This window comes from Pseudomonas sp. DW-iso3 (genome assembly GCF_058725305.1).
In genome coordinates this window covers 255,489-370,831 of the sequence record NZ_JBZXDZ010000005.1, presented here as the reverse complement: position 1 = coordinate 370,831, position 115,343 = coordinate 255,489, and the positions used below count along the sequence as shown (strand labels likewise).

The following is a 115,343-nucleotide window of genomic DNA, read 5'->3' as shown; positions in this document are numbered from 1 at the left end:
CAGGTACTCGACGCTGTTGAGCATCTGCACCTGTTTGTTCTTCAAACCGGTGCGGTGGATCCAACCGGTGGTCTTGCCCAGGCCGTCACCGACCTTGGAGGTCTTGCGTTGCAGCAGGAACACCTCACGCGCCGGAGCATGCACCTGGGCTTTGATCCCCGCCACGCCGCCACGGGCTTGCAGTTGGGTGTCGATGCCCCACTCCTTCCAGAACGCTTCGCGGTCCAGGCTTGTGGACACGCCCTGGTGCACAAGGAATTCCGACACGTCGAAACCGATACCGCCCGCGCCGATCACCGCGACGCGCTTGCCCACGGGCTTGCGTTCGAGGATCACATCCAGGTAGCTCAGCACCTTGGCGTTGTCGACGCCTGGAATCGCCGGGGTACGCGGTGCGATACCGGTGGCCAGGATGATCTCGTCGTAACCGCCTGCTGTCAGTTGCGCCACATCAACGCGGGTGTTGAGGCACAGCTCGACGTGAGTGGTCTGCAATTTGCGCTTGAAGTAGCGCAGGGTTTCGAAGAACTCTTCTTTGCCCGGTACACGTTTGGCAATGTTGAACTGGCCCCCGATTTCACTGGCGGAATCGAACAGGGTCACTTGATGTCCGCGCTCTGCCGCCACAGTGGCCGCCGCCAAGCCCGCAGGGCCGGCACCCACCACGGCAATCTTCTTGATCTGTTTGACGGGCAGGTAATTGAGTTCAGTCTCGTAGCACGCTCGAGGGTTGACCAGGCAGGTCGTCAACTTGCCGCCGAAGGTGTGGTCCAGACAGGCCTGGTTGCAGCCGATGCAGGTGTTGATCTCATCGGCGCGCCCGGCGGCGGCCTTGTTGACGAAGTCCGGATCGGCCAGGAATGGGCGAGCCATGGACACCATATCGGCATCGCCCTCAGCGAGGATCTGCTCGGCGATCTCCGGGGTGTTGATACGGTTGGTGGTGATCAGCGGAATCTGCACCGCACCGCGCAACTTGGCGGTGACTTTGCTGAACGCACCACGGGGCACCTTGGTGGCGATAGTCGGGATGCGTGCTTCGTGCCAGCCAATCCCGGTGTTGATAAGGGTCGCACCGGCGCCCTCGATGGCCTTGGCCAGTTGCACGATTTCTTCCCAGGTGCTGCCGCCTTCCACCAGGTCGAGCATCGACAGACGGAAGATAATGATGAAGTTCGGGCCCACGGCTTCACGCACACGGCGCACGATTTCTACGGCCAGGCGCATACGGTTTTCGTAGCTGCCGCCCCAGCGGTCGGTGCGATGATTGGTGTGAGCTGCCAGGAATTGGTTAATGAAGTAGCCTTCGGACCCCATGATTTCCACGCCGTCGTACTCGGCGACCTGGGCCAGCAACGAGCAGGTGACGAAATCCTGGATCTGCTTTTCGATGCCCTCTTCGTCCAGCTCCTTGGGTTTGAACGGGTTGATCGGCGCCTGGATCGCACTGGGCGCAACCTGCTTGGGGCTGTAGGCATACCGGCCGGCGTGGAGGATCTGCATGCAAATCTTGCCGCCCGCTTCGTGCACGGCCTTGGTCACGATCTTGTGCTTTTGTGCTTCTTCGTCGGTGGTCAGCTTGGCCGCACCGGCATACACACCGCCCTCGTCATTCGGGCCGATGCCGCCGGTGACCATCAGGCCGACGCCGCCCAGGGCGCGCTCGGCAAAGTAGGCCGCCATGCGCTCGAAACCGCCGGGCTTTTCTTCCAGGCCGGTGTGCATCGACCCCATCAGGGTACGGTTGCGCAAGGTGGTAAAACCCAGGTCCAACGGGGCCAGCAGGTGCGGGTAGGCAACAGCGGTCATGGTCAAGCTCCACAACGGATCATCACGGGACGTGGAAGGCTCGAATGGCCTGCCATCGGTTTATGTCCCACAGACTAAGAGGCGGTGGACAACGGCTCAATGACTGAAACTGACAAGTTATTGATCCAAATGCACAGCCCCCCTTGGCAAGCCGGCCCATGGGCCCTACCCTAGTCGGCGAACCCTGCACACGGTCTGTTGTCTGTTCCCCCATGCGTAAACTTCTAGCTTTTACCGTCACCATGGCCCTGGTTGCCGCCGTCGCCGCGTATCTGGTCTGGACCCAGGAGCGCCCCGTGGCGCATTACCTGTCGGACCTGCGTATTACCCTCGCCGTCAACGAAGGCCTGCCTGCCGACCGTGGCAACTTGCTGGGCATCCAGCCAGAGCTGTTCCCCGCCGACTACCAGAGCCTGGAACGCCTGCACCTGAAGCTTGCGGCCTACCTGCAAAACGCCCGCGACCAGGGGCTGATCAACGACAAGACCATCGTGGTGCTACCTGAGCACATCGGTACCTGGCTGATGCTGACCGGCGAAAAGAACGAGGTGTACCAGGCTCTCCACGCTAAAGACGCGATGAACTGGCTGTCGGTGAGCAACCCGCTGCTGTTCGCCCGCGCCTGGATCAGCGCCACTGGCGACAACCGCACCGACGATGCCTACCTGCGCATGAAAGCCGACGGCATGGCACGGGATTACCAGGTGCTGTTCGGTGGCCTCGCCAAGGAGTTCGGCGTCACGCTGGTGGCGGGCTCCATCACCCTGCCCAACCCAAGTGTCAGCCAAGGCCAGCTGCACGTCGGCCATGGTGCCTTGTATAACGCCAGCGTGGTGTTTGCCGCCGATGGCTTGCCGATCGGCGATCCGCAGCGCCAGCTCTACCCGATCTACGATGAACGCGGTTTTATCGAGCCCGGTGATGAAAACGTCGTCAGCGTGGTCGACACGCCGGCTGGTCGACTGGGTGTACTGGTAGGCAGCGACAGCTGGTACCCGGACAACTACCGCAAACTCAACGAACAAGGCGCGCAATTGATCGCGGTACCGGCCTTCGTGCTTGGCCGTGATACCTGGGACCGTCCTTGGCGCGGATTCAAAAGCGTGTCCACCCCGACAGAAATCAGCCTCAAGCCTGAAGAACTCAGCGAGGGCGAGGCTTGGCGCCGTCTTACATTGATCAGCCAGCCCCCCATCAGCCAGGCCAGCGCCGGCATGAGCGTGTTCCTGCGCGGCCAGTTCTGGGACCTGGGCACTGCCGGGCACAGCTTTCTCAGCAGCAACGGGCAAGTCAGCGCCGATGGCGAAGCCCGTGGCGCGCGCTTGTTGAATATCTGGCTGTGAAGCCCGTACGGCTGGGGGATTTGTCGGTGGGCTTCGTGCACGCCCTGGCCGACGCCATCCACAGCCACGGCCTGGACCCGCAGCCACTGCTGCTGCAATACGGCCTCGACCCGGCGCGCCTGGCCGAGGCCGGTGCACGATTGTCGATCCCGCGCTACATGCGTCTTGGCCATGCCGCTATCCAACTCACCGGCGACCCGGGCCTGGGTCTGCGCATGGGCCAGCTCAGCCGCTTGAGCCAAGGCGGGTTGGCGGGCGTGACCGCCGCGCAAGCCCCCAACGTGCGCGAAGCTGCGCGCGCGCTCACCCGCTTCGAAGCGCTGTACGGCTCCAATTATCGCGGGCAGTCGAGCTTTGTCGAAGATGCCGAAGGCGCCTGGCTGCGCTTCTATTCCATCAGCCCCTACAACGCCTACAACCGCTTTGTGGTGGACTCGATCATCGCCGGCTGGCTGCACCAGTTGTCGAGCCTGGCCCAGCAACCGGTGCAGGCGCAGCGCATCGACATCGAATTTGAAGCACCGGAGTACAGCGATCAATACAGCGTGCTGGGCGACGTCCACTTCGGTGCCGAGGCCAACCAGTTGCGTCTTAACCAGCAGACCCTGGCCCTGCGCAACCCACAGCACTGCCCGAGTACCTGGAATCTGTTGTTACAACTTTGTGAGCGAGAGTTGGTGCAATTGACGCGCACCCGCAGCCTGCGCGAGCGCATTACCCGGTTGCTCGGGCCCATGCTCAATGGCGGCCGGGAACCCGACCTGGAAGAAGTGGCGGCACGCTTGAAGCTGCCCACCTGGACGTTGCGCCGCAAACTGGCCGACGAAGGCACTCAGTTCCGCGCGATTCTCAACGACACCCGCCGCGACCTGGCCATGACCTACATTCGCGATACGGAACTGGCATTCGGCGAGATCGCCTACTTGCTCGGTTTTGCCTCGGCCCAGGCGTTTCAACGGGCCTTCAGGCGGTGGAACAACCAGACCCCAGGGGAATTTCGCCGCAGTCAGCGGCATTCCGCCTGAAGTCGGTCTTACAGCTCAGTGGCATCGTCAGCCGGTTCCAGCGGGTCCAACTCAATCGCGTGGTACTCGAGCAGTTCTTCCTGGTAATCGTCCATGGTGGACTCCTTTTTGAGTTAAGAGTGGCTGCAGATAAATGACCTGCATCACCAGCCTAAAGTGCCGTGATGACGAAAAAATGTCGACGTCATGACGTTCCTGCACTCAAGGATTAAACGTAGCAGCGCCATATGGATTTAGCACGTGGCCTTAGAGGAACTATTGCAATCATTGCAATTGCAATCATATGTCAGTCTCCGTTAAGGTAATGACATTCGTCGCCAGGTGATCCTCTCCATGACCGCCGCTACCGCACACGCCGCGCAGCTCTGCATCAACGCCTTGAGCACAACCGCCCCCACCCGCCACTCACCGCTGTACACCGTCATCAACATGGCCAATACCCTTGAACTCAGCCGCCAGGCCTGGGTGATCCGCGGCCAGTCAAGCTCCCGGCGTATGGGTAACTGGCCTGGCTGGTTCGCCCGTAATACCACCGAAAAACCTTTGCTGTACCTGCACAGTGCGCAATCGTCCGCGCAACTGAGTGCGCTGTCGGACGTCACCCAACAGCGCGGCATTCTGTGCAACGACATTGAAAACCAGCCCTCCCGCTGGCCCAAGGGTGCGCAACCTTCCTTACCGTTGTGGCTGGCCACCCACCCGTGTTGTACGCCGTATGACCCGGCCTCGGGCGAAGAGGCCCGTGCGATTGTGCTGGCGGCGTTGCGTAGCCTGTACGTCGACGGCAAGCCCGGGTTCTATTACCTGGCCCTGCATGATCATGAAGGCGCAACGCCCCTGAGCGAGCAGGACCGTGAAGCCGTGCTCGAGGGCATGTACCCGCTGCAGCAGGACACGCGGGGGGATGTGCGATTGCTCGGCGCAGGCCGGGCGCTTGCAGAGGTGGTGCAGGCCAAGCGCTTATTGGCACAGGACTGGAACATCACCGCGCAACTGTGGAGCTGCCCCAGCTACACACGACTGGCCCGCGAGGCTGCTGCGGTTGAACGCTGGAATCGCCTGCACCCCGGAGTGCCCAAGCGCAGCTGTCATTTGCGCAATTGTCTGGCCGGAAGTGCAGCACCGGTGATTGCGGTGACCGGCTATCCGCAAGCGATTGTCGACCAGTTAGGGGCACACGTGGATGCGCGGTTCGTAGCGTTGGGCGCGGGCTCGGTGCAGGCGTCGGCGCCGAGTCGGTATTGGATTGTGGTGGCTGCGCTCAGGGCGTTGGCGGATGAAGGGTGCATCGATGCACTGCAAGTGGAGGCAGCGATGAATCGCTATGCATTGGTATGCGATGGACTGTAGGCGCTGGCTTGCCGGCGCCTACAAGGTTTTGTCGAGGGCCTTCAGACTTTGCGGCGGCTGCGGGTCTGGGCGCCCGCCTCCATCGCCAGCCCGGCGGTGCGCTCCAGCGCGTCGGCGAAAGCCTGGCGCTGCTCAGGCTCGATCTGTGACAGGAACAGCTCATCCACCGTGCTTTCGTAGATCTTCCACATCTTTTTACGCAGCTCCCGGCCCGACCCGGTGATCGAGGCAAATGCCGCACGGCCGTCGCCGTCGGAGCGGGAGCGCACCACTAGGCCGTCCTTTTCCAGGCGGTCGACCAAGCGCGTGAGGTTGTAGCGCTCGATGGCCAGCACATCAGCCAATTCGTGCATGCGGCGAGTACCGTCGGGGCCGCTTTCCAGGCCCCATAACGCGTCATACCAGGCATAGGGCGGCAGGTCCGCCTCTGCCAGGCGCCGCTCGATCTCGCGGATGACCGTCCTGTGAGCCCTGACAAACCGAAACCAGACATCAGGCTCTTTCGACGACATGCAACACCATCCGGGCAATTTCAAGAAGGTTGCAATAGTAGCTCATCCCGCGCTAGATTCGGCCATGTAGTTGCAATTGCAATTACATTTACCGGCACTCCCACAAGGAGCACGCCGCTTGAAATCCGCCTACCCTGGAGCCTCACATGACCCCGAACAACGCAGTCAGACGCGACGACGATCCACAGGAAACCCGCGAGTGGCTGGAGTCCATCGAATCGGTGCTGTCCACCGAAGGCCGCCCGCGCGCCCACTACCTGATCGATCAGTTGCTGGATTTCGACGTGGCGCGGCATGGCGATTTCTACGGGCGGGTGACCACGCCCTACGTCAATACAATCCCGGTGGACCGTCAGTTGCCCTACCCCGGCAACGTCGTTATCGAGCGGCGTACCAACGCGTTTATCCGCTGGAACGCCATGGCGATGGTGTTGCGTGCAGGCAAACACTCGGGGGTCGGTGGGCACATCGCGACCTATGCGTCAGCCGCAGTACTTTACGACGTAGGCTTCGATCACTTCTTTCGTGGCCGCACCGACAGCTTTGATGGCGACCTGGTGTATATCCAAGGCCACTCTTCCCCCGGCATTTATGGTCGCGCCTACCTGGAAGGCCGCATCAGCGAAGCGCAACTCGACAACTTCCGCCGCGAGGCCGGTGGCGACGGTATTTCCTCCTACCCACACCCAAGGCTGATGCCGGACTTCTGGCAATTCCCTACCGTGTCCATGGGCCTCGGCCCCATCACCGCCGCTTATCAGGCGCGCTTTATGCGCTACCTAGAATTGCGCGGCCTCAAACAGCACCAAGGGCGCAAGGTCTGGGCCTTCCTCGGTGATGGCGAAATGGACCAGCCGGAATCCCTGGCCGCCATTTCCCTGGCCGGGCGCGAGAAACTCGACAACCTGATCTTCGTGGTCAACTGCAACCTGCAACGCCTGGACGGCCCGGTGCGTGGTAATGCCAAGGTGATCCAGGAGTTCGAAAGCCTGTACCGCGCTGCCGGCTGGAACGTGATCAAAGTGATCTGGGGCAGTGGCTGGGACGCCCTGCTGGACAAAGACCAGAGCGGCCTGCTGCGCCAACGCATGATGGAATGCGTGGACGGCGACTATCAGAACTACAAGTCGCAGAACGGCGCCTATGTGCGCGAACACTTTTTCGGCAAATACCCGGAATTACTCGCACTGGTTGCGGACATGTCCGACGACGAAATCTGGAAACTCTCGCGGGGCGGGCATGACCCGGACAAGGTTTACAACGCCTATGCGGCGGCCGTGCGCCATAACGGCCAGCCCACCGTGATCCTGGCGAAAACCGTCAAGGGTTTTGGCATGGGTGAAGCAGGCGAAGGCCAGAACATCAATCACCAACTGAAGAAAATGGGCGCCGATGCGGTAAGAGCTTTCCGAGATCGCTTTGACCTGGACGTCGCGGACGATCAGCTCGCCGACATCCCCTACCTCAAGCCCGCCGCCGACAGCGAAGAAGCCCGCTACTTCGCCGCACGCCGCCAGGCCCTGGGCGGCTACGTACCTGCGCGCCACAGTGCGGTCGAGCCTTTGCAGATTCCCGAACTGGCCGCCTTCGCCACACAGCTCAAGGACACCGGCGAACGGGCGATTTCCACCACCATGGCCTTCGTGCGCATCCTCGGCACCCTGCTCAAGGACCCGCACCTGGGCAAACTGATCGTGCCCATCGTACCGGATGAGTCGCGCACCTTCGGTATGGAAAGCCTGTTCCGTCAGATCGGCATCCACTCCGCCGTAGGCCAGCTCTACACTCCACAGGACGCGGGGCAATTGAGCTACTACAAGGAAAGCAAGGACGGACAGATCATGCAGGAAGGCCTGAATGAATCCGGCGCCATTTCCTCGTGGATCGCGGCGAGTACGTCCTACAGCAACCACAGCCTGATGACCGTGCCGTTCTATATCTTCTATTCGATGTTCGGCTTCCAGCGGGTCGGCGACCTCGCCTGGGCAGCAGGCGATGCACGCGCGCGCGGCTTCCTGCTGGGGGCCACGGCCGGCCGCACCACGTTGATGGGCGAAGGCTTGCAGCATGACGATGGGCACAGCCATATCCTGTCGTCGGTGATCCCGTGCTGCGTGTCGTACGACCCGACGTTCGCCTACGAGTTGGCGGTGATCATTCGCGAGGGCATGCGGCGGATGTATGAGCAACAAGAGGACATTTACTACTACATCACTCTGCTCAACGAAAACTACCCGCACCCGGCGATGCCCGAAGGCGTGGAAGACGGGATTCTCAAGGGCATGTACCGGCTCAGTACCAGCCAGCAGGCCCAGGTGCAATTGATGGGCAGTGGCTCCATCCTGCGCGAAGTGATCGCGGCGGCTGAGCTGCTGCAGGAGGACTTCGGCGTGCACAGTAATGTGTGGAGCACAACCAGCCTCACCGAATTGCGCCGTGACGGTCATACAGTGGAGCGCTGGAACCTGCTGCACCCGCAGAGCGAGCCAAGGGTGAGCTACGTGGAGCAATGCCTGGCCGGTGAAACGGGGCCGGTGGTGGTGGCGACGGACTACATGAAGCTGTTCGCCGATCAGATCCGACCTTTCGTACCCGGCCGGCGCTTTGTGGCGCTGGGCACGGACGGCTTCGGGCAATCGGATACCCGTGAAACCCTGCGGGCGTTCTTCGAAGTGGACCGGCATTTCATCGTGCTGGCGGCCTTGAAGGCCTTGGCGGATGACGGCGTGATCGGACGCGAGAAAGTCAGTGAAGCCATCAGCCGCTACGGGATCAACGTCGACAAGGCCAACCCCGTAGCGGTCTAAGTTACTGCGACGGCGCCGGTAGGGGCGGAATCGCTTCTGTCGGCGGTGGCAGGTCCGGGTTGCTGGTGGCTGGAGCGGGCTCTGCCTGCGGCGCAATTGGCGCGGACTCGGCAGGTGGAGCGACAGGCTGGGAGACCGCAGGCTCTGCCTTCGGCGGCTCAACCTTCTCGGCAGCCGGAGCTGCCTTGGGTTCCGGAACCCCCAACTCGGCTTTCGGCTGCTCGGGAATATGCTCGGCCTTCTTCACTTCCTGCGGTAGGAACACATCCACCAGCGCAAAGTAACGCTCGTAGAACTTCGGCGCGGACACGGTCTCGCTCGCTACTTTCACCATGGAGTCATCGGTGGAGCCGATCGGCATCGACACCGAACCCAGCACGCCCACACCCAGGCTCGCGGAGTTGTTGACCTTCTTCAGCGCGTAGCGATCCTGCAAGGCGTTGGCGAACATCGTCGAATGGTTGGTGCCTTTGCCATCATCGGCACACACCACGTTGAAGCTGATCTGCAGATGGGTCTCGCCGGTCTGCTGGAAGCTCTTGTTACCCACCACCAGTTTCGGATCGCTGCTGGTGATGATGTAGCCCTGGCTCAGCAAGGCGCGTCGCGCGGCTTCGCACGCGGCGACGTCAGTGACGGGGTAATCCCGGGAAAACGTACCGGAGTCGTCGAAATTCTCATGTTCATAAATGGCGGTCTTGGGTGACGAGCAGCCCGCGGCGCCCGCCAGCACCAGCGCCAGCCCGAGGCTACGCAAGTGAAATGATGTCGACATTGAAAATCCTGAGGAAAACAGTCCGGGCGGTATTGTGCAACAGAACGCTGCCTTGGCGCGCGCATTCCTGTCGGTAAAACGTCACAGCCTTACACGACGCCACCTGTAGGAAACAGCCCTGCGCACATATGATCAATAAACACGCGCAGTTTGGCCGAGGCGTGGCGACTTGATGGCCAGAGCATCCAGAAACTGCCGCGATGCTCCAGGTAATCATCCAGCACCCTCTGCAGACGCCCTTCGGCGACAGCCTGGTTGACCATATAGTCCGGCAGGCAAGCAATGCCCAAGCCTTCGTGCACGACATGGTTGAGGGACTCGATGGTGGTGCTGACGAACGGCCCACGCAAGATGGACTCGGGGGCGCCCGGTGCTCGCCGCAAAGGCCAGGGCTCCAGCTTGCCGGTCGCGCAGAACTTGTGGCGCAGGCAGGCATGGTCGCTCAGGTGCTGCGGCTGTTGCGGGGTGCCATATTCGCGAAAATAACCCGGCGTACCCACCAGCACCAACTGGTAATGCCCCAGATGACGGGCCATCAGCCGCGAATCTTCCGGCTTGCCGGTACGAATCACCGCGTCGAACCCTTCTTCGATCACATCCACCATGCGGTCGGAAAAATCCACATCCAACTCGATGTCCGGGTAGGCGCGCATGAAGTCGCTGAGGACCGGCATCAGCAAGCCGCGCACTTGCGGCACGCTGATACGCAACTTGCCCCGAGGGGTTGCGCTGGCGTCGCTCAGTTCTTGCTCGGCAGCTTCGACCTCGGCCAGGATGCGCCGCGAACGCTCAAGGAACAGCGCGCCTTCGCTGGTCAAAGTGATGCTGCGGGTGCTGCGATGAAACAACCGCACACCCAGGCGCTCTTCCATCCGTGCGATGCTTTTGCCCACGGCCGACGACGAGACGCCCAGCACCCGCCCGGTGGCGGTGAAGCTACGGGTCTCCGCCACCTGCACGAATACGGAAAGACTGCCCAGACTGTCCATGGAAGGGTCCTTGATGATTACGGACGTTTAAGTCCGATAAGTCCGGAACCTTAGCCTGTTTTTCCGCTGACCACAGCCCCCTACCCTGCCTGCTTACCCTTTTGCATGGATAGAGCGCGATGACCTCCCTTACCGACCCCGCAGTGACAGACCGGCGGGACACCTTGCCGTTGAGCGGCTTACTGGCCTTGGCCAGCGCCGGTTTTATCACCATCCTCACCGAAGCCATGCCCGCCGGGCTCCTGCCGCAAATAGGCGAAGGGCTGGGCGTATCACCCGCTTTAGTCGGTCAAATGGTCACGGTGTATGCCCTGGGGTCACTGCTGGCAGCCATTCCACTGACGCTGCTGACCCGTGGCTGGCGACGACGCCCCTTGTTGCTGTTAGCCATTGGCGGCTTCGCCTTGGTCAACAGCGTGACCGCCCTTTCCAGTCATTACGGGTTGATCCTGGTGGCGCGCTTTTTAGCCGGTGTATGGGCCGGACTGCTGTGGGCGCTGCTGGCCGGTTATGCCAGCCGGATGGTTGCGCCACACCTGCAAGGCCGGGCAATTGCGGTGGCAATGCTTGGCGCACCGCTGGCGCTGTCGTTGGGTGTACCAGCAGGCACCTTCCTCGGGGCCGCTGTTGGCTGGCGCCTGAGCTTTGCGATCATGACTGGACTGACACTGGTGCTACTGGCATGGGCGCGCTGGCAACTCCCGGACTTTGCGGGCGAGCCGGCAGGAAAACGCCTGGGATTGCATCAAGTGCTGACCTTGCCGGGGATTCGTCCGGTGCTGTGGGTGACCTTCACCTATGTACTGGCCCACAACATTCTCTACACCTACATCGCACCGCTGCTGGTGCCGGCAGGGATTGCTGCCGACATTGATCAGGTGCTGCTGGTGTTCGGCCTTACAGCGTTGTTGAGCATTTGGATGGCCGGTGTGCTGATTGATCGATGGCTGCGCGTACTGCTGCTGATCAGTTGCACGATGTTTGGCCTGATCGCCTTGGCGCTGGCGTTCTGGATCAACCTGCCAGCGGTCATCTACGTCGCCGTGGCGTTATGGGGCCTGGCGTTCGGCGGGTTACCTGCCTTGCTGCAAACGGCACTGGCCCAATCGGCGGGCGAGTCGGCCGATGCCGCGCAATCGATGCTGGTGACCGTCTGGAACCTGGGCATCGCAGGCGGCGGCCTGGTAGGTGGCGTGTTACTTCAGGGCTGGGGGGCCTGCGCATTTGCCTGGGCCGTTGTATTGCTGATGCTACTGGCTGTGGCCGGTGGGTTACAGACAGCGCCCCAACAACTGGCCCGGCCACCCTTCAAGATCGAACGTTGAAATACGCTGATACCCGCAAGCCTCATAAAAACGCACCAGGTCACCCGTGCCGCCGGCGTAGCAATCCACGCGCAGGCGCCCCACCCCGGCAGCGTGGGCCCGCTCATCGGCGAAGGCCAACAGATGCCGGCCCAACCCACGCGCACGCGCATCACGCGCGGCAATCAGCAATCGCACATAGACCTCCGGCCCGGACGCTGGCGGCACGTAAGGCATGGGTTCGCCCAGCACAAGTGCCGCCAGGACCCGCCCCTCGGGAGCCTCGACCACCCACGCATCCGGCATCGCACACGCTTCTGTGACTTGCGCCACTCGCCGGGGCAATGCCGACCAGGGCTCGGTGCCCCATTGGACGGTATTCCCTATCCCTACAAACCAGGCAATCACCTCGTCAAACACTTGCAGCACTGCCGGGGCGTCCGCTGCGCTGGCGCGACGGATTATCCAGTCCTCTCTTCCATGAATAGACACGCTTGAAACTCCCTGATCGGCGATAACGTACGCGCAGTCTAGCGCACATAAAAAAACCCCCGGTCTTTTCAGGCCGGGGGCTTCTCTTTCAAACCGCCATCAGAACTTCTTGATGTCAGCCTTGGTTTCCAACTGCTTGCGGTAAGCCGCGAAGTCCTGCTGACCGACACGGGAGGCGAGGAAACGGCGATATTGCGCCTTTTCTTCGTCCGTTGGGGCAGCGGCTTCATTGACGCCGTTCAAGCGCACGATCACCAGGCTACCATCCGCCAGAGTCACCGTGGTGAAGGTCGGCTTGTCCTTGGCCGCAGGCTTGGGCATGCGGAACAGGGCTTGCAGCACGGCAGGATCGATCGCTTCCTGGCTACGGGTAGCCGCTTCAGTGACCTTCCATGCCTGGCCGTCGACCGGCTGGTTCAGTGGAGTCTTGCCATCACGCAGGCTGGCGATGAGTTCGTCAGCATGAGCCTTGGCAGCCGCGCTGGCGCGCTCCTTGGCCATCTGCGTACGAATCGCCGCACTGACGCTTTCCAGCGGCAGTTGCGAAGGTTTCAGGTGCTCTTTGGCACGCAGTACGATGATGGTTTCCGGATCCAGTTCGATGGCGGTGCTGTTGGCACCTTCATCCAACACTTCCGGGCTGAACGCAGCGGTGACCACGGCACGGTTGGCCGCAACACCTTCGCCACCTTCACGGCCAAACGGCGCGGAGGTGTGCACGGTCAGTTTCAGGTCGGACGCCGGCTGGGCCAGGTCGGAAGCTTCGAACGCCGCATCTTCCAATTGCTTGGTCGCTTCAACAAAACGCTGCTCAACCTGTTGGGTCTTCAGCTCCTTGGTCAGCTTGTCTTTCAGGCTAGCGAACGTCGGCACTTGCGGTGCCTCAACGCCCAACAGCTTGATCAAGTGCCAACCGAAAGTGCTGCGTACCGGTGCCGAGACCTGGTCCTTGTTCAACGCATACAAGGCTGTTTCGAAGTCTGGATCGTAGACGCCAGGGCCAGCAAAACCGAGGTCGCCGCCAGTGTTGGCCGAACCAGGATCCTGGGAAAACTCCTTGGCCAGGGCTTCGAATTTTTCACCCTTGGCCAGGCGCGCCTGGATTTCTTCGATCTTGGCCTTGGCTTGCGCGTCGGTGACCTTGTCGTTGACTTCAATCAGGATGTGCGCCGCACGACGCTGTTCAGCGAGGTTGGCGGTTTCTTTCTGATAGGCCGCCTGCAGCTCTTCGTCCTTCACGCTGACCTGGTCGAAGAAGGAAGACTTCTTCAGTTCCAGGTAGTCGATGACCACCTGGTCCGGGGTCATGAATTCTTTGGCGTGCTGGTCGTAGTAAGCCTTGACCTCGTCGTCGGTGAGTTTCACCGCGGCAGGGTTGGCCTTGATGTTGACGGTGGCGAAGTCGCGAGTCTGTTTTTCCAGACGCGCGAATGCCAGCACTTCGGAATCGGTGACGAAACCGCTGCCGGCAATACCTGCGCGAACCTGGCCGATCAGCATTTCCTGGGTCAGCATCTGACGGAATTGCATACGGCTGTAGCCCAGTTGACGGATCACCTGGTCAAAGCGCTCGGCGCTGAACTTGCCGTCCACCTGGAATTCCGGCGTCTGCAGGATCACTTGGTCCAGTGCAGCTTCAGAGAAGCCAAACTTGGAGTCGGCAGCACCTTGCAGCAATAGCTTGCGATCGATCAGCCCCTTGAGGGCCGCTTCGCGCAGCAGTTTTTCGTCCAGCAGGGAGGCATCGAAATCCTTGCCCAGCTGTTGCATCAGCTGACGGCGTTGCATGTCGACGGCCTGGCTCAGCTCGGTCTGGGTGATTTCTTCACCGTTGACCTTGGCCACGTCCTGCTTACTGTTACCCGAAGCCTGGAAAATGGCCTCGATACCGGTGAACGCCATCAATGCGACGATGATCCCGATAATGGTCTTGGCAATCCAGCCTTGTGAATTGTCCCTGATATTTTGCAGCATGCGTCCCCCAGAAACGGTTGAACTTCAATAATAGGCAACCGTGGAGCGTGGGTAGAGTACGGATATAAGAAAGGCGCATCCAAGGATGCGCCTTCTCGCAACTGGCGGAGCGGACGGGGGCTTTGGTTCTCCCCCCGGCTTGGCGACCCGATGCATACATGGGTCTGCTGCCGCTCCGCTCCCAGGTTGAACCTACGTTCAACCCGGGTAGGTAAGGCTGGATCGAAGCTTAGTTAACAGCTTCTTTCAGGGCTTTACCGGCTTTGAAACCTGGTTTCTTGGCAGCAGCGATTTGCAGTGCTTTGCCAGTCTGTGGGTTACGGCCAGTGCGAGCTGGACGGTCAGTCACAGAGAAAGTACCGAAGCCTACCAGTACCACGGAGTCGCCGGCCTTCAGAGCGCCAGTGACGGATTCGATTACTGCATCCAGCGCACGGCCAGCAGCAGCTTTCGGGATATCAGCGGATGCAGCGATAGCATCAATCAGTTCCGACTTGTTCACTCTAAGTCCCCTTATATATCTATTGAGTATGATTCTAAGTTTTTTGATGAAAGCAAAAACCAGTGCTGAATGGCCTACAGACACTTAAGAGCCGCTTTATAACAAGGGCTCTAAAATGCTGTCAAGGAAGCTCCCAGGCTTTAACACATTAATGCGTGCTAATTCTTTCCTTGGAATCAGACTCGCGTTTTTCGTCCTTAGCAACTATCTCCGGAGCCACATCCGGCAAGGGCTCCGGCGCGTATTGCAGCGCAATTTGCAGGACCTCGTCAATCCATTTAACGGGTTTAATCTGCAGATCCTGCTTGATATTGTCAGGAATTTCCTTCAAGTCGCGAACATTCTCTTCAGGAATGATCACCGTCTTGATACCACCCCGGTGTGCGGCAAGCAATTTCTCTTTCAGACCACCGATGGCCAATACCTGGCCGCGCAAGGTGATTTCCCCGGTCATGGCGACATCGGCACGCACCGGAATGCCAGTCAATGCCGACACCAGGGCCGTGCACATGCCTACGCCAGCGCTAGGGCCGTCTTTCGGGGTCGCCCCTTCCGGCATGTGGATGTGGGTGTCGTGCTTCTCGTGGAAGTCCAGGGGGATCCCCAGGCTCTTCGCGCGGCTGCGCACCACGGTCTGCGCGGCGGTGATGGATTCGACCATCACGTCACCCAGGGAACCGGTCTTGATCAGCTGGCCTTTGCCTGGGATCACCGCGGCTTCGATGGTCAGCAATTCGCCGCCCACCTGGGTCCACGCCAGGCCAGTCACCTGCCCTACCTGATCCTGCTGCTCAGCCAGGCCGTAGCGGAATTTCTTCACGCCCAGGAAGTGTTCCAGGGAGTCGGCCGTCACCTTCACCGAGAAGCGTTTTTCCAGTGCATGCTCCTTGACCGCCTTGCGGCAGATCTTCGCAATCTGGCGCTCCAGGCCCCGTACACCGGCCTCGCGGGTGTAGTAGCGCACGATGTCACGGATCGTCTCAACTTCGAACTCGATCTCGCCTTTCTTCAGGCCGTTAGCCGAAATCTGCTTGGGCGCAAGGTATTTGACGGCGATGTTGATCTTCTCGTCTTCGGTGTAACCCGGCAGACGAATCACTTCCATCCGGTCCAGCAACGCTGGCGGGATGTTCATGGAGTTGGAGGTGCACAGGAACATTACGTCGGACAGGTCGTAGTCGACCTCCAGGTAATGGTCGTTGAAGTTGTGATTCTGCTCGGGGTCGAGCACTTCGAGCAACGCCGACGCCGGATCGCCACGCATGTCGCTGCCCATTTTGTCGATTTCATCGAGCAGGAACAGCGGGTTGCGCACGCCGACTTTCGTCATCTTTTGAATCAATCTTCCTGGCATCGAACCGATGTAAGTCCGGCGATGACCACGGATTTCCGCTTCATCACGCACACCGCCGAGGGCCATGCGCACGAATTTACGGTTGGTGGCGTTGGCAATGGACTCAGCCAAGGAGGTTTTACCCACGCCAGGCGGCCCGACCAGGCACAGCACCGGACCACGAATCTTCTTCACGCGCTTTTGCACGGCGAGGTATTCGAGGATGCGTTCTTTGACTTCTTCGAGGCCATAATGGTCGGCGTCGAGAATGTCTTCAGCCCGGGCCAGGTCCAGACGCACCTTGGTCTGGGCCTTCCACGGCACCTGCACCAGCCAGTCGATATAGGAGCGCACCACGGTGGCTTCGGCCGACATCGGCGACATCTGCTTGAGCTTGTTCAGCTCGGCAGTGGCTTTGGCCAGGGCATCTTTCGGCAGGCCAGCGGCATCAATGCGCTTTTTCAGCTCTTCGATTTCGTTGTGGCCTTCCTCGCTGTCGCCGAGCTCTTTCTGAATGGCCTTCATCTGCTCATTCAGGTAGTACTCGCGCTGGCTGCGCTCCATTTGTTTCTTCACGCGACCACGGATGCGCTTCTCGACCTGCAACAGGTCGATTTCGGCATCCAGCAGCGCCAGCACGTGCTCAACACGCGCCGACAGATCAATGATTTCGAGAATGTCTTGCTTCTGCTCGATTTTCAGCGCCATGTGCGCCGCCATGGTGTCGACCAGGCGGCTTGGCTCATCGATGCTGTTGAGGGACGACAGGACTTCAGCCGGGACTTTCTTGCCCAACTGCACATACTGCTCGAATTGCGAGAGCAGGCTGCGTACAAACACTTCTGACTCGCGCTCAGGGGCCTCGACTTCGTCGATCAGCGCCACTTCAGCGCGCAGGTGGCCATCCACCTCCATGAAGCGCTCAACCGCACCACGCTGCTCACCTTCCACCAGCACCTTGACGGTGCCATCAGGCAGCTTGAGCAATTGCAGCACGGTAGCAATGGTACCAACGCGATACAGGGCGTCTTCGCCTGGATCATCATCAGCAGGATTCTTCTGGGCCAACAGCAGGATCTGCTTGTCGCCCGTCATCGCGGCCTCGAGGGCTTCGATAGACTTCTCGCGCCCCACGAACAGCGGGATAACCATGTGCGGATAGACGACGACATCACGCAACGGCAGGAGAGGCAATTCGATGGTGGTCTTCATGATTTCGCCTCTATGACAGATGAAAAATAAGCTTGAAGCCAAGATGGGGGCTGCATGCAAAAAAAACAAGCTTATTGCCAGCAGTTAAACGCAGTAAACGCTTCGGGGCAAAAAACGTTGTAAAAACAAAGGGGCCCCTGAAGGCCCCTTGTTTATACCGAAACTGCGAGACGCTTACGCGTCGGGCGCAGCCTTGGCAGCCGGCTCACTGTTTTCGTAGATATACAGTGGCTTGGACTTACCTTCTATGACGCTTTCGTCGATCACCACTTTACTCACCTCGGACTGCGAGGGGATTTCGTACATGGTGTCGAGCAACACGCCTTCCAGAATCGAACGCAGGCCACGTGCACCGGTCTTGCGCTCCAGTGCCCGCTTGGCCACCGATTTAAGAGCGTCAGTACGGAACTCAAGGTCTACACCCTCCATCTCGAACAGCTTGGCGTATTGCTTGGTCAAGGCGTTTTTCGGCTCGGTGAGGATCTGAATCAGAGCAGCCTCATCCAGCTCGTCCAACGTGGCCAGGACCGGCAGACGACCCACGAACTCCGGGATCAAACCGAACTTGACCAGATCGTCGGGCTCGACCTCACGCAGGGATTCGCCAACCTTCTTGCCTTCTTCCTTGCTGCGGACTTCGGCACTGAAACCGATGCCGCCGCGAGTCGAACGCTGCTGGATGACTTTTTCCAGACCGGAGAACGCACCACCACAGATAAACAGGATGTTGCGCGTATCGACCTGAAGGAATTCCTGCTGCGGGTGCTTGCGACCACCTTGTGGTGGTACGGAAGCGACCGTGCCTTCGATCAGTTTCAACAGGGCCTGCTGCACGCCTTCACCGGAAACGTCCCGGGTGATCGACGGGTTGTCCGACTTGCGCGAAATCTTGTCGATTTCGTCGATGTAGACAATACCCATCTGGGCTTTCTCTACGTCGTAGTCGCACTTCTGCAGCAACTTCTGAATGATGTTCTCGACATCTTCGCCCACGTAGCCAGCCTCGGTGAGGGTGGTGGCGTCGGCGATCGTGAACGGAACGTTCAGCAGGCGAGCGAGGGTTTCTGCAAGCAGGGTCTTACCCGAGCCTGTAGGACCGATCAGCAGGATGTTGCTCTTGCCGAGTTCAACTTCGTCGCCTTTCTTGTCACGCTGGTTCAAGCGCTTGTAGTGGTTGTACACCGCTACGGCCAGAACCTTCTTTGCACGCTCTTGACCAATCACGTACTGATCAAGGATGCCGCTGATTTCTTTAGGCGAAGGCAATTTATGCGCGCTGCTTTCGGCCTGGGCTTCCTGCACCTCCTCACGGATGATGTCATTGCACAGGTCGACGCACTCGTCGCAGATAAAGACCGAGGGGCCGGCAATCAATTTGCGTACTTCATGCTGGCTCTTGCCACAGAAGGAGCAATAGAGCAGCTTGCCGTTGTCCTCGCCGTTGCGGGTGTCAGTCATTCGTTCGATCCAAATCCGATAGGCTTGCAACACAAGATGAAGGCTTATGCGGGCTTTTTCAAGCCCGCCGGTGGTCGGACATGCCGACCAGCCCTATTTTGAGCGGCTTATATTAAGCGGGGCGCTGATTGATCACTGCGTCGATCAGGCCATAGGCTTGCGCGGCTTCGGCACTCATGAAGTTGTCGCGGTTGGTATCGCGCTCGATTTCTTCCAGGGTGCGCCCGCTGTGCTTGGCCATCAGCGTGTTGAGACGCTCACGAATAAACAGGATTTCCTTGGCATGGATTTCGATGTCCGACGCCTGGCCCTGGAAACCGCCCAGTGGCTGGTGAATCATCACGCGCGAGTTAGGCAGGCAGAAACGCTTGCCTTGGGCACCGGCGGTCAGCAGGAATGCGCCCATGCTGCAGGCTTGGCCAATGCAGGTGGTCGACACGTTCGGCTTGATGAACTGCATGGTGTCGTAGATCGACATGCCTGCGGTGACCGAACCGCCTGGGGAGTTGATGTAGAGATGGATGTCCTTGTCCGGGTTTTCCGCTTCAAGGAACAGCAGCTGCGCACAGATCAGGTTGGCCATGTAGTCCTCTACGGGGCCTACCAGAAAGATCACTCGCTCCTTAAGCAGGCGCGAGTAGATGTCGTAGGCGCGTTCGCCACGAGCGGACTGCTCGACAACCATCGGGACCAGGCCGCCAGCGGCCTGGATATCAGAGTTCTGCTGAATATAGGAATTACGGAACATGCTCTGCAGTTACTCCCAAATAGTCATGTCTTGAAAACGCATAAGCCAGCGCGAGGCTGGCTTATGGTTGAATTTCCAACGAGTTGGACAATCAGTCGGCTTGTGCTGCTTCCGCCGGTTTGACTGCTTCTTCGTAAGAGACCGCTTTATCGGTCACCTTAGCCTTCTGCAGAACAGTATCCACAACTTGTTCTTCCAGCACAACCGAACGCACTTCGTTCAGCTGCTGATCGTTCTTGTAGTACCAAGCCACGACCTGCTCAGGCTCCTGGTAGGCCGAAGCCATTTCCTGGATCATTTCGCGAACGCGGTCTTCGTCAGGCTTGAGGTCGAACTGCTTGACCACTTCAGCCACGATCAGGCCCAGCACGACGCGGCGCTTGGCTTGCTCTTCGAACAGTTCAGCGGGCAGCTGATCAGGCTTGATGTTGCCACCAAACTGCTGAACAGCCTGTACGCGCAGGCGATCCACTTCGTTGGACAGCAGGGCCTTAGGCACTTCGATCGCATTGGCGGCCAGCAGACCGTCCATGACCTGGTTCTTGACCTTGGACTTGATGGCCTGACGCAGCTCGCGCTCCATGTTCTTGCGAACTTCGGTGCGGAAGCCTTCGATGCCGGTTTCCTTGATGCCGAATTGAGCGAAGAACTCTTCGTTCAGCTCTGGCAGCTTAGGCTCGGAAACGCTGTTGACGGTCACGGTGAACTCGGCGGCTTTGCCAGCCAGGTCCAGGTTCTGGTAGTCAGCAGGGAACGTCAGGTTCAGAACGCGCTCTTCGCCGGCCTTGGCGCCAACCAGGCCGTCTTCGAAACCGGGGATCATGCGGTTGGAACCCAGCACCAGCTGAGTACCCTTGGCCGAGCCGCCAGCGAATACTTCGCCGTCAACCTTGCCAACGAAATCGATGTTCAGCTGGTCTTCGTTCTGGGCAGCACGGTCGGCCACTTCAAAACGGGTATTCTGCTTGCGCAGGATTTCCAGCATGTTGTCCAGGTCCGAATCAGCCACTTCGGCGCTCAGACGCTCGATTTCGATACCGTCGAAACCGGCCACTTCAAATTCAGGGAACACTTCGAACGTTGCAACGTATTCCAGGTCCTTGCCAGCTTCCAGGGACTTAGGTTCGATCGAAGGCGAACCCGCTGGGTTCAGCTTGTGCTCAACAACGGCTTCATAGAAAGAAGCCTGGATCACGTCACCTACAGCTTCCTGGCGCGCATCGGCACCAAAGCGGCGCTTGATTTCGCTCATTGGCACTTTGCCTGGACGGAAACCAGCGATCTTGGCCTTCTGGGCAGTCTGCTGCAGACGCTTGTTGACCGCAGTCTCGATACGCTCGGCCGGCACGGTGATGCTCAGGCGACGCTCGATAGCAGTAGTATTTTCAACAGAAACTTGCATGGATATTCCTCGTTGCACAGACGTTAGCCGGCCATTTCCGACCCCAATCAAGGGCATGCATTCTAGTGGGTCAAACTCAAGAAGTCACCCTACTGGAAATACGCCCGAAAACAGCCGGCAATTTATCGGTACGAAGGCACTGCTGCACCTCGCCCCGGTGACAAATACAACCCATCACGCCAGGGCTCTGCGCCGCCCCTTCTATATATAGAAGAAGTCGTCATGCATCTCCCTGACGGCCAACCCCGCAAACAGGGCTGGCAGGCAGCGCAGCATCATCGAGATACATAAATACGACGAAACGCCCTGCCGTCGCGCCTCATTACCTGCAGCCGCTGGATATTTCGAACCGCTGAAACCAAAAAAGGCGCCAGACTGTTAAATCTGGCGCCTTTCGAATATGGGGTGGACGAAGGGGATCGAACCCTCGACAACGGGAGTCACAATCCCGTGCTCTACCAACTGAGCTACGCCCACCATATTGCGTTAACAAAGAAACCAAACCACTTCTTTGTTGAGCCCTACCCTGCGTTTCGACAGGGCCAGGCTTTATTTGGTGCGGATGAAGAGACTCGAACTCTTACGCCTCGCGGCGCTGGAACCTAAATCCAGTGTGTCTACCAATTCCACCACATCCGCGCTTGAAGCTCTTAAAGCAAAGGCGCCAGACGATTAATCTGGCGCCTTTTAAAATATGGGGTGGACGAAGGGGATCGAACCCTCGACAACGGGAGTCACAATCCCGTGCTCTACCAACTGAGCTACGCCCACCATATAGCGCTACTTGTGCCAAAGCTGCCTAATGGCGCACCCGGCAGGACTCGAACCTGCGACCATCCGCTTAGAAGGCGGATGCTCTATCCAGCTGAGCTACGGGCGCCTTATTAATCTGTACTCTTGGAGGATTACAAACTAAGTGCTTCCAGCCTTACAGAACAACACGTTATTCTGCTCGACCTTCTTAACCAGTGCTAGGCTGTGCCCGACAAGTGCGACGAATAGTATAGACGCCCTCGAAACCCGTCAAATCTTTTTTGAAAAAAATTCATTTTATTTAAGGGGTTAGGGCAATTTGCAGACCAAGCGCCTTTGCCCTAACGTCCTGGCATGCGAGAATGCGCGCACTTTTCTTCCCCCTCTCGATGGTTAATCACGCGTAATGACTGCACAACTTATCGACGGCAAATCAATCGCCGCCAGCCTGCGCCAGCAGATCGCCAAACGAGTCACCGAGCGCAGCCAGCAAGGTCTGCGCACGCCGGGCCTCGCGGTGATCCTGGTCGGCAGCGATCCTGCCTCTCAGGTTTATGTCTCGCACAAGCGTAAAGACTGTGAAGAGGTCGGCTTTATTTCCAAGGCCTACGACTTGCCTTCCGAGACCACCCAGCAGGCCCTTACCGACCTGATCGACGGCCTCAACGACGACCCGAAGATCGATGGCATCCTGCTGCAACTGCCATTGCCCGAGCATTTGGACGCCTCCAAATTACTGGAGCGCATTCGGCCCGACAAAGACGTCGACGGTTTCCACCCTTATAACGTCGGCCGCCTGGCCCAGCGCATTCCGCTGCTGCGCCCGTGCACACCAAAAGGCATCATGACCCTGCTGGAAAGCACCGGTGTCGACCTGTATGGCCTCGATGCAGTAGTGGTCGGCGCCTCCAACATCGTCGGCCGCCCGATGGCAATGGAGCTGTTGCTGGCCGGCTGCACCGTGACCGTCACCCACCGCTTTACCAAAGACCTGGCAGGCCACGTCGGCCGCGCCGACCTGGTCGTGGTTGCCGCCGGCAAGCCCGGACTGGTCAAAGGTGAATGGATCAAGGAAGGTGCGATCGTCATCGACGTGGGCATCAACCGCCAGGATGACGGCAAGCTGGTGGGCGACGTGGTGTACGACACCGCCCTGCCCCGCGCTGGCTGGATCACCCCGGTACCCGGTGGTGTCGGCCCGATGACGCGCGCTTGCCTGCTGGAAAACACTCTGTACGCCGCAGAGACGCTGCACGCTTAATAACCAGCCGTACTGAAAAAGCCCTGCTTTATCGCAGGGCTTTTTATTGCCCGCAATAAATCCTGTTTTTTCTTAGTTTTTAAGAACTTTCATCGGGTTCTAGAAGAACATTCGACAGTTTCTGATCCATACTCCTAAAATGTAACGGCATTTATCAAAAAACCGTTCCCGAACGGTATTTCCTTACTTTTTAGCGAGTTCATCCGCGTGAAAATTCGTCTTTCTCTCGTCAGCCTATTATTTGCTTTCACAGGCACCTTTGCGCACGCCGCCGAAACCACCCAGGCCCCGCGTGACACGTCCAAACTGCAAATCGCTTCCGGCAGCGCCATGCTGGTGGACCTGCAAACCAACAAGGTCATCTATTCCAGCAACCCGGACGTGGTCGTCCCCATCGCCTCGGTGAGCAAGTTGATGACTGGTCTGGTGGTATTGGAAGCCAAGCAGAACATGGATGAATACATCGACATCAACATCAAGGACACGCCGGAAATGAAAGGTGTGTTTTCCCGCGTGAAGATCGGCAGCGAGATGCCGCGCAAAGAGATGCTGCTGATCGCGCTGATGTCCTCGGAAAACCGTGCCGCCGCCAGCCTGGCGCACCACTATCCGGGTGGTTACCCGGCATTTATCGCGGCGATGAATGCCAAAGCCAAGGCGTTGGGCATGACCAGCACCCATTACGTCGAGCCCACTGGCCTGTCGATCCACAACGTGTCCACTGCCCGTGACCTGAGCAAACTGCTCGCCGCCGCGCGTCACTACCCGTTGCTGAGCCAGTTGAGCACCACCAAGGAAAAGACCGTGTCGTTCCGCAAGCCCAACTACACCCTGGGCTTCTCCAACACAGACCACCTGATCAACCGCGCCAACTGGGACATCAAGTTGACCAAGACCGGCTTCACCAACCAAGCCGGCCACTGCCTGGTGCTGGTGACCAACATGGGCAACCGCCCGGTGTCGCTGGTAATCCTGGATGCCTTCGGCAAATTCACCCACTTTGCCGATGCCAGCCGTATCCGCAATTGGGTCGAGACCGGCAAGAGCGGTTCGGTGCCGGATGTGGCGCTGCGCTACAAGGCTGACAAGAACCTGAAGAATCGTCCCAACGCCGCCGAAGTACGCCGCTAACCGCAGCCACCTTAATGCAGGAGCTGGCTTGTGTGGGAGCTGGCTTGCCTGCGATAGCATCACCGCGGTGTAACTGAACCACCCCAGTGCCTGCATCGCGGGCAAGCCCGGCTCCCACAGGTTCCGGTGCACACATTGGCACCTCGGGGCTGGCTGTTACTTTTTCTCCGCCAACACCTTCAGCGCCTGCGCCGCCGCCCGCTCCTGACCGGCTTGAGCCGTCGCATTCGCCGAGTCCCGCCACCGTTGTGCATCCACATTGGCTGGCAACTGGCTCGGGCGCTGGGTGAGGATTGCCCAACTGCCGGCGCTTTTCCATTTGGACTCAAAGTCGCTGAAGCTCATCAACAGACGCCGATCCATTCCCGATCGCAGCAACACTGTGCTTTTTTGCTGGTTGAACCCCACCACGACCACATAGTGCGCATCCGACCACAACCCACCGCCAACCCGCGCCATCACCGGATATCCCGCCGCCACCTGGGCCAGCACTGCCGTCAGCTTGGCATCCAGCGGATACACCATCAGGCCGTACTCACGCGCCAACACCTGCATGTTGCGCTCCAGGTCCGCTTCGCCGCCCGGCAAATGCAGCGGTTTATCCAATAGCCCCGGTGTCATGACAATGCCTTGTTGCGACAGCATGCTGGCTAAAGACGTTGGACCGCCCTGATATGCCTCGCTGCGAAAAGTCGGCACGCCGGTGAGCTCGACACGCTCCGGCAGGCCCGCCAGTCTCGACGGGGTGGAGGAACACGCCGCAAGGCCCAGGGCACACGCGAGGAACAAGGATGTTTTAAGGTTCGACCGTAACCGCAATTTTCGACTCTCTTGATCAACTGCCGGTAAGGGGCCTGATCATAGCCCAATCACGTTTAAGTAGGCGCGGGCTTGCTCGCGAAAAACCTGAGGGTGCCGGGTCAATCCAGATAGCCCGCCTTACCGTTGACGTGTTTCACGCGCAAGCTCGCGCCTACAAAGGTCGTGGATATAGCAAAGAAGTTGGACAGACACGACCATTGGTCAATAGCAGGCAACCGTCAGGTAGCTAGACTGTCCATTGAGAAGACTGTGTGTGCCCCGAGGGGGCGAAAGGAGGCCCGAATGAGCCTTGCAACAACGATTGTCCTGTTGATCTGCGGTTGGCTGGCGGTGGCCGGCGCCATGTTGTGGGGGGTGCTGCGCATCACCCGTCGGCACCATCACCCCCAGGTCAGACCCGCTGCACCCGCCAAACCCCATAAGGTGGCAGCGCATCACGCCTAGCCAGGCATGCAATTGAAGTCCTGAGTCGCCGCCACTTCCTTGCCGTGACCATCCATCAAGGATGCGCGCACGGTGGTGCCCAGGCTCGACTCCACCAGGGTGTAGTGCTCACCCGCCTTGAAGTGCTTGTACTCGACCCGCCCTTGGCAGTCCTGCTGGTTGTCGTCGCCTGGCTCTTCCTCGAACAGCGTTACATCCAGGCGATGGTCTCCCGGCGTCACTTCGAAGAAACGTCCGTCATCCACGCGATGACCGTCCACGCGCTCAGCCATCAGGTCGTTGGGGGCTTCTTCTTTCAAACCGATCCACGCTTCGCTCGGGTCCGCCTTGGGGATCGGGCCGGCGCACGCCGACAACAACAGCACAGCACCGAGGGCGGGGATCAACAAAAGAGGTTTGAGTGACATGGCAGGGCTCCAAAGAAGGACTATGTGTCCGGTGGGCTACAAGCTTGAGGAGCCACCCTGTGTAGAACAAATGAATACATATGAAACGATCTTCAGCCCCTTCCTAAATGTTCCTTCACCTGACTGAAAGGTGCGTGTTAGGTGGGTCGCGTGAGACTGCCGGGGTTTGCAATCCTGCTCCTTTCGGAGGTTTCACGCATGCTCGGGCTGGTAAAGACCGCACTGCAAAAGCCGTACACGTTTATCGTGTTGGCCATATTCATCTGCATCATCGGGCCGATGGCGGCCCTGCGTACCCCCACTGACGTTTTCCCGGACATCGGCATCCCCGTGGTTGCCGTGGTCTGGCAGTACAACGGCCTGTCGCCGGACGCCATGGCCGGTCGGGTGATCTATACCTACGAACGCTCCCTGAGCACCACCGTCAACGACATCGAACACATCGAGTCGCAATCCCTGCCCGGCATGGGCATCGTCAAGATCTTCTTCCAACCCGGCGTGGATATCCGCACCGCCAACGCCCAGGTGACGGCGGTGTCACAAACCGTGCTCAAGCAGATGCCGCCAGGCATCACGCCGCCGCTGATCCTCAACTACAGCGCCTCCACGGTGCCAATCCTGCAAATGGCGTTCTCCAGCCCCAGCCTCTCGGAAGCAAAGATCCGCGACTTGGTGCAGAACAACATTCGCCTGCCCCTGAGCGCCCTGCCCGGTCTGGCCATGCCCACACCGATGGGTGGCAAGCAACGCCAGATCACCTTGGACCTCGACCCACAGGCGTTGGCTGCCAAAGGCTTGTCAGCCCAGGACGTGGGCAACGCCCTGGCGTTGCAGAACCAGATCATCCCGGTGGGCACCGCCAAACTCGGCCCCAACGAATACACGATCCTGCTCAACAACAGCCCCAAGGCCATTGATGAACTCAATGACCTGCCGATCAAGACCGTCGACGGCGCGCTGATCACCATCGGCCAAGTCGCCCACGTGCGGGATGGTTCGCCGCCACAGACCAATATCGTGCGCGTCGACGGTCACCGTGCGGTACTGATGCCGGCACTGAAAAACGGCAGCATCTCCACCCTGTCGATTATCGACGGCATCCGCCAGATGCTGCCGCGTATCAACGAAACCCTGCCGCCGTCGCTGAAGACCTCGTTGCTGGGTGACGCCTCGGTGTTCGTCAAGCAATCCGTGGGCAGCGTGGCCCAGGAGGGTATCATCGCGGCGTTGCTGACCAGTGCGATGATCCTGCTGTTCCTCGGCAGCTGGCGCTCCACGATCATTATCGCCGCATCGATTCCCCTGGCAGTGCTGTCGGCCATCGCGCTGCTGGCGGTCAGCGGGCAAACCCTCAACGTGATGACCCTCGGCGGACTGGCGTTGGCAGTGGGGATCCTGGTGGACGATGCCACGGTGACCATCGAGAACATCAACTGGCACTTGGAGCAAGGCAAGGCGGTGAAGACCGCGATCCTCGACGGCGCCGCGCAGATAGTCGGACCGGCGTTCGTCTCGCTGCTGTGTATCTGCATCGTGTTCGTGCCGATGTTCCTGTTGCAAGGCATCGCCGGCTACCTGTTCCGGCCGATGGCCCTGGCGGTGATCTTTGCCATGGCCAGCTCGTTCATTCTCTCGCGCACACTGGTGCCGACCCTGGCGATGTTCCTGCTCAAGCCCCATGTACCGGAGCAAGGCGCGGGCCATCACCCGGAAGATGAATTTATCAACCACCACGAGGGCGAGCAGCACACCCAACAACGCAATGCCGTGCTGCAAGGGGTGCTGAACTTCCAGCAGGGCTTCGAGCGGCACTTCTCGAATATCCGCGACACGTACCATGGCCTATTGACGTTGGCGCTGGGCAATCGCAAGCGCTTTATCGTCGGTTTCCTCGCCTGCGTGCTCGCGTCGTTCCTGCTGCTACCCAGTCTGGGCCAAGACTTTTTCCCGGCCACCGACGCCGGCGCCCTGGCCCTTCACGTGAGGTTGCCGCTGGGCACGCGCATTGAAGAAAGCGCAGCCGCGTTCGACCGTATCGAAGCGCGGATTCGAGAGGTGATTCCTGCCGAGGAACTCGACACTATCGTCGACAATATCGGCATCCCGCTCAGCGGCATCGACATGGCCTACAGCAGCAGCGGCACCATCGGCCCGCAGGACGGCGATATCCAGGTCACGCTGAAAAAAGACCACGCGCCCACCGCCGACTACGTGAAGAAACTGCGTGAAGCCCTGCCGCAAAGTTTCCCCGGCAGCCACTTCGCGTTTCTACCGGCAGACATCAGCAGCCAGATCCTCAACTTCGGCGCCCCGGCCCCGCTGGACGTGAAAATATCCGGGCGCAGCGATGAAGAAAACCGGGCCTATGCGGTGGAACTGGAGCGACGACTGCAACATGTACCGGGCATTGCCGACCTGCGAATCCAGCAGTCCACCGGCTATCCGTCCCTGCAGGTAAACGTCGACCGCCTGCGCGCCAATGGCCTGGGCATCACCGAGCGTGACGTGACCAACAGCATGGTCGCCTCCCTGGCCGGCAGCTCCCAAGTGGCCCCGACCTTTTGGCTCAATCCGGCCAACGGCGTGTCGTATTCAATCGTCGCCGCGACGCCGCAATACCGTCTCGACAGCTTGCCGTCACTGGAAGCCTTGCCGGTGACCGGCGCGGGTGGTCAGTCGCAGATCCTCGGCGGTGTGGCAAGTATTTCCAGGGTGGAAAGCCCCGCGGTAGTGACCCACTACAACATCGAACCGACCCTGGACCTGTACGCCAACGTGCAAGGCCGCGACCTCGGCGGCGTGGCCCGCGATGTGCAAAAGGTACTGGATGACACCGCGGCCATGCGCCCCAAAGGCGCAGTGATCAGCCTGCATGGGCAGATCGATGCGCTGCATGAAGCCTTCAGTGGCTTGAGCTTCGGCCTGCTCGGTGCTGTGGTGCTGATCTACCTGCTGATCGTGGTCAACTTCCAGTCCTGGGCCGATCCGTTCGTGATCATCACGGCGTTACCGGCCGCACTGGCGGGAATCGTGTGGATGCTGTTCCTCAGCGGCACCTCGCTGTCGGTGCCGGCACTGACCGGCGCCATCCTGTGCATGGGGGTGGCCACCGCCAACTCGATCCTGGTGGTGAGTTTCTGCCGTGAACGCCTGGCCGAACACGGCGATGCACTCAAAGCCGCGATGGAGGCCGGTTATACGCGCTTCCGCCCGGTGTGCATGACCGCCCTGGCAATGATCATCGGCATGCTGCCCCTGGCCATTTCCGAGGAACAAAACGCCCCCCTTGGCCGGGCTGTGATCGGTGGGTTGATCTTCGCCACCATCGCCACCCTGCTGTTTGTACCCGTGGTCTTCAGTCTGATCCACGGGCGTCACCCTACTCGCGCTGTTGCAGGAGAAACCCCACATGTCGTCTGATCACAAACCCTCGCGCAAGCGTCTGATGCTCATGGGTGTCGGCGGCCTGACCCTGGCCGCCCTGTTGGTCGCCAATGGCCTGCATGCCCGCACGCTGCACGAACAATCGGTCACCGCCTGGACAGAGACTGCAGCGATCCCGCAAGTGCGCGTGTTCCAACCGCAACAGAACGCCGCCGGCGACACCCTGCGCTTGCCGGCGCACCTGGAAGCCTGGAGCAAGGCGCCCATCCATGCCCGCGTCAGCGGCTACCTGAAGGACTGGAAAGCCGACATAGGTACGCAGGTGAAAGCCGGGCAAATCCTGGCCGAAATCGACAGCCCGGACCTGGACCAGCAAATGGCGCAAACCCACGCCCGGCTGATTCAGGAACAGGCCAACGCACGCCTGGCGCAAACCACCGCCACGCGCTGGCAAAACCTGCTCGCCAGCCACTCGGTATCACGCCAGGAAGCCGATGAGAAAACCTCCAACGCTGCAGCCGCGAAGGCCAATGCCGAAGCCGCCGCTGCCGACTATGCGCGGCTGTCCGCACTGGAAAGCTACAAAACCATCCGCGCACCATTCGCCGGCACCATCACCGCACGCAACACCGATATCGGCCAGTTGATCAAGGCCGATACCGACAGTGACCCGGAATTGTTCAACATTGCCGACACCCATCAATTGCGCCTGTACGTACCGGTGCCGCAGAACTACGCGGCGGTCATCCACCCCGGCCTTGAAGCTGAACTGACGGTGCCCGAGCATCCCGGCGAGCACTTCAAGGCGCGCCTGATCGGCGACTCCACCGCCATCGACCGCCGCTCCGGCACCCTGCTTGCGCAGTTCGTTGCGGACAACCCCAACGGTGAATTGCTGCCCGGTGACTACGCCGAAGCGACGCTGCCGATTCCGGCGGACACCCATGGCGTGAGCATTCCGGCCAGCGCCCTCATTTTTCGCGCCCAAGGTACTCAGGTCGCTGTGCTTGACGCGCACAATCATGTGCATCTGCAAACCATCCACATCGGCCTGGATCTCGGTGAACGCCTGGTGATCGACCAGGGCCTGAAACCGGTCGATCGTGTAGTCGACAACCCGCCCGACGCCCTGCGTGAAGGTGACCCGGTGCAACTGGCCGATGCCTCGGGAGGTGCGCATGCGCCCAAGGCTTAAACCTCTCGCGGCCTTGATGCTGCTGGCATTGCAAGGTTGCTCCATGGCCCCAACCTACCAGGTGCCTGCGGTTGACCTGCCCGCCGGCTACCGCGAACAGACCAGCGACGGCCCGTGGCACAGCGCGCAACCGTCCGACCAACTGGCTCCCGAGTGGTGGACGCTCTACAACGATTCGCGCCTGAACGACCTGCAACAGCAACTGCTCAAGGCCAACCCGGATTTGGCCGCGGCACTGGCGCATTTCGATGCGTCCCAGGCGTATGCCAGCCAACTGCATGCCGGGCTGTTCCCGCAGATCACTGCCAGCGCGCAACCGTTGCGCCAGCGGCAATCGGATTCGCGACCGCTGAGGGGCGATACGCAACCCTCGGTGTACAACAGCAATACCGCGGGCTTTTCACTGAGCTACGACCTGGACCTGTGGGGCAAAATCCGCAACCAGGTCGCGGCGGGCGATGCCCAGGCGCAGGCATCCGGCGATGACTTGGCGGTGGCACGCCTGAGCCTTCAGCATCAGTTGGCGACGTTGTATGTGCAGCTCAATGGGCTGGATGCGCAGGCGCGTATTCTCGACCGTTCGCTGGATGATTTCCGCCAGGCGCTACAGCTGACCCGTAGCCGCTATGAAGGCCAGATTGCCTCGGAGCTGGACCTTACACGCGCGCAGAATCAACTGGCCGAAGCCAAGGCGCAATGGGATGAAATACGCGGGCAGCGCAACCTGACCGAGCATGCGATTGGTGAGCTGGTGGGTGTGGCCGCCAGTGATTTTTCATTGTCGCCGAGCCCGCAATTGATCTCCTTGCCGGGGATACCCTCGCAATTGCCAAGCCACCTGCTGCAACGCCGCCCGGACATTGCAGCGGCAGAGCGACGGGTGTTTGCGGCCAACGCCAACATCGGCGTGGCCAAGGCGGCGTGGTACCCGGATTTCAGTCTGACGGGGTTGATTGGCGGGCAGACGCAAGGGGTCGGCAACCTGCTGTCCGCCGGCAATCGCTATTGGGCATTGGGGCCATTGGTCAACTTGCCGATCTTCGATGGCGGTCGCCTAAGTGCCAACGAACGCCAAGCCAAGGCCGAGTTTGAAGAGGCATCGGCGCACTACCGCAGCCAGGTGCTGAAAGCCGTGCGCGAAGTGGAGGACAACCTGGCTCAGCTGCGCGACTTGCAGCAAGAGGCACAGGATGAGCAGGCAGCGGCGGATGCGGCACAGCACACTCAATCGCTGGCGATGAACAGCTACCAGGCCGGGGCCGTGAGCTACCTGGACGTGGTGACCGCGCAGACGGCAGCGCTGCAGGCGCAACGGACCTTGCAGGCGGTGCAGACACGGCAACTGCAAGCCAGTGTAGGGTTGGTGACTGCGCTCGGCGGGGGTTGGCACGCATCGAATTAAATGTGGGAGCTGGCTCGCCTGCGATGCCGGTGAGCCAGTCGCCGAATCAACGGGTTGATGCCCCCTTTCGCAGGCAAGCCAGCTCGCACTTTCCTGATTGTGGGGAATCAAGGAGTCAACGTTGACTCGCTCACTTGCGGCCGGCTATCAAGATAAACACTGACCGCGGTGTAATCGCTGCCATTGGCATGTCGATACAGCGTACGGCTGTGGTAGTCCGAAACATCCCCCGCCACCGAGACAGTGATCGTTTGGCCTTGCACCTCAATCTTTGCCGATGCGTCACGCGTAATCAAAAATGGACTAGCACCTTCCAAAGCAGACAATACTTCTGTGTCAGTCCCAAAGGTGCGATAGACGTAGTATCGGTAGGTGAACGGAACAGTTGCCCCTCCACGATCATCCTTCACACCCTAGACGGACGCGTCATTGCTCAGAGGCGTGCGGAGTACAACCTCTGTCAATTGCGGGCGACTTGGCGAAAGAAGCCAGCCGCCGCCGATATACACCAAGCATAGCGCCAGCAGGATCGTGGTAACGATTGAGTAAAGCGACTTTTTAGTAGTTCCTGAATCTGGCATACGAAGGTTTGGGACATGTCTTTCGGGCCCGCCCTCGACAACGAAACCCTGCTGGTCAATGCCTCTCAGGATCTTGAATCCATCAATGCCATTGCCGCGAACCCGGTTTTTGAAGTCGATGGTCCGCAACGCAGTGTGGTGCGGGGGATTTGTCGGAGGGTGGAGGGCGTGCAGCTGTTGGTGGATCGAGTCGCAGATGGCACCAACGAGGCAATCTCCCAGTAACAGCATCGTCTGTCAGGGCGGCAAGCCCGGCTCCCACATTTTTAAGCTGTGAAGCCTTTCAAATGTGCGAGCTGGCTTGCCTGCGATTGCAGTGGACCAATCAGTAAACACCTAACTGAACCGCCGGGTTTCAGGCAGCGAGTTTGCCGTTGGCGATGGCTGCCGAGGCGGCGACCATGGCGCGCAGCAGCACCGCACACCCTGCCGCCAGGTCATCAGGTGCGGCATTCTCGATTTCGTTATGGCTGATGCCACCCTCACACGGCACAAAGATCATCCCTGCCGGACCGAGTTCGGCAACGAAGATCGCGTCGTGCCCTGCCCCGCTGACAATGTCCATGTTCGACAGGCCCAGGCCATTCGCCGCATTGCGCACAGCGTCCACGCAGCCTTTGTCGAAATACAGCGGCGGGAAGTCTGCGGTGGGTTCCATCTCGAAACTGAGTCCATGTTTGGCGCAGGTGTCTTCAATGACCTTGAGCACCTGCGCAATCATCGAATCCAGACGTGCCGGTTCCAGGTGACGGAAATCCAAGGTCATGCGCACTTCGCCTGGAATGACGTTGCGTGATCCCGGATAAGCCTGCAGGCAACCCACCGTCCCGCACGCATGAGGCTGGTGCCCCAGTGCCGCTGCGTTCACCGCCGCTACCACTGCCGCCGCGCCCACCAAGGCATCCTTGCGCAGGTGCATCGGCGTTGGTCCCGCATGCGCTTCAACTCCACGCAGTTTCAGGTCAAACCACTTCTGCCCGAGTGCGCCGAGCACCACGCCGATGGTTTTCTGCTCGTCCTCAAGAATCGGGCCCTGTTCGATGTGCGCCTCGAAATACGCACCCACTTTATGACCGCTTACCGCGCGCGAGCCCGCATAGCCAATCGCATTCAGCGCGTCGCCGACACTGACGCCATCCACATCCACCTTGGCCAAGGTGTCCGCCAAGGTGAATTTCTCGGCAAACACCCCCGAGCCCATCATGCACGGCGGAAAGCGCGAGCCTTCCTCATTGGTCCACACCACCACTTCCAGCGGCGCCTCGGTTTCTACCTTCAAATCATTGAGGGTGCGCAGCACTTCCACGCCGGCGAGTACGCCAAAGCAACCGTCAAACTTGCCACCGGTGGGCTGGGTGTCGATGTGGCTGCCGGTCATCACCGGTGGAAGGTTGGGATTGCGGCCGGGGCGCCGCGCGAAGATATTGCCGATGCCGTCGATGGTGACCGTGCAACCGGCTTCTTCGCACCACTTTACAAACAGGTCGCGGGCTTTGCGGTCGAGGTCGGTAAGCGCCAGGCGGCACACGCCGCCCTTGGGGGTGGCGCCAAGTTTGGCCAGGTCCATCAGCGACTGCCACAAGCGGTCGCGGTTGATGTGCTGATGGGTCGATTGCAGAACGTCGAGGGCAGCGTTCATGGGGATCTCCTCAGGCTACATTTCTTATGAATTGACTCACTCAACTGTGAGAGCTGGCGTGTGTGGGAGCTGGCTTTCCTGCGATACAGGCGGCTCGGTATTTCTGCCGAACTGAGGTGATGCAATCGCAGGCAAGCCAGCTCCCACATTGGCCGTGTTTACAGAGGTGACTTGGCGGCAACGGGGCTGATGCCACGCCTGGCATTCAGGCCGTAATACAACAACCCGCCCAAGGCCGAACCGGTAAACCAGCCATAGCTGTAGAACCAGCTGAACGCATCACTGCCCAGCGACAGCAAGGTCAGCACCACCGGCACGCCAAAGGCGATAAAGCCGCTCCAGTTCCACGCCGGGTACACGTCGTCGCGGTACAGACCGGCCAGGTCCAGTTGCTGTTTGCGGGTGATGAAGTAGTCCACCACCATGATCCCGGCGATCGGGCCCAGCAGGCTTGAGTAGCCCAGCAACCAGTTGGAATACACGGTTTCCAGGCTCACATCCGAGACGATCAAGCCGAGTTTTTTCAGCAGTTCATGGCCCATCAGCACCAACCCCACCAAACCGGTGAGGATCACCGCCGTGGTGCGGTTGATCAGCTTCGGCGCAATGTTCTGAAAGTCATTGGTGGGCGAGACGATGTTCGCCGCGGTGTTGGTGGACAAGGTCGCGACGATGATCAGCGCCATGGCCACGGCCACCCACACCGGGCTCTGGATATGCCCGATCAGGGTCACCGGATCGGACACGCTCACCCCGACCAGCTTGACCGAGGCAGCAGTCATGATCACGCCGAGGGCGGCGAACAGGAACATGGTCAGCGGCAAACCGAAGATCTGCCCGAGGATCTGGTCCTTCTGGCTTTTGGCGTAGCGGCTGAAGTCAGGAATATTCAAGGACAAGGTAGCCCAGAACCCCACCATCGCCGTCAGGCCAGCCATGAAGTAGCCCGTGAGGCTCGCACCTTCTGGACGCTTGGCCGGGATGGCCATCAGCTCGCTGAGGGACACATTGGGCATCGCCCATACCAGCAGGCCGATGCCCACCGCCACCAGCAGCGGCGCGGACAGGGTTTCCAAGCGCTTGATCGACTCGGCGCCACGTAACACCACCCACAGATTCAGGCACCAGAACATCATGAAACCGATCACTTCACCGGTGCCGCCTAGGGACTTCCACCCCTCGAAAATCGAGCCCAGGAACAGGTGAATCGCCAGCCCGCCAAACATCGTCTGGATACCAAACCAGCCACAGGCCACAAGCGCCCGGATCAGGCACGGCACGTTGGAACCCAGGATGCCGAACGACGAGCGCAACAAGACCGGGAACGGTATGCCGTACTGGGTGCCGGGGAAGGCGTTGAGGGTCAACGGAATCAGCACCACGATGTTGGCCAGCAGGATCGCCATCAGCGCTTCCCCCACCGACAGACCGAAGTACGCGGTGAGTACCCCGCCCAAGGTATAAGTGGGCACGCAGATCGACATGCCGACCCACAGCGCGGTGATGTGCCACTTGTTCCAGGTGCGTTCATGCACCTTGGTCGGTGCCATGTCGTGGTTATAGCGGGGGCTGTCGAGGACGTCGGGGCCGGCGTCGAGTTCGTACAGGCCGTTGCGTTCAATGACTTGCGATCTGTTCTGTTGCATGGCCGCTCCACGGTTTTTTCGAATTATTGTTGCTCGCCTGCAAGGTGTGTGCAGGTGGCCGGAGTACCTCGTAAACAACATGACATCACGGGCCCGGCCAGCCGCCACTGCACTCAATATCCGTGCCGACAACCGTTACCGCACCCACACCGCTTATATAACTTGCTGATGTTTATCAGCTTTCCGAGTGAGCCTTCGGAACTTGCCGCTTTACTCAGGCTAACTAAAGCGAAAGTTGGCCGAACCATCAGGACTCAATCTGGTGCAACACAATTATTTTTATTTTCCCGCCCCGTCAAGAGGCAAGTCTCAAGCGTCTGATTTGCAATAAGAAATGTTGCTCAATTTAAGAACCTGTCAAGTGCGTCAAAATGGTGAGTGCACGCTACATTTTGGTGAATTTCATTTTTTATCCTTAATAATCAACTAGTTATCATTGATATAAGCTTATGAAAAATCTTCTTGCTCAATCGAAAAACTCGGGCTAGTTTCTATTCCTGTCACCGATGACAGGAATTAATCGATCATCGGTAAGCAGCATTACAACATTTAGAACTGGCACAAGCCGGTCAAGCCTGTGAGGAACTCGACATGTCGCTGTTGATCCGTGGCGCCACCCTTGTTACCCATGATGAAAGTTATCGCGCCGATGTGTTATGCGCGGGCGGTCTAATTCGGGCTATTGGTACGAATCTGGATATTCCCGCCGGTACTGAAATACTCGATGGCAGCGGCCAATACCTGATGCCCGGCGGCATCGACCCTCATACCCATATGCAACTGCCCTTCATGGGCACTGTGGCCAGTGAAGACTTTTTCAGTGGCACGGCGGCAGGTCTGGCGGGCGGCACCACATCGATCATCGACTTTGTGATTCCCAACCCACAGCAATCCCTGTTGGAAGCGTTTCACCAGTGGCGCGGCTGGGCGGAAAAATCCGCTTCAGACTACGGCTTCCACGTAGCGATCACTTGGTGGAGCGAACAGGTACGTGAAGAAATGGCCGAGTTGGTGAGTCAGCACGGCATCAACAGCTTCAAGCACTTCATGGCCTACAAGAACGCAATCATGGCGGCGGACGACACCTTGGTCGCCAGCTTCGAACGCTGCCTGGAACTGGGCGCGGTGCCCACCGTGCATGCGGAAAACGGCGAGCTGGTGTACCACCTGCAACGCAAGCTGATGGCCCAGGGCATCACCGGGCCCGAGGCGCATCCGCTGTCGCGCCCTTCGCAAGTCGAGGGCGAAGCGGCCAGCCGCGCAATCCGCATCGCCGAGACCATCGGCACGCCGCTCTATCTGGTGCATGTGTCCACCAAAGAGGCGTTGGATGAAATCACCTACGCCCGCAGCAAAGGCCAACCGGTCTATGGCGAAGTCCTCGCCGGCCACCTGCTGCTGGACGACAGCGTCTACCAGCACCCGGACTGGCAGACCGCCGCCGGTTACGTGATGAGCCCGCCGTTCCGCCCACGCGGGCATCAGGAAGCGCTGTGGCACGGCCTGCAATCCGGCAACCTGCACACCACTGCCACCGACCACTGCTGCTTTTGCGCCGAGCAAAAAGCCGCCGGCCGTGACGACTTCAGCAAAATCCCCAACGGCACCGCCGGCATCGAAGACCGTATGGCCTTGTTGTGGGATGAAGGGGTCAACACCGGGCGCCTGTCGATGCAGGAGTTTGTCGCGCTGACCTCCACCAACACTGCGAAGATCTTCAATCTCTACCCGCGCAAAGGTGCGATCCGTGTGGGCGCGGATGCCGACCTGGTGCTGTGGGACCCCGAGGGGACGCGGACCATTTCCGCCAAGACCCACCATCAGAAAGTCGACTTCAACATCTTCGAAGGCAAGACCGTGCGCGGCGTGCCGAGCCATACCATCAGCCAGGGCAAGCTGGTCTGGGCCGATGGCGACCTGCGCGCCGAGCGCGGGGCCGGGCGGTATGTAGAGCGGCCGACGTACCCGCCGGTGTTCGAGCAGTTGAGCAAGCGCGCAGAGCGTTCCAGGCCCACTGCTGTGAAGCGCTGAAAACGGCCTTAGGCCTGTCGCGGGCAAGCCCGGCTCCCACATTTTAACCCTGTGAACCCGATGCATGTGGGAGCTGGCTTGCCTGCGAAGAGGCCAGCACAGGCAACAAAAAAACCAATGCCCATCAGAGGCAGCACCTCAATCACCGTGAGGCCAAAACCGTGATCCAGACCCTGACCCACCTCCCCCATCCCCACGAAGACGGGGCCACCCTCGCCAGCCATTTCACCGACCTGGCACCGCCTCTCAACGCCCGCCAGGCACAACTGGAAGCCTCGCGCTGCCTGTATTGCTACGACGCGCCGTGCGTGAATGCGTGCCCCAGCGAAATCGACATCCCGTCGTTTATCCGCAACATCCACACCGAAAACGTACAAGGCGCGGCGCAAAAAATCCTCTCGGCCAACATTCTTGGCGGCAGTTGCGCCAGGGTCTGTCCCACCGAGATCCTCTGCCAGCAAGCCTGCGTGCGTAACAACGCTGAAGAATGCGCGCCGGTGCTGATCGGTCTGTTGCAACGTTATGCCGTCGACAATGCACACTTCACCGAGCACCCCTTCCATCGCGCAGCCTCGACCGGCAAGCGTATCGCCGTGGTGGGTGCAGGCCCTGCGGGACTGGCCTGCGCCCACCGCAGCGCCTTGCACGGCCATGACGTGGTGATTTTCGAGGCCCGGGAAAAGGCCGGCGGCCTGAATGAATACGGGATCGCCAAGTACAAACTGGTGGATGACTTCGCGCAGAAGGAGCTGGATTTTCTGCTGCAAATCGGCGGCATCGAGATTCGTCACGGCCAGCGCCTCGGCGATAACCTGACCCTCAGCGAGCTGCATCAACAATTCGATTCGGTGTTCCTCGGCCTCGGCCTGGCCGCGAGCAAACAGCTCGGCCTGCCCCACGAAGACGCCCCCGGCCTGCTCGCCGCCACCGACTACATCCGCGAACTGCGCCAGGCCGACGACCTGACCCAACTGCCCCTGGCCAATCGCTGCATCGTGCTCGGCGCCGGCAACACCGCCATCGACATGGCCGTGCAGATGGCCCGTCTCGGTGCCCACGATGTGAACCTCGTCTACCGCCGTGGCCTGGCGGACATGGGCGCCACCCACCATGAACAGGACATCGCCAAGGCCAACCAGGTACGCCTGCTGACCTGGGCCCAGCCGAAGGAGGTGCTGCTGGACGATCAGGGCCATGTGCGCGGCATGCGCTTCCTGCGCACGCGCATGGAAAACGGCCGTCTGCTCCCGACCGGCGAAACCTTCGAACTGGCTGCCGATGCGATCTTCAAGGCCATCGGCCAGGGTTTCGACAACGAGGCACTGCACGATCCGCTGGCCCAGCAGCTGCACCGTGTCGGTGAAAGGATTTTCGTCGACGAACAGCTGCGCACCAGCATTCCCGGTGTGTACGCGGGTGGCGATTGCGTCAGCCTCGGCCAGGACCTCACCGTGCAGGCCGTGCAACACGGCAAGCTGGCCGCCGAGGCCATGCACGCCCAACTCATGTTGAATGTGGAGGCTGCGTAATGGCCGATCTCTCGATTGTATTTGCCGGTATCAAAGCCCCCAACCCGTTCTGGCTGGCCTCCGCGCCGCCCACCGACAAGGCTTACAACGTGGTGCGCGCCTTCGAGGCCGGTTGGGGTGGCGTGGTCTGGAAAACCCTTGGCGAAGACCCTGCAGCGGTCAACGTGTCGTCACGCTACTCGGCGCACTACGGTCCCAACCGTGAAGTGATGGGCATCAACAATATCGAGCTGATCACGGACCGCTCCCTGGAGATCAACCTGCGGGAAATCACCCAGGTGAAAAAGGATTGGCCCGACCGCGCGCTGATCGTGTCGCTGATGGTGCCGTGCGTCGAGGAGTCCTGGAAAACAATCCTGCCGCTGGTGGAAGCCACCGGCTGCGACGGTATCGAACTGAACTTCGGCTGCCCCCACGGCATGCCCGAACGCGGCATGGGCGCGGCGGTAGGCCAGGTGCCGGAGTATGTGGAACAGGTGACGCGCTGGTGCAAAACCTATTGCTCGCTGCCGGTGATCGTCAAGCTCACGCCGAACATCACCGACATTCGCGTGGCGGCGCGGGCCGCGTATCGCGGCGGCGCGGATGCGGTGTCGCTGATCAACACCATCAACTCCATCACCAGCGTCGACCTGGAACGCATGGTCGCGCTGCCGGTGGTGGGCACCCAAAGTACCCACGGCGGTTATTGCGGTTCGGCGGTCAAGCCGATCGCGCTGAACATGGTCGCCGAAATCGCCCGCGACCCGCAGACCCAGGGCCTGCCGATCTGCGGCATTGGTGGCATCGGCAACTGGCGTGACGCGGCGGAGTTTGTAGCCCTGGGCTGCGGCGCGGTGCAGGTGTGCACGGCGGCGATGCTGCATGGGTTTCGGATTGTGGAGGAGATGAAGGACGGACTATCGCGATGGATGGACAGCCAAGGCTACAACAGCCTGCAGGACTTTTCCGGGCGTGCGGTGGGCAACACGACGGACTGGAAGTACCTGGATATCAACTATCAAGTCATTGCGAAGATCGATCAGGAAGCCTGCATTGGCTGCGGACGTTGCCACATTGCCTGTGAGGACACGTCGCACCAGGCCATCGCCAGTTTGAAACAGGCGGATGGCACGCATAAATACGAGGTGATCGATGATGAGTGCGTGGGCTGCAACCTGTGTCAGATCACCTGCCCGGTGGCGGACTGTATCGAGATGGTGCCGATGGACACAGGCAAGCCGTTCTTGAATTGGACGCAGGATCCGAGGAATCCCTACCGCGAAGCTGTGTAGCCCTTCAGGCCGCCTTCGCGAGCAAGCCCGCCCCCACATTCGACCGCATTCCTCCAGATAGAATGCAGTCGAATGTGGGGGCGGGCTTGCTCGCGAAGAGGCCATCAGCCTCGACCCGTCAAGGCTCCAGCCCAATCCCCCGCAAGATCACACTCGTCACCGTCTGTATTGCCTTCTCAAACTGCATATCCGACAACGGCTGGTGCTCATTCAGGATCTTCACCTGATGATCAAAGTCGGCATAGTGCTGGGTCGAGGCCCAGATCATGTACAGCAGGCTCGACGGTTCCACCGGCAGGATGCGTTTGTCTTCCACCCACTGGCGAATTTTCGCTTCCTTCATCTTGGCCCAGTCGTACAGGCTTTCATCCAATGCCTCACCAAGCGTCGGCGCGCCGTGGATGATTTCATTGGCCCAGACTTTCGAGCCATAGGGCCGGGTGCGCGAGCGTTGCATCTTGGCGCGGATGTAACTGCTGAGCACCACCCGCGGGTCATCGAAGGTCTCAAAACTCAAGGCGTCCTGCTTCCACACCTCCAGCAGATCGAACAGCACCGCGCTGTACAGCTCGCTTTTGGTGGTGAAGTAGTAATGCAGGTTGGAGCGCGGCAGTTGCACTTCTTCGGCGATATCCGCCATGGCGGTACTGCCATAGCCTTTTTCGGCGAAGATTTTCTCCGCCGCCAGCAGGATTTTCTCGACGTTGACCCGACGAATTCCGATCTTGTGATTGCCCATAAGGGCTCCCTGACAACAACTTGGCTTAAAGACTACCATCGGCTCTAGATCGCGGCGACAGCCCATAATGAAACTTCTGACGCGAACCTTTCCCCTAGAAATCGGATTGGTTAGGATCGCGGTCCCCATGAAGGATCATCGCAATGACTATTCGACCTCGCGTGCCCACCGACGACCCCGTGCTGGGAGCACTGTGGGAGCGCTCGGTACGCGCCACCCATGATTTCCTCCCCGAGGATGACATCCAACGTCTGCTGCCCCTGGTGCGCGACACCTACCTGCCAATGCCCGCGCTGGATGTGTGGGTGTATGAAGACCCACACGGCATCGCCGGTTTCATCGGCACCGGTGGGCACAACGTGGAAATGCTGTTCATCGAGCCCGACCGCCGTGGCCAGGGCATCGGCCGCCAGTTGCTGGACCACGCCCGCGCCCGTCACGACACGCTCACGGTGGACGTGAACGAACAAAACCCCCAAGCCGTGGGCTTCTATCTGCATTATGGTTTTATCCAGGTCGCGCGCTCGCCGCTGGATGGCGAAGGCAAGCCCTTTCCGTTGCTGCACATGGCTTTACCGACTCCTGACCCCGAAGGTATTGAACAATGTTGATCAAGAAAAGCCTCACCACCGTCGCCCTGCTCGCCTCCCTGCTGGGTGCATCTGCCGCATTCGCCCACGCGCACCTCAAAAGCGCCGAACCGGCGGCCGACAGCAGCGTCGCCGCGCCTAAAGACCTGCGCCTGACCTTCAGCGAAGGCGTCGAGGCCACCTTTACCAAGGTGTCCCTGAGCAAGGACGGCACCGAAGTTGCGATCAAGGGCCTGGAAACCTTAGGAGCCGACAAGAAAGTCCTGGTAGTCACCCCGGCCGCACCACTGGCCGCCGGTAACTACACAGTGGTGTGGAACGCGGTTTCGGTCGACACCCACAAGAGCAACGGTGAGTACAGCTTCAAGGTCGGCCAATAACCCATGGCGACGCTGCTGGTGCTGTGCCGCTTCCTGCATTTCATCGTCGTGCTGCTGATGTTCGGGTCCTGCGCTTTCAGGCCCTGGCTGCTGGGCGCTGAAACGCAACCGGTACTGGACCGGCAACTTGACCGTATCACCCGTGGGCTGGCCTGGCTGGGGGTGTTTTCCGGCGTGGCCTGGTTGCTGTTGATTACCGCCAGCATGGCAGGTCGCTGGGACGCGGCGCTGCAACCGGCCACCGTGCAGTTGGTACTGGGCAAGACCTTCTTTGGCCAGGTGTGGGTATGGCACCTGCTATTGAACCTGTTGCTGCTGATCGTGCTGATCAAACCCTGGCGGGCACTGCGCTTGGCGGTCATCGCGTTGTTGCTGGGGACCTTGGCGCCGGTCGGCCATGGCGCCATGCTCGATGGGCTCAGCGGGCAATTACTGATCCTCAATCAGGTGGTGCACCTGGCGTGTGTGGGTGCCTGGCTAGGCGGATTGCTCCTGCTGGTGTTGATCCTCAGGCACTCGCCCCCCTTGGCGCTGGAGCCGATCCTGCGGCGGTTCAGCGGTGTGGGTTATGGCCTGGTCGCCGGTTTGCTGGTCACCGGTTTGATCAACGTGCGTGTGCTTACCGGGCAACTGTGGCCCACGCCTTTGTTCCAGGGGTTCGCGTTGATCCTGTTGATCAAGGTGCTGCTGGTGCTGGGGATGTTGGCGCTGGCCTTGCTGAACCGGCTCCGTATCGAACGTTGTGAAGCGCGATTGGGCACTTTGAAGGCCAGCGTGATGCTGGAATGGTTACTGGGTGTTTCAGCGGTAGCCGCCGTCTCGCTGTTGGGTACCCTCCCGCCAATGGTTATGGCCGGCTAAAAACAGAGGTTGAAATGCAATCCCTGTAGGAGCTGGCTTGCCTGCGATGGAGACAACACGGTCTGGCAGGAACACCGCGGCAATGCCATCGCAGGCAAGTCAGCTCCCACAGTGGCGGTGCCCGCTTTTGATCAACCCGCCCCGAGTCATCGTATAACTTCTGCTTGACAGCCCTCGAAAACCTCGCAAATATCCCGCTCAATGTTGTACGACGACGTATGACAAATAATAAAAACAACAAAAAAGGGAGTTCCACTGTGAGTCAATTCGCCCGCAATTCGTCCTCATGTATCGGCCTCCTCGGTCTCGGCAGCCTGGCATTTACCCTCCCCCTCAGCGTTCAGGCCGACGGTTTTATCGAAGACGCGAAGGCCACGCTCAACCTGCGCAACGCCTACTTCAACCGTAACTTCACCAACCCGACCAACCCCCAGGGCAAGGCCGAAGAATGGACGCAGAACTTCATTCTCGACGCCAAGTCCGGCTACACCACAGGGACGGTGGGCTTCGGCATTGATGTGCTGGGCCTGTATTCGCAAAAGCTCGATGGCGGTAAAGGCACCGGCGGTACGCAGTTGCTGCCGATCCACAGCGATGGCCGCCCGGCCGATAACTTCGGGCGCCTTGGCGTGGCGCTGAAAACCAAATTATCGAAGACTGAATTGAAGGTCGGCGAATGGATGCCAGTGCTGCCGATCCTGCGCTCCGACGACGGCCGCTCCCTGCCCCAGACCTTCCGCGGAGGCCAGGTCACCTCCAATGAAATCGCCGGCCTGACGCTTTACGGCGGGCAGTTTCGCGGTAACAGCCCGCGCAACGATGCGAGCATGGAAGACATGTTCATGAACGGCAAAGCCGCGTTCACCTCCGACCGCTTCAACTTCGGTGGCGGCGAATACAGCTTCAACGACAAACGCACCCAGGTCGGTGTGTGGTACGCCGAACTCAGCGACATCTACCAGCAGCAGTATTTCAACTTGACCCACAGCCAACCTGTCGGCGACTGGACCCTGGGCGCCAACCTCGGTTTTTTCACCGGTAAGGAAGACGGCAGCGCCCTGGCCGGCGACCTCGACAACAAAACCGCTTTCGCCCTGCTCTCAGCCAAATACAACGGCAACACTTTCTATGTGGGCCTGCAGAAACTCACCGGTGACAGCGTGTGGATGCGGGTCAACGGCACCAGCGGCGGGACCCTGGCCAACGACAGCTACAACGCCAGCTACGATAACGCCAAGGAAAAATCCTGGCAGGTGCGCCATGACTTCAACTTCGTGGTACTGGGCATTCCGGGGTTGACCCTGATGAACCGCTATATCAGCGGCAGTAACGTACACACCGGGGCAATCACCGATGGCAAGGAATGGGGTCGGGAGTCGGAACTGGCCTACACAGTGCAAAGCGGCGCACTGAAGGATCTGAATGTGCGCTGGCGCAATTCGACCATGCGTCGGGATTTCAGCAATAACGAGTTCGATGAAAATCGCCTCTTTATCAGCTACCCGATCTCACTGCTGTAGGGTTTCGGATCGAGCGGAAACTTCCCGTCAACGCATACCCCTGTGGCAGCGGGCTTGTTCGAGAATGCGCTACATCCGCCGCGGATGAGTCGACTGACACACTGTATTTGCGAGCAAGCCCGCTCCCACATTTCCGGCCATCACCTGACCGCAAGGACGTTGACAACCAAGGGAATCCCTAACGATACTTCGGCATAGTCATACGACAACCTACAACAACAATGGAACCCTCATGACCACTACCCCAACCACGCCCGTTCCATTCAACCGCCTGCTGCTCACCGGTGCCGCTGGCGGCCTGGGTAAGGTCCTGCGCGAGCGCCTGCGCCCTTATGCCCAGGTACTGCGTCTGTCGGACATCGCCAATATGGCCCCGGCTGCCGACGCGTCCGAAGAAGTGCAACCTTGCGACCTCGCCGACAAACAAGCCGTGCACCACCTGGTGGAAGGCGTCGACGCGATCCTGCACTTCGGCGGCGTCTCGGTGGAGCGTTCTTTCGAAGAAGTGCTCGGCGCGAACATCAGCGGCATTTTTCATATCTATGAAGCCGCGCGCCGCCACGGTGTGAAGCGCGTGATTTTCGCCAGTTCCAACCACGTGATCGGCTTCTACAAGCAAGGTGAAAAACTCGACGCCCACTCCCCTCGCCGCCCGGACAGCTACTACGGCTTGTCCAAGTCCTACGGCGAAGACATGGCCAGCTTCTACTTTGATCGCTATGGCATCGAGACCGTCAGCATCCGCATTGGCTCGTCGTTCCCGGAACCGCAGAATCGTCGGATGATGCACACGTGGCTGAGCTTCGACGACCTGACTCAGTTGCTCGAGCGCGCGCTGTACACCCCCAACGTCGGGCACACCGTGGTCTACGGCATGTCGGATAACCTCGACACCTGGTGGGACAACCGCTACGCCGCCCACCTGGGCTTTGCGCCAAAGGACAGCTCCGAAGTGTTCCGTGCCCAGGTCGAAACCCAGCCACCGGTGTCCGACAATGACCCGGCCAAGGTCTACCAGGGCGGCGCGTTCTGCGCGGCCGGCCCGTTCGGTGATTGACCCATGAACGCTGAATTGATTGTCGACGCGCGCAATGCCGTGGGTGAATGCCCGGTGTGGGTGCCTGGGGAAAACGCCCTGTACTGGGTGGACATCCCCAAGGGTGGCCTGCAACGCTGGAGCGCCGCCACCGGCCACGTGGCCGCCTGGACAGCCCCGCAGATGCTTGCCTGCATCGCCCGCACCGATGCGGGCAACTGGGTCGCCGGCATGGAAACCGGCTTCTTCCAGCTCACCCCGCACAACGACGGCAGCCTCGACACCACGCTACTGGCGGCTGTCGAGCACCCACGCCAGGACATGCGCCTGAACGACGGCCGCTGCGACCGCCAGGGCCGATTCTGGGCCGGCAGCATGGTGCTGAACATGGGGTTGAATGCAGCCGAGGGCACCCTGTATCGCTACACATCAGGTGCGGCGCCCCATGCGCAACTGGACGGTTTTATCACCTTGAATGGCCTGGCTTTCAGCCCCGATGGCCGCACAATGTATGCCTCGGACTCACACCCGCTGGTGCAGCAGATCTGGGCGTTCGATTACGACATCGACACCGGCACGCCCTCCAATCGCCGCGTGTTCGTGGATATGCACAAGCACCTCGGCCGCCCCGACGGCGCCGCCGTGGATGCCGACGGCTGCTACTGGATCTGCGCCAACGACGCCGGGCTGATCCACCGTTTCAGCCCCGACGGTCGCCTCGATCGTTCCCTCACCGTACCGGTGAAAAAACCCACCATGTGCGCGTTTGGCGGCAGTCGCCTGGACACCTTGTTCGTCACCTCGATCCGCGATGACCAGAGTGAACAGTCACTGTCCGGCGGCGTGTTCGCCCTCAACCCCGGCGTTGTCGGATTGCCGGAGCCCACGTTCACCCTCTAGCTGCATCGCTGTGCCTTGAATACAACAATAACAAGACAGGAGAGACCTCCCATGGACTTCAAACGCACCTTGCTCGCCGCCGCATGCTTCGCCCTCAGCAGCGCCGCCCATGCGCTGGAAATCAAATTTGCCGACATCCACCCCGCCGGCTACCCCACCGTCGTTGCTGAAGAGAACATGGGCAAGGCCCTGACCCAGGCAAGCAACGGCGAACTGACCTTCAAGTATTTCCCAGGCGGTGTCCTCGGGTCCGAGAAAGAAGTGGTCGAACAGGCGCAAGTCGGTGCTATCCAGATGACCCGCGTCAGCCTGGGCATCGTCGGCCCGGTGGTGCCGGACGTGAACGTGTTCAACCTGCCGTTCGTGTTCCGTGACCAGGCGCACATGCGCAAGGTCATCGACGGCGAGATCGGCGACGAAATCCTTGCCAAGATCACCGACTCCGAATTCGGCCTGGTCGCCCTGGCCTGGATGGACGGCGGCACGCGCAACCTCTACACCAAGAAACCCGTGCGCAAGATCGAAGACCTCAAGGGCATGAAAATCCGCGTACAAGGCAACCCCTTGTTCATCGAAGCGTTCAATGAAATGGGGGCCAATGGCATCGCCATGGACACCGGCGAGATCTTCAGCGCCCTGCAGACCGGCGTGATCGACGGCGCGGAAAACAACCCGCCGACCCTGCTTGAGCACAACCATTTCCAGAACGCCAAGTACTACACCCTCACCGAGCACCTGATCTTGCCCGAGCCCATCGTGATGTCAAAAATCACCTGGAACAAACTCACCCCCGCGCAACAGGATATGGTGAAAAAAGCCGCCAAGGCCGCCCAGGCTGACGAGCGTGTGTTGTGGGACGCCAAGTCCGCCAGCAGTGAAACCAAGCTCAAGGCCGCCGGTGTGGAGTTCATCACCGTCGACAAAAAACCCTTCTATGACGCCACCGCACCGGTTCGCGCCAAGTACGGGGCGGCGTACGCCGACATCATCCAGCGTATCGACGCCGTTCAGTAACGCCCTCCTTCTCTAGCAAGGCCCGGCGCGGTCGGCATCGACGCGCCCGGTTACGGTGAACGCCATGAAGAATTTACTGCTGCGCATCAACGACCGCATCTACATGACCTGTATCTGGGTCGCCGGCCTCTCGGTATTGGGAGTCGCGCTGATCATCCCCTGGGGCATCTTCGCCCGCTACGTCCTCGGCACCGGCTCCAGCTGGCCGGAGCCCACCGCCATCCTGCTGATGCTGGTGTTCACCTTTATCGGCGCCGCCGCCAGTTACCGCGCCGGCGCGCATATGTCGGTGGCCATGGTCACCGACCGCCTGCCGCCCCGCCAACGCCAGATCATCGGCGTCGTTTCGCAATTGCTGATGGGCACCATCTGCCTGTTCATGACTATCTGGGGCACCAAACTGTGCCTGTCCACCTGGAACCAGTTCATGAGTGCGATTCCTACCCTGCGCGTGGGCATCACCTACATGCCGATCCCGATTGGCGGGCTGCTGACCTTGATTTTCGTGGTGGAGAAACTCTTGCTCGGTGATCAGAGCAACCGTCGGGTCGTGCGCTTCGACCTGGTTGAAGAAAGCGAAGGGGCTGCCTGATATGGACGCATTGATTCTGTTGGGCAGCTTTATCGCCTTGATCCTGATCGGCATGCCCGTGGCCTACGCCCTGGGGTTGTCAGCGCTGATCGGTGCGTGGTGGATCGATATCCCGTTCCAGGCCCTGATGATCCAGGTAGCTGGCGGCGTGAACAAGTTTTCGCTGATGGCGATTCCGTTCTTTGTGCTGGCTGGCGCGATCATGGCCGAAGGAGGCATGTCACGGCGGCTGGTCGCGTTTGCCGGCGTGCTGGTGGGCTTTGTGCGCGGTGGCCTGTCGCTGGTGAACATCATGGCCTCGACGTTTTTCGGCGCGATTTCCGGCTCGTCGGTGGCGGACACCGCCTCGGTCGGCTCAGTGCTCATCCCGGAAATGGAGCGCCGTGGCTACCCGCGTGAATTCGCCACCGCGGTGACCGTCAGCGGTTCGGTGCAGGCGCTGTTGACCCCGCCCAGCCATAACTCGGTGCTCTACTCCCTGGCGGCGGGCGGCACGGTGTCCATCGCCTCGCTGTTCATGGCTGGCGTGGTGCCTGGGTTGTTGATGAGCGCGTGCCTGATGGTGCTGTGCCTGATCTTCGCGAAAAAGCGCAACTACCCCAAGGGTGAAGTCATCCCGCTCAAGCAGGCGCTGAAAATCTGCGCCGATGCGCTCTGGGGCCTGATGGCCATGGTGATCATCCTCGGCGGTATCCTTTCGGGTATTTTCACCGCCACCGAGTCCGCCGCGATTGCGGTGCTGTGGGCGTTTTTCGTGACCATGTTCATCTACCGCGACTACAAATGGAGCGAGCTGCCCAAGCTGATGCACCGCACGGTGCGCACCATTTCCATTGTGATGATCCTGATCGCCTTCGCCGCCAGCTTCGGCTACATCATGACCCTGATGCAGATCCCGGCGAAGATCACCACGCTGTTCCTGACCCTGTCGGACAACCGCTACGTGATCCTGATGTGCATCAACGCCATGCTGCTGTTGCTCGGCACGGTGATGGACATGGCGCCGTTGATCCTGATCCTCACGCCGATCCTGCTGCCGGTGGTGCTGGGTATCGGCGTCGATCCGGTGCACTTTGGCATGATCATGCTGGTCAACCTCGGTATCGGCTTGATCACCCCGCCGGTGGGCGCGGTGCTGTTCGTGGGCGCGGCGGTGGGCAAGGTCAGTATCGAGAAGACCGTGAAAGCGCTGCTGCCGTTTTATGGCGTGCTGTTCCTGGTGCTGATGGCAGTGACCTACATTCCGGCGCTGTCGTTGTGGCTGCCAAGCGTGGTGCTCTGATGCTGATTGAACTGCAGGACAACCTGACCCACCTCACCCTCGCGCCAGCCACGGGAGGCAGCCTTGTCAATTGGACGGTGCGCGCCTCCGGGCAGCCGTTGCTGCGCCATAACGATCAGCAGGCGATCGATACCGGTTTGCCGGGCAAGCTGGGGTGCTATCCATTGGTGCCCTGGTCCAACCGCATTGCCCACGGCGGTTTCGACAACCCCGGCGGTTGGCTCGCGCTCACGCCCAACAGCCTGACCGACCCGCTGCCGATTCATGGTTCGGCCTGGCAGCAGGCGTGGCAGGTGGTCAGCCACACAGCGGATGAAGTGGTGCTGGAAGTGCGCTGTGACACGCCGTTTGCCTATCGCGCCGAGCAGCGGATTCGCTTGAACGACGGGGCGTTGAGTATCGAGCTGCGGGTGACACACCTGGCCGAAACAGCGGCGTGGCATGGCGTGGGCTTGCATCCATACTTTCCGCGCCGGCCAGGTACCCGGTTGCAGGCCAGGGCCGCGCAGGTGTGGATGAGTGACGCGTCCAAGCTGCCGACCGGGTTGACGCTGGTGCCGGGCGAATGGGATTTCCAGGTATTGAATACCCTGCCCGAAGGCCTGGTGGACAACGGCTTTTGCCAGTGGGATGGGTACTGCCGGATCGAACAGCCGGACCTGGGCTATGCGCTGGAATGCCAGGCCAGCGGGGCCGACTACTTCCTGCTGTACTGCCCGCCGGGGCTGGGGTTCTTTTGCGTCGAGCCGGTGAGTCATCCAGTGAACGCTCATCACCTGGCGGGACGACCGGGCCTGAAACTGCTGGAACACAATCAGTCGGTCCAACTCAATTTCAACCTGAAATACACCCCCCTGTAGGAGCGAGCTTGCTCGCGAAAAACCTCAGGGCAACGCGGGCATCAGGCGCCCCGCGTTATCGTTGACGATCTTCGCGAGCAAGCTCGCTCCTGCAGGGATCAGCGCCATGCTCAAGGTGGTGAGTTTTTGAGGCGGCCGGCGGTATCGATACTCACGACAACCGACAACCCTGGCCGCAACCGCTCGCTCTCGGCCTGGTCCGGGTCCACCGTAATCCTTACCGGCACGCGCTGGGCAATCTTCACAAAGTTGCCCGTCGCGTTGTCCGCCTGCAACAGGCTGAATTCCGACCCCGTGGCCGGGGAAATATGCTGCACCGTGCCATGGAATTTGCGATGGTTCAGTGCATCCACCGTGAAGGTCACCGGCTGGCCGACCTGCACGTTGTCCATCTGGGTTTCCTTCATATTGGCGATCACCCACAACTGCGGCGGCACCAGCGCCATCAACTGTGCGCCGGAGTTGACGTAGGCCCCCAGACGCACACCAATCTGCCCGAGCTGACCATCGCGCGGCGCGGTGATGCGGGTGTTGGACAGGTCGATACGCGCCAACTCCACCGCCGCCTCGGCACTCGCCACCGCCGCTTCCAGGGAGCCGCGATTGACGATCACCGTTTGCAGGTCCTGCCGGGCGATTTCCAGGCTGGCCTGGGCTTGCGCCACGGCGGCGATGGTCTGCGCGTTGGCCGCGCGGGTTACGTCCAGCTCACGCTTGGACACCGAACCGTCGCTGATCAGTTCTTCATTGCGGCGCAAATCGGCGGTGCTCTTGCGCGCCTGGGCCTGGCTGTCCGCCAAGGCTGCCTGGCGCAGCTTGATGGTGGCTTCGGCACTGTTGCGTTGCTGCACCACATTGGCCAGCGCGGCCTTCTGCACCGCCAGTTGCGCCAGCGCCTGGTCGAGGCGCTGCTTGTAGATGCGGTCATCCAGGCGCACCAGCAGGTCGCCGGCCTTGACGTACTGGAAGTCCTGCACCGGCACCTCGAACACATAGCCGCTGAGCTGTGGGCCGATGATGGTCACCTGGCCACGCACCAGGGCGTTCTCGGTGGTTTCCACCGCGCTGCTGAACGGCGGCAATTGCCAGGCATACAGCACGATCAGCACCCCGACGATGGCAATCGCGACAAAGCCCAGGGACGAGAGGATGCGCACGCGCAGTGAGCGCGGCTCGGTGACCGTGGCGCCGGGCGGCGTGGTGCCTTCCGGGGTGGCGGCGATGGCGTTGGTGGTCGTGGTGGTCGATTCGGTCATGAAGGTGCGCCGCTGGGTTGAACGGGAGTGGCTGCTTTAGTGGTGCTCATCAGCCACAGACTGCGGATAAAGATCCAGATCATGGTCAGGATCGCGATAATCGCGATCAGCATGAACACATCGTTGTAGGCCATGACATTGGCCTCACGGGTCGCCGCGGTGGCCAGGCTGCGGATGCCCATGAGATTACGCAGTTCCGGGTCGGCGACAATGCCGCCGTAGGCCGAGCCGCCGCTCTGCACCCGTGCGGCCACACGTGGGTCGAGCAGGGTCATGTGCTCGACGATCATGCTGGAGTGATACTTCTCGCGCACGATCTGGAAGGTGCCCAGCAACGCCGCGCCAATCAAGCCGCCGAGGTTCTGGCAGATACCGAACATCACCGAAAAACTCACCAGGTTGCGCGGGTTGGTCAGCACGTTCTTGGTGCCCAATACCATGGTCGGGCCAAGGAAGAACGTTCCGCCGAAGCCTAGCAGGAACTGACTGATGTACAGGTTCTGCGGGCGCGTGAGGTTGCTGGAGAAACTGTCCATCACCGAGCCGGTGGCCATCAGCGCCAGGGAAATTACCAGCGGCATCAACAGGTGCGCCGGGTTGATGGTCAAGGCACTGACCACCAACCCGGCAATCGCCCCGGCGAGCATCACCACGTAAAGGGTGTGCATCTGCTGGTAGCTCATGTTCAACATCTGCATGAACCCCACCGCGCCAGTGGACTGCTCGGACAGCACCATGCGAATCAGGATCACCGCCAGCGCCAGGCGGATCATCACACCGCTGCCCAGCCAACGGGTCATCAACATCGGATTGGCGCGGTTATGTTCGATGGCCAGGCCCGCCATGATCAGCACCAGGGAACAGGCTGAGGCAATGCCGATCCAAGGGGCTTCAAGCCACCAGTCTATGCGCCCCAGGGACAGCACCGCGCACAGCAGGGCCACGCCGCTGGCGAGGATGGCGAAGGTGAGGAAATCGAGTTTTTCAAACGTCTTGAAGCGGTCGCCGGGTGGAAGTTTAAGCAGGAACACGCAACCCAGGCAGATGAGTGCCATGCCCAGCTCGAACAGGTACAGACCACGCCACTCGGCGATTTGCAGCAAGTCTTCGGAGAACAGGCGCGCCAAGGGTAAAGCAAGTTGCGCGGTGCCCAACCCCAGTACCAGCGACTTCAACCGCCACTTGGCCGGGAACGCCTGGATCATGTAGTACAAGCCCAACGAGCTCAGCGCGGCGCCGACCATGCCGTGGGCCGCCCGTACGGCGATGGCCGAGTTGAGGTCGTTGACGAACAAGTGGCCGAAGGTCACCAGCGCGTAGAGCACCAGGAACACCTCGGTAAACGCACGCAGGCCGAATTGCTGGCGAAACTTCACCAGCAGCAGGTTCATGCACACGTTAGTCATCACATAGGCGGCGGGCAGCCAGGCCATTTCCGCAGTGGTCGCCCCGAGGGCGCCTTGCAGGTATTGCAGGTTGGCGATGACCAGCGCGTTGCCCAGGCCACCGGTGATCGCCACCAGCACGCCCACCAGCGCATACAGCCAGCGCTTGTGGGTGGGGTGCCACGGCGTCGACGGCGAACCGGGCAGGCTCGGGCGCTCGTGGGGTTCCCAGGTGTGGGGGGTGTATTTATCCATTCGATGACCTAGATGACCCGACGGGTGACGTCGGTAAAACCATTACTCAGAGTAGTAAACCTGAGCGGGGTTCATCTTGCCATCTTGGGCGCATCGGTTAACGCCCATCTTGCCACTCATGCGCTGTTTTCTTTACTCGATGGCAGCAATGCGATTATCTCAGCGCGGCACGTTTGCAGGATCTCATCCGCGAGTTCCGAGTCATCCGGACACGCCCGCGACAGCATGACCGCACCGACTGCGTGGGCCAGCAGGTTGATCATTTTCGTGCGGACCTCTTGGCGGGTGACATCCACACCCGCCGTGTACTTGTCCTCAAGGGCTGCCAGCGTATTTTCAACGCCACTGGCAAAGGTCGCCTTCAGATCATCCGACTGACGGGCGGCGTCACCACACAGGGCTGCCAGGGTGCACCCCTCTCCCCTGCCGTCTCTGTGATCCCTGGACACGTACAGGTTTACAAATCCCGGCACGTCGAGATCGCACGTACTCGACAGGGACTTTGCCAGGCTGTTTTCGGCCGCTTCGGCCATCAAGTCGGCTTTGGAGCCGAAGTGTTTATAGAAGCCCCCCTGGGTAAAACCTGCAGTCGCCATGAGTTCTGCCACACCCACACCATCATAGCCACGCTCACGAAACAGCTCTGACGCCGTCTCCACAATATGCGCTCGGTTGGCGAGTGATTGCGTTTTGGTGATCTTCATTTCGCACCCCTGGAACTCCTGAACAATGGTCTGACTATACTATGATGTCGGTCATAATCAAAACTGTTGACAGCTTTGATTATGACCAACATCATAAAACCACCAGCGCATGTCTCTGCGACGGTACGGCGCGGATCGCCGTCTCTGACCATCCTGAACACTCAAGAGCATCTACTTATGAGCACCCCAGAAACCGTACTGATTACCGGCGCCTCAACAGGCATTGGCGCGACCTACGCCGAGCGTTTTGCCCAGCGTGGGCATAACCTGGTGCTGGTTGCCCGCGACAAAGGCCGGCTAGACGCATTGGCCTCGCGGCTGCGTGAGAAACACGCGGTTTCCATTGACGTGATCCAGGCCGACCTGACTCAAACCAGCGATCTGACCAGCGTCGAAGCACGCCTGCGTGATGACGCCAGTATCGGCATCCTGGTGAACAATGCGGGCGCCGCCCTCTCCGGTAGCTTCATCGAGCAATCCATCGACAGCGTTACCAACCTGGTCGCGCTCAATACCACCGCCTTGGTGCGACTTGCCAGCGCCATCGCGCCACGCCTGGCACACGCCGGTAGCGGCGCGATTATCAACATCGGCTCGGTGGTGGGGCTGGCACCGGAATTCGGCATGAGCGTCTACGGTGCAACCAAAGCGTTTGTGCTGTTTCTATCCCAGGGGCTGAGCCTTGAGCTCTCACCCAAAGGCGTCTACGTGCAAGCTGTCCTGCCAGCCGCCACCCGCACGGAAATCTGGGATCGCGCGGGCATCGACATCAATACCCTGAGCGAAATCATGAGCGTGGACGAGCTGGTCGATGCTGCGCTGGTCGGTTTTGATCGTCGCGAGCCAGTGACCATTCCGCCATTGCAAGACGCCGCCCGCTGGGATGCTCTGCAGGCCGCCCGCCAAGGTTTGCTGTCAGAGATCCGCCAATCGGCCGTCGCCGAGCGCTATCAAGCCAAGGTGTGATAGTCACGCGAACCATAAGAACTGTTGGGGTGCGAAGCGCCCCCAATGCAGGACGAATGCGGTGTACCCGATATTGCGCAGTGGCTGGTTTTGGGGCTTCCAGTTTGCTGTGCGACAGCGCTAAGTCGGAGATTCAGCCGCCTGCCACATTGGATCTCCTGTGCACCCAGAAACGCATTCCCAATCAGATCCAACCGAGCCAACTCCAGTAAGTCGCCGCAAACACCAACATCAACCCATACCCGATCAACGTCACCAAAATCCCCACCTTGGCGAACTGCCGTGCCGTAAACGTCCCGGTCCCCAGGCACACCATGTTCTGCGGCGCATTGATCGGCAGGATAAACCCGTAGCTCATCACAAACCCCAACAGCATGGTCATGCCCAACCGGTTGAACTCCCCCGGCAAGGTCTGCAGCACGGCAATCAGGATCGGCAACAGCGCCGAAGTCAGCGCCGTGGCGCTGGCAAAGCCCAGGTGGATCACAATCAGAAACGCCCCCAGGATCGCAAACACCCCCAGCGGCCCGACCTGATCAAGGCCGGTGTGCGCCACCACCTGGGAGCCCAGCCATTGCCCGGCCTGAGTGGTCAGCAGCGCCGTACCAAGGCTGATCCCAACGCCGAACACAATCACGGTGCCCCATGGAATGCGCGATTGCACGTCCTTCCAGGTCATCACTCCAACCCCCGGCAGCAGCAGGAACACCAGCCCGGCGTAGGTGGTCGAGGTGGTGTCGAAAGGGTGCAGGCGCCCTTCCGTCGCCCACGCCAACAGCAATAGCACCGACAATGTCAGCAAACGTTTCTGCGGCCCGGTCATCGGACCGATGTCTACCAGGGATTGGGCCACGGCCTCCTTGCCGCCCGGGATGCTGTCGGTTTCCGGCGGTAACAGCTTGATTACCAGGAACAGCAACACCGCCGACATGATCACCGCCCACGGCGCGCCGGCGATCAGCCAGTCGATCCACGACACGCGCTGGCCGAGCATCTTGTCCATAAAGCCCACGGTCAGCAGGTTTTGCGCGGCGGCGGTCTGGATACCGACGTTCCAGATACTGGTGCCCTGGGCCACCACGATCATCAGGCCGGCGGCGATATTGGAGCGTTTGTCCACGCCGAACGCTGCGACCACGCCCATCATGATCGGCACCACACAAGCGCTGCGCGCGGTGGCGCTGGGGACGACGAGGCTGAGCAGGATCGTCACCGCAATCGCCCCCAGCAGAATGCCGCGGGTGCTGGTGCCGACGCGGGTCAGGGTCACCAGAGCGATGCGCCGGTCCAGGCCGGTGTGGGTCATTGCCGCCGCGATGAACAACGCGCCTGCCACCAGCGCCAGCGCCGGATTTGAAAAGCCGGTGAGTGCCATGCTGATGGCCGGGCTGGAGCCGATCAGGTGCGTGGGGTCTTGCAGCGACGGCGCCGTGCCGAGCAAAAACGCCATGAGCGAGGTGATCATGATCGCGCTGGCTTCATAAGACACCGCCTCGGTGATCCACACCACCACGGCAAACGCGAGGATCGCCAGCATGCGCTGCCCGGCTACCGGCAGGTCGGCGGGCAGCGGCAACAGCAGCACGCCGACCATCACCAGTACGCCGATCACCAGGCCCAGGGGCAACTTGAAGGATGCTGCGGTTGTTGCGGGGGCGTTCATGGCGGGCTCCGTCGGGCTCTGAATCAGGCCCGCAGCATGGGGCAAAGCGCCGCAACGGGTGTTGACGGGTATCAAGACCCTAGGTCAATAACTGGCTCAATACCGCCCGCAACTTGCCGGGCTTGAGCGGTTTGTTCAACAACGGCGCGTCCAGGCGGCGCAGCACGCGACGGCACTGGTCGGTGCGGTCGGCGGTGATGATCACGGCGGGGATGTTCTGCGCGAAATGCTCGCGCAGGTGCTTGACCACCGCACAGCCCACCACGCCGTGGTCGAGGTGGTAGTCGGCGAGGATCAACTCCGGCGCCCTGCCCTGCAGTGCCAGCAACGCCCCGGCCTGGTCGGTGGCGGTGATCACCTCACAGCCCCACTGCGCCAGCAGGGCGCGCATGCTGTCGAGGATGCTCACCTCGTTATCGATCACCAGCAGGCGCCGCCCCGGCAGCGGGTTGCCCGTGGTCGGTAGCACCGGCAGTTGGCTGATCGCCAGGGGCATCTCTTCGCTGATGGGCACCTCGATACTGAACATCGAGCCACGCCCCGGCCACGAACGGACCGCCACCGGGTAGCCGAGGATCTCGGCGATGCGCTCGACAATCGCCAGGCCCAGCCCCACGCCTTTGCGGTCCGAAGCACGGCCGACATCGAGCTGGTTGAATTCAAGGAAGATCGCGTCGAGCCGGTCGGCCGCGATGCCGCGCCCGGTGTCCCACACCTCCAGGCGCAGGCAATCGCCACGGCGGCGTGCGCCGAGCAGGATGCAGCCCTCGTCGGTGTAGCGGCAGGCGTTGCTGAGGAAGTTGCGCAGGATTCGCGTCACCAGGCGCAAGTCGGTGCGAATCGCATAATGGCCGGTGCGCGCGCGCAGGTTGAGGCCGGCCGCCAGCGCCACCGACTGGAACTCCGAGACCAGCGGCGCAAACAGCTCATCCAGGCGATACAGCGCCACGTCGGGCTTGACCGCCGCCTGATCGAGCCGCGAAATATCCAACAGGTCGGTGAGCAAATCCTCGGCGCCTTCCAGGGCCTGGTGCGTACGTTCCACCAGCACCTGCTCGACGCTGGGCAAGTTGCGTTCGCGCAGGGTCGAGATCAGCAACCGCGCCGCGTTAAGCGGTTGCAGCAGGTCGTGGCTGGCGGCGGCGAGGTATTTATCCTTGCTGCGGTTGGCAGCCTCGGCGGCGTCGCGCGCATCGCGCAACTCCTGCTCGACCTGCTCGCGCTGGGCAATCTGCTGTTGCAGGTTACGGTTGGCTTCCAGCAGTTCATCGGTGCGCACCGCCACGCGCTGCTCCAGCTCATCGTTGAGACGGATATAGCGGTTGCGCTCGGCCTCCAGTTCGTCGAGACGCGCGGTGAGTTCCGGGTAGTGGCTCTTGCGCGCCGAGTGATTGCCCAGGCCCAGCAGCCCGGCCAGGGCCTGTTGCTGATCTTCAGAGCGCTTCGCCATACACGACCTCGACGTCACGCTGGCTGGACTCGCGCGGGTTAGTGAGGATGCACGGGTCGTGCATCGCATGCCGGGACAGGAACGGAATATCCGCCACGCGCACCCCATGCAAACCGAGGGTTTCGTGAAAGCCGATGGCGTGTTTCAGTGCAATCAGATGCTCCACCAGCCGCGCGCAAACCTGCCGATGGCTGAGGCCCCGGCAATCGATGCCAAAGGTCTCGGCGATCACCTTGAAGCGCTCCGGCGCCGAGTTGTAGTTGAACGCCACCACATGCTCCACCAGCACTGCGTTGCATAGCCCGTGGGGCAGGTCGAGAAACCCGCCGAGGCTGTGAGACATGGCATGCACCGCGCCGAGGATTGCATTGGAGAACGCCAGGCCGGCCTGCATGCTGCCGAGCATGATCTTCTCGCGCAGGGCAATGTCACCGGGGTTGGCGATCATCTGCACCAGGTTGCCGTTGATCAGGCGCATGGCTTCCAGCGCATGGGGATCGGTCAGCGGGCCGTGGCCGGTAGACACGAACGCCTCGATGGCATGCACCAGCGCGTCGATGCCGGTACAGGCGGACAGGAACGGGTCCATGCTCGCCGTAGTTTCCGGGTCGATCAGCGACACATCCGGCACCACCGCCTTACTGACGATGGAGAACTTCATGCGTTCCTGCTGATTGGAAATGATCACGAACTGCGAGACATCCGCCGACGTGCCGGCGGTGGTGGGGATCAGGATCAACGGTGGGCTCGGCACACGAATGGTGTCCACGCCTTCGAACTCGAGGATGCAGCGCCCATGGGCGACCACAATGCCGATGGCCTTGCCGCAGTCCATGGGGCTGCCGCCGCCAATGGCCACGATCACGTCGCAGTGGTTTTCGCGGTACACCTCGGCGCCGAGCATCACTTCTTCAACGCGCGGGTTGGGCGACACGGCGCTGTACAGGCAATAGTCGATGCCGATGGCTTGCAGGCTGGCTTCCACATCGGCGACCCAACCGGCGGCGATCACCCCGGGGTCGCTGACCACCAACACCTTGCGCGCGCCAAAGGTCTTGGCATAGTTACCGACGTTATGCCGACAGCCGGCACCAAAGATGATTTCAGGCGAGACGAATTTACGTAGGAGGCTCAGATTGGGGCTCATTGGAAAGCCTGTTGTTATTATTTTGGTAGATGCGCTTCACACTAACCCATTCCGGGGCGAATGCAATCAGACCAAAGGGTCATTCCCAATACCGCACCGGCCAGCACAAGGCTGGCCGGAGATGGATCAGCGGCTGGCGAAGTACATGGTCACTTCGAAGCCGATACGCAGGTCGGTGAAGGCGGGTTTGGTCCACATAGGGAGAGTCCTCTTGTTGTGCCGGAAGATTCCGGTATGGGCATTAATGCATGGGGGGATTGGGGGGCGAATGCTACTTTCGAAGTAAATGCCACACTGCATTAGTCGCGAATGTACAGGGAGCAAAATGTGGGAGGGAGCAAGTCGAATCGTCGCACCGCCCCTCCCACAGGAGACCGCATTGCAGTCAGAGGGTTAGAAGAAACCCAGCGGATTGATGTCGTAGCTCACCAGCAAATTCTTGGTCTGCTGGTAGTGATCGAGCATCATCTTGTGGTTCTCACGCCCCACGCCCGACTTCTTGTAGCCGCCAAACGCCGCATGCGCCGGGTACAGGTGATAACAGTTGGTCCACACGCGCCCGGCCTTGATCGCCCGGCCCATGCGGTAGGCACGGTTGATGTCGCGGGTCCACAGCCCGGCGCCGAGGCCGAACTCGCTGTCATTGGCAATCGCCAGGGCTTCGGCTTCGTCCTTGAAGGTGGTGATGCCCACCACCGGGCCGAAGATTTCTTCCTGGAACACGCGCATCTTGTTGTGGCCCTTGAGCAAGGTCGGCTGGATGTAGTAACCGCTGGACAGGTCGCCCTCCAGGCGCTCGGCTGCGCCGCCGGTGAGCAGCTCGGCGCCCTCTTCCTGGGCGATCTTGAGGTAGGAGAGGATCTTGTCGTATTGCTGCTCGGACGCCTGGGCGCCAACCATGGTTTCGGTGTCCAGCGGGTTGCCGCGCTTGATCTTGACGATCTTCTTCATCACCACTTTCATGAAGTCGTCGTAGATCGACTCCTGCACCAGCGCCCGCGACGGGCAGGTGCACACTTCACCCTGGTTGAAGAACGCCAGCACCAGGCCTTCGGCGGCTTTTTCGATGAACTGCGGCTCGGCCTGCATGATGTCTTCGAAGAAGATGTTCGGCGACTTGCCGCCCAGTTCCACGGTAGAAGGAATGAGGTTCTCGGCGGCGGCATGCATGATGTGCGCACCGATGGGGGTCGAGCCGGTGAACGCGATCTTGGCGATGCGCTTGCTGGTGGCCAGTGCCTCCCCGGCTTCGCGGCCAAAGCCCTGGACGATGTTCAGCACGCCCGGTGGCAGCAGGTCATTGATCAACTCGGCAAACACCATGATCGACAGCGGCGTCTGCTCGGCCGGCTTGAGCACGATGCAGTTACCGGCGGCCAGGGCCGGGGCGAGTTTCCAGGCGGCCATCAGCAGCGGGAAGTTCCACGGAATGATCTGCCCGACCACGCCCAATGGCTCATGGAAGTGATAGGCCGCGGTGTGTTCGTTGATCTCTGCGGCGCCGCCTTCCTGGGCGCGGATGCAGCCAGCGAAGTAGCGGAAGTGGTCAGCGGCCAGAGGCACGTCGGCGTTGAGGGTTTCGCGCACGGCCTTGCCGTTGTCCCAACTTTCGGTCACGGCCAGCACTTCGAGGTGCTGCTCGATACGGTCGGCGATTTTCAGCAGCACCAGGGAGCGATCCTGAGGCGAGGTTTTGCCCCAGGCGTCGGCGGCGGCATGGGCAGCGTCGAGGGCCTTGTCGATATCGGCGGCGTTGGAGCGCGGGAATTCGGCGATCACTTCACCGGTCACCGGCGAAGTGTTGGTGAAGTATTCACCGCTGAGCGGGGCGACGAACTCACCGCCGATGTAATTACCGTAGCGCTGCTTGAAGCTGACGATGGCGCCAGGGGTGCCAGGTTGTGCGTAGATCATGTTAAAGCCTCTGTCTGGGTCCGGGCCTGTCGGTCAACAGGCGATGACCCGATAGTAAAGAGCCCCCGTTCCCGGGCGAATGCGCCGTTGGCAGGGGGGCGCTTGTCATTTGGTCGTAGATTCAGTGTTTGGCGACCAGCTCTTTGGGCAGCTTGAAGGTCCAGAGCATGCCGCCCTGGTTGAAGTCCTTGATGCGCTTGGCCACTTCACCGCCCCACAACGGCACTGCACCGCCCCAGCCCGAGAGCACCGAGACGTACTGTTCGCCGTCCATTTCCCAGGTCACAGGCGAGCCGAGCACGCCGGAGCCGGTCTGGAATTCCCAGACTTTCTCGCCGGTCTTGGCATTGAACGCCTGCAGGAAGCCTTCCGGCGTGCCGGTGAACACCAGGTTGCCCTTGGTGGTCAGCACCCCGCCCCACAGCGGCGCGAAGTTCTTGTGGCGCCAGACTTCCTTGCCGGTCTTCGGGTCAATGGCGCGCAGCACGCCGATATAGTCTTCGTTCAATGGTTTGATAGTGAAGCCCGCACCGAGGAACGCCGCGCCCTTCTTGTAGGCGATGCCTTCGTTCCACATGTCCATGCCCCACTCGTTGGATGGCACGTAGAACAACCCGGTGTCGCGGTTATAGGCCATCGGCATCCAGTTTTTCGCGCCCAGGAACGCCGGTGCGACGAACACCGAGGTGCCCTTGGCTTCGCTGCCCGGAGCGCCAGGGCGGCTGGCGTCGTTGTAGATCGGCCGACCGTCCTTGTCCAGGCCGGTGGCCCAGGTGATCTTGTCGACAAACGGGAAACCACGGATGAACTTGCCGTTGGTGCGATCAAGCACGTAGAAGAAGCCGTTACGGTCGGCTGTGGCGGCAGCTTTTATCTCTTTGCCACCTTCCGTGTAGTTGAAGGAGACCAGCTCGTTCACGCCGTCATAGTCCCAGCCGTCATGGGGCGTGGTCTGGAAGTGCCACTTGATGGTGCCGTCGTCCGGGTTCAGCGCCAGGCGCGAGGACGAGTAGAGGTTGTCGCCAGGGCGCAGGTGCGAGTTCCACGGCGCCGGGTTGCCGGTACCGAACAGCAGCAGGTTGGTTTCCGGGTCGTAGTAGCCGCCCAGCCACGGTGCGGCGCCGCCGGTTTTCCACAGATCTCCGGGCCAGGTCTTGCCCGCCTCGCCACCGGAGATACCGTTCTCCACCGCCTTGCCGTCTTTATAGACGTAGCCCATATGGCCTTCGACCGTCGGGCGACTCCAAAGCAGTTCACCGTTTTTCGGGTCATAGGCTTCGATCTTGCCCACCACGCCGAACTCGCCACCGGCCACACCGGTAATCAGCTTGCCGTTGATCACCAGGGGCGCGGCGCTGATGGAGTAGCCTTCTTTGTGGTCGGCGACTTTCTTGCTCCACACCACTTTACCGGTGTCTTTGTTCAGCGCCACCAGCTTGGCGTCGAGGGTGCCGAAGAACACCAGGTCGCCGTACAGCGCCACGCCACGGTTGATCACGTCACAGCACGGGCGAATGTCATCGGGCAGACGCGCATCGTACTGCCAGAGCTTCTTGCCGGTGCGCGCATCCACCGCGAACACCCGCGAGTAGGAACCGGTGAGGTACATCACCCCATCCTTGATCATCGGCTGCGCCTGTTGCCCACGCTGCTTCTCGCCGCCAAAGGAAAACGCCCAGACCGGTCGCAGTTCCTTCACGTTATCGACGTTCAGGGTGTCGAGGGGGCTGTAGCGCTGGCCCTGCACGCCCAGGCCGTTGGTGACGATCTGCCCGGGGTTTTTCGGGTCCTGGAGAATTTCCTCATCGGTCACCGAGGCCATGGCCTGGCCTGACAACAGGATGGCACCGAGCAACACACTCAAGGCGAAGGGTTGGCGGCGTGCGGGTTGGGTCATGACGGCTACCTCTGCGGTTTTTTGTTATACCCGGGAAATTTTCCCGGTCTGGAGCAGATTCTTGGGCGCAGGGGCAGTTGTCACAATTGACCGCAGTATCGAGTTTGCTAGTTCCTTAGTAGCGGGTCAGCGCGCCGAATCCACGCGTTGCATCCGTTCGCGCTCGTAACGCGGGTACAGGTGGCTGACGCTGCGGATCAGTTCATAGCGGCTCAGGCTGATCGTGGCGAAGCGTTCAGGGATGGGGCTGCGGATCATCTCGGCCATGTCGCTGCCGTGGGCCGCGCCGTCACGCAGCAGTTGATCGAGCCAGGTCAGGTAGTCGCGCATCTGCGTGAAGGGCTGCGCGTCGCTGGCCACCGGGCCATGGCCGGGCACGATCAGGCTCCAGGGCAAGGCTTGCAGGGTGCCGAGGTCGGTCAGCCACACCGCCAGCCCCGGGCTGTTGGGGGTGGTGAGCGCGCGCTGGTAAAATACCAGGTCGCCGGCGAACAGCACGCCGGTACTCTGGTCGAAGATCGCCAGGTCGGCGCCGGTGTGGCCGGTGAGCGCGAGCAAGCGCAAGTCGTGGCGGCCGACGCTCAGCACACCGGGTTCCAGCACCTGGGTCGGCAATACCACCTCGGTACCGCGCATCCAGTCGCCGACCATGCGGTAGAGATTTTCCGCCATGCCGTCGCCCTGCTCGTGCAGCAGCCGCGTGGTCTCGGCCAGGGCGCCGATGGGCACGTCCTTGAAGGCCTGGTTGCCCAGCGCATGGTCGGGGTGATGGTGGGTAATCAGCACCTGGGTCACCGGCTTGGGGGTGACGCGGGCGATGGCCTCGCGCATGGCTTCGCCATAGCGCCGCGACGGTCCGGTGTCGATCACCACCACGCCAGCCTCGGTGACAATGAAGGCGGTGTTGACGATATTGCCGCCATTGGCCTTGGCAAAATTGTCGGTGCTGCCTTCAAGCAGCCAGGTGTCATCGGCGATCAATCGGGGCTTGAGGGCGTAGTCGAGGTCCGCCAGGGCGGGCAGGCTCAGGCCCAGGCATAACAATAGAATCCAGCGCATGCCGCGCTCCTTCTGGTCAGGGGATGGCCGCGTCGAACTCATTGCCGCTGTTGTCGCGCAGCACCAGCCGAGTAGGCCCCGGCGCGTCGATGTCGAAGGCCAGGTTGGGGTTTTCGCTGACCGCCGGGAATAGCTCAAGATCAGCCAACACCTGGCCGTCCCGGCCAAGCAGTTGTGCATGGTTGATAAAAAACTCGGGGATGCCGCTGACCATGCCATTGTCCATCGGGTGCGCCACCTGCACACGTACGCGGCTGAACTCGCCCCGCGGGTAACGGCCGCCGAGCACTTCGCCGATGTGCTCTTCCCAGCCCGGCTGGGTGCGTACCACGCTGGGCGCGGTGCAGCCGCCACCGGCCGCGTCGATCAGGGTCGAGCCCACATGCCACAGCCCGTCATCGGTGAGCACCGCCGCCCGCAACGGCGTGGCCTGCTCGATACGAATCCGCAGCGACAGCCACGGCAGCACGCCGGTCTTGGGTTGGAAGTCGACGATTTTCGGCAATGGGTTGAGCTCGGCCCAGGCGAGGATTTTCACCACATGGCCGTTGAAGGCGCGGGCGTCGATTTCCAGCGGCACCTGGCGCGCATCTTCGGCGAACGGCGGCGCGAGCAGCTTGACTCGGTCGTCGAACACGAACGGCGCCTCGGCCAGGAACTGCTTGTGATAAAACGCCCACATCACCGACGGCACCGGGTCGACCTCCACGGCGTGAGCCGCCAGCGGCAGCCAGCACGCCAAGATGCAGCTCAGTCGCCAGTTCATCGCCTGCTCCTATTGATACATCTCGGGGACTTCATACTGCAGGCCGTAACGGGCATAGATGGCTTGCACCGCGCCGTCGCGGATCAAGCCTTCCAGCGCCTCTTCCACCGCGTAGGCCAACTGGCGATTGCTCTCGTGCACCGCCATGCCGATCTCCCAGCGCTGCTTGCCCATGTTCGGGTAGGCGTTTTCAGCGAGGGCCAGTTGCGGGTCGTGGGCTTCATGCACCTGCCAATCGACTTCGCCGCGCATCGCCATCACCGCATCGACCTCACCGGCTTTCATCGCCGCAAAGGCCTGGGGGACGTCGGGATAGTGATGGGTCTTGGCGGCGAGCATGCCATTGAACACCGAGGTGAGGTAGAACGACGGCACGCTGTCGACTTCGACGCCAATCGGGTGCTGCTCGAACACCGCCACGCTGGCAACCCTGTCCAGGCGCCGACGGTCGTAAGCCACCTGCCATTGTTCGTTCTGATACGGCCCGAACATCACCACATGGCCGTTTTCCAGTTCGCCCTGGTCGTTGCGCTTCTGTGCGTAATCGCGATCGTAGGGCGCGCGCATCATCAGGTCGGCCAGTTGCTGGTTGTGCAACTGGCTGCCACGCCAGATGTAGTCGCGCAGGTCGTCGTCGAGCTTCTCGCCGGCCGGCGCCCAGATCAACGTGAGCCGTACCCCCAGCGCCGTGGCCAGGGCCTGGGCCAGCTCCACGTCGACCCCGCGCGCGGTGGCGCCGTCTTCGAAACTGTAGGGGGCAAAGTCCTTGTACACCGCCACGTTGATGTCGCCGGCGGCGATCATCTGGTCATAGCTGCGCACCTGCGCCTGTGCCGGCTGGCAACACAGCAGGGCCAGGCCAAGCACATAAGCGAACAGGCGCATGGCTTACTCCTCGACGTGCACGGTATCCAGGTAGGTGCGCACGGCCCACAAGGCTTCCTGGCTCAGGTAGTCGGCCATTTTCGGCATGTACACGCGGCCGTCACGCACCGCGCCATGGCGCACGCGCTCGACGAACCACTCATCACCGGCTTCGCCCACATCGAGCATGCGCAGGTCGGGGGCGATGCCGCCGGACTTGGCTTCCAGGCCGTGGCAGGCGGCGCAGTTCTGGTTGTAGGCGGACGAACCAATCTCCACGGCGCGATCGTGTTCAGGCGAGGTGCGGTACGGATTGACCGCCGCCCAGCCGTCTTCGTTGACCGGCACGCCGGCGTCCTTGATCGAGGTCAGGCCCTGGGTTTCCACCGCTTGCGGGACCACGTCACCATGGGCCCAGGCGGAGCCCGCGGCGATCACACCGACCAACAGCCCGGCGACGAGCAAGGCATTGTGTTTTGTTGTCATTATTTTTGCCCTCAGGATTGCACGCAAAACCTCATTGCAGAGGCTATGGCAACCATCTTAGAAACCCCGGGACATGGGCCGTATGCTGCTTTGGTGGCCGCCCTCTCCTCCCTTGGTAGTAGGGCTTGTGGGGCACGCCTAAAACAGCGGCGCCCCGGGAAGTCTTCCCGGCCACAGCGGGACTTTTTCCGTATCCGCCCGGCGCCCCGGCGCTCCACCCTGTGCAGGCCAAAACCTCCACTGGGAACTGCAACCATGACAATAAGATCGCTACCCGCCCGCTCACCTTTAAGCCTTGCCGTGCAAGCCTTTGTGCTGGTGGGCAGCCTGTCCCTCAGTGCTGTAACGTTCGCGGCCGCCGAACCCGCCAAGCCGACGCGCACTGTCACCTGGGAAGACATCGCCAACGACCACCTGACCACCCAGGACGTGCTGCAATACGGCATGGGCACCAACGCCCAGCGCTGGAGCCCGCTGGCCCAGGTCAACGACAAGAACGTGTTCAAGCTCACCCCGGCCTGGTCCTACTCGTTCGGCGACGAGAAGCAACGCGGCCAGGAGTCCCAGGCCATCGTCAGCGACGGCGTGGTCTACGTCACCGGCTCCTACTCCCGCGTGTTCGCCCTCGACGCCAAGACTGGCAAGCGCCTGTGGACCTACAACCACCGCCTGCCCGACAACATTCGCCCGTGCTGTGACGTGGTCAACCGGGGTGCGGCGATCTTCGGCGACAAGATCTACTTCGGCACCCTCGACGCGCGCCTGATCGCCCTCGACAAGAACACCGGCAAAGTGGTGTGGAACAAGAAGTTCGGCGACCACGCCGCCGGCTACACCCTGACCGGCGCTCCGGTGCTGATCAAAGACAAGGTCAGCGGCAAGGTGCTGCTGATCCACGGCAGCTCCGGCGATGAATTCGGCGTGGTCGGCCAGCTGTTTGCCCGCGACCCGGACACTGGCGAAGAAGTATGGATGCGCCCGTTCGTGGAGGGCCATATGGGCCGTCTGAACGGCAAGGACAGCACGCCGACCGGCGACGTCAAGGCCCCTTCGTGGCCGGATGACCCGACCACCGAAACCGGCAAGGTCGAGGCCTGGAGCCACGGCGGCGGCGCCCCTTGGCAGAGCGCAAGCTTCGATGCCGAGACCAATACGATCATCGTCGGCGCCGGCAACCCCGGCCCGTGGAACACCTGGGCGCGCACCGCCAAGGACGGCAACCCCCACGACTTCGACAGCCTCTACACCTCGGGCCAGGTCGGCGTCGACCCCAGCACCGGCGAAGTGAAGTGGTTCTACCAGCACACCCCGAACGACGCCTGGGACTTCTCCGGCAACAACGAGCTGGTGCTGTTCGACTACAAGGACAAGGACGGCAAAGTGGTCAAGGCCACCGGCCACGCCGACCGCAATGGTTTTTTCTATGTGGTGGACCGCAATAACGGCAAGCTGCAGAACGCCTTCCCCTTCGTCGACAACATCACCTGGGCCAGCCATATCGACCTGAAGACCGGGCGTCCGGTGGAGAACGAAGGCCAGCGTCCGGCCAAGCCATTGCCGGGTGAAACCAAAGGCAAACCGGTGGAAGTCTCGCCGCCGTTCCTGGGTGGCAAGAACTGGAACCCCATGGCCTACAGCCAGGACACCGGGCTGTTCTACATCCCCGGCAACCAGTGGAAAGAGGAATACTGGACCGAAGAGGTCAACTACAAGAAGGGCTCGGCGTACCTGGGCATGGGCTTTCGCATCAAGCGCATGTATGACGACCACGTCGGCACCCTGCGTGCGATGAACCCAACTACCGGGAAGGTGGTGTGGGAGCACAAGGAAGCCTTGCCGCTGTGGGCCGGCGTGCTGGCCACCAAGGGCAACCTGGTGTTTACCGGCACCGGCGACGGCTTCTTCAAGGCTTTCGACGCCAAAACCGGCAAGGAGCTGTGGAAGTTCCAGACCGGCAGCGGCATCGTCTCGCCGCCGATCACCTGGGAGCAGGATGGCGAGCAATATGTCGGCGTAACCGTCGGCTATGGCGGCGCGGTGCCGTTGTGGGGCGGCGACATGGCCGAGCTGACCAAGCCGGTGGCACAGGGCGGGTCGTTCTGGGTGTTCAAGATCCCGAGCTGGGATAACAAGACCGCCCAGAAGTAACCCTTGCGAGATGACCGGACCGCCTTTTGTGATGAGCGGGCTTGCCCCGCTCACCACAGGATCCCTAGAGGTTGCACGATGAACTACCTGCCCTTGTTACTCCTGCTCTCCCTGCCCCTGGCGCACGCCGACGATGGCGACGACGCCCCGCTGATCATCAACGGCTGCACCCTCGCCGAACACAGCCAATGCCCCGGCGCCAACCTCAAGGGCGCCGATTTGCGCAACCAGGACTTGAGCAAGATGAACCTGGCCGGCGCCGACCTGCGCGAGGCGGATCTGCGGCATGCCAACCTCGACCTGGCTAACCTGGAAAAAGCCCAGCTGCAAGGCGCCAACCTGACCCGCGCCAGCCTGCAACAGGCCAACCTGCGCCTGGCCAACTTCAGCGGCGCCACGCTGATGGCGATCCAGGGCTGGGGCCTGTTTGCCCAGGGGGCGCAGTTCGAAAACGCCAACCTCAGTGCGGCCTACCTGCAGTTTGCGCGGCTGTCCGGGGCAAAAATGCACAAGGCCAACCTGCGTGCGGCCGACCTGGAGATGACCTGGCTGAGCAAGGCCGACCTGCAAGGTGCCGACCTCAGCGACGCCAACCTGCAGGAAGCCAAGTTCGGCGAGAGCAACCTGGAACAGGCCACCCTCACCGGCAGTCGCCAGCACTATGCGAACTTCCAGGATGCCAATATGGAGGGTTGCCAGGATTGCCCAACGACCTGGGATCGCTGAAACGACGCTAATGAAATGTGGGTTTTGTGCACGCCCAGTTATCCAAACACCCGCACCACCCCCATGTCGATCCCCAGGTGCACCAGCTCGGCATGGGAACTCACCTGCAATTTGCTCTTGAGCAAGGTCAGGTGATTGGACACGGTCTTGCTGCTGATATTCAGCTGGTCGGCAATCGCTCGGGTGGGCGTGCCCCTGGCCAGCATCAGGAAAATCTCCAGTTCACGCGGGGTCATGCCCTGCAAGCGTTGATCGCTGGGGGTATAGGCCAGTTCGGTGGCCAGGGCCTGCTCGATGTAGGCATGGCCGTCGAGGATGCGCCGCACCGCTTCGATCAACACCTCGGGTGCCGAGGTTTTGGTCAGGTAGCCTGAGGCCCCGGCGTCCAGGGCCTGGCGCACCAGGGGCAGCTCGTCGTGCATGCTGAAAAACAGCACACGCAGGTGCGGCAGGCGCTGGCGCAGGCGACGGGTGGTTTCCAGGCCGCTGATGCCCGGCAAGCCGAAGTCCATGATCACCAGGTGCGGCAGCGCTTCCTGGACCCGGCTCAACGCTTCTTCACCACTGGCCGCCTCGCGCACTTCAACGGCCGGCAGCAGCGCGCGCAGCAGGCTGGCATAACCCTGGCGCACCACAGCGTGGTCATCCACCAACAGAATATTCATGAAGCCTCCAACGGCACGTTCAACGCCAACGCCCAGCCGGCGCCGGGCTGGCTGATGATCTTCAATTCGCCGCCCAGGCAGCGGGCGCGTTCGGCCATCGAATACAGGCCCACGCCGGGCCGCTGGGGCGTGTCTGCACCGCGACCGTTATCACGCACCCACAGGCGCAGGCGCGAACCGCGATGTTGCAGACGCACGTGCACCTGGCTGGCGTCGGCATGCCGCAGGATGTTGGTCAGGGCTTCCTGGAGCAGACGGTACAGATGGGTCTTGCTGGCGCCGGGCAACAGCGGCAGGTCCGTACTGACTTGCAGGTGGCAGGGAATGCCGTGGCTGGCCTGCCACTGCGTGACCAGCATCGAAAACGCCTCGGCCATCGGCAGGTGTTGCAGGGCCACCGGATAGAGATCGTGGACCAGCGCCCTGAAGCCTTGCTGCAAGTGCTCGCAGTGATCCTCCAATTGCGCCACGGTGGACGCCAGCAGATGCGGCTGGTCGGTGACCACGCGCAACAGGCAGGCCTGGGCGCGAATGCCGGCCAGGTATTGACCGAGGTCATCGTGCAGGGTCTGGGCCAGGTGGGTGCGCTCCTGTTCCTGCACCGCCAGCAGGGTCTGGGTGAGCCGGGTGTTATCGGTACGCGCCTGCTCCAGGGCGTCGGTCATGCGGTTGAAGTGCAGCGCCAACTGCCGTGCTTCCGGCGCGCCTTTACTGCGCAGGCGCACGTTGAGCTGGCCGGCGCACACCTGTTGCAGCGCGCGCAGTAATTCATCCAACACGCCCATGCCACGGCGCACCGCCCAGCGGATGGTCAACAGGCTCAACACCAGGGCCAGGGCGCACAGGCCCAGCAGTTGTTGCAGGGAATCCCAGACCTCATCGATCTCATCCCGAGGGTCGACGGCGATGGACACGCGCCGACCGTCCGACAAGTCCAGCACCTGGGCACTGCGTCGTGCCTCGGCAAACAGCAGGCGCCCGAGCCAGGCGTCCAGCCCGTCCGGGGCCGGCGCTTGCGCGGTGTCGCCGCTCGCCAGCCAGCGCACACGTACATGGCGCAAACTCGCGGTGAGGTGGGGTTGCAGGCTGGCCGGGTCGCGCTCGGCGGTTTCGCTCAGGTAGTGCACCACCGCTTCGGCCGATTGCAGCTCGTGCTCCACATCGGCCAGGGCCTGGTGCAGCAACAGCGCGGTGCAGGCGCAGGTCACCAGGGCGAAGAAGCCGCACACCCACAGGTTGATGCGCCACAGGGCCGACAGGCCGGGCCGGGTGGTGAAAACGCGCATGCTCGTGTCACTCCTGTGAATAAGACCGTTAGGGATCCATGCTAAGACCGCACTCGCTGCGCGGGGCTACTACCTTGGTACTGCCCCAGCGCTACTTTCTGCATATTTGCAGCGACGTTCAGGGTTCCTATGCTGGCGCTACCTGTCATGGAGTGCCTTATGCGCCAGCTCGCCCCCTACGCCGTGATCTGCCTGCTGGCAATCGCCTGGGCCGCCAACGGCCAGGCCGCTGAAGCGCCCTTGCAGGTGCAGATCGGCTACCTGGGTTATCGGCCCGATCCGGGCCCGCTGCTGTCGAACGTCATTCCCGAGCCTGCCGATGCCGGGCAGCGCGGCGCTGAACTGGCGATCCTCGACAGCAACAGCACCGGCGCCTTTCTCAACCAGCGCTATAGCCTGACGACCGCCACGGTAGACACCCCAGACGCCCTGCTCGCCGCCGCCCAAGCCCAGCATGCCCGAGGCCTGCGCCTGTTCGTGGTCAACGCGCCTGCCGCCAGCCTGCGCCAACTCAGCGCGGCGCTGCCCGACAGCCTGCTGTTCAATGCCGGCAGCCCGGATGACAGCCTGCGCAGCACCGCCTGCCTGGGCAACGTGCTGCATACGCTGCCCAGCCGCGCGATGCTCGCCGATGCGCTGGCGCAGTTCCTGGTCGTGCGCAAATGGCAGAAAGCGTTGTTGATCGTCGGCCCCACCGAGGATGACCAGGCCTACGCCGCCGCCCTGCGTCGCGCCGCCAAACGCTTCGGCGTGCAGTGGGTGGCGGAAAAGGCCTGGCGCTTCGACAACGACCAACGCCGCAGCGCCCAGGCGGATATGCCGCTGTTCACCCAGACCGCCGAATACGACGTGGTGTTGGTGGCCGACGAGCGCGGCGACTTCGGCGAGTACGTGCCCTACCAGACCTGGTACCCGCGCCCCGTCGCCGGCACTCAGGGCCTGACGCCCACCGGCTGGCACAAAACCGTCGAGACCTACGGCGCCGCCCAATTGCAGAAACGCTTCGAGGCCCTGGCCGGGCGCTGGATGAACGACCGCGACTTCGCCGCCTGGATGGCCGTGCGCAGCATCGCCAGTGCAGTGAGCAAGTTGCGCCAGGTCGAGCCCATGGCGATCCGTCAACTGGAAATCAGCGAGCAACTGCCCCTGGATGGTTTCAAGGGCCGCAAGCTCAGCTACCGCCCCTGGAACGGCCAACTGCGCCAACCGATTCCCATCGTGCAACCCCGCGCGCTGGTCAGCACCTCGCCCCAGGACGGCTTCCTGCACCCCACCAACGAAATGGACAGCCTGGGCTATGACAAACCCGAGGTGACCTGCCGCTTCCCTTGATCACCTACCCACAATAATAAGGACTCCGCCATGCGCCGCACCCTGCTCTCATGCGCCCTGCTGCTTGCCGCCGGGCACGCCGTGGCCAGTACCGCCTGGGTCTCCAACGAGAAAGACAACAGCCTGAGCCTGATCGACATGCAGACCCTGCAAGTCACCGACACCCTCAAGGTCGGCCAGCGTCCGCGAGGCTTGCTGCTGTCCCATGACAACAAGCTGCTGTACATCTGCGCCAGCGACTCGGACCGCGTGCAGGTGATGGACGTGGCCACGCGCAAGATCATCAAGGAACTGCCCTCCGGCAAAGACCCCGAGCAGTTCGCCCTGCACCCCAATAACCGTTGGCTGTATGTGTCCAACGAAGACGACGCGCTGGTCACCGTGATCGACACCGAGACCGCCAAGGTGCTCGGCCAGATCAACGTCGGCGTCGAACCCGAAGGCATGGCCGTGAGCCCCGATGGCAAGTGGGCGGTGAACACCAGCGAAACCACCAACATGCTGCACTGGATCGACACCAGCACCCAGACCCTGGCCGACAGCACCCTGGTGGACCAGCGCCCGCGCTTCGTCGAGTTCAACCACGATGGCTCGCAGCTGTGGGCCTCGGCGGAAATCGGCGGCACCGTGACCATCCTCGACGTAGCCAGCCGCGCGATCCTCAAGACCCTGACCTTCAGCATCAAGGGCGTGCACCCGGACAAAGTCCAGCCGGTCGGCATCAAGCTCAGCGCCGACGGCAAGTACGGCTTTGTGGCCCTCGGCCCGGCCAACCATGTGGCCGTGATCGACGCCAAGACCTTCGAGGTCCTCGACTACCTGTTGGTGGGCCGCCGCGTGTGGCAGATGGCATTTACCCCGGACGAGAAACAGTTGCTGGTCACCAACGGCGTGAGCGGCGATGTGTCGGTGATCGATGTGGACAGCCTCAAGGTGATCAAGTCGGTGAAGGTCGGGCGTTACCCGTGGGGCGTGGTGGTCACACCATGAACGCCCTGGAGGTGCGCGACGTGAGTTTCGCCTACGGCGCACGGCAGGCCTTGTGCGAGGTGAGTTTCAGCCTTGCACCGGGGCGCTTTGCGGCGCTGCTGGGGCCCAATGGCGCCGGCAAATCCACCTTGATCGCCCTGCTCACGCGGCTGTATGACCTGCAAAGCGGCGACATCCGCGTGGGCGGTCACTCCCTGCGTGAGGCACCGCGTGCGGCCCTCACCCAGCTGGGTGTGGTGTTCCAGCAAAGCACCCTGGACCTGGATCTGAGCGTGGAACAGAACCTGCGCTACCACGCCGCGCTGCATGGTTTATCGCGGCGCCAGACCGACCTGCGCGTAGCCGCCGAACTGGCACGCCAGGCCCTCACGGAACGGCGCCGCGAAAAAGTCCGCGAGCTCAACGGCGGACACCGGCGCCGGGTGGAAATCGCCCGGGCGTTGCTGCATGAGCCGCGCTTGCTGCTGTTGGATGAAGCCAGCGTCGGCCTCGACCCGGCCAGCCGCCTGGCGCTGAACCAGCACGTGCGCAGCCTGTGCCTCGAACACGGCATCAGCGTACTGTGGACCACCCACCTGCTCGACGAAGTGCAGGCCGACGATGCGTTGATGATTCTGCATCAGGGTCGTCTGGTGGCCCGTGGGCAAGTCGATGCCTTGATCGCGCAACAAGGCGGCGACCTCGGCAGTGTGTTCGCGCGTTTGACTCGCCCCACCACGACGGGAGCAGCGGCATGAACGCTTACTGGCAATGCCTGCGCGGCATCGTGCTGCGCGAGTGGCTGCGATTTGTGTTGCAGCGCACGCGGTTTCTCAGTGCGCTGGTGCGCCCATTGCTGTGGCTGCTGGTGTTCGCCGCCGGGTTCCGCGCCGCGTTGGGCATCTCGGTGATCGAACCCTACGACACCTACATCCCCTACGAGGTGTACATCATCCCGGGGCTGGCCTGCATGATCCTGCTGTTCAACGGCATGCAAGGCTCGCTGTCGATGGTCTACGACCGCGAGATGGGCAGCATGCGCGTGCTGCTGACCAGCCCGTTGCCGCGCACGTTTTTGCTGTGCAGCAAGCTGTTGGCCACCGCGCTGATTTCACTGTTGCAGGTGTATGGGTTCCTGGCGATTGCCTGGGTGTACGGCGTGCAACCACCGGCCATGGGGCTGTTGATCGCCCTGCCGGCGTTGCTGCTGGTGGCCTTGATGTTGAGCGCCCTGGGCCTGTTGCTGTCGAACGCGATTCGCCAACTGGAGAACTTTGCCGGGGTGATGAACTTCGTGATCTTCCCGCTGTTTTTCCTGTCTTCGGCGCTGTACCCGCTGTGGAAGATGCGCGACTCCAGTGAATGGCTGTACTGGCTGTGTGCGATCAACCCGTTTACCCACGCTGTGGAGCTGGTGCGCTTCGCCCTGTACGAACGCTTCGCCGGCCTGGCCTTGGCGGTGTGCCTGGGCTTGACCGTGCTGTTCGCGGTGTTGGCGGTGCTGACCTTCAATCCCCAGCATGCGGCGTTGCGCAAAAAGGGCTGACGGCGGCAAAAACTACTACTTTAGTACTGGTTTTCCTGTCTATCGTCGCATTCCCAAGGGCTCGGGACTCACGTGTAATGCGCGCATAACGATAAGGATCGCCCTGCCATGCTGTACGCCCGACTGCCTCTGTTGGCACTGCTGTGCCTGTTCGTCGCCAACGTCCAGGCTGACGCCCCTCTGTTTTCCGCCGACGGCTACCGCATCAGCCTGTACCGCAGCCCCACGCCCGACCACCTGCCCGGTGCCACGATTGTCGACACTGCGGCGCTGCAAACCCTGCTCAGCCAAACACCCGCGCCCGTGCTGATCGACGTGTACCGCCGCCAGTGGCTGCAAGGTCGCTTCATCGAAGACCAGCCCCACGCCAACCTGCCCGGCAGCCACTGGCTGGCCAATACGGGCGACGGCGACCTGACGCCGGAGTGGCAAAGCTATTTCGTGCGCCACCTGTATGCCTACAGCGGCGGCGACCTCAAGCGACCGTTGGTCTTCTATTGCCGCTCCGATTGCTGGCTGAGTTGGAACGCGGTAAAACGTGCCGCCAACCTCGGCTATACCTCTGTGTACTGGTATCGCGACGGACTGGATGCCTGGGAAGCGGCGAAGCTGCCGGTGACGGTCGCCCAACCCGAGCCATTTCAAACATCACAATAAGCAAGGTGAACGGCCATGTACAAAATCCTGATTGCCGACGATCACCCACTGTTTCGCGAAGCGATCCATAACGTCATCAGCGACGGCTTTCCCGGCAGCGAAGTGATGGAAACCGCCGACCTCGACAGCGCCCTTGCCTTGACCCAGGAACACGACGACCTCGACCTGATCCTCCTCGACCTGAACATGCCCGGCATGCACGGCCTCAATGGCCTGATCAACCTGCGCAACGAGGCGCCGACCATTCCGGTGGTGATCGTCTCGGCCGAGCAGGACAAGCAGGTCGTGCTGCAAGCCATCACCTATGGCGCCGTGGGCTTTATCACCAAATCCTCGCCGCGCCTGCAAATGACCGAGGCGATCCAGCAGATTCTCAACGGCAACGTGTACCTGCCGCCGGACATCATCCGCACCCAGAAGCCTGGCACCCACCGGCGCCTCAACGAAAACCCCGGCTTCGCCCCCGAACTGCTGCAAGCCCTGACGCGCAAGCAATTGCTGGTGCTGGAACGCATGACCAAGGGCGAGTCGAACAAACAGATCGCGTACACGCTGGAGATTGCCGAGACCACGGTAAAGGCCCACGTGTCGGCGATCCTGCGCAAATTGAATGTGCATAACCGGGTGCAGGCGATCCTCAGCGCCGGGGATATCGATTTCGGCTCTTACCTGCGCCGCTGACCCGTCTGACACAACACAATTCAAAGGTGGGAGGGGTCTTGCCCCCGATGGCGGTGCATCAGTCAGTTATGATGTCGACTGACCCACCGCTATCGGGCGCAAGCCCCCTCCCACATTTTGATCTCCATTTGTGGGTATTTCGCCGTTCATTTGCCGAGCAGGTGGCTCATGGCGGTCTTGAGTTTCATCGGGCGTACCGGCTTGTGCATCAGGGTGTGTCCCAACTCGCGGATCTGCTGCTTCAACTCATTGCTGTAGTTGGCGGTGATCATCAACGCCGGTATCGCGCGGCCGCGTCGTCCATTGATGCGGGCGACGGCGTCGACGCCGTTCTGGTCGTCGTCGAGGTGGTAATCGGCGATCAGCAAGTCGGCTTCGGCATGGTAGTTATCCACCTGCCGTGCCAGGTCTTGCTCCGACAACGCCGTGATCACCTGGCAGCCCCAGCCTTCCAGCAAGGTGCGCATGCCCGCGCAGATCGCCGCGTCGTTATCCAGCACCCACACCCGCGCGCCTTGCAGGCGTTCGAGCATCGGTTCGCTCATGGCCAGTATTGGCAGCGACTTGGGCGCCGTGGCGCTCAACGGCACCTCCACCGAGAACATTGAGCCTTTACCCGGCCAGGATTTGACGCTGATACGATGACCCAGGATCCCGGCAATCTTTTCCACAATCGCCAGCCCCAGGCCCAACCCCCGGTCCTGGTCGGGCCGCTGCACATCACCGCGCTTGAACTCCTGGAAAATCTCCTCCAACCGCTCCTCGGCGATGCCCATGCCGCTGTCCCACACCTGGATCAACAAACGCTGATGCTGGCGGCGACACCCCAGCACCACACGCCCGTTGTAGGTGTAGCGAATCGCATTGCTCAAAAGGTTGCGCAGAATCCGCGCCAGCAGCTGAATATCGCTGCGCACCAACGCCGAGCAGCCGACAAAATGCAGCGCCAGACCCTCGCTGCGGGCCAATTCGGTGTACTCGGCGGCCAGGTTGTCGAGCAGTTCACTCAGGGCAAACGGCGCGATGTCGGCCTTGATCACCCCGGCATCCAGCTTGGAAATATCCACCAGGGTGCCCAGCAGGTTTTCCACGTCTTCCAGGGAATTGCTCACGTTGCGCACCAACGTTTCGCTGGGCCGCTCCAGCAGCGCACTGGTAAACAGGCGCGCCGCATTCAAAGGTTGCAGCAGGTCATGGCTGACGGCGGCGAGGAATTTGGTTTTTGACAGGTTGGCCTGCTCGGCCTCCAGCTTGGCTTCACGCAGGCGCGCCTCCACACGGCGGCGCTCGTCGATCTCCTGCAATAACTGGTCGTTGAGCGCGGTCAGTTCCGAGGTGCGCTGGGCCACGCGTTGCTCCAGGTGCTGATAGGCCTGGTGCAGGGCTTCGGCGGTGCGACGGCGTTCGGTGATGTCGCGGATCAGCACGAAGATCCCCACCACTTCGCCGCTGGCCAGCGTATTCGGCACATAGGAGCGCAGCATGTAGCGCTCCTGATTATTGATGTTGGTCTCGGCGAATTCAAAGGTCACGCTCTCCCCCGCCAGGGCGCGGGCGACGTAGGCGTCCAGGCGCTGGCAGTGTTGCTCACTGTGGACCTCGCGCAGGCTCTGGCCGAGCATCATGCCGCGCGGCCAGCAATACCATTCTTCATAGACTTTGTTGGTGAACTCGTAGACCAGGTCGGCGTTCAGGTAGCCGATCAGGGCCGGGACGTTATCGGTGATCAGGCGAATCCAGCGTTCGCTTTCCTGGGCCTTTTGTGCCGCGACCTGTTCGCCGCGCAGGGTTTCGGCGCGCAGCCGGGCGTTGATCAGCAAGTGGTTGCTGGCCTTGAGTTCGGCCATCGCTTGGTTCAGCGCGTCGGTGCGTTCACGCACTTGCTCGGCCAGCACCACGGAATGCTGAAAGGTGGTGTAAGGGTTATTGCCCTGGGCCATGCCGGACTCGATGCGTTCGATCAGCGCGGCGTTGATCCGTGCCAGCTTGTGGTTGTCCTGTTGCAGCTGGGCAACCTGGGCGAGCAGTTCAGCGCCGACCTCGGGCAATGGCGACTCCAGTGAAGGTCTGGTTGATATGCATGCCATTGAACTGTTCTCCGTAGGTGTTGAAGCCCATCACCCGCTGGTCACGCAGGAAACCGCCGATCTGTTCCAGATTGTCGCTGTCTTCCAACTCCAGGCGGCGCAGGAAGCAGTCGCAGCCGATGGTCAACAGCAGGTCGCCAAGGCGCGCTTGCAAGCCGTCGAACAGGGTTTGCAGGTTCGGCAGGATCAGCCCGGGCTTCATCACGGTGAGGACGATGCCGTTTTCCACCGCGCAGTAGAAACTCAGGCTGAGGTCGTCGTGCACTTGCTGGATCGCCCGCACGTAGTACTGGTCGTGGATGCGTACCGCCAACGGATGCGCCGCGAAGACCCGGTGATCGAGGTCGGCCACTGCCACGCCGATATGCCGCGCGTATTCTTCGGCGGCCGGTTCGGCATTGAGCTCGAAGACCCGGCGCGACGGGCTGTCGGCGCCGGTGACCACCAGTTTTTCGCTGCGCGGCAGGATGTGGTGGGTGGTGAACACCTCGAAATCCAGCCAGGTATTGACCAGCACCACCACCGCCGCACCGCTGTGGAAAGCGCCGTTGAAATACACGTGGGTGTGGGTGAGGAAATTGTCGTCGCCGGCCGAACCGCCGAAATGCGGAATGTCGCCAAGCGCCGCGCTGAGGGCAGCGAGCACCACCTCTTCACGGCTGGACAAGCCATCGAGCAGGGTCAGGGCGAAGGTGTTGCCCTTGATCGGTGCCAGGGTATTGCTGCGGCAACCGCCGACGAGACGTTCGACCATCTGCTGGGCATCGATCAGGCTGAAGTGTTCCACCTGGTCGATCAGCTCCGTGGCGATGGAAAAGTGCGCGTGGTTAAAGCCCATTGCCGTCACGCAATTGCGGCCGTAGCCCTGGGGCGTGATCTCGCCGGCGCTGGTGCAGCCCACCACGCGCACGTTGCCGAAACACGCTTGCAGGGCCTGGCCCAGGGCCTGCAGGTCGTAGGACGCCGAGCAGAAAAACAGCACGAAGCCCAGGTACGGATGCAGCAGTTGCCGCGCCAACTCCTCGGCGGCCTGCCCGGCATCGGTGGCCTGGGACATGGCACTGACTACACCTTCACCGTTATGCATCGTTGCCTCCCCCTCTGAGGCATGAGTTTACGAAGAGCGAGGGTTGGGACCTATGCTACTTGGGTACTGGGTAGGGGGATGCGATGGGATGAGGGCGCTTGATCGTTCCCGCCGCGTAGGAACGATTACGTTCAAAGCAAGGCGCTGACCAGCATGCCGATAGCCACCACCACACACAGGCTGGCAAACCCCACCTGCAACGTGCGTGCGGCAACCACCGAGCACAGGCGCCGGCCGATCAGCATGCCGACGATACTCGCCGCGATAAATACCCAGCCAAGGGATTCGATGCGTACCCCGGCATGCAACGCGCCGGCCACGCCGATCAGCGAAATCAGGCTGATCACCATCAGCGACGTGGCGACGATGCCGCGCATCTGCACGTCGGTGAGTTGCTTGAACGCGGGTACGATCAAAAAGCCGCCGCCCACCCCGAGCAAACCCGAGACCGCCCCCGTCACCGCGCCCAGTGCGGCCAGGGTGGCGCTGCATTTGGCGGTCCAGGCCAAGCGCCCGGTCTGCTGGTTGAGCATGCAGTTCTTCTGCCCCCAGGACGCGCTGCCATGATCACTGGGTCCCGGCTGGTTTTTTTCGCGCTGCAACATGCGCCAGGCGACCAGCACCATCAACGCGCTGAACAAGCCCATCAACAGCGGTTCCGGCAATTGGTGGGCGACAAACACCCCCACCGGGGAGAACAGCGCGCCGAGCAACGCGATCAGCAACGCAGCACGATAACGCACCAGACCATGGCGCAAACCGTCGATCGCCCCCACCGCTGCCGCCGCACCGACGGCGAGCAACGACACCGGCGCCGCCTGGGTCATGCTCAAGCCAAGGCCCAGCACCAGCGCCGGCACCCCAAGGATGCCGCCGCCTGCGCCCGTCAACCCCATGACCACGCCCATCAATAATCCCAACACACTGGCCAGCAGCATTCAGTCCACCTTGCTCAGACGGGTCAACCACTCGCGGCCCTTGAGCATGCCATTCCAGTAGAACCATGGCAGCAGCGTGGCCTTGAGAAACCACATCGAGCGACGTGCCTGGGTCGGGTCCAGGGGGAAGGTCGGCAGTAACTTGCCGCCGTAGCCGAACTCGGCCAACACCACCTTGCCCTTCTCCACCGTCAATGGGCAGGAGCCGTAACCATCGTACTTGAGCGGCAGCGGCGCCTGTTTGCGCAGGGCCAGCAGGTTCTCGGCAACCACCACGATCTGCTTGCGTACCGCAGCGGCGGTCTTGGCGTTGGTGGTGCCGCACACGTCACCCAGGCCGAAGATGTGCGGGTAACGCAGGTGTTGCAGGCTGTGGGGGTTCACTTCGCACCAGCCGGCGGCGTCGGCCAAAGGGCTTTGGCGGATGAAATCCGGGGAGACTTGCGGTGGGACGACGTGCAGCAAGTCGAAGGATTTTTCTTCAATGCGAGCATTGCCTTCGACGTCCTTCACTTCGAACCAGGCCTTGCGTGCCGGGCCGTCGACTTTCACCAGGTTGGCATTGAACGCCAGGCGCGCGTTGTACTTCTCTACGTATTTCATCAACGGCGGCACGAACGTCGCCACGCCGAACAGCGCGGCGCCGGCCAGGTTGAATTCGACGTCGATGTTTTTCAGCACGCCCCGCTTGAGCCAGTGATCGCAGGACAGGTACATGGCTTTTTGCGGCGCGCCTGCGCATTTGATCGGCATGGCCGGCTGGGTGAAGATCGCCTTGCCGCCCTTGAGTTGCCGGACCAGTTGCCAGGTATAGGCGGCGTGTTGGTAGCTGTAGTTGGAGGTGACGCCATGCTTGCCGAGGGTGTCTTGCAGGCCTTCGATCTTCTCCCACGCCAGCCTCAGGCCGGGGCATACGATCAGGTGTTGCCAGCTGACGCGCTGGCCGCTGTCGAGGATCAGGGTCTGCTCGTCGGGCAGTATTTCGCTGACGGCGGCCTGCACCCAGGTAACGCCATTGGGCAATACATCAGCCAGCGGGCGGCGGGTTTTTTTCAGGTCGTAGGCGCCGCCACCCACCAAGGTCCACGCGGGCTGGTAGCAATGGTGGTCGCTCGGTTCGATCAGGATGATGTTCAGATTCGGGTCGCGCTTGAGCAGACTGGCCAGCAGGCCAATGCCTGCCGAGCCGCCGCCGATGACTACGATGTCGCCACTGATGGTCGGTCCCCAGTGTTGGTCGGTCATGGTCTATCGCCTTTGTCATACATGCACACAAGGGTCGCTGCCAGATGGCGTCACGCCCAGCTTTTTATGACCGCGCCGCAGTACAGCCCGGACAGGGTCTTCATGACTTGAATCACTTCGTGGCTGGCCAGCCCGTAGAAGATGTATTTACCTTCCCGACGGGTGGCGACCAACCCTTCGTCACGCAGGATGCCCAACTGTTGAGACAGCGTCGGCTGACGCACGCCGGTCAGGGCTTCGAGTTCGCCGACATTGCGCTCGCCCTGGGTCAGTTGGCACAGGATCAACAAGCGGTCCTCATTGGCCAGGGCCTTGAGCAAGGAACAGGCCTTGGACGCCGATGCGCGCAGCTGGGCGACTTCGCCCTCACTCAGAGTAGATTCCATTTGCTTCGGGTCCTTTTTGTCACTTAAGCTCGAAACATTATGTGAAAACATAAACTGATTGTAACTACTTTTTTCTTCACCCGGGACAAACGCCATGCCAGCGCTGATTCAAGCCTTTCTGGACGAGGCATCATCGACCTACACCTACGTCGTTTATGAAGGCGATGGCGGCCCCTGTGCCATCGTCGATTCGGTGCTCAACTACGACCCGGCCTCGGGGCGCACCGAGACCGTCCAGGCAGACAAGATCATTGCCTTTGTGCGCGAGCACAGCCTGCAGGTGCAATGGTTGCTGGAAACCCACGCCCACGCCGATCACTTGTCTGCCGCGCCTTACCTGCGCCGGACGCTGGGCGGCAAGATCGCCATCGGACAGTCGATCAGCAAAGTGCAGGGCGTGTTCAAGAACCTGTTCAACCTGGAGCCGGAGTTTCGCGTGGATGGCTCGCAGTTCGATCATCTGTTTGCGCCGGATGAGGTGTTCCACATCGGCACCCTCAAGGCCCAGGCCCTGCATGTGCCTGGGCATACCCCGGCGGACATGGCCTACCTGATCGATGGCCGACTGATTCTGGTGGGCGACACGCTGTTCATGCCGGATGTCGGCACGGCGCGCTGTGACTTTCCCGGAGGGGATGCGCGGCAGTTGTATGCGTCGATGCGCAAGTTGCTGGCCTTTCCATTGGAAACCGAACTGTACGTCTGCCACGACTACCCGCCCGACGGCCGTAAGGCAAAGTGCCGGACCACGGTGGCGGAGCAGCGCGCAGGAAATATCCATGTGCATGATGGCGTGGATGAAGCCACGTTTGTCGAGATGCGCACCCAGCGCGATGCCGGGCTGGGGATGCCGACGCTGTTGCTGCCGGCGATCCAGGTGAATGTGCGGGCGGGGAATATGCCGCCGGCTGAGGACAATGGGGTGGTGTACCTGAAGATCCCGATCAACCACCTCTAACCGAGGTTGATACCATTGGCCGGCAACGGCAGCGCAGTCTTGTAGCGCACCTGCTTCAACGCAAAGCTCGACCGGATGTTCGCCACCCCCGGTACCTTGGTCAAAAAGTCCATCATGAAACGCTCCAGCGACTGGATCGTCGGCACCAGCACCCGGATCAGATAGTCCGGGTCACCGGCCATCAGGTAGCACTCCATCACTTCGGGCCGGTCGGAGATCGCGCCTTCGAACTGCTGCAACGCCAACTCATTCTGTTTTTCCAGGCTGACGTGGATGAACACGTTGACGTGCAGCCCCAGCAAATCGGCGTCGAGCAGCGTGACCTGGTCACGGATCAAGCCCAGCTCCTCCATCGCTTTCACCCGATTGAAACACGGCGTGGGCGACAGGTTCACCGAGCGGGCCAGGTCGGCGTTGGTGATGCGGGCGTTCTCCTGCAGGGCGTTGAGAATGCCGATATCGGTACGGTCCAGTTTACGCATGAGACAAAATCACCTGTTTATTATGTTTATGCAGTTTTTTTATCCGCAAATGAGCGTGAGCGCAATGAAACACAGATAAATATTCTTCTACGCCCCGCCTATGATTGTTGTAGGACAAGATTTCTCCTATCCGGAGGCTGACTGTCAGCTAGCGCGCCCACTACAAGAAATTCACAAGATAGAGCGTAGAAAGCCATGACCCAGCAGTATGAACCACTGCGCCTGCACGTCCCTGAACCCTCGGGCCGCCCAGGCTGCAAGACCGACTTCACTTACCTGCGCCTGACCGACGCCGGTACCGTGCGCAAACCCGCCATCGACGTAGAACCCGCCGACACCGCCGACCTGGCCAAGGGCCTGATCCGCGTGCTCGACGACCAGGGCCAGGCCCTGGGGCCGTGGGCCGAAGGTATTTCCGTCGAAATCATGCGCAGAGGCATGCGCGCCATGCTCAAGACGCGGATCTTCGACAACCGCATGGTGGTCGCCCAGCGTCAGAAAAAAATGTCGTTCTATATGCAGAGCCTCGGCGAAGAAGCCATCGGCAGCGCCCAGGCCCTTGCCTTGAACATCGACGACATGTGTTTCCCCACCTACCGCCAGCAAAGCATCCTGATGGCCCGTGAAGTGCCACTGGTGGACCTGATCTGCCAACTGCTGTCCAACGAGCGAGATCCGCTCAAGGGCCGCCAGTTGCCAATCATGTATTCGGTCAAGGACGCCGGCTTCTTCACCATTTCCGGCAACCTCGCCACCCAATTCGTACAAGGCGTGGGCTGGGGCATGGCCTCGGCGATCAAGGGCGATACCAAGATCGCCTCCGCCTGGATCGGCGACGGCGCCACCGCCGAATCCGACTTCCACACCGCCCTCACCTTCGCCCACGTATACCGCGCGCCGGTGATCCTCAACGTGGTCAACAACCAGTGGGCGATCTCCACCTTCCAGGCGATTGCCGGCGGTGAAGCCACCACCTTCGCCGGACGCGGCGTCGGTTGCGGCATCGCCTCCCTGCGCGTGGACGGCAACGACTTCATTGCGGTGTACGCCGCTTCCGCCTGGGCTGCCGAGCGTGCGCGCCGCAACCTGGGGCCAACGCTGATCGAGTGGGTCACCTACCGCGCCGGGCCGCACTCCACGTCTGATGACCCTTCGAAATACCGCCCAGCCGACGACTGGAGCCACTTCCCCCTGGGCGACCCCATTGCCCGTCTCAAGCAGCACCTGATCAAGATGGGCCAGTGGTCCGAAGAGGAACACGCGGCGGTCAGTGCCGAACTTGAAGCCGAAGTGGTCAAGGCACAGAAAGAAGCCGAACAGTACGGCACCCTCGCCGGCGGCCAGATTCCAAGCGCCGCAACGATGTTCGAAGACGTCTACAAAGAGATGCCGGAGCATTTGAAGCGCCAGCGTCAAGAGTTGGGGATCTGACATGAACGATCACAACAACAGCATTGAAGTGGAAACCGCCATGACCACCACCACCATGACCATGATCCAGGCCCTGCGCTCGGCCATGGATGTGATGCTCGAACGCGACGACAACGTGGTGGTATTTGGCCAGGACGTCGGCTATTTCGGCGGAGTATTCCGGTGCACCGAAGGCTTGCAGACCAAATACGGCAGCTCTCGCGTGTTTGACGCGCCGATCTCCGAAAGCGGCATTGTCGGCGTGGCGGTGGGCATGGGCGCCTACGGCCTGCGCCCGGTGGCCGAGATCCAATTCGCCGACTATGTCTACCCTGCCACCGACCAGATCATCTCCGAAGCAGCGCGCCTGCGTTATCGCTCGGCCGGCCAGTTCACCGCGCCATTGACCATGCGCATGCCTTGCGGCGGCGGCATCTACGGCGGCCAGACCCACAGCCAGAGTATCGAAGCGGTGTTCACCCAGGTCTGCGGGCTGCGCACGGTCATGCCGTCGAACCCCTATGACGCCAAAGGCCTGTTGATTGCCTCCATCGAAAACGATGACCCGGTGATCTTCCTGGAGCCAAAACGCCTGTACAACGGCCCGTTCGATGGCCATCACGATCGTCCGGTGACCCCGTGGTCGAAACACCCGCAAGCCCAAGTGCCGGACGGCTACTACACCGTGCCACTGGACGTGGCCGCCATTGTGCGTCCGGGCTCGGCCGTGACGGTGCTGACCTACGGCACCACGGTGTATGTGTCGCAAGTCGCTGCCGAAGAGACCGGCATCGACGCCGAGGTCATCGACCTGCGCAGCTTGTGGCCGCTGGACCTGGAAACCATCGTCAAGTCGGTGAAAAAGACCGGCCGTTGCGTGGTGGTGCATGAAGCCACCCGCACCTGCGGCTTTGGTGCCGAGCTGGTGTCGCTGGTGCAAGAGCATTGCTTCCACCACCTGGAAGCGCCGATCGAACGCGTCACCGGTTGGGACACCCCCTATCCGCACGCGCAGGAGTGGGCGTATTTCCCAGGGCCGTCCCGAGTGGGCGCGGCGTTGAAACGGGTCATGGAGGTCTGAATGGGCACGCACGTTATCAAGATGCCGGACATTGGCGAAGGCATCGCAGAAGTTGAATTGTCGGTGTGGCATGTGAAGGTCGGCGACATGGTCGTCGAAGACCAGGTGCTGGCGGATGTGATGACCGACAAGGCAATGGTGGACATTCCCTCGCCGGTGCATGGCAAGGTCATTTCCCTCGGCGGCGAGCCAGGTGAAGTCATGGCCGTGGGCAGTATTTTGATCAGCATTGAAGTGGAAGGTGCGGGCAACGCCAAGGAAGCGCCGGCAGCGAAGGAGACGCCGAAAGCCGCACCAGTGGTTGAAGCCAAGCCTGCGCCGGTGGCGGTTGAAAGCAAACCAGCGCCGGTTGTCGCAACCCAGCCGCCTGTGGCGCGTGCCGCCGACGAACGCCCATTGGCCTCCCCCGCCGTGCGCAAGCACGCATTGGACGCCGGGATTCAACTGCGCCTGGTCCAGGGCTCCGGTCCGGCCGGGCGGATTCTGCATGAGGACCTCGACGCCTACCTGCAACAAGGCGCGTCAAAGCCTTCAACAGCCACCAATCCCTACGCCGAACGCAACACCGAAGAACAGATCCCCGTCATCGGCATGCGCCGCAAGATCGCACAGCGCATGCAGGACGCCACCCGTCGTGCCGCGCATTTCAGCTATGTAGAAGAGATCGACGTCACCGCCCTCGACGAGTTGCGCGTGCACCTCAACGAGAAGCACGGCGCCACGCGTGGCAAGTTGACCCTGCTGCCGTTTATCGTGCGCGCCATGGTGGTTGCACTGCGGGACTTCCCGCAGATCAATGCGCGTTACGACGATGAAGCCCAGGTGATCACCCGCCTTGGCGCGGTGCACGTAGGTGTCGCCACCCAAAGCGACGTAGGCCTGATGGTGCCGGTGGTGCGTCACGCCGAAGCTCGCAGCCTGTGGGGCAACGCCGAGGAAATCGCCCGCTTGGCCACTGCTGCGCGCAATGGCAAGGCCAGTCGCGATGAGCTGTCCGGTTCAACCATCACCCTGACCAGCCTGGGTGCCTTGGGCGGCATCGTCAGCACGCCGGTGCTGAACCTGCCGGAAGTGGCGATCGTGGGCGTCAACCGTATCGTCGAAAGGCCGATGGTGATCAAGGGTCAGATCGTGGTGCGCAAGATGATGAACCTCTCCAGTTCCTTCGATCACCGTGTAGTCGATGGCATGGACGCGGCGCAATTCATCCAGGCCATTCGCGGCCTGCTCGAACAACCCGCCAGCCTGTTCCTGGAGTAACGCATGACTCAGACGTTGAATACCACGCTGCTGATTATCGGCGGCGGCCCTGGCGGTTATGTGGCGGCGATCCGCGCCGGCCAACTCGGCATCCCGACCATCCTGGTGGAAGGCCAGGCGCTGGGCGGCACGTGCCTGAACATCGGCTGCATCCCGTCCAAGGCCCTGATCCATGTGGCCGAGCAGTTCCAGCAAACCATCCACCATAGCCAGGGTTCGCACCTGGGCATCGAAGTGGATGTGCCGACCCTGGACATCCGCAAAAGCGTGGAATGGAAAGACGGCATCGTCGACCGCCTGACCACCGGCGTCGCCGCGCTGCTGAGAAAGCACAAGGTGCAAGTGATCCACGGCTGGGCCAAGGTCGTAGACGGAAAGACCGTCGAGGTCGGCGACCAGCGCATCCAGTGCGAACACCTGCTGCTGGCCACCGGTTCAAAGAGCGTCAACCTGCCGATGCTGCCGATGCTGCCGATTGGCGGGCCGATCATCTCGTCCACCGAGGCGCTCGCGCCCACGCGGGTGCCCAAGCGCCTGATCGTGGTGGGTGGCGGCTATATCGGCCTGGAGCTGGGCATTGCCTACCGCAAGCTGGGTGCCGAGGTCAGCGTGGTCGAGGCCCAGGATCGTATCCTGCCGGCCTATGATGCTGAGCTGACGCAGCCGGTGAACGAATCCCTCAAGCACCTGGGGGTGAAGCTGTACCTCAAGCACAGTGTCACCGGTTTTACCGATGGCAGCCTGCAAGTACGCGACCCGAATGGCGACACCGTGTCGTTGGCAACTGATCAGGTGCTGGTTGCTGTGGGTCGCAAGCCCAACACCCAAGGCTGGAACCTCGAGGCGCTGAACCTGGAGATGAACGGCGCGGCGATCAAGATCGACAGCCGCTGCCAGACCAGCATGCGCAACGTGTATGCCATCGGTGACTTGAGCGGCGAGCCGATGCTGGCGCACCGCGCCATGGCCCAGGGCGAGATGGTGGCCGAACTGATCAGCGGTAAACACCGCGAATTCAACCCGGCCGCGATCCCGGCCGTGTGTTTTACCGACCCGGAACTGGTGGTCGTCGGCAAGACACCCGACGAAGCCAAGGCCGCCGGATTGGACTGCATCGTGTCGAGCTTCCCGTTCGCGGCCAATGGCAGGGCCATGACCCTGGAGTCGAAGACCGGTTTCGTGCGGGTGGTGGCGCGACGTGACAACCACCTGATCGTCGGCTGGCAGGCCGTGGGGGCGGGTGTCTCCGAGCTGTCCACCGCCTTTGGCCTGAGCCTGGAAATGGGTTCACGTCTGGAAGATGTGGCGGGCACCATCCACGCCCACCCGACCCTCGGCGAAGCCGTTCAGGAAGCCGCGTTAAGGGCGTTGGGCCACGCCCTGCACCTGTAAAAACGCGGCAGGGCCAAGCCACCCGCTCCCACACCGGCCAAGAATGAAGTATTGTTGTGCCCATCCAGAAAAAAACCGACAAGCCTGCCTTCGACCAGGCGGTTGACCAGAGATAGAGGGTGTCATGGGTAACGAAAGCATCAATTGGGACAAGCTGGGTTTTGACTACATCAAGACCGACAAGCGGTTTCTCCAGGTCTGGAAAAACGGCGAATGGCAAGCAGGCACCCTGACCGATGACAATGTGCTGCACATCAGCGAGGGCTCCACTGCCCTGCACTACGGCCAGCAATGCTTTGAAGGCCTCAAGGCCTACCGCTGCAAGGACGGTTCGATCAACCTGTTCCGTCCGGACCAGAACGCCGCCCGCATGCAACGCAGCTGCGCCCGCCTGCTGATGCCGCATGTGCCGACCGACGTGTTCATCGACGCCTGCAAGCAAGTGGTCAAGGCCAACGAGCACTTCATCCCGCCATACGGCAGCGGCGGCGCGCTGTACCTGCGCCCGTTCGTGATCGGCACCGGTGACAACATCGGCGTGCGGACCGCCCCGGAGTTCATCTTCTCCGTGTTCTGCATCCCCGTCGGCGCCTACTTCAAAGGTGGCCTGGTACCACATAACTTCCAGATCTCCACCTTCGACCGCGCGGCACCACAAGGCACCGGCGCCGCCAAGGTCGGTGGCAACTATGCCGCCAGCCTGATGCCAGGTTCCGAAGCGAAGAAGTCCGGTTTCGCCGACGCGATCTACCTGGACCCGATGACCCATTCGAAAATCGAAGAAGTCGGCTCGGCCAACTTCTTCGGGATCACCCACGACAATAAGTTCATCACGCCGAAGTCGCCGTCGGTGCTGCCAGGCATCACCCGCCTGTCGCTGATCGAACTGGCCAAGACCCGCCTGGGCCTGGAAGTGGTCGAAGGCGAAGTGTTCATCGACAAGCTCGACCAGTTCAAGGAAGCCGGCGCCTGCGGTACGGCTGCAGTGATCTCGCCAATCGGCGGCATCCAGTACAACGGCAAGCTGCACGTGTTCCACAGCGAGACCGAAGTCGGTCCGATCACCCAGAAGCTCTACAAAGAGCTGACCGGCGTGCAGACCGGCGACGTTGAAGCGCCGCAAGGCTGGATCGTCAAGGTCTAACTCTGCAACGAGCCCCACCACAAAGCCTATGTGGGAGCTGGCGTGCCAGCTCCCACAGTTTATTTGGGTGTTCTCACAAGTCCTTGGGAATATTCCCTACAATCTTCTTGCCCATACTGATCCTCGGTTCCACCCCATACCCCAACGCCTCGTAGAACCCCACCACCGCGTCGTTGCCGCCGGTGATCTGCAGGTTGATCTTCATGCACCCCAACGCGGTCAATGCCTGTTCCGCGTGGCGTACCAACGAAGACCCCAAGCCATGGCGCCGATAGTCGGCGTGCACCGCCACCGAATACAGCCAGCCGCGATGACCGTCGTAGCCGGCAAGAATCGTCCCGATCACTGCTTTTTTATCCATGGCTACGAAGAACAGCCCATCGTTGACGGCCAGCTTCTTATCAATCGCCAGCGTTGGCAGGTTGTGGGCGGTGTCATAGCCAAAGGCCTGCTGCCAGAGCGCAACCACTTGCGCCCGATGCTGACGGTCGCGATACGGACCGATGGGGTGCCGGGACAGCAGCGCTTTTTCCATCACCAATGTACGTTCGTTGCCGTGGTAAACGTCACGCACGGTGTTAAACCCCAGCTTGGTGTAGAACGGCTCGGCCGTCAGCGAAGCAGGCACGCTCAATACCGTCACCCCAGCCTCGCGGGCGCGCAGTTCGATCTCGATCATCAGCAGGCGACCGATCCCCTGCCCTTGCAGCGCTGGATTGACGAACACCGAGCGCACCACATTACCGTCGAGGGCGGCGGTGGCGACGATCACATGATCTTGAATTGCCACCAGTACCTGGCGACGCTTGAGCAAGGCCAGCACCGCATCCGGTGTGAAGTTACTGGCCACCCGCGCAATCACATCCGCCGGATAATCCCGCGCATTGCTGCTATGCAAGGCCGCCAGGATGACCTGGCTGATGCCCTCGGCATCGGCTGCCTGGGCGAGGCGAACGGCGGTAGACATGATTCCTCCTGGCTGACTGCGTTTGAACAACCCGCACAATAGCAATTTTGACCTGCGCTCGCCCGAACAGCCGATTCGGCTGCCTCACCCCACTCTTCAGCTTTCCCGGCTGACCCGCTTCCCGGTTTCAGCCGGGATTCACCCCGCACAACCCACAAAATAGCCCCACAGTTCAACCCATGGATTCGTGCACCCATGCAAACCACCAATACCGTCTTGATGATTCGCCCGGCGCGCTTTGCCTTCAACCCGGACACCGCGATCAACAACCGCTTCCAACGCCAACCCCTCGACCCACTCGGCGCACAGCAGAAAGCGCTGGAAGAGTTCGACGGCTATGTCGACACCCTACGCCGGCACGGCGTGGAAGTGCTGGTGGTGCAGGACACGCCGGCGCCCCACACCCCCGACTCGATATTCCCCAACAACTGGTGGAGCAGCCACGCCGACGGCAGCCTGGTGCTGTACCCGATGGAAGGCCAGAACCGACGACTGGAGCGCAACAAAGGCGTGCTGCAAGTGCTGGAGCAACGTTTTGCGATCAACAGCACCATTGATCTCAGCCACCTGGAACAGCAGAACATCTTCCTCGAAGGCACCGGCAGCATGGTGCTCGACCGCCAACACCGCATCAGCTACGCCTGCCACTCCGGGCGCACTCACCAGGACGCCCTGCGCCAGTTCGCCGAACGCCTCGACTACCAGCTCTGCGTTTTTCACGCCGTCGACCGCCATCACGCGCCGATCTACCACAGCAACGTGATGATGAGCGTCGGTCGCGACCTCTCGGTGGTATGCCTGCAAGCCCTGCCGGACGCCAGCGAACGCCAGGGCCTGGAACGCTCCCTGCGCGACACCGGCAAGGACATCCTCGCGCTCGATTTCGATCAGTTGGAGGCCTTCGCCGGCAACATGCTCGAAATCCACGACCGCGACGGCCAGCCCCTGTTGGTGATGTCCGCCAGCGCCTGGGGCGCCTTGCAACCCGCCCAGCGCCAGCACGTGGAACGCCATACACGGCCGGTGGTGGTGAACATCGACAACATCGAACGCATCGGCGGCGGCAGTGCCCGCTGCATGCTGGCGGAAGTGCACCTGCCCGCCCGCGCCACCGTCCAATAACTCAAGGAGTCTTGTCATGACCCGCTATATCGACGTCAACGATCTCTGCTACCTGGTCTCGCAAAAAGGCTTGCAAACCTGCATCACCGAGATGGCCGAGTACATCCGTGCCGACTACCTGCGCTGGCAGGATTTCGAAAAATGCGCGCGCCTGGCCAACCACTCGCCGGACGGTGTGATCGAGCTGATGCCGGTCTCCGACGCATCGCTGTACGCGTTCAAATACGTCAACGGCCACCCGAAAAACACCCTGGCCGGCATGCTCACCGTGATGGCTTTCGGCGCGCTGGGGGACGTGGACACCGGCTTGCCGGTGCTGCTGGCGGAAATGACGCTGACCACTGCGATTCGCACCGCCGCCACGTCGGCGCTGGTCGCCCGCTACCTGGCCCGCGACAACAGCCGCAGCATGGCGCTGATCGGCAACGGCTCCCAGAGCGAATTTCAGGCCCTGGCCTTCCACGCCATGCTCGGCATCACTGAGATCCGCCTGTTCGATATCGACGCCAAGGCCACCGCCAAGCTGGCCGCCAACCTCAAAGCTTTCCCGGCGATCAAGGTGATCCTGGCCGGCAGCGTCGCCGAAGCGGTAAAAGGCGCGGACATCGTCACCACCGTCACGGCCGACAAGGCCTACGCCACCATCCTGACGGACGAGATGATCGAACCCGGCATGCACCTCAACGCCGTCGGCGGCGACTGCCCCGGCAAGACCGAGCTGGACCGACGTATCGTCGAGCGCGCCCGGGTGATCGTCGAGTACGAACCGCAAAGCCGCATCGAAGGTGAAATCCAGCACATGCCGGAAGACTCGCCGGTCACCGAACTCTGGCAAGTGATCAACGGCCAACAACCCGGCCGCGAAAATGCGCGCCAGGTCACCCTGTTCGACTCGGTAGGTTTTGCCATCGAAGACTACTCGGCCCTGCGCTATGTGCTGGACGTGGCCAAGGCCTTGGATGTGGGCAGCGACCTGGAGCTGGTGCCGGACCTGGCCGACCCGAAAGACCTGTTCGCACGCCTGGCACAACAACCTCGCGCACAGCAGAAAAAGCGCGCCTGAGAACGCTCTGGCCTGCCGCTCTGCGTCGAGGGCGGGCCAGATTTGGGTGGGTGAAAAGCCGATTCAGCGGGTGGCACAGCCGATTCCGCTGCATTGCCCGTTTTAACAGCGCAATTCGCGCTTTGAGCACGGGGTAAACGACACAAAAAACGCACCACCATGGAGCATTCTCTGCGCCAATAAGAACGATTTGTTTCAGCTCAATGACTGCCCTGACATCAATTACAAAATATAGGGACTACACATGACTCCACTGCGATCACTCTTCGCTGCGTTGCTGTTGCCACTCTGCGCAACCGCCCACGCTCAGGAATGGAAAGAAATCCGCTTCGGCGTGTTCCCCGAATATCCCCCCTTCGAATCCGTTGCCGCCGACGGCAGCCTGCAAGGCTTCGATATCGAGCTGGGCAACGCGATCTGCGCCAAGCTGGAAGTGAAATGCACCTGGGTGCACAACGAATTCGACGGCATGATCCCCGCCCTGCGCGCCCGCAAGTTCGACGCGATCATGTCCTCCATGGCTGTAACCCCGGCCCGCGAAAAGATCATCGACTTCAGTGACCGCCTGTTCCTCAGCCCTACCTCCGTGATCACGCGCAAGAGCGCCGACTTCGGCGACACCCCGGAATCCCTCATGGGCAAGCAAGTCGGGGTACTGCAAGGCTCGTTGCAGGAGGCCTACGCCCGTGCCCACCTGGCCAAGCTCGGCGCGCAGATCAAGGCGTATCAGTCCCAGGACCAGAACTACGCCGATCTGCAGAACGGCCGCCTGGACGCGACCCTGACCGACAAGCTCGAAGCCCAGCTCAACTTCCTGTCCAAACCCGAAGGCACCGACTTCAAGACCGGCCCTGCCTTCAAGGACCCGACCCTGCCCCTGGACATCGCCATGGGCCTGCGCAAGAACGATCAGGCACTGCGGGCGCTGATCAACAAAGGCATCGCCGCTGTGCAGGCGGATGGCACCTACGCACAGATCCAGAAGAAGTACTTCGGCGATCAGGACATCTACCACGAGTGATGTCCGAGCCAGGCAAAAGTCCCCTGTAGGCGCGAGCGAGCTCGCGCCTGCATAAAAGAGATCTCCTTCCCCATGAACGAATTCCTGAATCTGCACGGCTACGGCCCGATGCTGGCCCAGGGTGCCTGGATGACGCTCAAGCTGGCCTTCCTCGCGCTGGCGTTGAGCCTCGCCCTGGGCCTGATCGCCGCCGCTGCCAAGCTCTCCAGCGCCAAATGGCTGCGTGTGCCGGCCACGCTCTACACCACCTTGATCCGGAGTGTGCCGGACCTGGTGCTGATCCTGCTGATTTTCTACAGCCTGCAACTGTGGCTCAACGACCTGAGTGAAGTGTTCGGCTGGGACTATTTTGAAATTGACCCGTTTACCGCTGGGGTGATCACCCTGGGCTTTATCTACGGCGCGTATTTCACCGAGAACTTCCGAGGCGCGATCCTCAGCGTGCCGGTGGGCCAGCTGGAAGCGGCGACCGCCTATGGCCTGAGCCGCTGGCAGCGCTTTCACCTGGTGCTGTTCCCGCAACTCATGCGCTTTGCCCTGCCGGGCCTGGGCAATAACTGGCTGGTGCTGCTCAAATCCACGGCGCTGGTGTCGATCATCGGCTTGTCGGACCTGGTCAAGGCCGCACAAAATGCCGGCAAGACCACTAATGAGCCGCTGTACTTCCTGATCCTCGCGGGCCTGATGTACCTGGTGATCACCACCCTGTCCAACCGCGTCCTCAAGCGCCTCGAACGGCGCTATAACCTCGGCATCAAGGGGATGGCGCGATGATCGAACTGTTCCAGCAATACGGTCTGGCCTATCTGTTCAGCGATGGCGCAGGATTGTCCGGCGTGGCCATGACACTGTGGTTGTTCATCATCTCGGTGGTGTTGGGTTTTTTCCTGTCGATCCCGTTGGCGCTCGCGCGTGTTTCCGAGCACGTCTGGCTGCGCTGGCCAGTGGAGGTCTACACCTACCTGTTTCGCGGCACGCCGCTGTATATCCAACTGCTGATTTGCTACACCGGGCTGTACAGCCTGGAAATCGTGCAGGATAACGCCCTGCTCAACCAGTTTTTCCGCAATGCGCTGAACTGCACGCTGCTGGCCTTCGTGCTCAACACCTGCGCCTACACCGTGGAGATCTTCGCCGGGGCGATCCGCAATATCCCCCATGGCGAAATCGAAGCGGCCCGCGCCTACGGCCTGCACGGTTGGCGTCTCAACCTGTTCGTGGTGGTGCCCGCCGCGCTGCGTCGTGCGTTACCGGCCTACAGCAACGAAATGATCCTGATGCTGCACGCCACCTCGCTGGCCTTTACCGCCACCGTCGCCGACATCCTCAAGGTGGCCCGCGACGCCAATGCCGAAACGTTCCTGACGTTCCAGGCGTTCGGCATCGCTGCCCTGCTCTACATGCTGCTGTCCTTTGCACTGGTGGGCCTGTTCCGACTGGCCGAACGTCGCTGGATGCGCTTTCTTGTTCCTACCCGAGGCTAACCCATGAATCAGTCCGCGCAGGCCCTGGCCGCTTATCCCGTTGATGAACCCGTTGCCCAACCCGTCACCGCGGCCATCAAGCTTCAAGTCGAAGGCATCCACAAACGCTATGGCGAGCACGAAGTGCTCAAGGGTGTTTCCCTGAATGCGCGTCAGGGCGATGTGATCAGCCTGATCGGCGCCAGCGGCTCTGGCAAAAGCACGATGCTGCGCTGCATCAACTTCCTCGAACAGCCGGACGCCGGGGTGATCACTCTGGACGGCATCAGCATTGAAATGCGCCAGGGCCGCGCCGGCACCCGTGCGCCGCACCAAGATCAATTGCAGAACCTGCGCACACGCCTGGCCATGGTGTTCCAGCACTTCAATCTGTGGAGCCACATGACCGTGCTGGAAAACATCACCATGGCGCCGCGCCGGGTACTGGACGTAAGCGCTGCGGAGGCGGAAAAACGCGCGCGAATGTACTTGGACAAGGTCGGCCTGCCGAGCCGCGTGGCGGATCAGTACCCGGCGTTTCTCTCCGGCGGCCAACAACAGCGCGTGGCGATTGCCCGGGCCTTGGCGATGGAGCCGGAGATCATCCTGTTCGATGAGCCGACTTCCGCACTCGACCCAGAACTTGTAGGAGAAGTCCTCAAAGTCATACAGACGTTGGCCGAGGAAGGTCGTACCATGCTGATGGTCACCCACGAAATGGGCTTTGCCCGCCAGGTGTCCAGCCAAGTGTTGTTCTTGCACCAGGGCCGGGTTGAGGAACACGGCGATGCCAGGATTCTCGACCAGCCCAATAGCGAGCGCTTGCAGCAATTTCTCTCCAACCGTTTGAAGTGAACCCCATGGATACCAAGGCCAACGGACCCCATTCCTCCCCCACGCTGGACCGCATTGATGAAGCAATCATCGAAGTGCTGCGGCATCAGGGGCGTATCACCTACGAAAAGCTCTCGTCGCTGGTGCACCTCACGCCCAGGCCCTGCCTGGAGCGGGTGCGCAAGCTGGAGCGACGCGGGGTGATCCGTGGGTATGGGGCGATCATCGATGTGCAGATGGTCTCGCCAGGGCTGTCATTGCTGGTGTTGGTAGCCTTGTCCAACCAGAGCGGGCGCTCGGCGCAAAAGGCCTTCGAAGCCTGCGTCAAGGCTTGCCCGCAGGTGTTCGAATGCCAGTTGATCAGCGGTCCGTTTGACTACAGCCTGCGCATGCGTTGCCGGGATATGGAGCACTACCGGGTGCTGACGGAGACCTGGTTGAACAACGACGAATTGCACATCGATAAGCTGGTCGCGCATCCGGAGTTGGCGGTGGTAAAGAACACAGCGACGGAACTCAGCTGAGCCTTAAAAGGCGCGAGCGATTCGCTTGCCCAGCTTTGCCCCGATCATCTTCGCCTGCCCATCCTTTTGCTTGCCGGTACGCGCCTCACTGATCAACCCCGGTATCAACTTGCCCTCTGGCAGATTCTTCCAGAACCGGCTGGGCAAATGCCCTTCCATCACCTTGGGGTTCAACCGTGCTGGATTGAAGATGTGGCTGTAGTAGGTCAGCCACATCGCACTGTGTGGATCCTCGACATTCTGCGCCAATTGCCGCCAGGCCTCGGGGCATTCGCGCTGATGGATCAACTGCTCACCGTCGTAGTACACACCGTCCAACGGTGTGGCGATCATCCAGCGGTGACGCCCCATGCGCCCGATGAAATGCTGGCTGGCTGATTTCAAGATGTCATGGGCCGGCTCGTGCCAGGCCACGTACTCGGGCAATTCCAGCCCGGCCTCGGCGGGTAACGCGATGAACCGCACAAACGCGTGCAGATGGTGTGCCTCGCGACTGACCTGCTTGATCCGCCGTTGCAACTCACTGCCCAGTTTGTCCCCTGCCAGCATCGCCGTGCGGTCACCATGACTGACGCGCCACAGCACTTCATACAACAAGCTCCAGCGCTGGTCGCCGTGGTAACAGGCGGCCGACTCCAACAATTCCAGCAGGGCCTTGGGCACCCGTGTCTGGAAAGGCCCCATCCCCTCGGGAATCGGTTCGTCGGTGGCAAACAGGTCCGCCACTTCGGCCTCGCCCCAACTCACCTGGCTGGGGTCGACCTGATGGCTGAGCAGCCAGCGCGCCTGATCGCGCCAAGTGCTGAACAGGTTGTTGCATTCCAGGCTGATCATCCCCACAACCCCATTTGCTGCGGCTGAGGACGGTCGCGCAGTTGTTCGCGCAACAACACGCTGGTGCTGTCGGCCTGTTGCGGGTGGTAGTCGCTGGTGATGAAAAACGGCTTGGCCTTGGCCAATACGCACCGCATGCGCGCCAGGTCTTCGAAGCGGATCTTGCGTTCACGGCGCAGGTCCACCAGACGCTGGGTGGTACGCAGGCCAATGCCCGGAATGCGCGCTATCAAGGTCGGTTCCGCGCGATTCAGGTCTAGAGGGAAGACTTCGCGATTATCCAGCGCCCACGCCAGCTTGGGATCGATATCCAGCGCCAGGTGACCAGGACCTTTGAACAGCTCATTGGCGTTGAACCCATAGCTGCGCAACAGGAAATCGGCCTGGTACAAACGGTGCTCGCGCATCAGCGGCGGCGCGGCCAGAGGCACGGTTTTCGGGCTATTGGGGATGGGACTGAACGCCGAGTAATACACGCGGCGCAGCTTGAAGTTGCCGTACAACGCCTCGGCACCGTGGAGAATGGTGCTGTCATCGGTGTCGTCGGCGCCGACGATCAGTTGCGTGCTCTGCCCGGCCGGGGCAAAACGCGGTGCGCGTGGCTCGTTGCGTACCGTCTGCTCGCCGGTGTAGATGGTCTGCATGGCCTGTTTGATCGACACGATCTTCTTTTCCGGCGCCAGGGTCTGCAGGCTGGCCTCGGTGGGCAGTTCGATGTTCACGCTCAGGCGATCGGCATAGCGTCCGGCTTCGGCGATCAGTGCCGGGTCGGCATCAGGAATCGTCTTGAGGTGGATATAGCCGCGAAAGTCATGCTCTTCGCGCAGCAGTTTGGCGACCCGCACCAATTGCTCCATGGTGTAATCGGACGAACGGATGATGCCGGAACTGAGAAACAGCCCGCTGACGCAGTTGCGTCGGTAGAAATCCAGGGTCAGGGTGACCACCTCCTCCGGGCTGAAACGCGCGCGGGGCACGTCGCTGGAGCGGCGGTTGACGCAATACTGGCAGTCGTAGAGACAGAAGTTGGTGAGCAATACCTTGAGCAACGACACACAACGCCCGTCCGGCGTGTAGCTGTGGCAGATGCCCATGCCATCGGTGGAACCCAGCCCCGCCTTGCCCTCGGAGCTGCGCTTGGGCGCACCACTGCTGGCGCACGAGGCATCGTACTTGGCGGCGTCGGCGAGGATGCTGAGTTTTTCGATCAACTGCATGGGGGCTACCGATACTGGTTTTTTGTACAGTACCAATAGCCACTCGTTGCCACAAGTGCCGTTTGTAGGAGCGCGTTTCAGCTCGCGGTGGCGAGCAACAAATCCTGCACCGAACGACCCTTGCCGCGCCCACGGTCCAGCGCATACAGCGACGCCGCAATCTCATCCGCCCGAATCGGCAGTACCGACAGCAGGGTATCGCTCAACCCATGGCTGGCCTGGCTGAAGCCCTGGATGTAGATACCGGCGTTGCAACGCTCGTCGGTGACGATGCGATAGTCGCGCGCCACGTCGAAGTCGCCCAGGTAGTCTTCCAATGGCGCCAGCAGCGCGCGGTGTGTCTGGCGCTCGTAGCCGGTGGCGAGGATCACCGCGTCGTAGTGGTTGACGCTGGTGTCGCCGTTGGCGTTGTTGCGCAGCACCAGTTCGATGCCCAACGGGCCTGGTGTGGCCTTCTCGACCACGGTCAGGGTGCGGAACGCCTGGCGGGCGATGCCGGAGACCTTCTGGCGGTAGAAGATGCCGTAGATACGCTCGATCAAGTCCAGGTCCACCACCGAATAGTTGGTGTTCTGGTACTCGGCGACCAGGCGCTCACGCTCGGCGCCCTCTTGCTGGAACACCAGGTCGGTGAAGGCCGGCGAGAACACTTCGTTGACGAACGGGCTGTCATCGGCGGGTTTGAGCGCCGAACCGCGCAGAATCATGTCGACCTGCACCGACGGGAAGCTGTCGTTCAGGTCGATAAAGGCTTCTGCCGCGCTCTGGCCACCGCCGATGATGGCGATGCGCATGGCCTTGCCCTCGACACATGGCTGGCTGGCCATCCGCTCCAAGTATTGGGAATGGTGGAACACCCGGCTATCGCCCTTGAGCGCCTTGAACGCTTCGGGAATACGCGGCGTGCCCCCGGCGCTGACCACCACCGAACGGGTGGTGCGTACATGTTGCTCCCCCAGCGCATCCCGGGAAATCACACGCAGCGCTTCAACCTGCTGCTGGTGCAGGATGGGCTCGATGGACAGCACTTCCTCGCCGTAGCGCGCCTGGGCCTGAAACTGCCCGGCGACCCAGCGCAGGTAGTCGTTGTACTCCATGCGGCACGGGTAGAAGGTGCCCAGGTTGATGAAGTCCACCAAGCGGTCGTGGGCTTTCAGGTAATTGACGAAGGAATACGGGCTGGTGGGGTTGCGCAGGGTCACCAGGTCCTTGAGGAATGAAATCTGCAGCTCGCTCTGGGTCACCAGGGTGTTGCCGTGCCAGCGGTAGTCGGCCTGTTTGTCGAGAAACAGCACATCCAGTTTGCCCTGGGCCTTTTCGCGCTCCTGCAGGGCGATGGCCAGCGCCAGGTTCGAAGGGCCGAAACCGATACCGATCAGGTCGTGAACCGCGGGCGAAGCAATTGCCTGTGTCATTCCAGTGTCCTCTGGATAAGCCCCTTGGCGGTGGGGCGGGAATACCTTCAAGACCTGAACAACAGGTCGTGTGTTGATAGGAAACGAGGACAATGAAATAAAATTTAACTGATCATCGATCAGTGCGCTTCCCACTCGCGCATCCGCACCCGGCAGTGCTTCATGGCATTGACGATGTGTTTCTCCACCATGGCGCGGGAAATGCACAGGCGTTCGGCGATCTGCAGGTGGGTCAGGCCTTCGAGTTTGCGCAGCAGGAAGCTGTCGCGACAGGCCGGCGGCAGCTCGGCCAGGGCGCGTTCGAGCAGTTCCAGGCGCTGGCCGTGATCGTGGTGGGTGTGAGGCGAACTGCTGGCGAAGCGCTCTTCGGCATCCAGCACGTCCAGGGGTTCAACCTGGCGCAAGGCATTGCGCCGATGTCCATCGATCACCAGATTCAATGCGGTGCGGTACAAAAAGGCACGGGGTTGTTCGATGGGCGTGTCGCTGGAACGCTCCAGCACCCGGACATAAGCGTCATGCACCACATCCTCGGCCACCTGACGGTTGCCCAGCTTGGCGTTGAGGAAACACACCAGCTCGCGATAGTAGTTTTCCAACATGACTCCCGACCGCCGGGTGGCGGCATTTGGTCCCTGGGTGCAAAAAACAGCCTGTAGACGCGAGCGTGCTTGCGAAGACCGTTAATGATATCGCGAGCATTCAGGATAAACGCAGCGCCTGAACGTCCCTCGCGGGCAAGCTCGCTCCTACACTTAAATCAACCCGTTCGGTGATGGCAGTTTGAGTGCGTGCAATTTATAGTAATTCTCATCTACTTTTAAAGCAGACTTGCATCAACGGACGATTTTTTTCTTCAAGGGAGCTGTAACTGCTTATGTAACCGCCTAAATCCCCGCGCAATTCCCTCGTTTACTTGTCAGCTCCCCGCAACTGCGGTCCGAACTTTCCTGGCTGGAACCAAAGCATGAAACGCCCTCGACCTGCCCGACGCGCCTTGCTTGTTATCGCGTGCCTGATCCCTTTTATCGCCGTCGCGGCCTGGCAGGTGCTGCCGCCGGGGCGTGACACTCTCACCACCGTCACCGTCACCCGCGGCAGTATCGAAAACAGCGTGACCGCCTTGGGCACCCTACAACCGCGTCGCTATGTGGACGTCGGTGCCCAGGCCTCTGGCCAGATCCGCAAAATCCACGTCGAAGCCGGCGACCAGGTCGAGGAAGGCCAATTGCTGGTTGAGATCGATCCGTCCACGCAAAAAGCCAAGCTGGACGCCAGCCGCTACGCCATCGAAAACCTCAAGGCCCAGTTGCAGGAACAAAAGGCTCAGCACGAATTGGCACGCCAGAAGTACCAGCGCCAGCAACGCCTGACCGCCGCAAACGCCACCCGTGAGGAAGACGTGCAAACCGCGAAGGCCGAACTGAGCGCTACCCAGGCCCGGGTCGACATGTTCCAGGCGCAGATCCTGCAAGCCCAGGCCAGCCTGCGCAGTGACGAAGCGGAATTGGGCTACACACGCATCTACGCGCCCATGACCGGCACCGTGGTCGCGGTGGACGCGCGGGTTGGCCAAACCCTCAATGCCCAGCAGCAGACGCCGTTGATCCTGCGCATCGCCAAGCTGTCGCCGATGACGGTGTGGGCAGAAGTCTCGGAGGCCGATATCGGCCACGTCAAACCCGGCATGACCGCGTACTTCACTACCTTGAGCGGCGGTAACCGACGCTGGACCAGCACCGTGCGGCAGATCCTGCCGATCCCGCCCAAGCCGTTGAATGAAACCCAAGGCAGCGGCAGCCCCAACAGCACCAGTAAAAGCGGCAGCGGCCGCGTGGTGCTGTACACCGTGCTGCTGGACGTGGACAACAGCGACAACGCGCTGATGGCCGAAATGACCACCCAGGTATTTTTCGTCGCCAGCCAAGTCAAGGATGCGCTCACCGCGCCGGTTGCCGCGTTATCGGGCACGGCGAACGCCAACCAGCAGATCGCCCAGGTCGTGGGCAAGAACGGCCGTATCGAGCAGCGCCAGGTGCAGGTGGGCATCAGCGACCGCCTGCGCGTCCAGGTGCTCGACGGCTTGAGCGAAGGCGATCACCTGCTGATCGGCCCCGCCGACGGCAACGGGGGTTGAGGTGACCACGCCCCTGATCGAACTCAAGAACATCCGCAAATCCTACGGCGGCGGCGACAGCCCGCAGGTCGACGTGTTGCGCGGCATAGACCTGTCGATCCATGCCGGGGAGTTCGTCGCCATCGTCGGCGCCTCCGGCTCCGGCAAGTCCACGCTGATGAATATCCTTGGCTGTCTCGACCGCCCCAGCACAGGCAACTACCTGTTCGCCGGGGAAAACGTCGCCCACCTGGACAGCGATGAACTGGCCTGGCTGCGCCGCGAAGCGTTCGGGTTCGTGTTCCAGGGCTACCACCTGATCCCGTCGGGCTCGGCCCAGGAGAACGTCGAGATGCCGGCGATCTACGCCGGCATCAGCGCCGCCGAGCGCCATGCCCGCGCCAACGCCCTGCTCACGCGCCTGGGCCTGGCCGAACGCACCGGCAACCGTCCGCACCAACTCTCCGGGGGCCAGCAACAGCGGGTATCCATTGCCCGAGCCTTGATGAACGGCGGGCATATCATCCTCGCCGACGAACCCACCGGCGCCCTCGACAGCCACAGTGGCGCCGAGGTCATGACCCTGCTCGATGAACTCGCCAGCCAGGGCCACGTGGTGATCCTGATCACCCACGACCGCGAAGTGGCGGCGCGGGCCAATCGCATCATCGAGATTCGCGATGGTTTGATCATCAGCGACTCGGCGGACAGCAGCGACGTTGCGCCAGCATTAGCGAACGGTGCTCTGCAAGCCGTGGATCTGCGCCAGCGCCTGGCCGACGGCGCCGAGCACAATGGCGCGTGGAAAGCCGAGCTGGTGGACGCGGTGCAAGCCGCCTGGCGGGTGATGTGGATCAACCGCTTCCGCACCGCACTGACCCTGCTGGGGATCATCATTGGCGTGGCCTCGGTGGTGGTGATGCTGGCCGTCGGTGAGGGCAGCAAGCGCCAGGTCATGGCGCAGATGGGGGCGTTCGGTTCCAACATTATCTACCTCAGTGGAACATCGCCCAACCCGCGCACGCCCCTGGGTATCGTGACCCTCGACGACGTCCACGCACTGGCGGCGTTACCCCAGGTCCAGCGCATCATGCCGGTCAACGGCAGCGAAGTCGGGGTGCGCTTCAGCAACGTCGACTACATGGCCTACGTGGGGGGCAATGACACCAACTTCCCGGAGATTTTTAATTGGCCGGTGGTCGAGGGTAATTACTTCACGGCCGCCGACGAGCGTGCCGCCGCCACGGTGGCGGTGATCGGTCATCGCGTGCGCGAGAAGCTGTTCAAGGGCGAGGTCAACCCGATCGGCCAGTACATCCTGATTGAAAACGTGCCATTCCAGGTAATCGGCGTGCTGGCGGAAAAAGGCGCCGCCTCCGGCAACAAGGACAGTGACGACCGCGTTGCCATCCCTTACACCGCCGCCAGCGTGCGTCTGTTCGGCAACTACAACCCCGAGTATGTCGTGATCGCGGCGGCCGATGCGCGCAAGGTCCGCGAAACCGAGGTGGCCATCGACCAGTTGATGCAAAAGCTGCACAACGGCAAGCGCGACTATGAGCTGACCAACAACGCCGCGATGATCCAGGCCGAGGCCCGCACTCAGAACACGCTGTCATTGATGCTCGGTTCGATTGCGGCAATTTCCCTGCTGGTGGGCGGGATCGGCGTGATGAATATCATGCTGATGACCGTGCGCGAGCGTACCCGCGAAATCGGCATTCGCATGGCCACCGGCGCACGCCAGCGCGACATCCTGCGCCAGTTCCTCACGGAAGCGGTGATGCTCTCGGTGGTCGGCGGTTTGTGCGGCATCGCCCTAGCATTGTTGGTCGGCGGGGTGCTGGTGCTGGCCAAGGTGGCGGTGCAGTTCTCCCTATTGGCGGTGTTTGGCGCGTTTGGTTGCGCACTCGTCACCGGTGTCGTATTCGGCTTCATGCCGGCCCGTAAAGCTGCCCGGCTCGATCCGGTTAAGGCGTTGACCAGTGAATAAACGATCCCTCTACCTGCCCGCCTTGTGCGTATTACTCAGCGCCTGCACCGGCAACCCGCCAGCGGTCGACAGCGGGATTGCACCGCCTGCCGCCTGGCAACTTGCCGAACGCGACGCCGCCCAAGCCACCAATCAGCAATGGTGGACACAGTTTGGCAGCCCGCAGCTCAACCGTCTGATCGACCAGGCCCGGCGTGACAGCTTCGACGTGGCCGCCGCCACCGCACGCGTGCACCAAGCCCAAGCCAGTGCAGTGATCGCCGGCGCGCCGCTGTTGCCGGAGGTGAAGCTCAACCTCACCACCAGCCGTCAGAAACTGTTGCGTGGTCCGGGTGGACCGGATCTTGACGCATCACAAAGCGATGACACCGTCGACAATTTCGGCGCCAACCTCACCGCCAGCTACGAAGTGGACTTCTGGGGCGGTCGCGCCGCCGCTCGCGACAGCGCCCTGCACAACGTGCGCGCCAGCGAGTTTGACCAGGCCACCGTGGAGCTGACCTTGCTCAGCAGCGTGGCCGACCGCTACGCACAAACCCTGGCCGCGCAGCAACGCCAGCAGATTGCCGAGTTGAACCTGGCCAATGCGCGTAATGTGCTCGACCTTGTACAGACTCGCTATGACGCCGGCTCCGCCACTGCCCTGGAACTGGCCCAGCAAAAAAGCCTGGTGGCCAGCCAGCAACGCCAACTGCCGTTGATCCAGCAATTGGCCGAAGAGTCGCGGATTACGCTGGCTGCCCTCCTCGGCCAGCCGGTACAGGCTCTGAACCTAGGCACCGAACCGTTCCAAGCCTTGACCTGGCCTGCAATCGGCGCCGGCTTGCCAAGCCAGTTGCTCAGCCGTCGCCCCGATATCGCCAAGGCCGAGGCACAGCTGGCGGCAGCGCAGGCCGACGTCACGGTGGCTCGCGCGGCCATGCTGCCCGCCATCACCCTTGGCGCCACCCTGGGTTCCGACGCCTACAAAGCCGTGGATGTGCTGCGCAGCCCTTATTACACGCTTACCGCTGGACTGGTGGCGCCGATCTTCAACAACGGCCGTTTAAGTGCTGAACGCGACAAGGCCCGCGCGCGCCAGGATGAACTGCTGCAAACCTATCGCGGTGCGATCATCAACGGCTTTGCCGACGTGGAAAAATCCCTCAGCAGCATCACGCGTCTCGACCAGCAGCGCGAATGGCAAAGCGAAGAACTGCAACAGGCCCAGACCGCCTTCCAGATTGCAGAAAGCCGCTATCAGGCGGGTGCCGAAGACTTGCTCACGGTACTGGAAACCCAGCGCACCCTGTACACAGCCCAGGACCAGAACGTGCAACTGCGGCTGTCGCGCCTACAGGCCAGCATCGCGCTGTACAAAGCATTAGGCGGCGGCTGGCAGACTCAGATCCGATAAACAAAACTCCGTTTTCGTACGCCAGCTGTCTTCTCGCCCTACATTCTTCGACCAACGGTCCTTGGTAAAAAAACCGCACTCACACGGTTGCCCAGGACCTCTTGATGACTGTCGCAAAATACCTGACGTGCGCCTGTCTCTGGATGACAGCAAGCGCTGCCCAAGACCTGATTGCCCCCACCGCCATCGATTGGCTGCTGGATTGCCCCCTGCCGACCGTTGAACGCCTGGACCCCGAAGTGCTGCAGCGCACCCAATGCGGCGTCGTGAGCGTACCGCGCAATTACGCAGCCCCCCGGCAAGGCAACCTGCGCCTCTACCTGACCCGCGTCGGCGCCCGAGACCCACTGAACCGGGAAGGCGTGGTGTTCGCCCAGGCCGGCGACGCGCCTAAAAGGAATCAGGGCGGCACCTTCGTCATTCACCTGACCAGCCTTTGGGGTTCTTACTCCAACCCGGCGTATCGCACACTGGTCAACCGCTACGACTTCATCGAGCTCAGCCCTCGCGACCTCGACAACGAGACTGGAGTCGAACAGGCCGCTCAAGACCTTGAGTATGTGCGCAGCCAACTGGGCGAGGCCCAACTGTTCTACCTGGGCAATGCCGATGCCACCCGCCTGGGCAACCGTTACGCGGCCCTGTTTCCCGAACGGGTAGCGCGCATGGTGCTGGTCAATGCGCAGCAGCCCGAATCGGCAGCGCCCCACGTCGAACAACTGCGCCTGAAAGAAACAACCAAACAGGACGCCAGCAGCTGCATCAACCGTTGGGTGGGCGATTTCCTGGTCTTCGGCAAGCAGCCGCCGCCGTCCACCCGATGCCTGGACTCAGGCAACGGGGAGTAACCACCCGATTGCGACCTTTTGCCGTCGAAAACGACACCCGCCGTTGACGCTGCCCCCCGATCGTTATTAAGTGCTATTTATCCGCATTAATACGATAAATCGAACTTATGCTAAGCCGCCCGCTACGACGCAAACGCCAGAAGCTGTCCGACGTGATTGTCGAGTCGGTCAAGCGCTCCATCGTCACCGATGCCTTGAAGCCCGGCGACCGCTTGCCCACCGAACGCGAGCTGATGGAAAGCTTCCAGTGCTCCAAAGGCTCGGCCCGTGAAGCGCTCAAGGCCTTGGAAGTCGAAGGGTTGGTGAGCACGCGTACCGGGCCCAGCGGCGGCGCCTACCTGAACCAGGCCGGCACCGAACCGGCCAGCCGGGCGTTGCGCAACTACCTGCACTTCCAGCACCTGGACGGCGAGCAGGTGTACCAACTGCGCAAAGTCATCGAAGTGGAACTGGCGGTGTCGGTACTCGGACGCTTGAGCGAAGACGACTACCAAGCCCTGCAAGACAACGTGGATTTTTGCAGCGCGCCCGAAGACAGCGAGGCTGGCCAGCGTGAACAGCGCCTGGCAGAACTGGAGTTTCACAACCTGCTGGCCAAGGCCTGCCCCAACCCGTTGCTGAGTTTCATGGCGCAGTTCCTCAACGACCTGTTGCGTGACCTGGTGGTGTTGAAAAAGGCCTACAAGCCCAAGCGCAAGCAGTTCGATGCGGCCAACCTGGATTATCACAAGCAGTTGCTGATCGCGTTTCGGGCCGGGGATGAAAGCGCAGTGCGCAGCCTGATGCATGAACACATGTGCGACGCCGAACACCATATGACGGCGCTGGAAGGTGAAGTCAGCCCGCATTTTCTATTGGAGTTCGATCATCGTTAAGGACACCACGAATCCAATGTGGGAGCGGGCTTGCTCGCGAATGCGGTGGGTCAGCAATGCACCCGGTGACTGATACACCGCATTCGCGAGCAAGCCCGCTCCCACAGTTTGACCCTATTCCAACCAAAACCGCGTTATCCCAATAACAGGCCTGCCCACAGGCCCTTGCTCCACCGTATCGCCATTGCCACTCCTGCCAATAACTAAACCAGGGAGTCACCCCATGCAGCGTCGTACGTTGTTGAAAGCCAGTCTTACCGCAGCCGCCGCCCTCAGCCTCCCGCTGAGCATTCGGTCTGCATTCGCCGCCGAGCCCTTTACCTTTTACGGCCTCAAGTCCATGTCTGGCGCCTTTGCCAGCTATGGCAAGTTTGCCGACATGGGTTCGCGCCTGGCGGTGCAACAGCACCCGCAGGTGCTAGGTCGCGCGTTGAACTACAAGGTCATCGACACCGAAGGCAACGCCGGCAAGGCGGTGCGCAAGGTGCAGGAAGCCATCCAGCAGGACGGCGCACGGTTCTTCCAGGGTTGCACCTTGTCGTCGTCGGCACTGGCGGTGGCCAAGGAAGTCGACAAGGTGGGTGGCGTGTTCATGACCCCGGTCGGCGCCGATGAAGTCACCGGCAAGGACTGCAACCTCGCGACCTTCCGCTGGTCGGTGCCCACCTACGGTGCCATCCGCGAAACCATGGTGCCGCTGATCAAGCTGCTGCCGGACGCCAAGCGCTGGTACACCATCACCCCGCAATACGTGTTCGGCGAAGCGTTGCTCGAAGGCGCAAAAAATGTGCTCAAGGAAAACGGCCTGGAGCACATCGGCAACAGCTACCACTCACTGCAGGAACAGGAGTTCTCCGGTTACCTGACCAATGCCATCGCCGCCAAGCCCGATGTGCTGGTACTGCTCAACTTCGGCAGCCAGTCGTCCAACACCCTGCGCCAGGCGGTCAACTTCGGCATCAAGGAACGCATGAAAGTGCTGTTGGTGTGGTCCGCCGGCCTCGACCAGTTCCAGGAACTGGGCAGCGACGTGCTGGAAGGCGTGTACCTTGGCGCGCAGTACTGGCACCAGGTCGACACCCCGCTCAACCGTGAACTGGTCAAGCTCACCCAGGCCCAATACGGCATCAACCCCACCTATCCGCTGGCCGCCGACTACATCAGCACCAAGATCATGCTCGACACCATCATCGCCACCGGCAGCTTCGACGGGCCCACCGTGGCCAAGGCCATGCAGGGCCTGAGCTACGAAGGGCCGACCGGCAAGGAATCGATCCGCGCCGGCGACCATCAGGTGATCAAGGATTACTACCTGCTGATCGGCAAGGCCACTGCCGACATGGCCGACAAGGATGACCTGGCCAAGGTGCTCAGCGCCGGCCAGTCGTTCCCACCCGTGGAAGCCACGGGCTGCACGCTCGGCTGATCCCCTGAATTTGGTAGCGCAGGGCCGTGCAAGCGGCCTCCTGCAGAGGGTTCCTGCATGCTTAATCTTTACCTGTTCCAGATTCTCAACGGCCTCGGATTGGGGATGATCTACTTCCTGATCGCGGTCGGGCTGACGATCATTTTCGGCCTGCTCAACTTCGTCAACTTCGCCCACGGCGCGTTTTTCCTGCTGGGTGCCTACATCTGCTACACCGCTGTGAGCCTCACCGGCAACTTCTGGCTGGCGCTGCTGATCGCGCCGCTGGTGGTGGCCGCACTGGCCTGGGTCATCGAGCGAGTGTTGATCCAGCGGATCTATCACTTGCCACACATGTTCCAGATCCTGGTGACCTTAGGGATCGCGCTGATCATCCAGGAAGCCAGCGTGATGATTTGGGGCCCGGTGGGCAAGAGCGTCGCCGTGCCGGAACTGCTGCGCGGCGTGCTGGTGGTGGGTGACTTCGTCTACCCCTACTACCGCCTGTTCCTCATCGTGTTCTCCGGGCTGGTCGGCCTGGGCCTGTGGCTGCTGCTGGAACGCACGCGCTTCGGTGCCCTGGTGCGGGCCGGCAGTGAAAGCACCGAAACCGTGTCGCTGCTGGGCACCAATATTTTCCGCCTGTTCTCCATGACCTTCGCCCTCGGCGTGGCCCTGGCCGGCGTTGCCGGCGTACTGTTCGCCCCGTTGCGCGGCGCCCAGCCCTTTGTCGGCCCGGAGATTCTCGGGGTGGCCTTCGTGGTGGTGGTGATCGGCGGCATGGGTTCGTTCAGCGGTGCGCTGGTCGGCGGTTTGCTGGTGGGCGTGGTGCAAAGCCTGATGACCACACTCTGGCCCCAAGGCGCGAGCCTGATGATCTATGGCGCAATGGCCGTGGTGATTCTGGTACGTCCTTACGGCCTGTTCGGGAGAGCCTGAGATGAGCGAGAAAAATCCCCTGCCGTTCGCCAAGACCCAATCCAAGGCCATGTTGCTGTGGGTGCTGGCGGTACTGATCGGCCTGCCGTTGATATTGCCCTCGGCGACCCTGGCCACCGAGATCCTGATCTTTGCCATGGCCGCCCTCGCCTGCAACCTGTTGCTGGGCTACACCGGGCTGCTGTCGTTCGGCCAAGGCATCTTCTTCGGGGCCGGCGCCTACTGTGCGGCGTTGCTGATGATTCATCTGCAACTGGGCCTGTTCACCGCATTGCTCGGCGCCGCCATCGCGGGTGGCTTCCTGGCGTTGCTGGTGGGCGCCCTGGCGATCCGTCGCACCGGCATCTACTTCGTGATGCTGACCCTCGCATTCAGCCAGATGGCCTACTTTGTCGCCTACACCCTCAGCGACTGGACCGGTGGCGACAACGGCCTGCTCAGCGTGCCACGCCCGGAGATCCGCCTGGGTGAAACCGTGCTGCTGTCACTGGCCGACGCCCGCGCCTTCTACGCGTTTGTCGCGGTGCTGTTCCTGCTGATCTTCATCGGCGCACGCCGGGTGATCGCTTCGCCGTTCGGCAGCACGCTGATGGCCATCCGCGAAAACGAAACCCGCGCCTCAGCCATCGGCTATGACACACGCCACTTCAAAATCCTGGTGTTTGTGCTGTCCGGCGCCGTCACCGGCATCGCCGGCGCGCTCTACGCGATGCTGCTGCACTTTGTGCCGCTGTCGAATATCGACCTGATGATGTCCGAAAACATCCTGATCATGACCATCGTCGGCGGCACGGGCTCGTTGTTCGGCTCGTTGCTGGGCGCCGGTTCCATCGTGTTGCTGGGGGATTTCCTCTCCGACCTGTGGCCGCGCTGGCTGATGCTGCTGGGGGTGATTCTGATCCTGGTGGTGATCTTCATGCGCGGTGGTTTGTGGGGCGGCCTGGTGTCGCTGTTTGAACGGGTGCGTGGCAGCCGCAAGACCGCCGCTGTCGCCAAGGAGGAAGGGCTATGAGCATCCTGTTGGAAACCAAAGACCTGGAACTGGCCTACGGCGCGTTCCATGCGGTGAACGGCGTGAACCTCAAGGTCGAGGCCGGCACCATCCACACCATCATCGGGCCCAACGGCGCGGGCAAGACCAGCCTGTTCCACTGCCTTACCGGCGAACGCCAGGCCACCGCCGGGGCGATTCATTTCGACGGCAAGAACCTGATGCGCAAGCCCGCCCACGGCCGGGTCGGCTTGGGCATGGCGCGCTCGTTCCAGCTTACCAGCCTGTTCCAGAACCTCAGCGTGCGCGAAAACCTGCGGCTGGCCGCCCAAGGCCGCGACGGTGCGCGTGCCTTGAATTTCTGGCGTCGCGTCGACAGCAAGCGCGAACACCTGGAGATGGCCGACCAGGTGCTGGAGCGTCTGCAACTCACTGCCCGCGCCGATACCCTCGCCGGCGAGTTGTCCCACGGCCAGCAGCGGGTGCTGGAGGTGGGCATGTCGATCTGCTCCAAACCGAAACTGTTGATGCTGGATGAGCCCACCTCGGGCATGGGCATCGATGACATCCCGATCATGACTCAGTTGATCAGCGACCTAGGCCGTGACCACACGGTGCTGCTGATCGAACACAACATGAGCATTGTCATGTCCATCAGCCAACGCATCACGGTGATGAGCCACGGGCAGATCCTGGTGGAAGGCACGCCGGAATTCGTGCGTGCCGATGAACGCGTGCGCACCGCGTATCTTGGGGAGGCTGCCTGATGCTGATCGTCGAGAATATCCATTCCTACTACGACAAGAGCCATGTGCTGGAAGGCGTGTCGCTGACCGTCAACCCTGGCGAACTGGTGACACTGCTGGGACGCAATGGCGCCGGCAAGACCACCACCCTGCGCAGCATCCTCGGCATCATCTGCCCGCGCCAGGGCCAGATCCACTTCAACGGCCAGGCGCTGGTGGGCCAGAAAATCTTCGAAATCGCGCGCCAGGGCCTGGCGCTGGTGCCGGAGAACCGTGGGATTTTCCGCCTGCTCACGGTCGAGGAAAACCTGCGCATCGCCACGCGCAAGACCAGCCGCTGGCAGCTTGAGGACGTCTACGGCATGTTCCCGCGTCTCAAGGAGCGCCGCAAAAACGCCGGCCATGCGCTGTCCGGCGGCGAGCAACAGATGCTCGCCATCGCCCGCGCCCTGCTCAACGATCCCAAGCTGCTGATTCTCGATGAACCCACCGAGGGCCTGGCGCCGGTGATCGTCGACGAACTGGTGAAGATCCTGCGCAAGGTCAAGGACGACGGCCTGCCGGTGCTGTTGGTGGAACAGAACCTGATGGTCTGCGACAAGCTCGCCGACCGCCACTACGTGCTCGAACAGGGCCGCGTGGTCTACGAGGGCAGCGCCGAAGCCTTCCGCGCCGACCCAACCATCAAAAACCGTTATTTGGCCCTGAGTGCCTGACCGGAGATTGCACATGAATAGTTTTGCGCAACCGCTCAAGAGCAACGCCCCGCTGATCAACCGCGACCGCCTCTGGCAATCCTTGATGGACCTGGCCCAGCTCGGAGCCACCGTCAAAGGTGGTGTGTGCCGCCTGGCGCTGACCGACCTGGACCGCCAGGCCCGCGACCTGTTTGTGCAATGGTGCGAGGCCGCCGGCTGCAGTGTCAGTGTCGACGCCATCGGCAATATCTTTGCACGCCGTGCCGGGCGCAACCCCGCCCTGCCCCCGGTGATGACCGGCAGCCATATCGACACCCAGCCCACCGGCGGCAAGTTCGACGGGTGCTACGGGGTGATGGCCGGGCTGGAAGTGATCCGCACCCTGAATGACTTGAACATCGAAACCGCCGCGCCGATTGAAGTGGTGGTGTGGACCAACGAAGAAGGCTCGCGTTTTCCGCCGTGCATGATGGGCTCCGGGGTGTTTGCCGGTAAGTTCGATTTGCAGGATACCCTCGACAAGCTCGATGACCAGGGTCTGTCGGTCGGCGCCGAATTGCAGCGCATCGGTTATGCCGGATCCCGCGCCGTGCTCGGTCACCCGGTGGGCGCCTACTTCGAAGCACACATCGAACAAGGCCCGGTGCTGGAGGACCAGGCCACCACCATTGGCGTGGTCATGGGCTGCCTGGGCCAGAAGTGGTTCGACCTGACCCTTACCGGCGTAGAAGCCCACGCCGGCCCGACGCCGATGCACCTGCGCAAGGATGCCCTGGTCGGCGCCGCCGAGGTGGTCAGCGCGGTCAACCGTATCGCCCATCAACAACAACCGCACGCCTGCGGCACGGTCGGTTGCCTGAGCCTGCACCCCGGTTCACGCAATGTGATTCCTGGCCAAGTGCACATGACCATCGACCTGCGCCACCTGCATGCGGACAAGCTGCAAGCCATGGTCGATGAAGTGCGCGGCGTGATCGAAGACACCGCTAAAAGGCACGGCCTCACCTTCGAGCTGACGCCGACGGCTGATTTTCCGGCGCTGGACTTCAACCCGGTCTGCGTCAACGCTGTGCGCGACGCCGCGGCTGTATTGGGCTTGAGCCATATGGATATCGTCAGCGGCGCCGGGCACGATGCGATTTTCGTCGCCGAACTCGGCCCGGCCGGGATGATTTTTGTGCCGTGCGAAGGCGGCATCAGCCATAACGAAATCGAAAACGCGGCGCCGGACGACCTGGCGGCGGGCTGCGCGGTATTGCTGCGCGCCATGGTCAATGCAGCCCAGGGGGAAACGGCATGAGCGAGATCGGCCAACTGACGGCAGTGCAGCTGCTGCAGCATTTTCGCGACAAGACCTTGTCACCGGTGGACGTCACCGAAGACGCCCTGCTGCGTATCGAACGCTATAACCCGGTGGTGAATGCCTACTGCCACGTGGACCCGGAAGGCGCGCTGAACGCCGCGCGCGCTTCGGAACAACGCTGGCTCAACGGCCAACCCTGCGGCGCGCTGGACGGTGTGCCGGCGTCGATCAAAGACCTGACGCTGACCGTCGGCATGCCGACCCGCAAGGGCTCGCGCACCACATCGGCCGAGGGCCCGTGGGACGTCGACGCGCCCTTCACCGCCTTTATGCGCAAGGCCGGTGCGGTGCTGCTGGGCAAGACCACTACCCCGGAATTCGGTTGGAAAGGCGTCACCGACAACCCGTTGTACGGCATTACCCGCAATCCCTGGGACACACGCACCACGGCGGGCGGCTCATCCGGCGGCGCGGGGGCCGCGGCAGCGCTGAACCTGGGCGTGCTGCACCAAGGCAGCGATGCCGGCGGTTCGATCCGGATTCCCTGTGCATTTACCGGCACCTTCGGGATCAAACCGACGTTTGGCTATGTGCCGCAGTGGCCGGCCAGCGCCATGACCCTTCTCTCGCACCTGGGGCCGATGACCCGTACGGTGGAAGACAGCGTGTTGATGCTACAGACCATCGCCCAGCCGGACACGCGCGACGGCTTGATCGGCGCGCCACGCACCACGCCGTGGCTCACACCGGGTACGGATCTGAACGGTTTGCGTGTCGCCTATAGCCCGAACTTCGGTTACGTGGACGTCGACCCGCAAGTGGCCAAGGTCGTCGCTCAAGCGGTGGCAGGGCTGGTGCAACTGGGCGCCCATGTCGAGCAAATCGACCCCGGCTTCAGCGACCCGCTGGAAGTCTTCAGCACCCTGTGGGCGGCCGGCGCCGCACGCCTGACAAGCCCCATGAACGATGCGCAAAAACAGCTGCTGGACCCAGGCCTGCTGCGTATTGCACAACGCGGCGAACGCTTGAGCCTGGATGACTTCAACGCCGCCCTCGAAGCCCGCGCAGCCCTGGTGGCGCGCATGGCGGCGTTCCATGAGCACTACGATGTACTGGTGTCGCCGATGATGCCCATCACGGCATTCGACGCTGGGCACGACGTACCGCCCGGCTCCGGCTTGGAGGAATGGACACAGTGGACACCGTTCACCTACCCCTTCAACCTGACCCAACAGCCAGCGGCCTCGGTGCCGTGTGGGTTGGCGACGAATGGCTTGCCGGTGGGCTTGCATGTAGTGGGCGCGCGGTTTGCCGACGAACAAGTGTTGCGGGTGTGCCACGCCTACGCGAAGGCCTTCCCGACCCAGCACCTCCAAGCCCCACAAACCCCAACCTGAAATGCCCCCTGTAGGAGCCGGCTTGCCGGCGCTACACCTACCGGCTTTTGATTCAACCACTCAGGCCGGCTATCAGGCCGCCGTGCTCTTGCTCTTGCTTTTGATCTTGATCTTGATCCTAAGCGCCCCGTCAAACACGCTGGCCGGAATTCGACAGGGATTTGGGGGGTAAACCGGCAGGGATGCCGGTTTAGCCGCCCCGCGCCATGGATGGCGCGTGGCGGCGGCCCCCCAAATCCCTGTCGGATTACGGGCACACCGAGCCTAGGCGAGGTGCCGAGTGTTGGGGCAAGAGCGCTTTGGTTACTTTCGCGCTTTTCGAAAGTGACCCGCCGTAAGGGCGGAACCAATAGCCGCCGTTACCTAAATAACGGATATATACCCGGTCAGATCCAACATCCAGGTCGGCTGTCAGGCCGCCTTCGCAGGCAAGCCAGCTCCCACATTTGGATCGCGGGGCTACAGTGAGATTGTCGTCGGCTGTCAGGCCGCCTTCGCAGGCAAGCCAGCTCCCACATTTAGATCGCGGGGCTACAGTGAGATTGTCGTCGGCTGTCAGGCCGCCTTCGCAGGCAA

101 protein-coding genes and 4 tRNA genes (1 of these 105 only partly in view) are annotated in these 115,343 nt (G+C 61.6%); 59 read left to right on the top strand and 46 right to left on the bottom strand.

Going from position 1 to position 115,343, the window contains the following annotated elements:
* Positions 1-1,809, bottom strand: the 5' portion of a protein-coding gene (locus AC4PS7_RS16805) for an NADPH-dependent 2,4-dienoyl-CoA reductase (protein WP_010209429.1). 231 nt of this gene lie to the left of the window's left edge; only the first 1,809 of its 2,040 coding nucleotides appear in the window; it begins with the start codon at positions 1,807-1,809; its stop codon lies beyond the left edge, outside the window.
* Between the two features lie 212 nt (positions 1,810-2,021).
* Between AC4PS7_RS16805 and AC4PS7_RS16800 the strand changes: the two genes are divergently transcribed.
* The 3 genes from AC4PS7_RS16800 to AC4PS7_RS16790 all read left to right on the top strand — a co-directional run bounded on the left by AC4PS7_RS16800 (position 2,022) and on the right by AC4PS7_RS16790 (position 5,527).
* Positions 2,022-3,152 carry a carbon-nitrogen hydrolase family protein gene (locus tag AC4PS7_RS16800; RefSeq protein WP_021492821.1) on the top strand — a complete coding sequence of 377 codons (1,131 nt, stop codon included), beginning with the start codon at positions 2,022-2,024 and terminating at the stop codon, positions 3,150-3,152.
* A complete protein-coding gene (locus AC4PS7_RS16795; protein WP_044287391.1) occupies positions 3,149-4,177 on the top strand; it encodes an AraC family transcriptional regulator in 1,029 nt (342 codons plus the stop codon). Before AC4PS7_RS16800 ends, AC4PS7_RS16795 begins: the two co-directional genes overlap by 4 nt.
* Before the next feature lie 333 nt (positions 4,178-4,510).
* Positions 4,511-5,527: a transketolase-like TK C-terminal-containing protein gene (locus AC4PS7_RS16790; RefSeq protein WP_492179626.1), complete on the top strand. Its 1,017-nt coding sequence runs from the start codon at positions 4,511-4,513 to the stop codon at positions 5,525-5,527.
* A 41-nt stretch (positions 5,528-5,568) separates the two neighbouring features.
* On the opposite strand, the gene AC4PS7_RS16785 is transcribed toward AC4PS7_RS16790, so the two are convergent.
* Positions 5,569-6,039: a MarR family winged helix-turn-helix transcriptional regulator gene (locus AC4PS7_RS16785; protein WP_010209424.1), complete on the bottom strand. Its 471-nt coding sequence runs from the start codon at positions 6,037-6,039 to the stop codon at positions 5,569-5,571.
* Positions 6,040-6,185: 146 nt separating this feature from the next.
* On the opposite strand from AC4PS7_RS16785, the gene aceE reads away from it, so the two are divergent.
* The gene (aceE, locus tag AC4PS7_RS16780; protein ID WP_042572099.1) at positions 6,186-8,846 is read left to right on the top strand and encodes a pyruvate dehydrogenase (acetyl-transferring), homodimeric type; all 2,661 of its coding nucleotides are present in this window, start codon (positions 6,186-6,188) and stop codon (positions 8,844-8,846) included.
* 1 nt (position 8,847) lies between these two features.
* Here the strand turns inward: aceE and AC4PS7_RS16775 are convergent, their stop codons facing one another.
* Positions 8,848-9,621, bottom strand: a complete 774-nt coding sequence (locus AC4PS7_RS16775) for a DUF2242 domain-containing protein (RefSeq protein ID WP_183703208.1) — start codon at positions 9,619-9,621, stop codon at positions 8,848-8,850.
* A gap of 89 nt (positions 9,622-9,710) precedes the next feature.
* On the bottom strand, positions 9,711-10,610 hold the full coding sequence (locus AC4PS7_RS16770; protein ID WP_154973357.1) for a LysR family transcriptional regulator: 900 nt from the start codon (positions 10,608-10,610) through the stop codon (positions 9,711-9,713).
* Positions 10,611-10,729: 119 nt separating this feature from the next.
* Between AC4PS7_RS16770 and AC4PS7_RS16765 the strand changes: the two genes are divergently transcribed.
* Positions 10,730-11,935, top strand: a complete 1,206-nt coding sequence (locus AC4PS7_RS16765) for an MFS transporter (RefSeq protein ID WP_492179625.1) — start codon at positions 10,730-10,732, stop codon at positions 11,933-11,935.
* Here AC4PS7_RS16765 and AC4PS7_RS16760 read toward each other — a convergent pair.
* The 11 genes from AC4PS7_RS16760 to AC4PS7_RS16710 form a co-directional block, all read right to left on the bottom strand.
* Positions 11,882-12,406 (bottom strand): GNAT family N-acetyltransferase, encoded by a 525-nt coding sequence (locus AC4PS7_RS16760; protein WP_074900423.1) that lies wholly within the window; start codon positions 12,404-12,406, stop codon positions 11,882-11,884. The genes AC4PS7_RS16765 and AC4PS7_RS16760 overlap by 54 nt on opposite strands.
* Before the next feature lie 99 nt (positions 12,407-12,505).
* On the bottom strand, positions 12,506-14,380 hold the full coding sequence (locus AC4PS7_RS16755; RefSeq protein ID WP_042572097.1) for a SurA N-terminal domain-containing protein: 1,875 nt from the start codon (positions 14,378-14,380) through the stop codon (positions 12,506-12,508).
* Positions 14,381-14,609: 229 nt separating this feature from the next.
* On the bottom strand, positions 14,610-14,882 hold the full coding sequence (locus AC4PS7_RS16750) for an HU family DNA-binding protein (protein WP_003174819.1): 273 nt from the start codon (positions 14,880-14,882) through the stop codon (positions 14,610-14,612).
* Between the two features lie 148 nt (positions 14,883-15,030).
* Positions 15,031-17,427, bottom strand: a complete 2,397-nt coding sequence (gene lon / locus AC4PS7_RS16745; protein ID WP_010209415.1) for an endopeptidase La — start codon at positions 17,425-17,427, stop codon at positions 15,031-15,033.
* A gap of 174 nt (positions 17,428-17,601) precedes the next feature.
* Entirely contained in the window at positions 17,602-18,885 is a 1,284-nt protein-coding gene (clpX, locus tag AC4PS7_RS16740) for an ATP-dependent Clp protease ATP-binding subunit ClpX (protein ID WP_010209414.1), read from the bottom strand.
* Between the two features lie 112 nt (positions 18,886-18,997).
* Positions 18,998-19,633, bottom strand: coding sequence for an ATP-dependent Clp endopeptidase proteolytic subunit ClpP (gene clpP / locus AC4PS7_RS16735; RefSeq protein WP_021492827.1), 636 nt, complete (start codon positions 19,631-19,633; stop codon positions 18,998-19,000).
* A gap of 91 nt (positions 19,634-19,724) precedes the next feature.
* Positions 19,725-21,035, bottom strand: coding sequence for a trigger factor (gene tig, locus AC4PS7_RS16730; RefSeq protein ID WP_010209411.1), 1,311 nt, complete (start codon positions 21,033-21,035; stop codon positions 19,725-19,727).
* Positions 21,036-21,436: 401 nt separating this feature from the next.
* Positions 21,437-21,512: transfer RNA gene (locus tag AC4PS7_RS16725), tRNA-His, on the bottom strand.
* A 77-nt stretch (positions 21,513-21,589) separates the two neighbouring features.
* A tRNA-Leu gene (locus AC4PS7_RS16720) sits at positions 21,590-21,674 on the bottom strand.
* Between the two features lie 56 nt (positions 21,675-21,730).
* Positions 21,731-21,806, bottom strand: a tRNA-His gene (locus AC4PS7_RS16715).
* 32 nt (positions 21,807-21,838) lie between these two features.
* Positions 21,839-21,915 (bottom strand) — tRNA-Arg (locus AC4PS7_RS16710).
* Between the two features lie 279 nt (positions 21,916-22,194).
* Between AC4PS7_RS16710 and folD the strand changes: the two genes are divergently transcribed.
* A complete protein-coding gene (folD, locus tag AC4PS7_RS16705) occupies positions 22,195-23,049 on the top strand; it encodes a bifunctional methylenetetrahydrofolate dehydrogenase/methenyltetrahydrofolate cyclohydrolase FolD (RefSeq protein WP_010209410.1) in 855 nt (284 codons plus the stop codon).
* A 207-nt stretch (positions 23,050-23,256) separates the two neighbouring features.
* The gene (gene pbpG / locus AC4PS7_RS16700; RefSeq protein WP_010209408.1) at positions 23,257-24,180 is read left to right on the top strand and encodes a D-alanyl-D-alanine endopeptidase; all 924 of its coding nucleotides are present in this window, start codon (positions 23,257-23,259) and stop codon (positions 24,178-24,180) included.
* Positions 24,181-24,336: 156 nt separating this feature from the next.
* On the opposite strand, the gene AC4PS7_RS16695 is transcribed toward pbpG, so the two are convergent.
* A complete protein-coding gene (locus tag AC4PS7_RS16695) occupies positions 24,337-24,999 on the bottom strand; it encodes a C39 family peptidase (RefSeq protein ID WP_031291166.1) in 663 nt (220 codons plus the stop codon).
* A 285-nt stretch (positions 25,000-25,284) separates the two neighbouring features.
* Here AC4PS7_RS16695 and AC4PS7_RS16690 point away from each other — a divergent pair, with 285 nt between their 5' ends.
* Entirely contained in the window at positions 25,285-25,446 is a 162-nt protein-coding gene (locus tag AC4PS7_RS16690) for a hypothetical protein (RefSeq protein ID WP_010209406.1), read from the top strand.
* Here the strand turns inward: AC4PS7_RS16690 and AC4PS7_RS16685 are convergent.
* Entirely contained in the window at positions 25,443-25,853 is a 411-nt protein-coding gene (locus AC4PS7_RS16685) for a PA0061/PA0062 family lipoprotein (RefSeq protein ID WP_010209405.1), read from the bottom strand. The genes AC4PS7_RS16690 and AC4PS7_RS16685 overlap by 4 nt on opposite strands.
* A 198-nt stretch (positions 25,854-26,051) precedes the next feature.
* On the opposite strand from AC4PS7_RS16685, the gene AC4PS7_RS16680 reads away from it, so the two are divergent.
* The 4 genes from AC4PS7_RS16680 (at position 26,052) to AC4PS7_RS16665 (ending at position 32,640) form a co-directional block, all read left to right on the top strand.
* Complete coding sequence (locus AC4PS7_RS16680) at positions 26,052-29,273, top strand: efflux RND transporter permease subunit (RefSeq protein ID WP_010209403.1); 3,222 nt, start codon at positions 26,052-26,054, stop codon at positions 29,271-29,273.
* The gene (locus AC4PS7_RS16675) at positions 29,263-30,432 is read left to right on the top strand and encodes an efflux RND transporter periplasmic adaptor subunit (protein ID WP_010209401.1); all 1,170 of its coding nucleotides are present in this window, start codon (positions 29,263-29,265) and stop codon (positions 30,430-30,432) included. Before AC4PS7_RS16680 ends, AC4PS7_RS16675 begins: the two co-directional genes overlap by 11 nt.
* Positions 30,416-31,834 carry an efflux transporter outer membrane subunit gene (locus AC4PS7_RS16670; RefSeq protein WP_021492830.1) on the top strand — a complete coding sequence of 473 codons (1,419 nt, stop codon included), beginning with the start codon at positions 30,416-30,418 and terminating at the stop codon, positions 31,832-31,834. The genes AC4PS7_RS16675 and AC4PS7_RS16670 overlap by 17 nt, the downstream gene beginning before the upstream one ends.
* 596 nt (positions 31,835-32,430) lie before the next feature.
* Positions 32,431-32,640 carry a DUF6124 family protein gene (locus AC4PS7_RS16665; RefSeq protein WP_021492831.1) on the top strand — a complete coding sequence of 70 codons (210 nt, stop codon included), beginning with the start codon at positions 32,431-32,433 and terminating at the stop codon, positions 32,638-32,640.
* A gap of 130 nt (positions 32,641-32,770) precedes the next feature.
* Here AC4PS7_RS16665 and AC4PS7_RS16660 read toward each other — a convergent pair whose 3' ends face one another.
* Positions 32,771-34,054: a Zn-dependent hydrolase gene (locus tag AC4PS7_RS16660; RefSeq protein WP_042572094.1), complete on the bottom strand. Its 1,284-nt coding sequence runs from the start codon at positions 34,052-34,054 to the stop codon at positions 32,771-32,773.
* Between the two features lie 158 nt (positions 34,055-34,212).
* On the bottom strand, positions 34,213-35,700 hold the full coding sequence (locus AC4PS7_RS16655; RefSeq protein WP_010209396.1) for an NCS1 family nucleobase:cation symporter-1: 1,488 nt from the start codon (positions 35,698-35,700) through the stop codon (positions 34,213-34,215).
* Positions 35,701-36,291: 591 nt separating this feature from the next.
* Here AC4PS7_RS16655 and hydA point away from each other — a divergent pair.
* From hydA to preA, 3 genes are all read left to right on the top strand, one after another.
* On the top strand, positions 36,292-37,731 hold the full coding sequence (hydA, locus tag AC4PS7_RS16650; protein WP_010209394.1) for a dihydropyrimidinase: 1,440 nt from the start codon (positions 36,292-36,294) through the stop codon (positions 37,729-37,731).
* A 161-nt stretch (positions 37,732-37,892) separates the two neighbouring features.
* Positions 37,893-39,260, top strand: a complete 1,368-nt coding sequence (locus AC4PS7_RS16645; RefSeq protein ID WP_305375147.1) for an NAD(P)-dependent oxidoreductase — start codon at positions 37,893-37,895, stop codon at positions 39,258-39,260.
* Positions 39,260-40,534, top strand: coding sequence for an NAD-dependent dihydropyrimidine dehydrogenase subunit PreA (preA, locus tag AC4PS7_RS16640; RefSeq protein ID WP_010209390.1), 1,275 nt, complete (start codon positions 39,260-39,262; stop codon positions 40,532-40,534). The genes AC4PS7_RS16645 and preA overlap by 1 nt, the downstream gene beginning before the upstream one ends.
* Before the next feature lie 118 nt (positions 40,535-40,652).
* Here preA and AC4PS7_RS16635 read toward each other — a convergent pair whose 3' ends face one another.
* Positions 40,653-41,273 carry a TetR/AcrR family transcriptional regulator gene (locus AC4PS7_RS16635; protein ID WP_010209389.1) on the bottom strand — a complete coding sequence of 207 codons (621 nt, stop codon included), beginning with the start codon at positions 41,271-41,273 and terminating at the stop codon, positions 40,653-40,655.
* 143 nt (positions 41,274-41,416) lie between these two features.
* Between AC4PS7_RS16635 and AC4PS7_RS16630 the strand changes: the two genes are divergently transcribed.
* From AC4PS7_RS16630 to AC4PS7_RS16585, 10 genes are all read left to right on the top strand, one after another.
* Entirely contained in the window at positions 41,417-41,884 is a 468-nt protein-coding gene (locus tag AC4PS7_RS16630) for a GNAT family N-acetyltransferase (protein WP_010209387.1), read from the top strand.
* Entirely contained in the window at positions 41,878-42,243 is a 366-nt protein-coding gene (copC, locus tag AC4PS7_RS16625) for a copper homeostasis periplasmic binding protein CopC (RefSeq protein ID WP_010209386.1), read from the top strand. Before AC4PS7_RS16630 ends, copC begins: the two co-directional genes overlap by 7 nt.
* Positions 42,244-42,246: 3 nt before the next feature.
* Positions 42,247-43,104: a copper homeostasis membrane protein CopD gene (gene copD, locus AC4PS7_RS16620; RefSeq protein ID WP_010209384.1), complete on the top strand. Its 858-nt coding sequence runs from the start codon at positions 42,247-42,249 to the stop codon at positions 43,102-43,104.
* Positions 43,105-43,361: 257 nt separating this feature from the next.
* Positions 43,362-44,624 carry an OprD family porin gene (locus AC4PS7_RS16615; protein ID WP_010209383.1) on the top strand — a complete coding sequence of 421 codons (1,263 nt, stop codon included), beginning with the start codon at positions 43,362-43,364 and terminating at the stop codon, positions 44,622-44,624.
* 232 nt (positions 44,625-44,856) lie between these two features.
* Positions 44,857-45,681 (top strand): NAD-dependent epimerase/dehydratase family protein, encoded by an 825-nt coding sequence (locus AC4PS7_RS16610; protein ID WP_010209382.1) that lies wholly within the window; start codon positions 44,857-44,859, stop codon positions 45,679-45,681.
* A 3-nt stretch (positions 45,682-45,684) separates the two neighbouring features.
* Positions 45,685-46,560 carry an SMP-30/gluconolactonase/LRE family protein gene (locus AC4PS7_RS16605; protein WP_010209380.1) on the top strand — a complete coding sequence of 292 codons (876 nt, stop codon included), beginning with the start codon at positions 45,685-45,687 and terminating at the stop codon, positions 46,558-46,560.
* Between the two features lie 51 nt (positions 46,561-46,611).
* A complete protein-coding gene (locus tag AC4PS7_RS16600; RefSeq protein WP_010209378.1) occupies positions 46,612-47,574 on the top strand; it encodes a TRAP transporter substrate-binding protein in 963 nt (320 codons plus the stop codon).
* A gap of 64 nt (positions 47,575-47,638) precedes the next feature.
* The gene (locus tag AC4PS7_RS16595; protein ID WP_010209377.1) at positions 47,639-48,166 is read left to right on the top strand and encodes a TRAP transporter small permease; all 528 of its coding nucleotides are present in this window, start codon (positions 47,639-47,641) and stop codon (positions 48,164-48,166) included.
* 1 nt (position 48,167) lies between these two features.
* Complete coding sequence (locus AC4PS7_RS16590) at positions 48,168-49,448, top strand: TRAP transporter large permease (protein WP_021492835.1); 1,281 nt, start codon at positions 48,168-48,170, stop codon at positions 49,446-49,448.
* A complete protein-coding gene (locus AC4PS7_RS16585) occupies positions 49,448-50,308 on the top strand; it encodes an aldose 1-epimerase (RefSeq protein WP_205517837.1) in 861 nt (286 codons plus the stop codon). Before AC4PS7_RS16590 ends, AC4PS7_RS16585 begins: the two co-directional genes overlap by 1 nt.
* Positions 50,309-50,418: 110 nt before the next feature.
* Here AC4PS7_RS16585 and AC4PS7_RS16580 read toward each other — a convergent pair whose 3' ends face one another.
* The 3 genes from AC4PS7_RS16580 to AC4PS7_RS16570 form a co-directional block, all read right to left on the bottom strand.
* Entirely contained in the window at positions 50,419-51,564 is a 1,146-nt protein-coding gene (locus AC4PS7_RS16580; protein WP_492179624.1) for an HlyD family secretion protein, read from the bottom strand.
* A complete protein-coding gene (locus AC4PS7_RS16575) occupies positions 51,561-53,204 on the bottom strand; it encodes an MFS transporter (protein ID WP_492179623.1) in 1,644 nt (547 codons plus the stop codon). Before AC4PS7_RS16575 ends, AC4PS7_RS16580 begins: the two co-directional genes overlap by 4 nt.
* Positions 53,205-53,320: 116 nt before the next feature.
* Positions 53,321-53,908: a TetR/AcrR family transcriptional regulator gene (locus tag AC4PS7_RS16570; RefSeq protein ID WP_137205531.1), complete on the bottom strand. Its 588-nt coding sequence runs from the start codon at positions 53,906-53,908 to the stop codon at positions 53,321-53,323.
* Positions 53,909-54,085: 177 nt separating this feature from the next.
* Here AC4PS7_RS16570 and AC4PS7_RS16565 point away from each other — a divergent pair, with 177 nt between their 5' ends.
* Positions 54,086-54,874 (top strand): SDR family NAD(P)-dependent oxidoreductase, encoded by a 789-nt coding sequence (locus AC4PS7_RS16565; protein ID WP_010209368.1) that lies wholly within the window; start codon positions 54,086-54,088, stop codon positions 54,872-54,874.
* Positions 54,875-55,058: 184 nt separating this feature from the next.
* On the opposite strand, the gene AC4PS7_RS16560 is transcribed toward AC4PS7_RS16565, so the two are convergent.
* The 10 genes from AC4PS7_RS16560 to pedF all read right to left on the bottom strand — a co-directional run bounded on the left by AC4PS7_RS16560 (position 55,059) and on the right by pedF (position 66,120).
* Positions 55,059-56,537 carry a DASS family sodium-coupled anion symporter gene (locus tag AC4PS7_RS16560; RefSeq protein WP_492179622.1) on the bottom strand — a complete coding sequence of 493 codons (1,479 nt, stop codon included), beginning with the start codon at positions 56,535-56,537 and terminating at the stop codon, positions 55,059-55,061.
* Between the two features lie 79 nt (positions 56,538-56,616).
* The gene (locus tag AC4PS7_RS16555; protein WP_021492841.1) at positions 56,617-57,987 is read right to left on the bottom strand and encodes an ATP-binding response regulator; all 1,371 of its coding nucleotides are present in this window, start codon (positions 57,985-57,987) and stop codon (positions 56,617-56,619) included.
* The gene (gene ercA / locus AC4PS7_RS16550) at positions 57,971-59,134 is read right to left on the bottom strand and encodes an alcohol dehydrogenase-like regulatory protein ErcA (protein WP_010209365.1); all 1,164 of its coding nucleotides are present in this window, start codon (positions 59,132-59,134) and stop codon (positions 57,971-57,973) included. Before ercA ends, AC4PS7_RS16555 begins: the two co-directional genes overlap by 17 nt.
* Before the next feature lie 126 nt (positions 59,135-59,260).
* Entirely contained in the window at positions 59,261-59,332 is a 72-nt protein-coding gene (gene pqqA, locus AC4PS7_RS16545; RefSeq protein WP_010209364.1) for a pyrroloquinoline quinone precursor peptide PqqA, read from the bottom strand.
* Positions 59,333-59,527: 195 nt separating this feature from the next.
* Complete coding sequence (gene exaC / locus AC4PS7_RS16540) at positions 59,528-61,048, bottom strand: acetaldehyde dehydrogenase ExaC (protein WP_010209363.1); 1,521 nt, start codon at positions 61,046-61,048, stop codon at positions 59,528-59,530.
* 121 nt (positions 61,049-61,169) lie between these two features.
* Positions 61,170-62,945 carry a PQQ-dependent methanol/ethanol family dehydrogenase gene (locus AC4PS7_RS16535; protein ID WP_010209362.1) on the bottom strand — a complete coding sequence of 592 codons (1,776 nt, stop codon included), beginning with the start codon at positions 62,943-62,945 and terminating at the stop codon, positions 61,170-61,172.
* A gap of 126 nt (positions 62,946-63,071) precedes the next feature.
* Complete coding sequence (locus tag AC4PS7_RS16530) at positions 63,072-64,004, bottom strand: quinoprotein relay system zinc metallohydrolase 1 (RefSeq protein WP_154973247.1); 933 nt, start codon at positions 64,002-64,004, stop codon at positions 63,072-63,074.
* A gap of 16 nt (positions 64,005-64,020) precedes the next feature.
* Positions 64,021-64,770, bottom strand: a complete 750-nt coding sequence (locus AC4PS7_RS16525; RefSeq protein WP_044287402.1) for a quinoprotein dehydrogenase-associated SoxYZ-like carrier — start codon at positions 64,768-64,770, stop codon at positions 64,021-64,023.
* 9 nt (positions 64,771-64,779) lie between these two features.
* Positions 64,780-65,655 carry a substrate-binding periplasmic protein gene (locus AC4PS7_RS16520; RefSeq protein ID WP_010209356.1) on the bottom strand — a complete coding sequence of 292 codons (876 nt, stop codon included), beginning with the start codon at positions 65,653-65,655 and terminating at the stop codon, positions 64,780-64,782.
* A 3-nt stretch (positions 65,656-65,658) separates the two neighbouring features.
* Positions 65,659-66,120, bottom strand: coding sequence for a cytochrome c-550 PedF (gene pedF, locus AC4PS7_RS16515; protein WP_042572089.1), 462 nt, complete (start codon positions 66,118-66,120; stop codon positions 65,659-65,661).
* 255 nt (positions 66,121-66,375) lie between these two features.
* On the opposite strand from pedF, the gene exaA reads away from it, so the two are divergent.
* Together exaA and AC4PS7_RS16505 are read left to right on the top strand one after the other, a co-directional pair.
* Positions 66,376-68,268, top strand: coding sequence for a quinoprotein ethanol dehydrogenase (gene exaA / locus AC4PS7_RS16510; RefSeq protein ID WP_021492845.1), 1,893 nt, complete (start codon positions 66,376-66,378; stop codon positions 68,266-68,268).
* 78 nt (positions 68,269-68,346) lie between these two features.
* Positions 68,347-68,994, top strand: coding sequence for a pentapeptide repeat-containing protein (locus tag AC4PS7_RS16505; protein WP_021492846.1), 648 nt, complete (start codon positions 68,347-68,349; stop codon positions 68,992-68,994).
* A gap of 38 nt (positions 68,995-69,032) precedes the next feature.
* Here the strand turns inward: AC4PS7_RS16505 and AC4PS7_RS16500 are convergent, their stop codons facing one another.
* Complete coding sequence (locus tag AC4PS7_RS16500) at positions 69,033-69,659, bottom strand: response regulator transcription factor (RefSeq protein ID WP_106119344.1); 627 nt, start codon at positions 69,657-69,659, stop codon at positions 69,033-69,035.
* Positions 69,656-70,918, bottom strand: coding sequence for a HAMP domain-containing sensor histidine kinase (locus tag AC4PS7_RS16495; protein ID WP_029529101.1), 1,263 nt, complete (start codon positions 70,916-70,918; stop codon positions 69,656-69,658). The genes AC4PS7_RS16500 and AC4PS7_RS16495 overlap by 4 nt, the downstream gene beginning before the upstream one ends.
* 186 nt (positions 70,919-71,104) lie before the next feature.
* Between AC4PS7_RS16495 and AC4PS7_RS16490 the strand changes: the two genes are divergently transcribed.
* The 6 genes from AC4PS7_RS16490 to AC4PS7_RS16465 all read left to right on the top strand — a co-directional run bounded on the left by AC4PS7_RS16490 (position 71,105) and on the right by AC4PS7_RS16465 (position 76,130).
* Complete coding sequence (locus AC4PS7_RS16490) at positions 71,105-72,277, top strand: ABC transporter substrate-binding protein (RefSeq protein ID WP_492179621.1); 1,173 nt, start codon at positions 71,105-71,107, stop codon at positions 72,275-72,277.
* A gap of 30 nt (positions 72,278-72,307) precedes the next feature.
* Positions 72,308-73,267, top strand: coding sequence for a YVTN family beta-propeller repeat protein (locus AC4PS7_RS16485; RefSeq protein ID WP_010209348.1), 960 nt, complete (start codon positions 72,308-72,310; stop codon positions 73,265-73,267).
* Positions 73,264-74,004: an ABC transporter ATP-binding protein gene (locus AC4PS7_RS16480; protein WP_021492850.1), complete on the top strand. Its 741-nt coding sequence runs from the start codon at positions 73,264-73,266 to the stop codon at positions 74,002-74,004. The genes AC4PS7_RS16485 and AC4PS7_RS16480 overlap by 4 nt, the downstream gene beginning before the upstream one ends.
* A complete protein-coding gene (locus AC4PS7_RS16475; protein WP_021492851.1) occupies positions 74,001-74,792 on the top strand; it encodes an ABC transporter permease in 792 nt (263 codons plus the stop codon). The genes AC4PS7_RS16480 and AC4PS7_RS16475 overlap by 4 nt, the downstream gene beginning before the upstream one ends.
* A gap of 108 nt (positions 74,793-74,900) precedes the next feature.
* The gene (locus AC4PS7_RS16470) at positions 74,901-75,449 is read left to right on the top strand and encodes a PQQ-dependent catabolism-associated CXXCW motif protein (RefSeq protein WP_021492852.1); all 549 of its coding nucleotides are present in this window, start codon (positions 74,901-74,903) and stop codon (positions 75,447-75,449) included.
* Positions 75,450-75,464: 15 nt separating this feature from the next.
* A complete protein-coding gene (locus AC4PS7_RS16465) occupies positions 75,465-76,130 on the top strand; it encodes a response regulator transcription factor (protein WP_010209341.1) in 666 nt (221 codons plus the stop codon).
* A gap of 146 nt (positions 76,131-76,276) precedes the next feature.
* Here the strand turns inward: AC4PS7_RS16465 and AC4PS7_RS16460 are convergent, their stop codons facing one another.
* The 5 genes from AC4PS7_RS16460 to AC4PS7_RS16440 all read right to left on the bottom strand — a co-directional run bounded on the left by AC4PS7_RS16460 (position 76,277) and on the right by AC4PS7_RS16440 (position 81,873).
* Positions 76,277-78,217 (bottom strand): PAS domain-containing hybrid sensor histidine kinase/response regulator, encoded by a 1,941-nt coding sequence (locus AC4PS7_RS16460; RefSeq protein ID WP_042572084.1) that lies wholly within the window; start codon positions 78,215-78,217, stop codon positions 76,277-76,279.
* Entirely contained in the window at positions 78,159-79,304 is a 1,146-nt protein-coding gene (nosP, locus tag AC4PS7_RS16455; protein WP_044287404.1) for a nitric oxide-sensing protein NosP, read from the bottom strand. The genes AC4PS7_RS16460 and nosP overlap by 59 nt, the downstream gene beginning before the upstream one ends.
* A gap of 131 nt (positions 79,305-79,435) precedes the next feature.
* A complete protein-coding gene (locus tag AC4PS7_RS16450) occupies positions 79,436-80,242 on the bottom strand; it encodes a sulfite exporter TauE/SafE family protein (protein ID WP_042572083.1) in 807 nt (268 codons plus the stop codon).
* Complete coding sequence (locus tag AC4PS7_RS16445; protein WP_010209337.1) at positions 80,243-81,487, bottom strand: NAD(P)/FAD-dependent oxidoreductase; 1,245 nt, start codon at positions 81,485-81,487, stop codon at positions 80,243-80,245.
* A 50-nt stretch (positions 81,488-81,537) separates the two neighbouring features.
* On the bottom strand, positions 81,538-81,873 hold the full coding sequence (locus AC4PS7_RS16440) for an ArsR/SmtB family transcription factor (protein WP_005789341.1): 336 nt from the start codon (positions 81,871-81,873) through the stop codon (positions 81,538-81,540).
* 94 nt (positions 81,874-81,967) lie between these two features.
* Between AC4PS7_RS16440 and AC4PS7_RS16435 the strand changes: the two genes are divergently transcribed.
* Positions 81,968-82,831, top strand: a complete 864-nt coding sequence (locus AC4PS7_RS16435) for an MBL fold metallo-hydrolase (protein WP_010209336.1) — start codon at positions 81,968-81,970, stop codon at positions 82,829-82,831.
* On the opposite strand, the gene bkdR is transcribed toward AC4PS7_RS16435, so the two are convergent.
* Positions 82,828-83,313, bottom strand: a complete 486-nt coding sequence (gene bkdR / locus AC4PS7_RS16430) for a Bkd operon transcriptional regulator BkdR (protein WP_010209335.1) — start codon at positions 83,311-83,313, stop codon at positions 82,828-82,830. The two genes, AC4PS7_RS16435 and bkdR, sit on opposite strands and share 4 nt — an antisense overlap.
* A 195-nt stretch (positions 83,314-83,508) precedes the next feature.
* Between bkdR and AC4PS7_RS16425 the strand changes: the two genes are divergently transcribed.
* The 5 genes from AC4PS7_RS16425 to AC4PS7_RS16405 all read left to right on the top strand — a co-directional run bounded on the left by AC4PS7_RS16425 (position 83,509) and on the right by AC4PS7_RS16405 (position 89,600).
* The gene (locus AC4PS7_RS16425; RefSeq protein WP_492179620.1) at positions 83,509-84,744 is read left to right on the top strand and encodes a 3-methyl-2-oxobutanoate dehydrogenase (2-methylpropanoyl-transferring) subunit alpha; all 1,236 of its coding nucleotides are present in this window, start codon (positions 83,509-83,511) and stop codon (positions 84,742-84,744) included.
* 1 nt (position 84,745) lies between these two features.
* Positions 84,746-85,804: an alpha-ketoacid dehydrogenase subunit beta gene (locus AC4PS7_RS16420; RefSeq protein WP_010209333.1), complete on the top strand. Its 1,059-nt coding sequence runs from the start codon at positions 84,746-84,748 to the stop codon at positions 85,802-85,804.
* Positions 85,805-87,064, top strand: a complete 1,260-nt coding sequence (locus AC4PS7_RS16415; RefSeq protein WP_106119345.1) for a dihydrolipoamide acetyltransferase family protein — start codon at positions 85,805-85,807, stop codon at positions 87,062-87,064. It abuts the gene before it with no gap.
* A 3-nt stretch (positions 87,065-87,067) separates the two neighbouring features.
* Entirely contained in the window at positions 87,068-88,456 is a 1,389-nt protein-coding gene (gene lpdA / locus AC4PS7_RS16410) for a dihydrolipoyl dehydrogenase (RefSeq protein WP_457244217.1), read from the top strand.
* Positions 88,457-88,580: 124 nt separating this feature from the next.
* Positions 88,581-89,600 (top strand): branched-chain amino acid aminotransferase, encoded by a 1,020-nt coding sequence (locus AC4PS7_RS16405; protein WP_021492858.1) that lies wholly within the window; start codon positions 88,581-88,583, stop codon positions 89,598-89,600.
* A gap of 73 nt (positions 89,601-89,673) precedes the next feature.
* Here the strand turns inward: AC4PS7_RS16405 and AC4PS7_RS16400 are convergent, their stop codons facing one another.
* Positions 89,674-90,567 carry a GNAT family acetyltransferase gene (locus AC4PS7_RS16400; RefSeq protein WP_074900420.1) on the bottom strand — a complete coding sequence of 298 codons (894 nt, stop codon included), beginning with the start codon at positions 90,565-90,567 and terminating at the stop codon, positions 89,674-89,676.
* A gap of 195 nt (positions 90,568-90,762) precedes the next feature.
* On the opposite strand from AC4PS7_RS16400, the gene ctlX reads away from it, so the two are divergent.
* From ctlX to AC4PS7_RS16365, 7 genes are all read left to right on the top strand, one after another.
* A complete protein-coding gene (gene ctlX, locus AC4PS7_RS16395) occupies positions 90,763-91,689 on the top strand; it encodes a citrulline utilization hydrolase CtlX (protein WP_042572082.1) in 927 nt (308 codons plus the stop codon).
* A 16-nt stretch (positions 91,690-91,705) separates the two neighbouring features.
* Positions 91,706-92,752 carry an ornithine cyclodeaminase gene (gene ocd / locus AC4PS7_RS16390; protein WP_010209325.1) on the top strand — a complete coding sequence of 349 codons (1,047 nt, stop codon included), beginning with the start codon at positions 91,706-91,708 and terminating at the stop codon, positions 92,750-92,752.
* Between the two features lie 244 nt (positions 92,753-92,996).
* Positions 92,997-93,773 (top strand): ABC transporter substrate-binding protein, encoded by a 777-nt coding sequence (locus AC4PS7_RS16385; protein ID WP_492179619.1) that lies wholly within the window; start codon positions 92,997-92,999, stop codon positions 93,771-93,773.
* 72 nt (positions 93,774-93,845) lie between these two features.
* Positions 93,846-94,547: an ABC transporter permease gene (locus tag AC4PS7_RS16380; protein ID WP_010209323.1), complete on the top strand. Its 702-nt coding sequence runs from the start codon at positions 93,846-93,848 to the stop codon at positions 94,545-94,547.
* Entirely contained in the window at positions 94,544-95,257 is a 714-nt protein-coding gene (locus AC4PS7_RS16375) for an ABC transporter permease (protein ID WP_010209322.1), read from the top strand. The genes AC4PS7_RS16380 and AC4PS7_RS16375 overlap by 4 nt, the downstream gene beginning before the upstream one ends.
* Before the next feature lie 3 nt (positions 95,258-95,260).
* A complete protein-coding gene (locus tag AC4PS7_RS16370; RefSeq protein WP_010209321.1) occupies positions 95,261-96,091 on the top strand; it encodes an ABC transporter ATP-binding protein in 831 nt (276 codons plus the stop codon).
* Positions 96,092-96,096: 5 nt separating this feature from the next.
* Positions 96,097-96,594 carry an Lrp/AsnC family transcriptional regulator gene (locus AC4PS7_RS16365; protein ID WP_010209320.1) on the top strand — a complete coding sequence of 166 codons (498 nt, stop codon included), beginning with the start codon at positions 96,097-96,099 and terminating at the stop codon, positions 96,592-96,594.
* 3 nt (positions 96,595-96,597) lie between these two features.
* Here the strand turns inward: AC4PS7_RS16365 and AC4PS7_RS16360 are convergent, their stop codons facing one another.
* From AC4PS7_RS16360 to AC4PS7_RS16345, 4 genes are all read right to left on the bottom strand, one after another.
* The gene (locus tag AC4PS7_RS16360) at positions 96,598-97,428 is read right to left on the bottom strand and encodes a TIGR03915 family putative DNA repair protein (RefSeq protein WP_010209319.1); all 831 of its coding nucleotides are present in this window, start codon (positions 97,426-97,428) and stop codon (positions 96,598-96,600) included.
* Positions 97,425-98,645 (bottom strand): putative DNA modification/repair radical SAM protein, encoded by a 1,221-nt coding sequence (locus AC4PS7_RS16355; RefSeq protein ID WP_010209318.1) that lies wholly within the window; start codon positions 98,643-98,645, stop codon positions 97,425-97,427. Before AC4PS7_RS16355 ends, AC4PS7_RS16360 begins: the two co-directional genes overlap by 4 nt.
* Positions 98,646-98,722: 77 nt before the next feature.
* Positions 98,723-100,060, bottom strand: a complete 1,338-nt coding sequence (locus tag AC4PS7_RS16350) for a lysine N(6)-hydroxylase/L-ornithine N(5)-oxygenase family protein (protein ID WP_010209316.1) — start codon at positions 100,058-100,060, stop codon at positions 98,723-98,725.
* A gap of 119 nt (positions 100,061-100,179) precedes the next feature.
* Entirely contained in the window at positions 100,180-100,662 is a 483-nt protein-coding gene (locus tag AC4PS7_RS16345; protein ID WP_106119349.1) for a sigma-70 family RNA polymerase sigma factor, read from the bottom strand.
* A gap of 365 nt (positions 100,663-101,027) precedes the next feature.
* On the opposite strand from AC4PS7_RS16345, the gene AC4PS7_RS16340 reads away from it, so the two are divergent.
* The 12 genes from AC4PS7_RS16340 to AC4PS7_RS16285 all read left to right on the top strand — a co-directional run bounded on the left by AC4PS7_RS16340 (position 101,028) and on the right by AC4PS7_RS16285 (position 114,767).
* Entirely contained in the window at positions 101,028-102,197 is a 1,170-nt protein-coding gene (locus AC4PS7_RS16340) for an efflux RND transporter periplasmic adaptor subunit (RefSeq protein WP_010209313.1), read from the top strand.
* 1 nt (position 102,198) lies between these two features.
* Positions 102,199-104,169: a MacB family efflux pump subunit gene (locus tag AC4PS7_RS16335; protein WP_010209310.1), complete on the top strand. Its 1,971-nt coding sequence runs from the start codon at positions 102,199-102,201 to the stop codon at positions 104,167-104,169.
* Positions 104,162-105,565 (top strand): efflux transporter outer membrane subunit, encoded by a 1,404-nt coding sequence (locus AC4PS7_RS16330; RefSeq protein ID WP_460114371.1) that lies wholly within the window; start codon positions 104,162-104,164, stop codon positions 105,563-105,565. Before AC4PS7_RS16335 ends, AC4PS7_RS16330 begins: the two co-directional genes overlap by 8 nt.
* Before the next feature lie 104 nt (positions 105,566-105,669).
* Positions 105,670-106,413: an alpha/beta fold hydrolase gene (locus tag AC4PS7_RS16325; RefSeq protein WP_460114370.1), complete on the top strand. Its 744-nt coding sequence runs from the start codon at positions 105,670-105,672 to the stop codon at positions 106,411-106,413.
* Between the two features lie 107 nt (positions 106,414-106,520).
* Complete coding sequence (locus AC4PS7_RS16320; protein WP_010209305.1) at positions 106,521-107,288, top strand: FadR/GntR family transcriptional regulator; 768 nt, start codon at positions 106,521-106,523, stop codon at positions 107,286-107,288.
* Positions 107,289-107,511: 223 nt separating this feature from the next.
* A complete protein-coding gene (locus tag AC4PS7_RS16315) occupies positions 107,512-108,714 on the top strand; it encodes an ABC transporter substrate-binding protein (RefSeq protein ID WP_010209304.1) in 1,203 nt (400 codons plus the stop codon).
* 57 nt (positions 108,715-108,771) lie between these two features.
* Positions 108,772-109,632, top strand: coding sequence for a branched-chain amino acid ABC transporter permease (locus AC4PS7_RS16310; protein ID WP_021492866.1), 861 nt, complete (start codon positions 108,772-108,774; stop codon positions 109,630-109,632).
* A 1-nt stretch (position 109,633) separates the two neighbouring features.
* Complete coding sequence (locus tag AC4PS7_RS16305; protein WP_010209302.1) at positions 109,634-110,644, top strand: branched-chain amino acid ABC transporter permease; 1,011 nt, start codon at positions 109,634-109,636, stop codon at positions 110,642-110,644.
* On the top strand, positions 110,641-111,390 hold the full coding sequence (locus tag AC4PS7_RS16300; protein WP_010209301.1) for an ABC transporter ATP-binding protein: 750 nt from the start codon (positions 110,641-110,643) through the stop codon (positions 111,388-111,390). The genes AC4PS7_RS16305 and AC4PS7_RS16300 overlap by 4 nt, the downstream gene beginning before the upstream one ends.
* Entirely contained in the window at positions 111,390-112,085 is a 696-nt protein-coding gene (locus AC4PS7_RS16295; RefSeq protein ID WP_042572037.1) for an ABC transporter ATP-binding protein, read from the top strand. The genes AC4PS7_RS16300 and AC4PS7_RS16295 overlap by 1 nt, the downstream gene beginning before the upstream one ends.
* Before the next feature lie 13 nt (positions 112,086-112,098).
* Positions 112,099-113,367, top strand: a complete 1,269-nt coding sequence (locus AC4PS7_RS16290) for a Zn-dependent hydrolase (RefSeq protein ID WP_492179618.1) — start codon at positions 112,099-112,101, stop codon at positions 113,365-113,367.
* A complete protein-coding gene (locus AC4PS7_RS16285) occupies positions 113,364-114,767 on the top strand; it encodes an amidase (RefSeq protein ID WP_042572035.1) in 1,404 nt (467 codons plus the stop codon). Before AC4PS7_RS16290 ends, AC4PS7_RS16285 begins: the two co-directional genes overlap by 4 nt.
* Positions 114,768-115,343 lie beyond the last annotated feature (576 nt).

Excerpts from the sequence above, each read along its gene's own strand:
- AC4PS7_RS16775 (WP_183703208.1), bottom strand. The coding sequence starts at position 9,621 with ATGTCGACATCATTTCACTTGCGTAGCCTCGGGCTGGCGCTGGTGCTG.
- AC4PS7_RS16490 (WP_492179621.1), top strand. The coding sequence starts at position 71,105 with ATGCGCCAGCTCGCCCCCTACGCCGTGATCTGCCTGCTGGCAATCGCC.
- AC4PS7_RS16480 (WP_021492850.1), top strand. The coding sequence starts at position 73,264 with ATGAACGCCCTGGAGGTGCGCGACGTGAGTTTCGCCTACGGCGCACGG.
- AC4PS7_RS16655 (WP_010209396.1), bottom strand. The coding sequence starts at position 35,700 with ATGCAACAGAACAGATCGCAAGTCATTGAACGCAACGGCCTGTACGAA.
- AC4PS7_RS16300 (WP_010209301.1), top strand. The coding sequence starts at position 110,641 with ATGAGCATCCTGTTGGAAACCAAAGACCTGGAACTGGCCTACGGCGCG.
- AC4PS7_RS16680 (WP_010209403.1), top strand. The coding sequence starts at position 26,052 with ATGCTCGGGCTGGTAAAGACCGCACTGCAAAAGCCGTACACGTTTATC.
- AC4PS7_RS16580 (WP_492179624.1), bottom strand. The coding sequence starts at position 51,564 with ATGACCGAATCGACCACCACGACCACCAACGCCATCGCCGCCACCCCG.
- copC (WP_010209386.1), top strand. The coding sequence starts at position 41,878 with ATGTTGATCAAGAAAAGCCTCACCACCGTCGCCCTGCTCGCCTCCCTG.
- exaA (WP_021492845.1), top strand. The coding sequence starts at position 66,376 with ATGACAATAAGATCGCTACCCGCCCGCTCACCTTTAAGCCTTGCCGTG.
- AC4PS7_RS16565 (WP_010209368.1), top strand. The coding sequence starts at position 54,086 with ATGAGCACCCCAGAAACCGTACTGATTACCGGCGCCTCAACAGGCATT.
- lon (WP_010209415.1), bottom strand. The coding sequence starts at position 17,427 with ATGAAGACCACCATCGAATTGCCTCTCCTGCCGTTGCGTGATGTCGTC.
- ctlX (WP_042572082.1), top strand. The coding sequence starts at position 90,763 with ATGCAAACCACCAATACCGTCTTGATGATTCGCCCGGCGCGCTTTGCC.
- AC4PS7_RS16555 (WP_021492841.1), bottom strand. The coding sequence starts at position 57,987 with ATGGCGAAGCGCTCTGAAGATCAGCAACAGGCCCTGGCCGGGCTGCTG.
- AC4PS7_RS16600 (WP_010209378.1), top strand. The coding sequence starts at position 46,612 with ATGGACTTCAAACGCACCTTGCTCGCCGCCGCATGCTTCGCCCTCAGC.
- AC4PS7_RS16315 (WP_010209304.1), top strand. The coding sequence starts at position 107,512 with ATGCAGCGTCGTACGTTGTTGAAAGCCAGTCTTACCGCAGCCGCCGCC.
- AC4PS7_RS16575 (WP_492179623.1), bottom strand. The coding sequence starts at position 53,204 with ATGGATAAATACACCCCCCACACCTGGGAACCCCACGAGCGCCCGAGC.
- AC4PS7_RS16415 (WP_106119345.1), top strand. The coding sequence starts at position 85,805 with ATGGGCACGCACGTTATCAAGATGCCGGACATTGGCGAAGGCATCGCA.
- AC4PS7_RS16365 (WP_010209320.1), top strand. The coding sequence starts at position 96,097 with ATGGATACCAAGGCCAACGGACCCCATTCCTCCCCCACGCTGGACCGC.
- AC4PS7_RS16290 (WP_492179618.1), top strand. The coding sequence starts at position 112,099 with ATGAATAGTTTTGCGCAACCGCTCAAGAGCAACGCCCCGCTGATCAAC.
- AC4PS7_RS16445 (WP_010209337.1), bottom strand. The coding sequence starts at position 81,487 with ATGACCGACCAACACTGGGGACCGACCATCAGTGGCGACATCGTAGTC.
- AC4PS7_RS16535 (WP_010209362.1), bottom strand. The coding sequence starts at position 62,945 with ATGACCCAACCCGCACGCCGCCAACCCTTCGCCTTGAGTGTGTTGCTC.
- AC4PS7_RS16325 (WP_460114370.1), top strand. The coding sequence starts at position 105,670 with ATGACTGTCGCAAAATACCTGACGTGCGCCTGTCTCTGGATGACAGCA.
- clpP (WP_021492827.1), bottom strand. The coding sequence starts at position 19,633 with ATGTTCCGTAATTCCTATATTCAGCAGAACTCTGATATCCAGGCCGCT.
- AC4PS7_RS16345 (WP_106119349.1), bottom strand. The coding sequence starts at position 100,662 with ATGTTGGAAAACTACTATCGCGAGCTGGTGTGTTTCCTCAACGCCAAG.
- AC4PS7_RS16485 (WP_010209348.1), top strand. The coding sequence starts at position 72,308 with ATGCGCCGCACCCTGCTCTCATGCGCCCTGCTGCTTGCCGCCGGGCAC.
- AC4PS7_RS16635 (WP_010209389.1), bottom strand. The coding sequence starts at position 41,273 with ATGGGCAATCACAAGATCGGAATTCGTCGGGTCAACGTCGAGAAAATC.
- ercA (WP_010209365.1), bottom strand. The coding sequence starts at position 59,134 with ATGAGCCCCAATCTGAGCCTCCTACGTAAATTCGTCTCGCCTGAAATC.
- tig (WP_010209411.1), bottom strand. The coding sequence starts at position 21,035 with ATGCAAGTTTCTGTTGAAAATACTACTGCTATCGAGCGTCGCCTGAGC.
- nosP (WP_044287404.1), bottom strand. The coding sequence starts at position 79,304 with ATGCATAACGGTGAAGGTGTAGTCAGTGCCATGTCCCAGGCCACCGAT.
- AC4PS7_RS16320 (WP_010209305.1), top strand. The coding sequence starts at position 106,521 with ATGCTAAGCCGCCCGCTACGACGCAAACGCCAGAAGCTGTCCGACGTG.
- AC4PS7_RS16610 (WP_010209382.1), top strand. The coding sequence starts at position 44,857 with ATGACCACTACCCCAACCACGCCCGTTCCATTCAACCGCCTGCTGCTC.
- AC4PS7_RS16385 (WP_492179619.1), top strand. The coding sequence starts at position 92,997 with ATGACTCCACTGCGATCACTCTTCGCTGCGTTGCTGTTGCCACTCTGC.
- preA (WP_010209390.1), top strand. The coding sequence starts at position 39,260 with ATGGCCGATCTCTCGATTGTATTTGCCGGTATCAAAGCCCCCAACCCG.
- AC4PS7_RS16475 (WP_021492851.1), top strand. The coding sequence starts at position 74,001 with ATGAACGCTTACTGGCAATGCCTGCGCGGCATCGTGCTGCGCGAGTGG.
- aceE (WP_042572099.1), top strand. The coding sequence starts at position 6,186 with ATGACCCCGAACAACGCAGTCAGACGCGACGACGATCCACAGGAAACC.
- AC4PS7_RS16790 (WP_492179626.1), top strand. The coding sequence starts at position 4,511 with ATGACCGCCGCTACCGCACACGCCGCGCAGCTCTGCATCAACGCCTTG.
- AC4PS7_RS16690 (WP_010209406.1), top strand. The coding sequence starts at position 25,285 with ATGAGCCTTGCAACAACGATTGTCCTGTTGATCTGCGGTTGGCTGGCG.
- AC4PS7_RS16605 (WP_010209380.1), top strand. The coding sequence starts at position 45,685 with ATGAACGCTGAATTGATTGTCGACGCGCGCAATGCCGTGGGTGAATGC.
- AC4PS7_RS16630 (WP_010209387.1), top strand. The coding sequence starts at position 41,417 with ATGACTATTCGACCTCGCGTGCCCACCGACGACCCCGTGCTGGGAGCA.
- AC4PS7_RS16770 (WP_154973357.1), bottom strand. The coding sequence starts at position 10,610 with ATGGACAGTCTGGGCAGTCTTTCCGTATTCGTGCAGGTGGCGGAGACC.
- AC4PS7_RS16360 (WP_010209319.1), bottom strand. The coding sequence starts at position 97,428 with ATGATCAGCCTGGAATGCAACAACCTGTTCAGCACTTGGCGCGATCAG.
- exaC (WP_010209363.1), bottom strand. The coding sequence starts at position 61,048 with ATGATCTACGCACAACCTGGCACCCCTGGCGCCATCGTCAGCTTCAAG.
- AC4PS7_RS16670 (WP_021492830.1), top strand. The coding sequence starts at position 30,416 with ATGCGCCCAAGGCTTAAACCTCTCGCGGCCTTGATGCTGCTGGCATTG.
- lpdA (WP_457244217.1), top strand. The coding sequence starts at position 87,068 with ATGACTCAGACGTTGAATACCACGCTGCTGATTATCGGCGGCGGCCCT.
- AC4PS7_RS16595 (WP_010209377.1), top strand. The coding sequence starts at position 47,639 with ATGAAGAATTTACTGCTGCGCATCAACGACCGCATCTACATGACCTGT.
- bkdR (WP_010209335.1), bottom strand. The coding sequence starts at position 83,313 with ATGCGTAAACTGGACCGTACCGATATCGGCATTCTCAACGCCCTGCAG.
- ocd (WP_010209325.1), top strand. The coding sequence starts at position 91,706 with ATGACCCGCTATATCGACGTCAACGATCTCTGCTACCTGGTCTCGCAA.
- AC4PS7_RS16450 (WP_042572083.1), bottom strand. The coding sequence starts at position 80,242 with ATGCTGCTGGCCAGTGTGTTGGGATTATTGATGGGCGTGGTCATGGGG.
- AC4PS7_RS16310 (WP_021492866.1), top strand. The coding sequence starts at position 108,772 with ATGCTTAATCTTTACCTGTTCCAGATTCTCAACGGCCTCGGATTGGGG.
- AC4PS7_RS16465 (WP_010209341.1), top strand. The coding sequence starts at position 75,465 with ATGTACAAAATCCTGATTGCCGACGATCACCCACTGTTTCGCGAAGCG.
- AC4PS7_RS16665 (WP_021492831.1), top strand. The coding sequence starts at position 32,431 with ATGTCTTTCGGGCCCGCCCTCGACAACGAAACCCTGCTGGTCAATGCC.
- AC4PS7_RS16440 (WP_005789341.1), bottom strand. The coding sequence starts at position 81,873 with ATGGAATCTACTCTGAGTGAGGGCGAAGTCGCCCAGCTGCGCGCATCG.
- AC4PS7_RS16470 (WP_021492852.1), top strand. The coding sequence starts at position 74,901 with ATGCTGTACGCCCGACTGCCTCTGTTGGCACTGCTGTGCCTGTTCGTC.
- AC4PS7_RS16585 (WP_205517837.1), top strand. The coding sequence starts at position 49,448 with ATGCTGATTGAACTGCAGGACAACCTGACCCACCTCACCCTCGCGCCA.
- hydA (WP_010209394.1), top strand. The coding sequence starts at position 36,292 with ATGTCGCTGTTGATCCGTGGCGCCACCCTTGTTACCCATGATGAAAGT.
- pedF (WP_042572089.1), bottom strand. The coding sequence starts at position 66,120 with ATGACAACAAAACACAATGCCTTGCTCGTCGCCGGGCTGTTGGTCGGT.
- AC4PS7_RS16340 (WP_010209313.1), top strand. The coding sequence starts at position 101,028 with ATGAAACGCCCTCGACCTGCCCGACGCGCCTTGCTTGTTATCGCGTGC.
- AC4PS7_RS16355 (WP_010209318.1), bottom strand. The coding sequence starts at position 98,645 with ATGCAGTTGATCGAAAAACTCAGCATCCTCGCCGACGCCGCCAAGTAC.
- AC4PS7_RS16350 (WP_010209316.1), bottom strand. The coding sequence starts at position 100,060 with ATGACACAGGCAATTGCTTCGCCCGCGGTTCACGACCTGATCGGTATC.
- AC4PS7_RS16420 (WP_010209333.1), top strand. The coding sequence starts at position 84,746 with ATGAACGATCACAACAACAGCATTGAAGTGGAAACCGCCATGACCACC.
- AC4PS7_RS16500 (WP_106119344.1), bottom strand. The coding sequence starts at position 69,659 with ATGAATATTCTGTTGGTGGATGACCACGCTGTGGTGCGCCAGGGTTAT.
- AC4PS7_RS16685 (WP_010209405.1), bottom strand. The coding sequence starts at position 25,853 with ATGTCACTCAAACCTCTTTTGTTGATCCCCGCCCTCGGTGCTGTGCTG.
- copD (WP_010209384.1), top strand. The coding sequence starts at position 42,247 with ATGGCGACGCTGCTGGTGCTGTGCCGCTTCCTGCATTTCATCGTCGTG.
- AC4PS7_RS16435 (WP_010209336.1), top strand. The coding sequence starts at position 81,968 with ATGCCAGCGCTGATTCAAGCCTTTCTGGACGAGGCATCATCGACCTAC.
- AC4PS7_RS16785 (WP_010209424.1), bottom strand. The coding sequence starts at position 6,039 with ATGTCGTCGAAAGAGCCTGATGTCTGGTTTCGGTTTGTCAGGGCTCAC.
- AC4PS7_RS16520 (WP_010209356.1), bottom strand. The coding sequence starts at position 65,655 with ATGCGCCTGTTCGCTTATGTGCTTGGCCTGGCCCTGCTGTGTTGCCAG.
- AC4PS7_RS16375 (WP_010209322.1), top strand. The coding sequence starts at position 94,544 with ATGATCGAACTGTTCCAGCAATACGGTCTGGCCTATCTGTTCAGCGAT.
- AC4PS7_RS16285 (WP_042572035.1), top strand. The coding sequence starts at position 113,364 with ATGAGCGAGATCGGCCAACTGACGGCAGTGCAGCTGCTGCAGCATTTT.
- AC4PS7_RS16675 (WP_010209401.1), top strand. The coding sequence starts at position 29,263 with ATGTCGTCTGATCACAAACCCTCGCGCAAGCGTCTGATGCTCATGGGT.
- AC4PS7_RS16295 (WP_042572037.1), top strand. The coding sequence starts at position 111,390 with ATGCTGATCGTCGAGAATATCCATTCCTACTACGACAAGAGCCATGTG.
- AC4PS7_RS16570 (WP_137205531.1), bottom strand. The coding sequence starts at position 53,908 with ATGAAGATCACCAAAACGCAATCACTCGCCAACCGAGCGCATATTGTG.
- AC4PS7_RS16660 (WP_042572094.1), bottom strand. The coding sequence starts at position 34,054 with ATGAACGCTGCCCTCGACGTTCTGCAATCGACCCATCAGCACATCAAC.
- folD (WP_010209410.1), top strand. The coding sequence starts at position 22,195 with ATGACTGCACAACTTATCGACGGCAAATCAATCGCCGCCAGCCTGCGC.
- AC4PS7_RS16425 (WP_492179620.1), top strand. The coding sequence starts at position 83,509 with ATGACCCAGCAGTATGAACCACTGCGCCTGCACGTCCCTGAACCCTCG.
- AC4PS7_RS16755 (WP_042572097.1), bottom strand. The coding sequence starts at position 14,380 with ATGCTGCAAAATATCAGGGACAATTCACAAGGCTGGATTGCCAAGACC.
- AC4PS7_RS16505 (WP_021492846.1), top strand. The coding sequence starts at position 68,347 with ATGAACTACCTGCCCTTGTTACTCCTGCTCTCCCTGCCCCTGGCGCAC.
- AC4PS7_RS16560 (WP_492179622.1), bottom strand. The coding sequence starts at position 56,537 with ATGAACGCCCCCGCAACAACCGCAGCATCCTTCAAGTTGCCCCTGGGC.
- AC4PS7_RS16305 (WP_010209302.1), top strand. The coding sequence starts at position 109,634 with ATGAGCGAGAAAAATCCCCTGCCGTTCGCCAAGACCCAATCCAAGGCC.
- AC4PS7_RS16525 (WP_044287402.1), bottom strand. The coding sequence starts at position 64,770 with ATGAACTGGCGACTGAGCTGCATCTTGGCGTGCTGGCTGCCGCTGGCG.
- AC4PS7_RS16590 (WP_021492835.1), top strand. The coding sequence starts at position 48,168 with ATGGACGCATTGATTCTGTTGGGCAGCTTTATCGCCTTGATCCTGATC.
- AC4PS7_RS16370 (WP_010209321.1), top strand. The coding sequence starts at position 95,261 with ATGAATCAGTCCGCGCAGGCCCTGGCCGCTTATCCCGTTGATGAACCC.
- AC4PS7_RS16380 (WP_010209323.1), top strand. The coding sequence starts at position 93,846 with ATGAACGAATTCCTGAATCTGCACGGCTACGGCCCGATGCTGGCCCAG.
- AC4PS7_RS16405 (WP_021492858.1), top strand. The coding sequence starts at position 88,581 with ATGGGTAACGAAAGCATCAATTGGGACAAGCTGGGTTTTGACTACATC.
- clpX (WP_010209414.1), bottom strand. The coding sequence starts at position 18,885 with ATGACTGACACCCGCAACGGCGAGGACAACGGCAAGCTGCTCTATTGC.
- AC4PS7_RS16400 (WP_074900420.1), bottom strand. The coding sequence starts at position 90,567 with ATGTCTACCGCCGTTCGCCTCGCCCAGGCAGCCGATGCCGAGGGCATC.
- AC4PS7_RS16800 (WP_021492821.1), top strand. The coding sequence starts at position 2,022 with ATGCGTAAACTTCTAGCTTTTACCGTCACCATGGCCCTGGTTGCCGCC.
- AC4PS7_RS16530 (WP_154973247.1), bottom strand. The coding sequence starts at position 64,004 with ATGCGCTGGATTCTATTGTTATGCCTGGGCCTGAGCCTGCCCGCCCTG.
- AC4PS7_RS16765 (WP_492179625.1), top strand. The coding sequence starts at position 10,730 with ATGACCTCCCTTACCGACCCCGCAGTGACAGACCGGCGGGACACCTTG.
- AC4PS7_RS16460 (WP_042572084.1), bottom strand. The coding sequence starts at position 78,217 with ATGGCATGCATATCAACCAGACCTTCACTGGAGTCGCCATTGCCCGAG.